The organism is Streptomyces sp. NPDC001902 (assembly GCF_042891295.1).
GTDB lineage: Bacteria > Actinomycetota > Actinomycetes > Streptomycetales > Streptomycetaceae > Actinacidiphila.
Map to the genome: position 1 here is coordinate 114,491 of NZ_JBIATA010000016.1, position 81,624 is coordinate 196,114.

Below are 81,624 nucleotides of genomic sequence, written 5' to 3' on the forward strand. Positions count from 1 at the left end.
GATGCTGCTGCCCCTGGGCACCGCGGTTTCCGGGGGCACGCTGCGCACCCTCGCCCGCAGGCAGGGCCGGCGGGACCTGCCCGAGGCGGAGGAGCAGCCAGGAAAGATCCTGCACGAGGCGCGCCCGGAGGCGCTGCGGCTGGGCAGCCTCACACTGCCCCCGCTGTACTACGGCACGGTCGACGCCACGGCGCTGTGGGTGCGCCTGCTGCACGACGCCTGGCGGGCGGGCCTGCCCGAGGCCGAGGTCGCCGAGCTGCTGCCGCACCTGCGGAAGGCCCTGCGGTGGATCACCGAAGCGGGTGACGCCGACGGGGACGGGTTCCTCGAGTACCGGGCCACCGTCCCGGGAAGCCTGGCGAACCAGGGCTGGAAGGACTCCCACGACGGGGTGTGCTGGTCCGACGGACGGCTCGCGGAGGCACCGCTGGCACTGTGCGAGGTCCAGGGGTACGCGCATGCCGCCGCCGTGCAGGGCGCTGACCTGCTGGAGAGCTTCGGTGCCGGCGGTGCGGAGCCGTTGCGGGACTGGGCGGCCCGGCTGCGTGAGCGTTTCCGCGAGGCGTACTGGGTCTGCGACGACGTCGGGCCCTATCCGGCGATCGCGTTGGACGGAGCCAAGCGGCCGGTGGACGGCGCCTCCTCCAACATGGCCCATCTGCTCGGCACCGGGCTGCTCTCACCCGACGAGGCGGCTTTGGTCGCCCGCAGACTGTCCGCGCCGGACATGGACTGCGGATTCGGACTGCGGACCCTCTCCTCCACCAGCGCTGCCTTCAACCCGATGAGCTACCACTGCGGCAGCGTCTGGCCGCACGACACAGCCATCGCCGTGCTGGGGTTGGCCGCCGAGGGCCACCACGAGGTGGCCCGCTCACTGGCGAACGGAGTGGTCGAGGCCGCGGAACGTTTCGGATACCGACTGCCGGAGCTGTACGGAGGGGTCTCGGCGGCCGACAGCGGGCCTCTGCCCGCCTATCCCTCGGCCTGCCGTCCCCAGGCCTGGGCGGCCGCCGGGGCGGTGGCGGTCATCGGGTACCTGGAGAGCCGGGGCGCGGCGCCCTCTCCGGGCACCCCGCCTCCGCAGGCGGGGAACGCTCCGGCGCTCCCGGTGCCGACCCACCGGACAGACACTCGACCCGGACACAACGGGCGTCTCAGGTCCTGAAACCGCCGAGGGCTGACGGGAAGAGCGCCTGACAGCAGAACGTCGGCGCAGTGTGCACGCTCACGATCCGATGTGATTTTTTTCGCTGCCGCACCATTCGAATCCGCGCCGACCGGCGCTGCTCAACGAGGAGCAAGGGAATGACCAGTCGAAGAATTCTGCAGGCGGCCGCTGTTGCCGCGGCCGCCGCACTCGCCGCCAGTGCGTGCAGCGGCAAGGGGACGGACAAGAACGCGGGAGACCAGGGCTCCGGTGATCGTGGTCCCATAACCCTGGCCACCGGCAAGGACACCTCCGGCAATCTGCAGAACCTGCTCGACGAGTGGAACTCCGCGCACCCCAGGGAAAAGGCCACCATCACCGAACTGCCCACCTCCGCGGACGCGCAGCGTCAGCAGATGGTGCAGAACGCCCAGGTGAAGTCGGACGCGTACTCGGTGCTCGGCCTCGACGTGACCTGGACCGCCGAATTCGCCGCCAACCGCTGGATCGACCAACTTCCGGCCAAGGACTTCCCGCTGGACGGCCTGCTGCCGTCCGCCGTCGACACCGCGAAATACCGGGGCAAGGTGTACGCGGCCCCGTACCAGTCCAACGGCGGGATGCTCTTCTACCGCACCGACCTGCTGAAGAAGGTCAAGGCCGAGGCGCCGACCACCTGGGTCGAGATGGCGGCCGTCTGCAAGAAGGTCCTGCATCTGCCCGAGGCCTCCAAGATGCGCTGCTACGCGGGCCAGTTCGACAAGTACGAGGGCCTGACCGTCAACTTCTCCGAAGCCGTCCAGTCCGCCGGCGGGGAACTGTTCGACGACAACGGCAAGCCGACCGTCGACACACCCGAGGCGAAGGCCGGCCTGAGGTGGCTCGTGGACAGCTTCAAGGACGGCACCATCCCGAAGGAGGCGCTGACCTACCAGGAGGAGAACGGCCGCGAGGCCTTCCAGGCGGGCAAGCTCATCTTCCTGCGCCAGTGGCCGTATGTGTGGAACCTCGCCAACGAGACCGACGGCTCCTCGAAGGTGGCGGGCAAGTTCGACGTCGCTCCGCTGCCGGGAATGAACGGCCCCGGCTCCTCCACCCTGGGAGGCCTGAACCTGGCCGTGTCCGCGTTCGCCCCGCACAAGGCGTCCGCGCGGGACTTCATCACGTTCCTGACCGGTGAGGAAGCCCAGCGCTCCAACCTGCTGAAGGCAGCGGTCGCGCCGACCCGGGCGAACCTGTACAGCCAGGCCGACCTTCAGAAGAAGTTCCCCTACCTCGCGACGCTCGGCAAGTCGATCGAGAGTGCCCGGCCCCGGCCGAAGGCCGTGCGCTACGGCGATGTCACCGCGGCCATCCAGAACGCCATTTATCCGGTGGTCTCCGGAAAGGCGAGCCCCGACACCGCGCTCACCGACCTGCAGCAGCAGTTGGAGAAGATCACCGCAGAGTGAGGCGTCCCCGGCCGGGCGCGTTGCGCCCGCCGCGCTCCGTGCCCGGCCGGGGCGATCGGCGTTCCCCCGAAGAAGGACACCTCGTGACCACCACCATCCGGACAGCCACCGCGCGTCCTGTCCCAAGGCTCCGCAAGAGCCGGGGTGACGGCCGCCTCGCGGCCGCCCTGCTCTCGCCCACCCTCCTCGTCCTCGGCCTGGTCATCGCCTATCCCCTGGTGGCCGCCATAAGGGCTTCCCTCTTCCAAGAGGGCCAGGGCCTCGACGCCGACGGCTTCGTGGTGGAGGGGGAGCGATTCGCGGGCCTGCGCAACTACACGGACGCGTTCTCAGGGACCAACGCCTCGGTGTTCTGGAATGCCTTCTGGAACACCACGTTCTTCACCGTCACCACCGTGTCGATCGAGGTGCTCCTCGGCATCGCGATGGCCATGGTCATGAACCACGCCCTGCGCGGGCGCGCCGTCGTGCGCGCGGCCATTCTGGTGCCATGGGCCATCCCTACGGCCGTCTCCGCGCTGCTGTGGCGGTGGGTCTTCGACGTCAACGGCGTGGCCAACGCCCTGCTCGGCCGGCAGATCCTGTGGACCGCGGACGGGTGGCAGGCGAAGCTGGCGGTGATCGTCGCCGACACGTGGAAGACCGCGCCGTTCATCGGCCTCCTGGTTCTCGCGGGCCTGCAGTTGATACCCCGTGAGCTCTACGAGGCGGCCCGGGTCGACGGCGCCGGTCCCTGGCGCCAGTTCCGCAGCATCACACTGCCCCTGGTCAAACCCACCCTGCTGATCGCCGTCCTGTTCCGCATCCTGGACGCGCTGCGCATGTTCGACCTGCCCTTCGTCCTGATCGGCGGCCGGAAGCACGAGGTGGAGACGCTGGCGATGCTCGCGTACTACGAGGCCAGCAATGTGCGCTACGGCCCCGCGGCCGCCTACGCGACCCTCCTGTTCGCCTACGTCGTCATCGTGGCGTTCGCCTTCGTGAAGCTGCTCGGCACGGACCTCATCGGAGAGGCCAGAGCCCGCCGGCGCACCGCCCGCACGACCCGGACGCCCGCCCCGGCACGAAAGGCCACCACCGCATGACCGCCGCCGACTACCCCGCACCGGCCCCGGCCCGGCGGCTGCGCCCGACGGCCCTGCTGCGGCCCCTGGGTATCGCCGCCATCGTCGTCTACTGTCTCGCGCCGTTCTACTGGATGGTCGTGTCGAGCTTCCGGCGCCCGACCGACCAGTTCCAGCTCTCGCTGCTGCCCCATCCGTGGTCCGGCGCCAACTTCGCCGCGGTCTTCAGGCCGGACGTCGGCTTCCAGCGCTCGCTGCTCAACAGCCTCGTCGTGGCCGGCGTGACCACCGCGCTCACGCTGCTGGTCGGCACCGTCGCGGCCTACGCGCTGGCCCGCCTGGAATTCCGCTTCAAGGGCGCTGTCGCGGCGGTCATCATCGCCACGTCCATGTTCCCCGGAATCTCGCTCATCATCCCGTTGCTGAGGCTCTTCTCGGACATCGGTTGGATCAACACCTACCAGGCCATGGTCGTCCCCAGCATGTCCTTCGCCCTTCCGCTGGCCGTGTGGACGCTCACCGCGTTCTTCCGCCAGCTGCCGGCGGAACTGGAGCAAGCCGCCATGGTGGACGGCTGTACTCGGGGGCAGGCATTCCGGAAGGTCATCATTCCCATCGCCGCTCCGGGCATCTTCACCACGGCGATCATCACCTTCATCGCGGCCTGGAACGAATTCATCATCGCTCTGTCCATGGTCAACCAGAAGTCGATGCAGACGGCGACCGTCGCCATCTCGCGCTTCACCGGCGCGTATCGCTTCGACCAGCCGTACGGCACGCAGATGGCGGCCGGTGTCCTGGTCACGGTCCCGCTTGTCATCGCCGTACTCGTCTTCCAGCGGCGCATCATCGCCGGACTGACCGCCGGCGGCGTCAAGTAGGGTGCTGTTCCCGGGTGCTGGACATAAGACCGTGCGCCGGCGTCCAGCGATCTCGTTCGGACACGCCGCCGGCCTGGGCATCGACCTGGACACCGTCCAACGACAGCTGTCACCAGGGGATCCGCTGCCCCGGCGGTGGACGGTTGGGCGCACGCCGGGCCGGCCGATGTTCCACCGCCGGCCGGCCGTGACTGCGAGGCCTCCCCGGCCGATCCGAGGCCGTCGTCCACCCTGCCATGGCCGACCTGATGACCCGGCGCCTCACTGGCGGAGCCACCCCGACCGGCGAGACCCCATCCCTCGGAACGAGACGCTGGCCGCGGGATGGAACATCGGGAGGAAACGACCCCCAATGGTTGGTGAGACAGGGCCGCCCCTGGAATACGCCCTGGCCAACAAGGTCGACCACCCCCCGCGACAACCGCGTCCGCGAGCGCGATGTCGTGCCCGAGCTCGACGCGTGGGTCTCCCTGCGGTTCGCTCCATGCCGGAAGGCAGCCGCCATCGGCCGGATGCACAAAGCGCGACTCGTGCGTGCCGATGCAGCCGCCGCCACCGCAGCCCCAACTGCGCACTGGCAACCCTGCGTGTTCTCGCACGAGCGGATCGCCGAGCTCGTGACTGCAACAGGAGACGCGGCCGGTACGTTCCGTAACGCCCAGGAACGGCCACCCGAGCGGAGGGCTGACAGCTCAGTCGGCGGCCGACCGCTCCCCGTGCCGGATGGGACAGCCACGCATGCCGGGTATCGGGCGGGTGCCCAGTTCGTCCAGCCGGTAGCCGTTCGGGTAGCCCTTGATCTCCCAGTTCTGCCGTGCGTAGTGCGGGGCGCGCCGTGGCGGCATCAGACGGACGGCGCGTCCGCGCAGCCGTATCGCGCGGCGGACGAACGCGCGCATGGCGGCGCTCGGCGGAGTGTAGCGGAAGGCCCGTAGCAGCGGTTCGTCGAGCAGGGTGAGCGTCGCGGTGCGCAGTAGGGGGCGCAGCGGGCGCGGATACCAGGAGGTCATCAGGGCGAGCGTGGCCTCGGAGACCCGCCGCGCGTCCTTGTCCCAGGCGAAGTGGGCCGCCTCGTAGGTGTCGAGGCAGTGCTCGAACTCCTCGTAGGCCTCGGGGATGCCCTTGATGCCCATGTGCCGACCTAGCGTGCGGTAGTGGACGGCGCTGGCCACGGTTTCGTGGCGCGACAGCCTGCGCCAGCCGTAGGCGTCGATCCACCGTTTGGGCATCACGACGAACGTGCAGAGCACGTACCGCATGTCGTCGTTGCTGATGTCGTAGCTGCGGTGCATCTGGTTGATGCGGCGGATCGCTGTGCGGCCCTGTTCGCTGTCGAAGCCGTGTTCGATGACGGCGTCGAGGAGCAGGGACGTGTCGTCGTACCGCTTCTGTGTCCGGTCGGTGAGCTCGGCCGTCTCGGCGAGCAGCCGGCCGATGCTGGGCACGGCGTACGTTCGGTACAGGGCGAGCTCAAGGGACCGGGTGAAGTCCCACGGAAACTCGTATGCCGACGCGAGCCGATAGATCTCCGAAGCGTCCCTGTATGGGTCCAGCCGCCGGATCTGTTCCAGACGTTCGAAGCGCTTCACCAGACCGTCCCCCTTGTGCCGCCGGGGATCCAACTCTACGCCCATCTGGTCGCCGCGGCCGTCGCCAACAACGGCGAGATCGCCCAGCCCCACCTGGTCGAGCGCACCACCACCGCCGGGGGCACCACCGTCGACACCACCGGCCGCCGCAGCTACCGCCAGGCGATGACCCCCGCCACCACGACCCGCCTCCAGGACCTCATGGTCCGCGCGGTGGAGGACGGCACGGGCACCAACGCCGCCATCCCCGGCGCCCGCGTCGGCGGCAACACCGGCACGGCCCAGCACGGCCTCGGCAACACCGGCACCCCCTACGCCTGGTTCATCGCCTGGGCCCAGGCCCCCGACTCCGCCCAGCCGGCCGTCGCCGTCGCAGTCGTGGTGGAGAACGCCGAGGCCAACCGCACGGACATCAGCGGCGGCGGCAACGCGGCCCCGATCGCGAGAGCGGTGATGGAGGAGGCGCTGAAACTCGAGGCGGAGGCGCGGGGGCGGCCGTAGGGCTGAAAGGGAAAAGGCCGCCCTCACCACGGTGGTGGTGAGGGCGGCCCCTGGCGTCGTGCCCCGGTTGTCAGCCAGCGGTGGCGTCGAGCCATCGCCGTGCAGCCGCCTTCTCCTGCCTCGGCGTTCTCGGATAGTCCGCCTTCCATTCCGCCATTTTCCGAAGATCCGCGAGATCCGAGAATCCGGTCGCCAGGACGCTGCCGACTGCGGCGCTGTGCGCGTAGCAGAAGGCGACGACGTCTCCGGCCAGGGACAGTGCGGTGAACTCCGGTTCGCCGAAACCGCTGCCGAGCGCGGCGGCGGAACCGGCCCCCACCACGTCCCAGGATTCGGCCAGCCTGACGTGCGCCCACCACAGGTCGTTCCCGCCCTCCTGGAGCGGGACAGTGACCAGGAATTCCCGGTCGTCCCCGAAGAGGCCGCCTTCGCGGGAGAGCTCGAACCAGCCTTCGTTCGCCTGGGCGACAAAATCCGGGGTGTCGCGGCCGACGACCGAACGCGGCCATTCGCCGGACGGCGGCTTGTATCCCGTGGCCATGTTGGCGAGCGTCGGCGGGATGAGGGGGAGTTCCAGGTCCATCAGGCCCAGGAAGACCAGTCCGGCGGGGGCGAGTCGCCCAGCGTGGTCCATTGCTTCAACCTTTCTACACAAAGCAGTGCACGGCACCCATGAGGGATGCCGTGCACTGCTTTCTTTCTAACCTACTACCAGCGGTAGAGGCGTGGCGATGCGTAGTTGTGAACGCCGTTCCTCAGGGGGAAGTAGGCGATCTGTCCGGTCGTCGGGTGGACCATGATCCTGATCTGGTTGCCCTGCTGGCGGTTCCAGTAGATCAGCGCTCCCGTGGTGTCGGGCCCGAGCCAGGAGGCCCACTGGGCCCGCTGCCGCGGATTGAGATCGCGCCCCGTGAAGTGGTCGAGCCCGTCAGAAGCGGACCCGTCCCGCGCGGGCATGTTGGGATTCGCCCGGTACGCGGCCACGAGGTCGTGGGTCTCGGGATCGACCGAGAAGAACTCCCCGAGGTCACGCATGTCCTGCGCCCGAGCCGCGATCTCCTCGTCCGCGTAGTGCTCCGGCGCCCAGTTCTCGATCCCGTCGTCGCCCGCGTTCGAGCCGCCGCCTTCGGCGCCGCCCCTCGGGCAGGAGTCGTTGTGAACCAGGAGCGAGGTCGAGGCCGCCAGCACGTAGTACGTGTGGATCTCGCTGACGGTGAGGTTGTGAACCGTCGCCGCCGGGGCGGTCCAGCGCTGGACCGACGTGATCTGCACGGACGTGCCGGCGCTGGTCCGCAGCCACTGGCCCGACTTCAGGTCGGTGGCCTTGATCCAGCGGCGCAGCTCGGGCACCCAGACGGGGTGACCGTCGGTCGCCGTGAACCGCGCGGACTTCGAGCCGGCCTTGCCGTCGGTGTCGATCGTGACCGTGACCAGGTGCTTGAGGCCCTGGCCCTTGATCTCGGCCGTGACCGTCTCGACGCGGGTCTCCCCGGTCGTCGGGTCGGTGGCGAGGACCTTGTCGCCGGTCCTGACCTTCTCGATCGGCTTGGTGGAGCCGTCGGCCATCAGCACCTTCGTGCCGGGCACGAAGCTGTTGCAGCCGGCCTTGCCGGAGCCACCGCCACCGCTGGAACCACCGTTGTGACGGGAGGAACCACCGGAGGAACCACCGGGCTTGCCCCCGCCGGAGCCCTTGCCACCGCCGGAGCTGTGCTTGGGCTGGGAGGAGACCTTCGGTGCGGCGTGGGACTGAGCCTGCTTGTGGGCCGGGTTACCGGTCTTCCGCTTCGCGGCTGCCGCCGCGTCGGCCTTGCGCCTGGCAGCCTCGGCCGCCTTCTTCCTGGCTCTCTGCGCTGCCTCCCGCTTGGCCTTCTCGATCGCGAGCTTCTTGGCCCTCAACGCCGCTGTCTCGGCGGCCTTGGCGGCCTTGAGGACGGCCTCGGCTGCCCGCTTGGCGGCCTTGAACGCCTTGATGGCGTCGATGGTGCGGTTGACCGCCTTGATGACCGCGGGGATCTTGCCGAGCTTCGCCCACGGGATCGCGTCGATGATGATGCTCGCGCAGGACCACATGTCGCCGCCGAAGCAGGCGATGGCGTCGTTGATGCCGATGAAGTCCTTCAGCGTCTCCCACGCGACCGCGAGGATGACGGAGGTGAGGGACTTGCCCTGCATCGCCTGTGCCTGCGCGACCTGCGCCGCGGACAGGCCCGCGCCCGCGAGGGCCGCGGCCCGCTCGGATGCGTTCAGGCTGATCGCCAGACCCGTCGGGTCGTCGTACGTCACCGGGTTGTTGTGGGCGTAGACGTACCCGTTGGCCTGCTGCGGGTCGTTCAGGTCCATCATCGGGTCGGCGGACAGGAAGCGTCCGACGACCGGGTCGTAGAGACGGGCGCCCAGCGGCTGGAAGCCGGAGGCGTCGTCCCGGACCTTGCCCAGGAATCCGGTGTGGCTCTGCTGGTTGACACCGATGGTGCTGGCACCACGCTGGTTGCCGAACGGGTCCTGCTTGCGGATCCGCACCGCCATCGTGCCGCTCATCGCGACCTCGGCGTACGTCGAACCCTGGTGGTCGACGGCCAGCGCGACCAGCGCGTCGGAACCCGTGCCGTTGGCGTAGCGCAGGACCTGACCACCGGGGGTGGAGTAGGTGCGCTGGGTGTTGACGAGGACGCCGCCCTGCATGACGGTCACCTCGGCCTCGCCCAGGCTGAGCGTCGCCGTCTTGCCCTTGATGGTCAGCAGGCGCTCACCATCGGGGCCGTAGATGTGACGGGTGTCGTTCTGCGCCCCCCACAGCTGGGCGGAGGAGGTGGCGTCACAGGTGGCCAGGACGATCGGCGTGGAGTTCGTCGAGTTCGCGCCCTGGACCGCGAGGCAAAGGTTCGAGTTGGCGTGGATGAACTGACCCGCGGCGTTGCGCTTCAGCTCCTGCACCGAGGTGCCGCTGCACTTCTGCAGCTGGACCGCGGCGCCGACCGCGTTGGACGCCGGCTGGACGCACCAGTCGCCGTAGGCCGACAGGGTGCCCCGGTTGGGGTCGGTCTGCGTCCCGTTCACCGGGGACGGGGTCGGGGTGAAGTTCCAGCTCTGAGCCACCGTGGTGTTGCAGGCGTAGAGCTGGAGCGGCTGTGCGGCGGCCGCGAGGCCGTTCTTGAGGTCGAGGCACTTGTCGGCCAGACCCACGTACGGGGTCTTGCCGCCGGTGCCCGCGCCGGTGATCCGGTCGATCTTGCCGTCGTACGTCCAGGACAGCGTCTGCTTGTCGCCGTTCTGGACCGAGGTGACCTGCTTGGTCTCACCGGTCAGCTCGTACAGACGCTCGGCCTCGGCCTTGACCTGCGCACCCGCGGGGGTGGTGTAGATCTTGGAGACCTTGGTGAGGGTGTGCGGCTGGGAGCCGTCCGCCTTGCCGTAGGCGTAGTCGGTCGTGGCGTCCTTGCCCGTATTGCCGGTCAGGTCCTTCTCGACGAGCTTCTTCCGGTTGCCGAGCAGGTCGTACTCGTACTGCTGCCAGTAACCGGAGTTGTCCGCACCGGCGGCCACGTTGAGCGTGCCGTCGGCGTTCTTCGCGGTGGTGCAGTCGGTCTGGTCCTTGGAGGTCCAGGCCTCCTTGAGCTGACCGATCGGGTCATACGTGAAGCACTGCCGCTCCTCGATCCCAGGGGCCTGCTCACGGATGCCCGTGACGTTGCCGGAGGGGTCGTAGGTGTAGGAGCGGCTGGACACCGGGGTGCCGGGGGCCACCGAGGTCTCGGCCTTCTCGCGGTAGACTTCCTGCTTCTGCAGCTCACCGGTGGACTCGTCGTACGAGTTCTGCGCCCACACGCGGTACGGCTGCGCGCCCAGGGTGGAGCGCATGACCTGGCCGTACGGCGAGTAGATCGTCTCCGTGCCGTACCAGTCCTTGCCGGAGAGGGAGACGGGCTTCCCGTCCTTGTTGTAACGGACGACCAGCTTCTCCGGGTCGAAATTGCCGACCTTCGGAAGGGTCGCCTCGTCCATCATGCCGTTGTCGGAGTACTTGTAGTCGTACGTGTAGTCCGTCTGCAGACCCCAAGCACTGGCGACCGAGGACGGCAGCGACAGGGTCGTCGAGGTCGGCTGGTAGTCGCTCGTGTAGCCGTTGACCTTCTGGGTGTAGGCCAGGCCGTCGGTGTAGCGGGTGGCGGAGGCGGGCAGGCCCTTGCCGCCGGGGACCGTGTCGTACGTGAAGTCGGCCAGGACCTTGCCGTTGGCGTCCGTCGCGCGCTGCTGCTTGGGACGGGACAGCTCGTCATAGCTGTTCCACACGGTGCCGCGGGCGTTGGTGACGGTCACCGGCCGGTCACGGTTGTCGTACTTGGTGACCGTGGTGCCGGTGTCGGGGTCGGTCGCGGTCTCCATCCGGCCGCGCTTGTCGTACGTCCACGACCACGGGTGGGTCGGGTCGGCCGACGCGATCGCCTTCGCCATCTGGCCGGTCTTGTCGTACTCGTAGCGCGTCGACGTGTAGCGCTCCTTGACGCCCGTCGGCGAGGTGTACTCGGGCGCCGCCGGGTTGAAGGTGTCCGTGCGGACGGTGCGGCCGATGGCGTCGGTGTAGACCCGGTAGGACGAGGTGCCCTGCGGCTGGATCACCTTCGACCAGTCCGCGCCGTACTCGTAGCGGACGGCCTTCTCCGGGACCTCCTGCGAGATGGCCTCGGTGGTGCCGGGGGCCTTGACCTTGAGGACCGGCATCTCGGTGAGCACGCGGCCGAGGCCGTCGTACGTGTACCGGGTGATGTTCGGGACCGTGGTGTCGGCGAGCGGAGTGAACAGGTCGCCGGTCGGCTCGGCCTCGTTCAGGTAGGCGTTGTTGGTCTGGTAGACCTCACCGGCGTTGTTGTACAGCGTGTCGGTGATCAGACGGCCGCCGCCGTCCGCCTGCTCTTGCGTCTGGCGCTCGCGGCCCAGACCATCGTAGATGGTGACGGACTTCTCGACCCGGTTCTCATAGCCACGCGAGTAGGTCGTGACGTACGGAGGCTTCCGGACCTTGCCGCCGTTGGGGTCGTTCGGGTCGGGCTCCTCCGCCGGGATGACGTACTCGGCGCGGAAGTCCGCGACGCCCGACCCCGGGGTACGGCCCGGCGCCCAGGCCTCCGAGAGACGGCCCAGCGGGTCGTAGACCGACTGGCTCACGTTGCCGTTGGTGTCGGTCGCCTTGAGCGTGACCGCGCGGCCCGGCTCCAGCTCCGTGACCTGGGTGTGGCCCAGCGGGTTGGTCTCGGTGACCTTGAACACCTGACCCGTGGGCGGGTCGTAGGTGATCGTCGACTCCTTGAGGTCCGGGTCGATCATCTTGGTGACCCGGCCGACGGCGTCGAACTCGGTCTTGCCGCTGGTCTGGAAGCCGGTGCCGGTGCCGTTCAGCGACCACGACTCGGTCGCCAGACCGCGGGTGGTGGAGCCGAGAGCGGTGCCGTACGCGGTGCCGTCGTACGCCGTCCGGGTGGCGCCGCTCAGCGTGCTGAGGTCGGACCAGTTGGCGTTGGCGCACGTGGTCGGCGAGGCGAGGACCTGCTTCGACAGACCGATCAGGTTCTTGTCGGTGTTGTGCAGGTACTCCAGCTTGGTGCACGACTCGTCGCCGGACTTGCCGGTGTCACCGAAGTTCTCGACCTGGATCGGCAGACCGTACGTCGATTCGAAGGTCGTGCTGGTCTTGACCGTCCGCAGGGTGCGGCTGTCGTCACCGGTACCCGAGGACTTCGTGTACGCGGCATCCTCCGGCTCCGTGACCCGCCACGCCTTCAGCGGGGTCAGGCCGTCGCCGCGGTCGCGGCGGGCCAGCTCGGTCGCCTCGGGGATGGTGATGCTGCGGGTCAGCCAGTCGGTGTCGGCAGCGGACGCGTCAGAGTAGGAGAGCTCCTCGGCGATGCGGCCGGCGAAGGCGTCACGGTCGTACACGGGCTGACCGTTGTACGTGATCGTGTTGCCGTTGACGTCCTTCATGGGGACGGTGTCGCCCATGCCGCGGTAGAAGCGGGTGACAGCCTTGGTCTTCGCGCCGTCGGCGCCCGGCGTCTCCTCGGCGAGGCTGGTGCCCTCGCCGCTGTCGGCCGCGGCCTTCTTCTCGCCGGTGATGACCGTGGTCTGCTCGAAGCCGGCGAACTGCGAGTAGGTCCGGGTGGACTTCTTCGTGAACTCGGCCTCGGCCAGCTTCCAGCCGGCGTTCTTGTAGTCGTACGAGGTCAGCGTCGAGAACGAGCCGTCGACGTTCGGCAGCTCCTCTATCGAGTCGACCACGTACTTGTTGAACCAGTCGATGTCCTCGATCTCGGAGTCCGGGTTCCAGAACGTCGGGTAGCACAGGCGCGTGTTGGACTTCAGCGCCGCGGTGTCCGTCTTGCCCGGGAGGTTCGTGCCGGCGAGGCAGTCGCCCTCACGCTTCTTGTAGGTGACGACCGTCTCGCCGCCGTACTCGTTGACGACGCGGGAGATGCGCAGCCGCGAGAAGCCGGGACGCGGGTCGGTCGCGCCGCTGCCGCCGCGGTAGACGCGGTTGGGCATGTCGTCGGAGTTCGACTCGAACCGCACCGGGTTCAGCTTCACGGAGGCGTCGGTGGAGCCGTTGCGGGCGTAGCCGGTGCGCTGGATCGACTCCAGCCACAGCGCGGTGTTGGCGCCCGTCTTCAGGACCGGGAAGCTCTGCTTCAGCTGGTACTCGTCGACGACCTGGCGCGCGGTGGTGTCGGTGCGACGCTGCGCGGACGTGGTGATCTTGTCCAGGCGCTTGGTGGTCCAGAACGTCGGACCGGCGTTCCAGCACTTCCGGGTGTACGTCGAGGTGACCGCCTGGCAGCGCAGGTCGGCGGGGGTGTCGTACCAGATGCGGTACTTGCCCGGGTCCTGCGACGTGAAGTTGCTGTCCGTGCAGGTCAGCGAGCCCTCGTCGTAGCAGCGCTCGGCGACGGTGAAGCCGATGCGCCCCGGGGCGGTCGCGGAGAAGATCGAGTCCTTGCGCTGGCCGTAGTAGATGTGCGTCAGGTAGCCGCCGCGGTCGTACTTGACCGGACCCTTGAAGTAGAAGTTCTTCGCGTAGTAGTTCTGCTCCTTCTGCCACCACATGGACATGGCGTTGCCGTGGATGTCCTCGACGTAGTCGAGGTTCCACTGCCAGCCCTGGGTGCAGTAGGACTTCTTCCAGTCCTCGGTGGTCGGGCCCGCGTAGCAGGGCTCGTCCGAGTGGTTGCCGTAGACCGGCACCGTGAGGACGGAGTTGGTGACCGGGTCGTCGGCGTCGGTGCCGTGGTCCGACCAGCCCGGGAGCTTGTTCAGACCGAAGTGGTAGCGGGTGCCGTCCTTGGTGGTGACGACCCAGTACTCGCCGTTGCGGGCGCCGTTGCCGGTGGCCGGGTCCTTGATCTGCTCGATCTTCGCGCCGTCACCGTTGGCGGTGAACCACTGGCCGACGGGCTTGCCATCGCTGCCGAGCGGACCCTTGTCCTTGTCCCACACCAGCTCGGTGGTCATGCCGCCGAGGGACAGCGTGGCGTTGTTCGAGCCCCAGCACAGGTCCGCCGTGCGGTGGTCCTTGTTGTTGGCGCCGTCCTTCTTGGAGTCCTGGCGGCAGTTGACGTAGTTCCGGGTGATCGAGCCCGGGTTGTAGTCCCAGCCGTCACCGATCCAGGAGGCCTGGTTGTTCGTCGCCGAGGTGCGGCCGTCGACCGACTGCGAGTTGTACGACAGCGACACCTTCGGCATCAGGCCGCCGGCGGTCTCCGGGGTCTGCACCTGGTACGAGTAGGTGAACGCGCCGTTCGACGAGCCGGCCGCCCACGAGCCCGAGGACAGCAGCGGCGAGGCGGTGTAGTCACCGGCCGCGGAGGAGCCGGTGTCCATGGCGCCCACGACCTGGCGGCCCGAGGCGTCCACAGCCTGGCGGCCGTCGGTCGACGAGAAGGAGGCCTTGCGCGCGGACGCGCCCGAGACCTTCGAGGCGTCCGCGTCCGGCAGCAGGTTGGCGACCGGGATCGTGCCCGACAGGATCTGGCGGGTCGAGGAGGCCTTGGTCCGCGCCGAGGTCGCCTTCAGCTTCGACTTGGCCGCCGGCACCACCTTGACGGTGCTGCGCAGCCGCTCGGCCTCGACGTCGGAGTCGTCCCCGACCGACATGGTCTGGATGCCCGTGTCCGGCGCACAGTCGCCGGTGTCCGGGGAGTCCAGGACACAGGTGGGCAGCAGCACGAGGCCGAAGCGCTCGGCGGCCAGCTGGCCGTAACGGTCCTTGAAGCCGGTCGTGTCGACGTCGAGGAGCACCTGCGCGGCCGGGTCGGCGGTGGCCGGAGGCACGACCTCCATGACCATGCCCGGCACGCCCGAGTCCTCGGACGTGGTGGTCGACTTGATGGCGACCTGCCAGTCACCGGCGATCGTCGCCGGGTCCTGGCCCACCGGGACACCGACGCCGACCGGCAGGAGGGTCGAGGTCGTCGAGTTGACGACCTGGACCGTCGTGCCCGGCGTCGCCGTCGACGGGTCCGCCTTGCCGGCGTCCGCAGCCCAGGGGTCCACCGCGACCGGCTTGTAGGCCGTGATCGGCTGCTCTGGCGCCGTGCTCAGCGTCTTCGGAGCCTCGGCGTCATCCGCCAGCTCGGTGCTGGGTGGGAGGTCCGGGAGCTCGACCTGGGAGGTCGTCTCCTCACGGGACATCCCGTCGCCGGGGACGGCCAGGGCCTGTGAGCCCAGACTGGTGACCGTCAACGTCAATGACAACAATAGGACGGTCGCCGTGCGGCTTCGCCGACGGCGCCATCGTTGTGACTCTGTCATGGCTGGGCGATTCCGCCCCAGCCATGACAGTGGACCTGAAGCACGCATACGCGTCGACTCCCACCCAGACGAACAAGACAACGGATGAGGTGCGGGAACACCAAAGAGCACGCGTCCGGATCAGGCGCGTGCGTGCGCACTCTCCGTCATATTCGCCACAGCTTCAAGATCGCACAGAGTGAACCGAGGGATTTCAGGTGATATTCGCCACGGCGTACTTACCAACAGACTGACGCAAGCGGCAGCCCATGTGGCGAACCCGGATATCGCGCGACAATCGAAATCTAACAAGCCATCAAATCAGCACAATCCGAACTCGGTCGCGATGTAACGGATTCTTGCACGGCCCCACATAACGTCTTCATAAATACTTCATATATGGACGCGGCATCGCGATCGTGTGATCGTGTGCGCGCCCATGCCCCGTGGTCTATGCCACGGGGCTGTCCGTGCTGTCCGAAATCCTCTGGTTCCCACGGGAGTAGACTGCCGTGCCCGCGCCGCCTCGTCTTCTCAGCCCATTCGTGCGCACGCGCACACGGCTGAGCATCACTCTCGGCCTTGTCCTGGCCGCACTCACCGCCGCGCTCCTGCCCTGGTGGCAGCCGAGCACGGCCCCGACCGCCAACGGCGGTACGTCCGCCACCAACGCCCGGGAGGCGTCGACCGGTCCGCGCGGCGAAGCCGCCGCGGCCGCCGAGGCCAGGCGGACCGGCAAGAAGGTGCTCGTCGACACGGCGACCACCGAGACCCAGCTGCTCTGGGCCATGCCCAACGGCAAGCTCCGCACCCAGCTCGACGCCCTGCCGCAGCGCGCGAAGAACGCCGCGGGCCACTGGGCGCCGATCAACACCACGCTGCGCCGGGCGAAGAACGCGGGCCCGCTGGACGTCCGTCCGGTGAACGCCGTCGTTCCGATCCGTTTCGCCGACGGCACCAAGGCCGAGCGTGCCGACCGTTCCTTCAGCCGTCTGCTGCTGGCCGACGGCGTGGCGAACGGGACCCCGCTCGCCGAGATCGACCTCGGCGGCCACACCATCACGTACACCTGGCCGGGTGTGCTGCCCGAGCCGGTGCTCGACGGCCCGCGGGCCCTCTACCCCGAGGTCTTCCCGGGTGTCGACCTGCTGCTCGTGGCGCGTGAGGAGGGCGGCTTCGGCCAGCTCCTGATCGTGAAGAACCGCGAGGCCGCGCAGAACAAGGCCCTCGCGACCGTCACGTACGGCGTGAGTTCGAAGACGGCCGTCTTCCGTCAGGACACCAAGGCCAACCTGATCCGTGTCCTCGACAAGGCGGGCCAGGAGGTCGGCTCGATCCCGACCCCGTTCGCCTGGGACTCCTCCGGCCGCGACTCCGAGGCGCCGGGCGTGGCCCCGCGTACCGCCGTCGCGACCTCGGCCGACGTGCTCAAGCTGTCGGGCCTGACCGGCATGGAGCCGGGCGCGAAGTCCGCGCAGCTGCCGGTGGCGCTCGACGGTGAGAACACCGGGACCGTGCGCATGGGTCTGCAGGTCGCCGAGACCGGTCTGCTGACGCGCAAGGACACGAAGTACCCGGTCTTCATCGACCCGCCGCTCAACACCGCCTGGCTCGCCTGGACCGTGGCCTACAAGAAGTACCCGAACTCCAGCTTCTGGAACGGTACGAACTTCTCCTCGGGCACCTCCGACGCCCGGGTCGGCTACGAGCAGGACACCGGTGGTCTCGCCCGCTCGTTCTGGCGGATGAACTTCTCCTCCAGCTACAAGGGCGCGACGTTCAGCTGGGCCAACTTCAAGGTGAAGAACAACCACTCGTGGTCCTGCACTGACCGTCAGATGGAGTTCTGGCTGACCGGTGCGATCTCCTCGGGCACGACGTGGAACGCGCAGCCGAGCTGGTCGCGCGTGCTGCACAAGAAGTCCTTCGCGCACGGCTGGTCGAGCTCCTGCCCCGACGAGTACGAGTCGTTCACCGTGACCTCCGCCGCCCAGGAGGCCGCGGACAAGGGCTGGTCCAACATCACCTTCGGCATGCGTGCCACCAGCGAGAGCGACACGCAGACCTGGCGCAAGTTCGCCGCCACCGGCGCGACCCTCACGGGCGAGTTCAACCGCGCGCCGAACCAGCCGACCTCCGGCACCTCCTCCCCGGGTGGCGCGTGTGTGGCCGGTCCGACGAACAGCGTGCTGATCGGCCGGACGACCATCACCCTGAAGGCCAAGGCCACCGACCCCGACGGCAACCTGTCCAAGCTGCACTTCCGGTTCTGGAAGTCCACGGACACCACCAAGAAGGAGTACCTGGCCACGCCGGACTCCACCGGATACGGCCAGATGGTCATCCCGTCGAGCGACGCTCTGCTGAGCAGCATCACCACGAACACCCTCTACAAGTGGGACGTGCGGTCCGAGGACTCCACGTACCCGGACGCGGGCTCCACCTCGTCCTTCTTCCCGGACGGCAGCGAGCCGTGCCAGCTCACCGTCGACCCGACCGCCCCGCCGCAGCCGGACATCACCAGCACGGTGTTCACGGAGGCCAGCAACGACGGCAAGACGTGGGCGACGGTGAACTTCGGCAAGCCCGGTGACTTCACCTTCACCGCCGCCGGTGCGTCGAAGTTCCGGTACGCCTTCGAGGGCCAGGGCTACGCCGACGCGCCGCCCCCGGTCAACGGCAAGGTCACCATCACCGGTGTCACCCCGCCGCACGCGGGACCGGTGACGATCAACGTCTACGCCTACGACGCCAACGGCAACCAGAGCATCCGCGGCGACTACAGCTTCTACCTGCCGCCGCGTGACACCGCCGACGGCCCGATGGACACGGGCGGCGACAACATCCCCGACCTGCTCGTCCTCTACGCGGACGGCAGGCTGAAGAACTGTGTCGGCGCCCCCGCCGACCCGGCCGCCCCCGGCACCGGCGGTGAGCTGTACAACTGCCTCGCCGCGTCCTACGTCACCGCCGGCAAGAAGATCGACCCGGCGAACCACTGGATCGACGGCTCCGGCACGCCGTCGCTGATCGCGCACTACAACGACGCCTACCCGGGGGACGGGTCGACCGACCTGTTCGCCGTCACCCCGGACAAGCAGTTCTGGCTCTACCCGGGCGACGGCTACGGCACCTTCAACGTCGACCAGCGCATGAAGATCCGGCTGCCGTCCAACGCCCCGGCGCCGTCCACGTGGACGCAGATGAAGGCGATCGGCGACATCACGGGTGACAAGCACCCGGACATCGCCCTGCGCGCGGGCACCGCGTTCTGGATCCTCTCCGGCTACACCGGCGGCAGCTTCCAGTCCGCCACGCTCATGGAGGGCAGCGCCTGGGCCACCACCGCTCGCGACATCGTCAACATCGCGGACATGAACAAGGACAACACGCCCGACCTGCTGTGGCGGAACGTGTCCAACGGCAACATGTACGTCCGCCACGGCAAGCCCGGCCCGGTCGCCGGCAGCGTCGACCTGGAGTCGATCAAGCTCGCGGCCAACTCGGTCAACGGCGACGTCCCGTTCGGCACCGCCTGGACCGCGACCAACATCACCGCCGCGATCGGCATCCCCGACGTCAACAAGGACGGGGTGCCCGACATCTGGGCCCGCGACGGCGCCACCGGCACCATGAAGCTGTACAACCCCTCCACCACCAACACCAACGCTCCCGTGAAGACGGTCCTGTCCACCGACTGGAGCACCGTCAAGGCGTTCGGCTGATCCCGGCCGCCCGCTGACGCATTACCGAGCCCCGGTCGCCTGCCTCGCAGCAGGCGACCGGGGCTCACCCCTTTCCGGTACGGCTACGAGGCCGCCGCCCCGCCCTCCGCGATCGCCTCCGCCACCTCGGCGACCCGCTCCCGCTCCTCGGCCGCGAAGCGCTCGCGGTCCAGGGCCTCGGCGATCTCCTCGTCCTGAGTCATCAGCAGGTCCAGGTCGGAGTCGCCGTGGTCGAAGACGCCCATGTCGAGACAGGCCTTCTGGAGGCGCTCGTCCACAGGCCGATGTCCTTCACGCAGGGCACGATCCGGCTGAACAGCAGCTTGCGGAAGAGGTGCAGGAACTCGCTGTGCCCGCTGAGCGCCTCCGCCTCCTTCCTCGGGATGCCGAAGTTCTCCAGGACCTCCACCCCGCGCAGCCGGTCGCGCATGAGATAGCAGCCCTCGATGACGAACTCCTCGCGCTCGCGTAGTTCGGCGTCGGTGAGCTGCTTGTAGTAGTCCCGCAGCGCCATCCGGCCGAAGGCGACGTGCCGGGCCTCGTCCTGCATCACGTACGCGAGGATCCGCTGGGGCAGCGGCTTGTTCGTGGTGTCCAGGATCATGCCGAAGGCGGCGAGCGCGAGGCCCTCGATGAGCACCTGCATGCCGAGGTAGGGCATGTCCCAGCGGGAGTCGCGCAGGGTGTCGCCGAGCAGGCTCTGGAGGTTGTCGTTGCTCGGGTAGAGCATCCCGCTCTTCCCTTGCAGGAAGCGCCCGTAGATCTCGGCGTGCCGGGCCTCGTCCATGACCTGGGTGGCCGAGTAGAACTTGGCGTCCATGTCGGGCACCGAACCGACGATCCGGGCGGCGCAGATCATGGCGCCCTGCGTGCCGCGTGGGACGCGATCTTCCGCGCGTACTTCGGTGAGGCCCGGCGCATCTTCGACGTCGACGTCCTGCTCGACCTGGCCGACGACCTCGGCCTGGACCGCGAGACGACACGTCAGGTCCTCGCTGACGGCCGCTTCCGGCAGCGTGTCCGGGAGGAGGCACAGGAGGGCCGGCGACTCGGGGCCACCGGCGCACCGTTCATCGTCTTCGACCGCCGCTACGCCGTCCCGGGGGCACAGGACAGCGACACTCTGCTCGACGTCCTGCGCAAGGTCTGGGACGAGACCCGCCCGTCCGTGACGACACTCGACGCAGACGGCGCGAGCTGCGGCCCGGACGGCTGCGCAACCCCCCGCCGCCCATGCGGCCGAGTCCGCAGGCTGAACCGGGTTTTTGATCATTGGTCGCCGATGGGGCTGCGGCCGTGGGCCGCAGCGCGGAGACAGCGGATCTCTTCCTTCTCGTCATCGGTGACCGGGTCCGTTCGTCGCTGACCGGGTCCATGTTCTGGTTGGCCATGGGTCACCTCCCTGCGCGAGTACGAAGCCCGGCCGTCGTGGTGGCGTTGCGGCCGGGCCAGTCAGCGGCAGTCGGTCAGTCCTCGCTCGCTGTCAGCTTCTCCAGCGCGGCGACCAGCTCGGTGCGCCGCTGGTCGGACGTGTTCTTCTGCTCCTGCGACGTCCAGGCGAGCGCGAACCGGTCGACCTGCCGCCAGTCGCTGCCGACCTTCTTCATTTCCTTGACCCAGTTCGCGGCGACTGCCGGCGTCTCGTACTCGTAGATCGAGACGGTGTAGGTGGCAATGAGCTGGACGCAGTCGTTCTTGTGCGGCTCTTTGCCGGCAGCCGCGTTGGAGCACAACCTGGTGTTGTCGGTCTGATCGCCGAGGTCGACGACGCCGGTTGCGTCGGCAAGTTCGGCCGCGACTTCTTCGGCGGTGAGGCGGTCGGGCTCGTCGTTGCTGGAGCAGGCGGTAAGTGCAAGCGCGGTGATCGCTATGGCAGTGACGGTGTGGCGGTGGCGCATGTTCTCCCCAGGAACGCGGTGGTTGCGGAGGAATCATGCCGTACCCGGGACGGGATTTGTTTCCGGGCATGCCTGATCCGGTACTGCCGCGCCCATGTCCGCGACGCGGCGCACACAGCCCGGGGCTGACCTTACGCCCGCCGTACCCCTGTATCCCGTACCCATACCCCGTACATTCGGCCTGTGCGTGACTGATTGCCACGCCTCGCGATAGTCGTCACACGCCCCCGCCCACGGCTCGGTGGCCGCGCGCGCATCCCCGCACTGAGGGATCCGCGGCCACGCCGTGGCACATCCCTCCGGACGGGCGCCCGACGTACGCGGACAGCCTGCACAGGATCGCCTCCCGCCGCGCCGATCCGGAAGCCCCCTGGGACGGACGACCGCTGCCAGAACTCCGCGCCCCGCTCAGTGACGCGGCGCGAACCGTCGCCTCGCCGGCTCCTTCAGCGCGGCCCGCCGCGCGAAGCACACGTACCCGGCCCGTCTCTTCTCGCTGCCACGCCCCCGCGTCGCGCGGTGCGCGTGCCACGCGGCGAGGGACGTGCCTTTCCCCCACCGATTGTCCGCTGCTCCACCCTCCCGAAAGGTCACCCAGCAGGCCGGTAGCCCGTGCGGCACGGATGCGGTCCTCCGCCCGTGCCCGCTGGCGGTGCCGCAGTTCCAGTTCGGCGATCGGGGTGCCGACGGTGTTGATGGCAAAGGCGGTCAGCCGCATCCCGTCGGCATCGGTGATCCGCAACTGTGCGCCGGGGTGCGGTCGTTCCTTCCGAACGATCAGTCGCAGCCCTTCCGGCCAGCCCGTCAGGCAGTCGCCGGCGAGTTCGGCGATCCAGGCGCCGTCGCGGATCTCGCCGCCCGGTTCTATGGCCGGTGTCCACGCGGTGGCCGGGACCTGCAGTACTGCGCTGCGTGGTGGATGGCGTCGGTGATGGTCATACCGACCGAGTACGACAGCCACCGTCCGCGCTGGGCGAGCCAGGCCACGAACGCGAGCGTGCCGCCGCCGGAGTCGGTGCGGATCAGGGTCGTGCGTCCGCGCCGTCAAGCCGCCCCGCGAGCGGCCCAGTCCCTCACCGTTTCCACCACCTCCCCCAGCCGGTCGGCCAGGCTCTGCCACGGAGGTTCGGCCTGGTGTTCCGCCGCGTCGTCCCCCTTTGACGTGGCCGGGGCGGGCGGCGGATCGTTGCGAGCGCCGACCGCGTGCTGGTGCGCGCACACTCGTCGAATCGACCGAGACGTCCCAGTCGATGTCACCCGCGGAGTCGGCCGCGGCCTGGACTTGCTGCAGCAGACGTTCCCAGGTGCCGTCCGCCCACCACAGCCGGTGGCGCTCGTAGACCGTCTTCCACGGCCCGAACCGCTCGGGCAGGTCACCCCCAGTCCGCACCCGGTGCAAGATCCCGTCGATGACCTGACGGTGGTACCGCCAGCGCCCACAACGGCCGTTGCTCACTGGCAGGAACGCCGCAGCCGTTCCCACTCGGCAACCGACAAGTCACCACGCTGATCCCGCCCCATGCCCGGACCAACGAACCGCAGACGAGCTAGTCACATAATCGGCCCGGGACAAGCCCAAGGCGCAGGCCGCCGCCGCAGTCCGCCCCCAGTAGCCGCCGCTGCCGGGCACGGTCTGCGTCATCCCAGCGGCGGAGAGGAACGCCTGGGCCTTGGCCCGGCCCCGCTCGTTCCACAGCGCCGTCGTGGCGTTGTCCGCACGGTTCCGGCGACCTGGTCGGCCACCGGGGCAAGAAGCGGGCACTCGTCGCGGTCTGCCGCGGCCTACCAACGCATGCACGGTGTGAAGCGGCGGGGACTGGAGACGGAGGGGAAGCCACCACGCCAGTTCCCGACCCTACTGGGGCTTCCACTACCGCACCTCCCCCCGCATGGGCAACCTCCCGGACAGCTCCAGCGAGAACGCCGGCTTCAGGACGGCGTGTCCACCGGCGACGGCCGACCGCGCGGCGCGCAGCGGCGGCGCCTGTCGGGAAGCAACTCGGTGATGCCTTGACCGTCGCAGTGCTCCAGCAGGGGAACGGTGACACGGCGGCTGGTCTCCAGGGCGCGGCTCGCCGTTCCCACGGTGAACGGCTGGTCGAGTTCGCTCAGCCGGTCGGCCGCCAGCCGCGGGGCGTCCGGCAGCAGCACCACATGCTCCGCGAGCAGCAGTACGGCCCCGTGGCGCACCGCCGCGGCGAGCTCTCGGCGGCCGAGGCCGAGTTCCGTCAGCCGCTGGGCCCGGGGGGCGGCGAACGGCCGGCCGGCGAGCTCGGCGGTGAGACGGCCCACCGCGTCCGCGACAGCGGCGGGCAGGGAGTCGGGTCCGCTGGTCACGCGCCCGAGGCTCAGCCGCAGGGGTGGTGTGACCAGTGCCTCCACCAGGGACGTGGAGGGCAGTCCGAGGCGGTGCCGCGCGATGTCCACCGGTACGCCCTCCTCGGCGGGCCGCTCGGTGCGGTAGGCGGTGACCAGTTCGGTCAGACGGGCGCGCAGGGCGGTCCAGTGGACGGGCTCGGCGAGCCAGTCGCCCGCGACCGGCACGGTATGGACGGCCACCCCTATCGCGGTCAACTCCTGTCGCGTGACCAGCAGTCGGCGCCGTAGTTCGTCCGCCTCGCTCGGAGCGCCGAGAGCATCGCCCAGTTCGGCCGCGCGCCGTGCCGCGGCACCACGACGCAGGAGGTCCGGTGGCCGGGGATCGAGCACCGTCAGCCCGCCCAGCACCCGCCGCAGACCGGGATCGCGCAGCACCGCGCGGTCGCCGATGCGCAGCGGCAGCGGCGCCGGCAGGGTCAGCCGGACGATGTCCGCACCGAGCGGCCGGACGCGTACCGGCACGGCGGCCGAGCCGATATGGGCGACGGCGGTGCGGGGCAGCTCCCCGGCCGGTGTTCCGCCGTGTACGCGCACGTCGCAGCGGAGACAGTGGACGAAGCCGCCGGGCGTGAGCAGTGCGTCGCCGCGGCCCGTCGACTCCTTGTCGAGACCGCGGAGGTTGACGGCGAGCCGAGCGGTCGCCCGCACCAGGCCGGCCTCCTGGCCCAGGGCCTGCAGCGCCCTGACGCGCACGGAACGGCCGGAGCGGGCGGTCACCAGGACGTCGCCCCGCCGGATCCGCCCAGCACCGAGCGTGCCGGTGACCACCAGCCCGCTGCCGCGCACGGTGAAGGCGCGGTCGATCCACAGCCGCACCGGGGCGTCGGCGTCCCCGTCCGGCAGTCGCGCGGCCAGCCGGTCGAGGGCGGCGCGCAACTCCGCGAGGCCCGTGCCGGTGCGGGCGCTGACGGCCACGGCCTCGACGTCGCCGAGGGTGCTGGACCGGATCCGGTCCAGTGCCTGTGCCGTGGCGGGGCCGGGGTCGGCCAGATCGCAGCGGGTGACGGCGAGCAGTCCGTGCCGTACGCCCAGGGCGTCCACGGCGGCGAGATGCTCGGCGGACTGCGGCTTCCAGCCCTCGTCCGCGGCGACGACGAATAACACGGCGGGCACGGGCCCCACGCCGGCCAGCATGGTGGGGACGAACCTCTCGTGTCCCGGGACGTCGACGAACGCGAGCCGCTCGCCCGAGGGCACATCCGTCCATGCGAAGCCCAGGTCGATGGTCAGACCACGGCGCCGTTCCTCCGCCAGCCGGTCGGGGTGGGTGCCGGTGAGCGCGTGGATCAGCGTGCTCTTGCCGTGGTCGACATGCCCGGCCGTCGCGATGACCCGCATGCTCACCGACCCGCGGCACGCAGCACCGCGGCGAGGACGTCGCCGTCGCACGCCTCCGGCACGCACCGCAGTTCCAGCAGCAGCCGACCGCGCACGACCCGGCCCAGCACCGCCGGTTCACCGGTGCGCAGCGGTGCCGCGAGGCCGTCGGGCAGGCTTACCGCACAGGACGGCAGAGCGGTCCCGGGGGCGCCGCCTCCACCGACCACCGCCTCACAGGGCACGACCCGGGCGTCCAGGCCCCGCCGCGCAAAGTCCTCGGCCAGGCGCCGCGTGCGTGTGCGCAGCTGCGGCAGCGGCAGGTGGAGGGCGGCGTGCACGGGTGGCTCGGGACCGCGCAGAGTCGCCTCCAGCGCGGCCAGGGTGAGCTTGTCCACGCGCAGGGCACGGGCCAGGGGATGACGGCGCATCCGCTCCACCGTGTCGGCCCGGCCGAGGATCAGCCCCGCCTGAGGACCACCGAGCAGCTTGTCCCCGCTGGCGGTGACGAGCGTGGCCCCGGACTGCAGCATCGTGGCCGCATCCGGCTCGTCCGGCAGCAACGGATCGGGCGCGAGGAGGCCGGAGCCGATGTCGACCACGACGGGCAGGCCCAGCGCCGCCAGTTCGCCGGCGCCCACGCCCTGGGTGAAGCCGCTCACCGTGAAGTTCGACGGGTGGATCTTGAGGATGAATCCGGTGTCCGGGCCGACGGCGTCCGCGTAGTCGTCGAGCCGGGTCCTGTTGGTGGTGCCGACCTCGCGGATCCGGGCGCCGCAGGAGGCCAGCAGCTCGGGTATCCGGAAGCCGTCGCCGATCTCCACGAACTCGCCCCGGCTCAGCAGGACCTCGCGCCCCGCGGCCAGCGTGGCCACCGCCAGGGCAAGGGCGGCGGCACCGTTGTTCACCACGTGCACGGCCGCCGCGGCCGGTACGGCCTCCCGCAGGGCCGCCATGACACTGCGGCCACGCGGCGCCCGCCTGCCGGTGCTCAGGTCCAGCTCGACATCCGTGTAGCCGCCGGCCGCCGCCATCGCCTCCAGCGCGGACGGCGAGAGCGGTGCCCGCCCCAGATTGGTGTGCAGCACCACGCCGGTGGCGTTGTAAACGGTGCGCAGCCCGGCCGCGTACGGGGGAAGCGCGGCGAGCGCGGCACCGACGGCGTCGTCCGGCCCGATCCGCCCTTCGCGTACGGCCTGCTGGGCGGTGGCGACCGCGGCCTTGACGACGGTCCTGCCCAGCCGCGCGGACACCTCGCTCAGCCGGGGATCGCCGAGCAGCAGCGTGGTGCTCGGCACCCGCCGCCGGGGATCCGCAGGCGGCTCGCGCCGCTCGTCCGCCACCCGTGCCACCCCTGTCGAAGTCAGCGGAGGCGGACGGGAATCGAACCCGCCTGGCCCGGATCCCGGACCACACCGATTTTGAAGATCGGGAGGGGCACCAGCCCGCCCAACGCCTCCGGGGCATGATTGTGATCCACGCACACTGCGGGGGCAAGGGGTGAAATGATCGTCGTATGAAGCCAGTTGGCCCCGCAGTCGAATCCGCCGTGCCCGTCCGGCTGACCCAGTACGCACACGGTGGCGGCTGCGCCTGCAAGATCCCTCCGGGGGAGCTGGAGGCGATGGTCGCGGGGCTGGTGCCGGGGCCGGGCGGAGCTCGTGCCGACGGGGACCGGCTGCTGGTCGGACTCGACGACGGCGACGACGCCGCGGTCGTGGGCACCGGCGACGGCTCCGCCCTGGTGTCGACCGCGGACTTCTTCACACCGGTCGTCGACGACGCCCGGGACTGGGGCCGGATCGCCGCCGCCAACGCACTGTCCGACGTCTACGCGATGGGCGGCCGGCCCGTCGTCGCGCTCAACCTGCTGGGCTGGCCCCGGGACGTCCTGCCCGCCGAGCTGGCCCAGGAGGTGCTGGCGGGCGCGTTCGAGGTCGCCGGCAAGGCCGGCTGTTTCGTCGGCGGCGGCCACAGCATCGACAGCCCGGAGCCGCTCTACGGAATGGCAGTGACCGGTCTGGTCGACCCGGACCGGATACTGCGCAACGACGCCGGCCGGCCGGGTGTCCCGCTCACCCTGACCAAGCCGCTGGGCGTCGGGATCCTCAACAACCGCCACAAGCAGACGGGCGAGGTGTTCCCGCACGCCGTCGCCAGTATGGCCGCGCTCAACGACCGCGCCAGTGCCGCGGCCCTGGAGGCCGGCGCCGTGTGCGCCACCGATGTGACCGGATTCGGGCTGCTCGGCCATCTGCACAAACTGGCCCGCGCCAGCGCCGTCACCGCCGTGGTGGACGCTGCCGCCGTCCCCGTACTCGACGGCGCCCGCGAGTCCCTGCACGCCGGGTACGTCAGCGGCGGCACAAGGCGCAATCTCGACTGGACACGCCCGCACCTGGACGCGGGACGGACGAGCGACGACGAGCTGCTCGTGCTCGCCGACGCGCAGACCTCCGGCGGTCTGCTCGTCGCCGGGGAGCTGCCGGGACATCCGGTCATCGGGGAACTGGTCCCCGCCGTCGCCGGGACGACACTGGTGATCCGCTGAGCGCCGCCGGCCGGCCCGTCACCGGTAGCGGATGTGCAGGTGGTTGTCGTGGTTCGGGTAGCTCGTGGTCAGCCCCTCCGAGATCAGCTGCGGATCGTTGAAGAAGACCAGCTCGACGTGGCCGGGGGCCTTCGCCCGGATCTCCTGCACGAGCCTGCGGGTGGCCGCGCGGTCGTACGTCGACGACTGCCAGGTGATGCGCCCGGCGGTGCACTGCGCCGAGTCGGTGCGGATCGGCCACACGTCGATGTCCATGCCGACCTCGTGGCTGGCGTGGCCGGCGATGTCACCGCCGTGCTCGAAGCCCGCGTCGCCGACCGGCAGCCGGCCGTTCCCGGTGCCGGCGAAGGTGGCCGCGGCCGCCTCCAGTTGACCGACGGCGCCCGCCGTCGCCCAGTGGGCGTTGGCGTTGCCGTCGGGGCTCTGCGCGCACATCGTGCCGGTGCCGAAGTTGATGTTCTCGTAGTGCCAGAGCAGGTTCTTCCACGTGGTCGGTCCGACGACGCCGTCCACACCGAGCCCGGCGTGCGACTGGAAGGTGCGGACGGCCGAGTCGGTGGCGGGTCCGAAGTCCCCGTCGAGGGCCAGGCCGGCGCCCCGCTTGGCGTTGAGCAGCGACTGCACGGCCTTCACCGCCGGCCCGTTGTCGCCCTGCCGTACGGTGGCGGCGAGCGCGCCCCAGGTGGCGGGCCCGACGATGCCGTCCGCGGTGAGGCCCTTGGACTGCTGGAACCCCACCACCGCGCTCTGCGCACCCGAGCCGAAGACGCCGTCCACGGTCACGGTGCGGCCGTGTGCGGCAAGCAGGTGCTGCAGCGCGACGACGTCGGTGCCGCGGTTGCCGTTGCTCGCCAGCGGGAACGCGGCCTGGGAGAAGGCCTGCGCGGGGACGCCCAGTCCGAGGAGCAGACCGGCCACGGCGGCGCACAGCGTGACGATCCGTGCGAATTTTTTCATGATTCCTTCCTCACTTGCCTGACTGGAGGGCGCCCCAGGTGGCGGGGCCGACGACGCCGTCGACGCCCAGCCCGCGCGAGGACTGGTAGTCGCGTACGCCCTGTTCGGTGCCCGGTCCGAAGACGCCGTCGATGGCCACCGTCCGGCCGAGCGCGGCGGTCAGGGCGCGCTGCAGGCGCGTGACGGCCTCTCCCGTCGAGCCGTTCTGGATGGTGGGAGCGGATCCGCGGGACAGCAGGGCGGTCCAGGTCTTCGGGCCGACCACGCCGTCGGCCGTGAGTCCTCTGCTGGTCTGGAAGTTCCTGGTGGCGGTGGTGGTGGCGGGGCCGAAGTCCCCGTCCGGAGCGCCCGGGTCGTATCCGGCGGCCTTCAGCAGGCACTGAACCGCCCTGACCTGATCGCCGGTCGAGCCACTCTGAGAGGTGCTGTACACGGTGAAGTCGAGGTTCACCCCGCTGCAGGTGGGCGCGGGCGGGGTGCCGGTGCCCACGTCCAGGTAGTCGCGGTCGATGTTGATCGAGTAGCCGCCGTAGGACTCGGTGACCTCACCCACGTACTGGTGGATCCGCTGGTGGTTGGACCAGTAGGTGGCCGGCACGTAGGTCCCGGTGTTGGTGTCGGCGGCGCCGTTCCACCACGCGTAGAAGAGGTGGTCGACGCGCGTGTAGGCGCTGTTGTTGTACTCGCTTGCGGCGTCCTTGATGCCGGAGGCGGCGCTGGAGTAGAAGCCCGACAGGTAGCCGCCGCTGTGCAGCCGCTCGGTCCAGCCGGACAGATAGGAGAGCACGGCCGCCTTGCAGGAGGCCGTGGAGGTGTACGCCTCGATGTCGCTGTAGATGGCGCTGCCCGCCGGGATGCCGAGGCTCGACGCGGCACTGATCGCGCCGGCCGCGGCGGTGACGCCCTGTGACTCGGCCGTGGCGGGGTCGGCGGACATCTTCAGCGAGAAGCTGGTGCAGGGCGCCTGGCGGCCGACGTCGATGGGGAACAGACGCCATCCGTTGCCGGTCTGGCTTGTCACCCAGCTCGCGGTCAGGTTCGGCTGGGCGCAGCCGCGGAAGGAGCCGCTGATGTAGACACCTACCGCGCTGTACGGCGAGCTCGCCTGCCAGGCGTTCATGGCGGTCTGCGACGGCGCGGTGCAGGCGTCGAAGCCCTTGCCGAGGTAGCTGCCCGGCTGCGGGCCCGCCGCGGCCGGGGAAGCAGTGGCGGACTGCTGCGCGGCTGCGGACGGCTGCGATACGCGGGGCAGTTCGGTGCGCCTGGCGCCCGCGGTGAGCTCCGCCGAGCCGAGCACGCCGCGTACCAGGCTCTCGGTCGCCGGGGTGTGGGCGGCGGTGACGAGGACACCGGCGTCCTCGACCGCGACCCGGATGGTGTCGTTGCTGGACGCGGCGGCCGGGGCGGTGGCCTCGCCGCGCTGCGTCCGCGCCGTCGCCGCCGTCACCTGGCCTGCCGAACGTGCGGTGATGGGCTCGACGACGATGCCCGCCGTACGCCCGACGACCCGGGCGGGGCAGTCGTTCTGCTCGGCGGGCTCGCCTATGTAGACGGCGGGTCTGTCGAAACGGAGACAGGCGCGCGGGTTCTCGGTCAGGTCGACCACCTGCCAGTCCGCGGGCACTTCGATGCGGTAGCCGTGATAGCCGACGGTCTGCCGGGTGTTCTGGGACGAGGCAGCCGCCAGGGCGGGGCCGGGGACGGCGGACGCGCCTATACCGGCGAGCACCGCCAGCGCGGCCGTTGCGGCGCGGGTACGCCAGGGCGTGCGGGACGACGACATCAGGCATTCCTACTGGGGTGCGGAGGTGAGTGGGGAGAGCGCCGCGACGGATGTGCCACCCGCCGGGACGAGCGTTGCCCGAGGCCGGCAACTGGCCGGCCGCGTGACTGTCGGGCGGTGCGGGTACGCCCCCCCCCCGGGGCCGGGCGCCGACCCGGGGGGACGGAAAGCGATGCGTGTCAGGCCAGTTGCTCAGACGCCGCAATTGGGCGCGGACCAGGAGCGGCTGGTGCGTCCGTCCACGTGGGTGTGGTCGTTGTGGTCGGGATAGCCGGGACCGAAGATGCCGCCGAAGCCGTGGTAGCGCGCCCGCTGCGCCAGCTGGCAGAGCGACGGGCTGCCGACCAGGTCGGCGGCGTCACCGTACAGATGCCGGCTGTTCGAGGCTCCGCCCGCCGCGCTGTTGCAGGCGTACGAGCGGAATCCGCTGGACACGGAGATCGGGGTGTCGCCCAGGGCGTGCCGCATGGCCTCGAGCTTCCACATCGTGCGCAGGGCGTTGGCCTTGGCCGTCGCGGCACTGACGGCACCGCCCTCCCAGGTGGAGTTGCACTTGTTCAGCTCGGAGTAGGCGAAGTGGATGGGCGTGCAGTCCGGGTCCTGCAGCGCGTAGATCTTGCTGTACGTCTGGGAGCCCGCGACGCCGTCCGCCGCCAGCCCGTACGCCTGCTGGAACTTGGTGACCGCGGCCTTGGTCCGCGGGCCGAAGTTGCCGTCGACGGAGAGGATCTCGCCGAAGTCCACGTGCCCGGCCACCCGGATCTGCAGCTGGGTCACATCGGTGCCCGACATGCCCTCGGACAGGGTGCGGCCCCAGGTGTAGCACTCGTCGGCCTGGGCCGGGCCGGCCATGGCGACCATGCCGCCCAAGGTAGTGGCCATGAGCATGACAAACGAGAGGATGAGTCGGATCGTACGTCTTGACATCGCGCTCCTCCATACCGATTCCTGAGTTCCCCCGCGAGGGGGCTGGGCAGAGTTTGACCGCGCAAGCGCGGCGTGTCCATAGCGTCACCGTACGCCACAGGAGCCCGACCTCTGGCACAACCGGACGGCAGGCGGGAGCCGTTGCGCCTTGCGGTGCGAAGCTGCTGTTCCGCCCGCTGTGCATGGCCGCCGGGAAGCTCCACGTCGCCCGGGCCGGCCTGCGGCGGCGCGCCGCAGCCCCAGGCGCACCACCCCGCCACGTCCGGTCCACCAGACAGTGGGGCGGCTTCGTACGGCCTCGGCGCCGTGGCACGACATCGGGCCACGGCGCTACCGGAGCCCCGCGCAGGCGACAGTGGCGATCAGCACGGAGCACACCACGGTCATGCCGTTCAGCCGCCGCGCGAGCAGGTCGTCCCAGCCCTCCCCGTTGCCGGAGAGCCGGCGCAAGGCAGGCGTGAGCGCCCGGCCCGCGCCGAAGCCGAGTCCGGCGGCCAGAGCGGGCGCGTAGGAGCCCCCGGACAGCAGCACCGCGACCGCCAGCGCGTACGGAGCGCTCGCCGAGACATAGGTGCGCACGCCCGTACCGAGCTCGAAGCCGAACTGCAGGGCGCCCCATGTCAGATGGCGACGCAGCACGTCCTGCGGTATCTGCCGTGCGTTCTGCGGCAGCCGCAGCGTCAGCCTGCCCGCGTCGCGCAGCGCGGCGAGCAGTGCCACGGCCACGATCAGCCCCCGCCGTCCGCCGGCCGGGAGCGGTGTGAACAGACCGGAGAACAGCCACAGCACCCCGGCCGTCAGTACTCCGCCGGCCAGCAGACCGATGGTGAACACGCCGAGTACCAGCGCCTGTCTGTACGTTGCCCGCCAACCTGGCGAGGCCAGCGCGAACGCGCTGTTGCGCGTTCAAACGGAGCCCGAGAGCGAGTAACCGGCAAGGCCGCCGGTGATCGCCCAGGTCAGCATGGGGGCGTAGAGGGCGGTGGCGATCGCCACCGTCCCCAGCACCGCCACGGGCAGGGCGGGATCGGTGAGCAGCCTCCGTACACCACCGGCATGGTTCGCCGACCGGGCCACGTGGCGGCCGGACTCCCCGGGACTCACCTAGACCGTCCCGGTCAGCGTGCGCCAGGTGTTCTGGCCGACCACGCCGTCGGCCGTCAGCCCGTGCAGGGACTGGAACGAGACCACGGCCTGGAGTGTGAGCGAACCGAAGTTGCCGTCGACCGTCAGCGCGTAGCCGTGCTTGTTGAGCTGCCGCTGGGCGCCGCGCACGGCGTGGTTCACGTCTCCCTGCCGCACGGTGGCGACCAGGACCGGCCACGTGGCCGGACCGACGCTTCCCGTGGGGCTCAATCCGTTCGCCGACTGGAACTCCTCGACCATCGCCTCGGTGTCCGGCCCGAAGATGCCGTCGACAGCCGTCGGATGGCCGTGGTGGGTGAGCAGGTGCTGGACGGTGTGGACGTCGGGCCCGGTGGCGCCGCGGCCGATGGTCGGCCAGTTCACGGAGCCGGGGCAGCCGCAGTCGGTGGTCCAGCGGCAGATGGACTTCACCCAGCCGGAACCGGTGTTGCGGTAGCCGTCGTGGCAGCGCCGCTCGATACCGCAGCCGCAGGTGCCGCAGGCCGCGCTGAAGCGCCACAGCCAGCCGTCGTAGGTCCCGGCGTAGCACTGGTTGGGCCGCAGGGTCCAGGTGACACCGTCCGACCGGTGGAAGCCGGTGTTCGTCCCTGACGTCACGCACGCGTCGGCGTAGACGGTGCTGGGCCCGCAGCCCGGCGAGCAGTTGTGGTCCTCCGCGTAACTCGGGCACGCACCGGTCCAGATGTCGTAGCCGTCGGCGTACGCCTGCCGGGCGGCGGAGAACACCCCGAGCGCGGCGAAGCCCACGGCGGTCGCCGCCTGCAGCACCGTGCGCCGGCGCGGCGCGAACGACGGCAGGGCCCCGCGCCTGGTCCGCGAGCCGCGGCCGCCGCTCCCCGACCGGCGAAGTGTGGGCACGTCGTCCAGTGACGTCATCGCAGGCTCCTCGGCGTCGCGGGATGGATGTCGTCGAGCAGCCGCAGCAGCGCGGTGGGCGAGCCGAGCGGTTCCGAACGGGCGATCCGGCCCTCCGCGTCGATGGCCACCGCATAGGGGGTGGCGGGGATGTCGTACGCCGTGAACAGGTCCGCATGGCCACCGCGGACCGGTACGGTGCCATCACCGGTCTGGGGTGTGGGGCCCGCGTAGAGCGCGAACACCTGTGGGGCGACAGGGTCGCGCTGACCTGGGTCACGCTGACCTTGGCCCCGGCCCTGATCTTGGCCCAGGCCTTGACGGACCGTCCAGGCTCCGGCTTCGGCGAGCACCTGGACGCAGGTGCCGCAATCAGCGTCGAGGAACAGCAGCAGCGCGGGGCGGCCCGGCGTCAGGAGGCCGTCGAGCCGTGCCGTGTCGTCCGGCCTGGCCGTGTCGAGCCCGGGCGCGGGCGCGCCGGGGGCGATGCCTGCCCGCCCGGGGCGGTGCGGCTGGGCGCGCGACAACTGGTGCACCTGCCTGACCAGTCCCGAGACAACCAGCGCGAGCAGCGCGATCGCCGCCCACGAGGCGATCAAGGCGCTGGTGGTGAAATCCATCGCGACGACACTCCTTCTGTGGTCCGGTGCACGGTGGCGTTGGTCGGCGGGTGATCGTGGGCAGCGGCCGGCGCGGTCATCACCGGGGCCGGGGCCGGCTCGTGCATGGCGGCGGGCAGGGACCACAGCAGCACGGTGCAGGAAGGTGCGGCAAGCATCAGCGTGACCAGCTCCGCCGTGGACAGCCGTACCGGGCCGGCCCCGGCGATGACCGCGCCGGCCGCCGCGAGTCCGGCCAGGGCCGCGGCCCGCCGGGTCACCCAGCGGCTGAGGGGCAGATCCCGGCGCGAGCAGCCGCACGGACCCCCACGACCGAGGGCGAGGACGTGCCGCGTGTAGAGCGCATAGAGCCCGAGGAGCGCGGCCCCCGCTGCGAGTACGCTCTGCAGCACCCGCTGGTGACCTGTCGTCAGCGCGGCCACGCCGACCACCCCGAGGGCGCCCTCGGTGACCGGCAGGACGGCCGCCGCGAGCCGGCGCGACTGGCGTCCCAGCACGCCGTGCGCCCGCAGTGCCTCTCCCAGGGCGGCGGGACGCGCCGCGTGGGAGCCCGTACCCACGAGCAGACTCAGTACGACGATCGCGGCGGTGAGCCCGCCGTAGAAGCCGATCACCGCCGGGTCACCCCGTGAGCCGCAGCTTGAGCCGCCCGACGGCCTCGGGCACCCGCTCGACGGACGTCGACGCCAGCGGCACCACCGTGGCCCAGATCTCCGTCGACGAGAGCACGAAGAACGGGCTGCCGTCGGAGAGTGTGTCGCGGAACAACTCGCCGGACGCGACCGCCACCCCCTTCCAGGGCGGAAGCTGGGCGGTGTGCTCCCTCGTACGCCGCGACAGCTCCAGCAGCCCGAGGCCGGGCACCTCCTTGATCACCGTCGCGGGCCGCGCGAAGGCACTTCCGGCCGACGGACTGGGCTGGAGAGTGAGCCCGTACGTGCTCTCGGCGATGCCCACCGACCGCAGCAGCCCGAGCACTTCGGCCACGCTCAGGCCGTACAGCCGGGTCACGAGTGCGTGGCGCTCGCCGCGCCACGCGACGAGCAACGGCCGCTCTACGAGCCCCGAGCGCGGCTCGCGCTCGATCGACTCAAAGATACGCAGCATGCCTTTCTGGAAGGTGAGCTCGGCATCGGGCGCTCCGAGGCCCAGGGAAGCGGCGACATCGTCGCCCAAAGTGGCCGGTCCGGCGGTGAACTCGACCAACCGCCCACCGACCACCACCTCGACGGCCGAGGTGCACGCCGCCCGCAGATCGAGGTCGCCCTCCAGGCGGTACGTCGCGCCGTCGAGGGCGCAATGAGTGACGAACGATGCGACCATGTGCATCCTCCTGGGGGGCGCGGGGCGGTGCGGCACCGCGGCCCAAAGGAAGCTAAGACGAGGGGCATGTACCTGTCAACACAGCGTTCGGCGGCGAAGACCGCGTCGAAGGACTCGGTGTACTTCGCATCCCGGTCGCGGATCGGAAACGCAGCGAGTCGACCCGCACGCCCCAGCTCGATGGCGAGGTCTCTCGCAAGTTGGCCGTGTCGGGCTGATGGAAGACGGAGCGGTCGGTAGGCGAGGCCCACGCGGCTGGTGCGGGCAGGCAGCAGGCCCACGTGGGTGGCCGTGGAGAGGTCGCGGTAACACCTTGGCCGCCGAGAAGCCCCTGCGGGGGTCTACCCGTGTAGAGCCGTTGGTGGCATGTTGGTGCGGCACCACGCGCAGGCTGGCCCGCCATCCGTCCTGACGGGAGTTCACGCATGCCCAAAACCGCAATCCCTCAGGGCATCTGCAGCTCCGTCACCGGCTCGCTGACTCCCGTCGGCGTGGCGTGGGCGGGCCGCCCCGAACCAGGGCGACAGGAGGCCCAGGCGTTCAGGGCCCGGTCCGGGTGCGGGTTGCGCGGTCCGGATCGCACAGCGGGCGGCCCGCGTGCTGCGGTGGCACATCACTTACCACCAGTGGAGGCCGTTCCATGCACTCAGGAAGACTTCGATCCGTTGGCGTCACCGTACTGACCGTGGTGACCGCGTTCCTCGTCGCGCTGCTACCGGCAACCCAGGCCCAGGCTCTGTCCGCCTGGCCGTCGATCAGCGAGGGCGCGAGCGGGGTGGACACCAAGGCCGCGCAGTATCTGTTGCGGTACCACGGTTCCGGCATCGCGGCGGACGGGCAGTTCGGACCGGCCACCCGCTCGGCCGTGATCAGCTTCCAGACCGCCCGCGGACTGACCGCCGACGGCACGATCGGCGTGCAGACGTGGCCACACCTGATCGTCTCGGTGAGCCAGGGATCGACCGGCGAGGCGGTGAAGGCGGCGCAGACCCAGCTCAATGCATACGGTGCGGGCATACCCGTGGACGGGCAGTTCGGACCCGTCACCAACAGCGCGGTGCGCTCCTACCAGAGCTCCCACGGTCTCACCGTCGACGGCGTGGTCGGGCCGCAGACCTGGCAGAGCCTCCTTGGCACCAACGGTGCGGACAGCGGCGGTGGCGGCACCCCGTCCGGTTACTCGCTGCCGCTCGCCCGGAGCGCTGTCCCCCGGTCGGACTACGCGGCTCCGCACTACGGCACCACTCCGGCCATCGACCTGATCGTGAGCTACGTCCCGGCATACGCGATCAAGAGTGGGGTCGTCGACCACTACAACAGCGAGACCTGTGGCATCGGTATCCGGCTGCTCCAGTCGGACGGTTCGCGCTTCGTCTACTGCCACCTCAGCGCACGTTCCGTGGCCGACGGTGTCCAGGTGGCGGCCGGCACCCGAATCGCCACCACCGGCGACACCGGCAACTCCGGCGCACCCCACCTGCACGTGGAGATCAGGACCAGCGACGGCGTGGCCCACTGCCCGCAGGACTACCTGCTGGCGATCTACGACGGGCGTACGCCGCCCACCTTCGGCTCTCTGCCGACCAGCGGCTGCACGACCGCCTGAATGGAGCAGCGCCGTCCACCACGCAGCCGCGACGGGTCCGCACCGCTCCGGCATGTACGCGAAAGTCCCTGACCGGCGTCCGTCCAGTCAGGGACTTTCGATTCGTACAGTGGTGGTCTTCACGGCGCTGCCGAAGGCTGTGCCGTTCAGAAACCCATCGCTGCTGGTCAAGCCGCGTACCTGTACTCGTTGATGACGCCGCCCAGTACTCGGGGGCGGAGTCGGTGCGCGGTCAGGTGGGTCGAGGACGCCGGGTGCCCCTGGGCGAGGAGAAGAAGTCGTCCCCGGCCCTGGTGGGGGTGGTGTGCGTTGTAGTGGAGGGCGTAGATGGAGTACGCGTCGAGCGTGGGCTTCTGACCCTTTCGCAGTGCACGTTCATCCGCGGGGAACGCGGCGTCGTCTTCAGGGTCTCGATGCCGTCGGCCGCGAAGACTGTGTCGAAGGACTCGGTGGCATCCGGCAAGCCAGGCCATTGTCCGTTCGATCTTCCAGCGATGCCGACCTAGGCGTGCGGATGACTCGATGCCCTTTCGGGCGATGCGGTGGATGATGCCTCGTTGCCGTAACCATCGTCGCAGGTGAGCGTAGTCGTAGGCTTTGTCCGCGTAGAGCTTGGAGGGCTTGCGCCGGCGCGGTCCGCGGCGCGAGCGGATCGGCGGTATGCCGCGGATCAGGGGAATCAGGGCCTGGCTGTCCTGCGTGTTCGCTCCCGAGATCCCGATGGAGACGGGCAGACCGGAGCCTTCGGTGATCAAGTGGATCTTCGACCCGTTCTTGCCCGGTCGACAGGATTCGGGCCTGTCAGGTCCCCCCTTCAGGGCCCGCATGTTCACCGAGTCGATCGCGCACCGGCTCCAGTCCAGCTCACCGCGCGAGCCGAGCTCGTCGAGCACCAGACGGTGCAGCTTGGCCCACACCCGGGCCTTGCTCCACTCCGTGAAGCGGCGATGCGCGGTCGCTCCCGACGGGCCGAACGACGGCGCCGGCAACTGCTGCCACGTGCACCGGCTGGAACCCGACCCCGCCGCCGCCCCCATCGTGGCGCGGATCTTCCAGATGTACGTCGACGGCATAAGCGACAAGCCCATCGCCACCCAACTCACCCGGGAAGGCATCCCCCTGCCCCTCCGCCCACGACCCGGCCCGCAACCCCCACAGCAAGAAAACCGCCTGGCAAGCCGGCGCCGTCCTCACCAACCCCCGCTACACCGGCTACGAAATCTGGAACAAGCAGCGCAAGGAGGAGCACCTCTACGACGTCGACGACGTCACCCTCGGCCACCGCACCCGCATGACCCACAACCTGGCCGAACAATGGGTATGGTCCAACGAAACCGCTCACCAGGCGCTCGTCACCACCCAACTCTTCGACACCGTCAAGACAATCCGTCAGCAGCGCGCCGCAGCGCCTCGAACTCCCCGGACGACAACGAGGGCCGGGGCAACGGGCGTACGCGCTGCGAGGGCGGGTGTGATGTGAGAACGTGCGGACACAAGATGCAGCCCGCGACGATCCGCCACACGGTCTACTACCGCTGCGAGTTCAAGGACCAGGAGCAGTCCCTGCACCCCGGGCTGGATCACCCCCGGACCGTGTACCTGCGGGAGGACGAGGTGTGCCGGGCCCTGGACCGGTGGATCGCGCAAGCCTTCCTCCCCGGCCGGCTCGCCGCCACCCTCACCGCCCTCGCCCACGCCAGCGCGGAAGCGAACGCGGCCGAGACCACTCACCCCGGAGCAGGCGCAAGCCCGCAGTCAAGGAATGCGAGCGGCGTCTCGCCCGCTACCAGGCCGCCCTCGAAGCCGGCGACCCCGCCGTCGTCACCCAATGGATCAACCAGGCACAAGCGGACAAGGAGACAGCACGCACGAAGCTCGACACGCCACCCCCCGCCACCCGAAAGAAGGAAACGCCACTCACCGCCGACCAGATCCGGGAGATCACTGAGAGGCTCGGAGACGTCGCACAACGCATCCAAGCCGTCGACGCCGAGAAGAAGGGCCCGCTCTACGAAGCGCTCGGGATCACGATCAGCTACATACATGCACGTAGGGCCGCGACCGTCAGGTCGAGGCCCCTCATCCGCGTATCGCTATAGCGAGTGTCCGAGGGGGGACTTGAACCCCCACGCCCGATAAAGGGCACTAGCACCTCAAGCTAGCGCGTCTGCCATTCCGCCACCCGGACAGGTGATCCGCAGGGCTGGCCCCGCGGCGACAGGCACAACGATACCAAGGATTCGGGGTGGGTTTCACCTGCGTATCCGCAGGGTGCACAGGGTGCCGGGGCCGTGTGGGCCCCGGCACCGGAGTGCCCCTACACAGCCTCGGGCGGCATCAGGTGGTAACCGGGGAAGTTCCCCGGGGGGCGTTCGCCCGCGGGGCCCCGCGTGACGGCGCGGACCAGCAGGTCGCCGCCGACGAAGGCGCCGCGCCAGGAGGCGCCGAGGCCGCCGAAGGGCTCGGCGCGGTCGCCGCGGGACCGGGGCCTGTTGTGGCCGATCTTGAAGGCGCGGATGTCCGGGGCGAGGCGGGCGTAGGTGTCCTCGTCGTCGGTGGAGAGGGTGGCGACGAGGGCGCCGTCGCCGGCGTTCATGGCGGCCAGCAGCTCCGCCTCGGTGTCGACCAGGACGATCGTGTCGACCGGGCCGAAGGGCTCCGCATGGTGCAGCGGGGAGATGGCGGGAGGGTCGAGGAGCGTGACCGGCGCCAGGTAGGCGGAGGTGTCCTGGCCGGGCAGCAGGCGGGCGTCGGCGAGGCTGCCGCGGTGGAGCGGGGTGGCACCGCGCTCGACGGCTTCGGAGACGAGGTCGTCGAGTTCCTTGGCCTTGGCCGCGTTGATCAGCGGCCCGAAGTCGAGCTCGGGGAGGTCGTCCCCTGGGTCGTCCACGGCGAGCGGGTGGCCGAGGCGCACGGAGCGCACGACCGGCAGGTACGCGGACAGGAAGTCGGCCAGGAGGTCGCGCCGCACGACGAAGCGGGGGTAGGCGGTGCGGCGCTGCTTGGCGTAGTCGAAGGTCCCGCGGAGGTGACCGGTCAGGGTCTCCCAGTCGCTGTAGTCCCACACGCCCCAGGTGTTCAGGCCCTCCTGCTCGATGACATGGCGTCTGCTGGGGTCGGTGAGGCCGGAGGCGACCCGGCCGCCCGCGTCCCGGCCGCCGACGGAACAGACGCAGCCGATCTCCGGGGCCCGTACCAGCGCCTCGCAGAGCTCGTCGCCGCCGCCGACCAGGGTCACCGGTACGTCCTCGCGGGCGATGAGCGCGCAGGCCAGGGTCAGGCAGGCCAGGCCCCCGTCGGCGGGGGTCCTGGCGATGGCGGCGTTGCCGGCCAGCGCCTGCACGAGCATCGCGTGGACCAGGATGCTCATGGGGTAGTTCCAGCCGGCGAGGTTGGCGACCGGGCCGGGCAGCGGGCGGCGCCACTCGACCATGTCGTCGATCTCGCCGACGTACCAGCGGACCCCGTCGACGGCCCGGTCGACGTCGGCCAGGGCGAGCCGCCAGGGCTTGCCGATCTCCCAGACCAGGAGGAGCGCGAGCAGCACGCGGTGCTCGGCCAGGGCGTCCAGGGCGGCCGAGACCCGCGCCCTGCGCTCGGGAAGCGGGATCACCCGCCAGGCGCGGTGCTGGTCGAGGGCGGCGCGGACGGCCTGCCGGGCGGTGCCCGCGTCGAGCCGGGGCACCCCGGCGACGGGGGTGCCGTCGACGGGGCTGGTGGCCGGCAGGATCCGGCCGCCGGTCCGCCAGGCCCCGGCCCACAGGTTGAGCACGCGGTCCTCGTGGAACGCCTCGGGAGCGGCCCGCTGGCACCGCCGCCAGGCGTCGGTCCAGGCCGTTCCGGGTTTGAGGGTGAGGGTCATGGCTGCTCCGCCCGATCACGGCGGATCTCCCGCAGCGCACCACCACGGGTGTAGAGGAATCCCCGCACCACCTCGGTGCGGGGCAGCTCCGTGGCGGCGCGGAGGCGGGCCATGCACGCGCGCAGGTCCTGCTCGGGGTCGCCCAGCACCGCGCAGTCCTCGTGGTGCACCAGCACGATCTCGCGGGTGCCGCCCTGTAGTTGGCTCAGCCGGAGCGAGCGGAGGGTGTCGGGGGTGACGCACCCGCCCGCGTTGCGGATGACGTCGGCGTCGCCCGGCCGCAGCCCGAACATCGCCTCGACGCCGAGCCGGGCGTCCATGCACGCGACGACGGCTACTCCGGTGCGGGCCCGCGTCCTTGTGAGGTCGAGCGGTACGAGTGCCGCGCCCACGTCGTACCTGCGGGTGAGCAGCTGCTCCACGCCCGCGGCCCCGGTGGGGGCGGTCACCGCAGCAGCCCGCGCACGAGCCGTGCGGTCTCCGAGGGGGTGCTGCCGACCCTGACGCCGGCGGCCTCCAGCGCCTCCTTCTTGGCCTGCGCGGTGCCGGAGGAGCCGGAGACGATGGCGCCGGCGTGGCCCATGGTCTTGCCCTCGGGCGCGGTGAAGCCCGCGACGTAGCCGACGACCGGCTTGGTGACCAGGCGGGAGACGTAGGAGGCGGCGCGTTCCTCGGCGTCGCCGCCGATCTCGCCGATCATGACGATCAGGTCGGTGTCGGGGTCGTCCTGGAAGGCGCGCAGGCAGTCGATGTGGGTGGTGCCGATGACGGGGTCGCCGCCGATGCCGACGGCGGTGGAGAACCCGAGGTCGCGCAGCTCGTACATCAGTTGGTAGGTGAGCGTGCCGGACTTCGACACCAGGCCGATGCGGCCGGAGGTGGTGATGTCGTCCGGGATAATGCCCGCGTTGGACTGGCCGGGGCTGATGAGACCGGGACAGTTGGGCCCGATGACGCGGGTGCCGGAGGCGACCGCGCGGGCCCGGAAGGCGACCGTGTCGTGCACGGGGACGCCCTCGGTGATGACGACGACGAGCCCGAGGCCGCCGTCGACGGCCTCGTCGACGGCGGCGCGCACGAAGGGCGGCGGCACGAAGACGACGCTGACGTCGGCGCCGGTCGTGCCGACCGCCTCCTTGACCGAGCCGAAGACCGGGACGGTGCGCCCGTCGAACTCGACCCTCGTGCCGGCCTTGCGCGGGTTGACGCCGCCGACGACGTCCGTCCCCGAGGCGAGCATGCGGCGGGTGTGCTTCATGCCCTCCGAGCCGGTCATGCCCTGGACGATCACCTTGCTGTTGCGGTCGAGGAAGATGGCCATCGCGATCAGCTCCTTGCGGGCTCGGCGGCCCGCGCGGCCGCGCCGTCCATGGTGTCCAGCTGCTGTACGAGGGGGCCCAGCGTCGCCGCGGCCTCGTCGAGGACGGCCCGGCCGCGCTCGGCGTTGTTGCCGTCGAGGCGGACGACGAGGGGCTTGGTGAGCTCGACCAGGTCGAGGGCCTGGACGATGCCGTCCGCGACGGCGTCGCAGGCGGTGATGCCGCCGAAGACGTTGACGAGGACGGAGGTGACGTCGGGGTCGGAGAGGATGACGCCGAGCCCGTCGGCCATCACCTGGGCGGAGGCGCCGCCGCCGATGTCGAGGAAGTTGGCGGGGGCCCCGCCGTGGTGGGCGACCACGTCGAGGGTGCTCATCACCAGGCCCGCGCCGTTGCCGATGACGCCGACGGTGCCGTCGAGCTTGACGTAGTTGAGGCCCTTGGCGCGGGCGGCGGCCTCCAGGGGGTCGCCCTCGCCGGGGGTCTCGTACGCCTCGTGGTCCGGGTGGCGGAAGCGGGCGTTGGCGTCGAGGGAGACCTTGCCGTCCAAGGCGAGGAGACGGCCGTCCGTGGTGCGGACCAGCGGGTTGACCTCGACCAGCAGGGCGTCCTCGGCGGTGAAGACCTCCCACAGTGCGGTCAGCACGGGCACGGTCTCCTCGGGGAGTCCGGCCGCTTCGGCGATCTGCCGGGCCTTCTCCTCGGTGACGCCCTCGGCGACGTCGACGGGGACGCGGGCCAGGGCCTCCGGCCGGGTGGCGGCGACCTCCTCGATGTCCATGCCGCCCTGGGCCGAGGCCATGGCGAGGAACGTCCGTTCGGCGCGGTCGAGGAGGAAGGAGACGTAGTACTCGTCCTGGATGTCGGCGGTCGGCGTCAGCATGACCTTGCCGACCGTGTGGCCCTTGATGTCCAGGCCGAGGATGGCGCGGGCCTTCTCCTGCGCGTCCGCGGGGTCGGAGGCGAGCTTCACGCCGCCGGCCTTGCCCCGGCCGCCGGTCTTCACCTGGGCCTTCACCACGACCTGCCCGCCGAGGCGTTCGGCCGCGGCCCGGGCCTCGGCGGGGTCGTCCACCACGTGGGCGGCGAGCACGGGGACGCCGTGCCGCGCGAAGAGCTCCCGTGCTTGGTACTCGAACAGATCCATCGTCAAACGCACCTGCCCTGACTCGGGGTCGGACGATAATCCGGTGCAGACCTCTGGACACCGGGTCGTCCATGCGGGATAAACGTCTGCATACAGTATTCGTCGCCTGTATGCAATGTACAGACCGCGGGGTGGAATCCCGCGTTCGGCCCGCTCACCGGCCCCCCGACCGGAAGGAACCTTGGTTGTGACGAAGGCTTTGGAGGGTGTGCGCGTCCTGGATATGACGCATGTGCAGTCGGGTCCGTCGGCGACGCAGTTGCTGGCGTGGCTGGGTGCGGACGTGGTGAAGCTGGAGGCTCCCGGTGGTGACATCACGCGGCGTCAGTTGCGGGACGTGCCGGGGGTGGACAGCTTGTACTTCACGATGCTGAACGCGAACAAGCGGAGCATCACGCTGAACACCAAGACCCCGCGCGGGCGGGAGATCCTGACCGAGCTGATCGCCCGCAGTGACGTGATGGTGGAGAACTTCGGGCCGGGCGCGGTGGACCGGATGGGGTTCACCTGGGAGCGGATCCAGGAGATCAACCCGCGGATCGTGTACGCCTCCATCAAGGGCTTCGGGGACGGCCCCTACACCGCGTTCAAGGCGTACGAGGTCGTCGCGCAGGCGATGGGCGGGTCAATGGCCACGACCGGCTTCGAAGGCGGTCCCCCCATGGCCACCGGCGCCCAGATCGGCGACTCCGGCACCGGGGTCCACGCGGTGGCCGGGATCCTGGCCGCCCTGTACCAGCGCACCCACACCGGTCGCGGACAACGCGTGCAGGTCGCCATGCAGCACGCGGTGCTGAACCTGTGCCGGGTCAAACTCCGCGACCAGCAGCGCCTGGCCCACGGACCACTGGCGGAGTACCCCAACGAGGACTTCACCGACGAAGTCCCCCGCTCCGGCAACGCCTCCGGCGGCGGACAGCCCGGCTGGGCGGTCAAATGCGCCCCCGGCGGCCCCAACGACTACGTCTACGTCATCGTGCAGCCCGTCGGCTGGCAGCCCCTGGCCGAACTCATCGGCCACCCCGAACTCGCCGACGACCCCGAATGGGCCACCCCCGAAGCCCGGCTGCCCAAACTCGCCAAGATGTTCCAGCTCATCGAGGAATGGACCACCACCCTGCCCAAATGGCAGGTCCTGGAAGAGCTCAACACCCACAACATCCCGTGCGGGCCCATCCTGTCCACCAAGGAGATCATCGACGACGCCAGCCTCAAGGCCAACGACATCGTCGTCGAAGTCGAACACCCCGAACGCGGCACCTACACCACCGTCGGCAACCCCCTCAAACTCTCCGACTCACCCACCACCATCCACCGCTCACCCCTCCTCGGCGAACACAACCACGACATCTACACCACCGAACTGGGTCTTTCCGCCGAGGAGCTGGGCGTGTTGCGGACCGGCGGGGTGATCTGACCGATGGCGGACGCCAGGCGGCGCGAGGACGTACGGTCGCACACCACAGAGCAACCGGTGGCGGTGCTGGGCACCGTCCACCGGTGGGCCGGGGCAGCTGGGCTGCCCTGACCCGACGCACCACCCGTGACGGGGCCGGGCCCGCGTGGACACGCGGACCGGGCCCGCCACGCAGCACGAAAAGAGCACGGGGGCCGGCACGGGTCGGTTTCCACGGAGACCGACCCGTGCCGGCCCCAGGTCCAGGGGGCGCTGGCCAGACTCTTTCGAGGCAGGGGAATCATGACAATGGCGTCAACGACATCGACGTCCCAACCACCCGTCACCTATCGAGAGGTGACCGACCACAACGGCCGGGTGTTCCGCGTCGGCGAGTCCGACATGGACATTATGGGCCGGAAGCGCAAGTGGATGGTCATCCTGCCGTGGGTAGGCATGATGGGCATCAGCTCGGCGGAGTACGCGTTCGCGTCCGCCGAGGACACGCTCCACACCGCGCACTCGTGGAGCAGCCTGCACATCTTCTGGATGCTCGGGGTCTGGGTGTTCTTCCAGGCCGCGGTGGCCTTCCCGGCGGGCAAGCTCCGCGAGTCCGGGAAGCTGCCGGCGCGCTACGCGATGATGTGCGGCGCCCTGGGCACCTTCCTGGGCTACCTGTCGCTGGCGTTCGCACCGCACGTCGTCTTCGCGTACATCGGCTTCGGCATGTTCAGCGGCATGGGCGCCGGCATGGTCTACGCGACCTGCGTCAACATGGTCGGCAAGTGGTACCCGGAGCGGAAGGGGGGCAAGACCGGCTTCGTCAACGGCGGCTTCGCCTACGGCTCGGTGCCGTTCGTCTTCCTCTTCACCGGCTACATGGACCTGACCAACTTCCGCTGGGTGCTGGTCTCGGTCGGCGTCTTCCTCGCGGCGACCGTCGCGGTGGCGGGGTACTTCTTCAAGGACCCGCCGAAGAACTGGTGGCCGGCCGACGTCGACCCGCTGAAGGTGCCCGACGACCCGCGTGCCCGGCGCGCCATGGAGAAGAACCCGCCCGCCGTCCGGCAGTACACCCCCGCCGAGGCGTGGCGGACCGGCCGGGTCGCGCTGATGTGGTTCTGCCTGCTGTGCACCTCGGGCGTGAACATCTTCGGCATCGCCTTCCAGGTCGACATCGGTGAGGAGGCGGGCTTCGCCGGCGGGATCGTGGCCACGGCCATGTCCCTGAAGGCGATCGTCAACGGCACGGGCCGCGGCGTCATCGGCTGGCTGTCCGACCGCTACGGGCGCAAGCAGTGCCTGATCTTCGTCTGCCTCGTCCTCGGCCTCGCGCAGTACGGCATCCTGTGGTCGGCGGACATCAAGAACCTGCCGCTGTTCCTGATCTTCTCGTCCATCTCCGGGTTCGGCGGCGGCGCGATCTTCCCGATGTTCGCGGCGATGACGGCCGACTACTTCGGTGAGAACAACAACGCGTCCAACTACGGCCTGGTCTACAGCTCCAAGCTGGTCTCGGGTCTGCTCGGCTCCGGCATGGGTGCCTTCGTCGTCAGCCACTGGGGCCACAGCGGGGCGTTCACCCTCGCGGGTTCGATCTCGCTGTTCGCCGGCTTCGTCGCGCTCTTCCTCACCCCGCCGGGACGTCCGAGGAAGAAGGACATCGAGCCCAACCCGCAGCCCATCAGCAGGGAGGCGATCTGACGTGACCGCCGGAGAGCACCCGGGGCTCCGGCACGGCACCTCGTGCCCGACGACCGGGTGTCCCTCCCGTCCGCCGCGGCGTCCCCGGACCACCCCCGTGTCGTAGGGGGCCGTGCCGGAATGACGTGGGCCTCAGCCGTGGGACGCCACGGCTGGGGCCCACGCGGCTGTCCGTCAGCCCGAGCGGTCGGCGGCGATCGCCTTGTGGTGCCGGATGACCTCTTCGACGATGAACTTCAGGAACTTCTCCGCGAAGGCCGGGTCGAGGTGCGCCTCCTCGGCCATCCGGCGCAGCCGGGCGATCTGCTCCGCCTCGCGCCCGGGATCGGCGGGCGGCATGTTGTGCGTCGCCTTGAGCTCACCCACCTGTTGGGTGGCCTTGAAGCGTTCCGCCAGGAGGTGCACCAGAGCCGCGTCCAGGTTGTCGATGCTGCCGCGCAGGTGGCGCAGCCGCTCCAGGGCGGCCGTGTCGTCCGCGTGTCCGTCGTCCATCCGCCCAGCCTAACCAGCGGGACGCCGATCAGTCGGTACGTCCCGTCGCGGCGACGGTGACGCCGAGGCCGATCATCGCCAGGCCGCCCGCACCGCCGACCAGCGACAGGCGGCGCGGGGAACGGGCGAGCCACGAACGGGCCGCGGCGGCGACGAGGCCCATGGTGCTGTCCGAGACGAGGGCGATCGCGTTGAAGACCAGGCCGAGCAGCAGCATCTGCACGGTGACGTGACCGGCCGTGCGGTCGACGAACTGCGGCAGCACCGCCGCGTAGAAGACCATCGTCTTGGGGTTCGAGACCCCGACCACGAAGCCCTCGCCGAGCGTGCGCAGCGCGCCGCGCGCCGCCCCCGCGTCCCCGGGCACCATGGCCAGGGCCCGGCGGTGCCGCAGCGCCTTGACCCCCAGGTAGACCAGGTAGGCGGCGCCGGCGAGCTTGAGGGCCGCGAACAGCAGCGCCGAGCGCTCCACCACGGGGCCGACGCCGAGGGCGACCGCGACCACCAGGACGTAGGAGCCGAGCGTGTTGCCGGCGACGGAGGTCAGCGCGACACGACGCCCGTGGGCGAGCGCGCGGCCGATGACGAAGAGGACGCTGGGGCCGGGGATCACCACGAGCACCAGGGATACCAGGGCGAATGCCGCGAGTCGGTCGATGGACACCATGCCCGGAGGCTAATCGGGTATATCTTCCGGCGCACCGCATTAAGCGCGGGGTCAGAGGAGGCGGGATCGATCATGGGTGAGCCGCAGGGCGAGCAGTTGGAGGCCGTACGGGCACGGCGGGAGGAATTGCGCGGGAGGTACCTGCGGGAACCGGCGGAACGACCGGCGACGCGGGCGGCGGGGGTGCACCACGTCGCGTTCATCTGCCGCGACGTCGAGGAGACCGTCCGCTTCTACCAGGAGTTCCTGGGCTTCCCTCTGGTGGAGCTGGTGGAGAACCGGGACTACGCGGGCTCCAGCCACTTCTTCTTCGACATCGGCCACGACAACCTGCTGGGGTTCTTCGACTTCCCCGGCCACGAGCACCCCGAGCAGCACGAGACGATCGGCGGACTGCAGCACCTGGCGCTGTCGGTGACCGGCGAGCAGTTCACCGAGGCGAAGCACCGGCTGGACGAGGCCGGGGTGGAGTACCTCGGGCCGGACCGCGGTGTGGAGGACAGCCTCTACATCCGCGATCCCAACGGGGTCAACGTGGAGCTGTACCGCGAGGACCTCGGCCACTTCGACGGCAAGCCGCTGCTCTGAGCCCGCGGGGCCCGGCGGGGCGGGGCGGGGTCAGTCCTCGTGGGAGCGCTGGTGGTACGAGGTCCTGGTGTGCTCGGTGTGGGCGCGCATGACCTGCTGGGCGCGCTCCCCGTCGCGGTCGGCGATCGCCGCGATCAGCTCGCGGTGCTCGACCCACGACTGCATGCCGCGCTGTCGGGCCACCGGGGTGTAGTACCAGCGCACGCGCCGCTCGACCTGCCGGGCGAGTTCGGCGAGCACCGCGTTCCCGGCCAGTTCCATGACGCAGGCGTGGAGGGCGGCGTTCGCCGCGACGACCGCGTCGACGTCGTCGGCGGCGACGGCCGCCTCGCCCGTCTCGCACAGCCCGTCCAGCCGCTCCAGGCCCTTGGTGGTGGCGTTGGCCGCGGCGAGGCGGGCCGCCTCCGTCTCCAGCAGGGCGCGGACGACCAGGAGTTGGTCGGCCTCCTCGTCGGTGGGCTCGTGGACGAAGGCCCCCTGGGCCGGGCGCAGGTCCACCCACCCCTCGGTGTTGAGCCGTTGCAGGGCCTCGCGCACCGGTTGGCGGGAGACGCCGAGGTGGCCGGCGAGTTCGGTCTCCACCAGGTGCTGGCCGGGGGTGAGTGAGCGGGTGATGATCAGCTCGAGCAGCGCTTCGTACACCTGCTCACGCAGGGGCCCCGGACGCTGGAGCTTGGGCACGGATCCCTGCGACAGCCCGCTGGACAGCATCGAGGCCCCAACCTTTCCCGGGGATGATTGGCTTTCGTCTACAGTCTACGCGCGCAGGACCCCGGCGCGGACACCGCACCCAAGCGTGACGCGCTTCACACCGGTGGCGCGGCGCCCGCTATGCGGCGCCGGTGAGCTGGGAGGTCTTCAGGACGACCAGGGTCACCAGCACCACCAGCACCGCCGCCATCCCGGCCGCCTGCCACAAGGCGCGGTGCCTGCGGGGCGCGTGGGCCAGGACGAGGCCGACCGCACCTCCGGTGAGCAGGCCGCCGAGGTGGCCCTGCCAGGAGGTCACGGCGGCGGAGACCGCCATCCAAACCAGCAGGCCGATGAGGAGCTGACGCCCGCCGACCGGATCGTGGTGGAGGCGCTTGCTGAGGACGAAGTAGGCCGCGCCCAGGCCGAAGATCGCGCCGGAGGCACCGACGGCGCCGGTGTGCGGGGCGATCAGGTACACCAGCACGGAACCGCCGAGGGCGGAGAGCAGGTAGAGCCCGACGAAGCGGATCCGGCCCAGCTGGGCCTCGACGGCCGGGCCGAGGGTCCACAGCGAGTACATGTTGAACAGGATGTGCAGGATCCCGAAGGTGCCCTGGCCCGGCGGCTGGTGGAGGAAGGCCGAGGTGATCAGCCGGTACCACTCGCCGTGGGCGATGCCGACGGCCTCGAAGCCGGGGTACGCCGAGCCGTCGTACACGTACGCCACGCCGTCGGGGCCCAACAGCCCCTGCCCCAGGGCGTCGAAGCGCGCGACGAGGTCGGAGCGCACCAGTTCGCCGAGGTAGGCGACGACGTTCAGGGCGATCAGGATCTGCGTCACCACCGGCGTGCCCGAGGTCGCCACGCGGCCGCCGAAGACGGTGCGCGCCTGGCGGACGCTCCTGCCGCCCTCCTTCACGCACTCCGGGCAGTGGTGGCCGACCGCCGCCTCGCGCATGCAGTCGGGGCAGATGGAGCGGTCGCAGCGCGTGCAGCGCACGTACGTCTCGCGCTTGGGATGCCGGTAGCAGGTGGTGACCGGCGGCTCGGTGCCCTGATCGGTGTCCGTGGTGCTCACGAGCGCAAGGCCCCCCATGCGGCGTACGGGACGTGGAGTCGCACGTTTGTACCCAGCCCGGGCACGGTGCGTCAAACCACTCCGCTCTGCGCCTCCATGCGCAGGCCGGAGGCCCGGTCGGCGAGGACGACGGTGACCACGGTGAGGTCGGCGGCGTCGTTGCCGCCGGGACGCATGGAGATGAGGTCGGCCATGGTGACTCCCGGGCAGATGGCACCGTCCGGCAGTTCGACGACGAGCCGGAGGACGTCGTCCTGCGTCACGCGGACGGTGCCGGTCGCGGGAGGGGCCTGGCCGGCCCCGTACATCTCCTCGTCGATCCGGGCGGTGAGGCCGCGGGCGCCCGCGAGGAGGCCGCCGCCGCGCCCGGCGTGCACCTGCACCGTGACCGCGCCGACCAGCGGGGTCCGCAGCGTGAGCGGGCGCCGGTCCGGTCCCGGCGAGACGGTGAGGCGCACCTTGAAGGTCGGCCTGCCCTTCATCCGGGGCAGGTTGTCCGCGCCGTAGCTCCCGATGACCAGGTCGCGTGACACGCCGGGCTCGCCGACCTGCCGCGCGGCGCCCTTGCCGCACTCCCCCGGCCGGGAGACCGCCGCCGCCTCCCGTCGCGGGCCGTTCCCCCAGGCCAGTTGGGCCACCAGCAGGACCGCGGCGGCCAGCGGGACGCCGATGCGCCACCACGTCCCCCGGCCCACCGAGAACGGGTCCCCGGCCACCGCACACCTCCTCGCCCGGCCGCGTCCGTCCGCGTCCGTCGTACGCCGATGCTATTCCGGGGCCCCGGTCGGTCCCCTACCGTGATGCCGTGACGAGCGACGCATCCGCCGCGGGGATACCGGAGTTGGTGCTGCGAGGGGGCGGCGCGACCGCCCGTCTGCGGGCCGGCGAGGTACTGCTGGACGAGGGGACGGAGCGGCGGCGCATCCCGCCGGCCGCGATCGAGGAGGTCCGTGCCGCCGGGCGGCACGGCCGTACGGTGGAGATCGTCCTGACCGCGGCGCGAGGGCCTGCGAGGGTCCACGCGCTGACGCACCACAGCGCCGAGGCGGTCGCGGCCTTCGCCGCCGCCGTCAACTCCGTGCTCCCGCCCCGCGACGCCGACGAGCCGCGGGAGGACGGCGGCACGCTGGTCGAAGTCCTGTCGGTGCCGCCCCCCGCGAAGGACGGGGCGAAACCGGACGACGGGGCGCCGGACGGCTTCTGGACCTACGCCCCGGGGGTCGGCGCTGCCCTGGCCTACCTCGCCGTGCTGGTCTGGCTGGCCGTCACCGGGGACGGCGCGGCCGTCGCGAAGTGGGCGCTGGGCGCCGCTCCCCTGCTGGGCGCCGGGGGCTTGCTCCACGGGGCATGGGGGTCCGCGCGGGACGCACGGATCCTGCGCCGGCGCGGCATCACGGTGGTCGCCACCTTCGACCGCAGGCAGCGGCACGGCGGCCGCGAACCCGTCTACCGTTTCACCGACCTCGACGGCGTGCCCCGGGAGCACCTCGGCGAGGGCAACGACGTGGACGGCGACCCGCTGCGGGCGGAGATCACCTACGACCCGCGCAACCCCGAGCTGACGACGCGCACGTGGTCCGAGCCCGCGGGGCTGGCGGTCTTGTTCTGCGTCGCCGGGCTCTCGCTGCTCGCCGTGGGGCTGTACCTCGTCGTCGCCGCTTTCGTGGACCTGCCCTTCTCCCCGTGAACTCCCCTCGGCGGAACGGAACTCCCCTCCGCCGGAACGCCGGCCGGGACCGCCTTTACGACCCCTTGACCCCATGGAGACGAATACTGTACACAGTATTCGTCCGGGGCTGAGAACCCAGGGCCGGCGGGCTCGTCGAGGTGATCTCGCCGCACGACGGCGCGGTCACCGTGGCAACCTCTGTATCAAGGGCCGATACGGCTTCCAGCACGTACAGAACCGGGACTGATCGACATGGGACGGGTCACCGAACGGCGTCGGGTACTGAGGATCAGGGACGGAGCGGTCGACCACCGGGCGGACACCCTGGTCGCGGAGGAGCCGCTGGAGATCCGGCTCAACGGCAAGCCACTCGCGATCACCATGCGCACCCCCGGGGACGACTTCGCCCTCGCGGCCGGCTTCCTGGTCAGCGAGGGCGTGCTCGGGAGCGCGGACGAACTGGCGAACATCGTGTACTGCGCGGGCGCGACCGTCGACGGGTCCAACACCTACAACGTCGTCGACGTACGCCTCGCACCCGGCGTCCCCGTCCCCGACATCACGCTGGAGCGCAACGTCTACACGACGTCCTCCTGCGGCCTGTGCGGGAAGGCCAGCCTCGACGCCGTACGCACCACGGCCCGCTGGGCCATCGCCGACGCCTCGCCGCTGCGGCTCGAAGCCGCGCTGCTGTCCGCGCTCCCCGACCGGCTGCGCGCCGCGCAGCGGGTCTTCGACCGGACCGGCGGACTGCATGCGGCCGCGCTCTTCACGTCCGAGGGCGAACTGCTCGACGTCCGCGAGGACGTGGGCCGCCACAACGCCGTGGACAAGCTCGTGGGCCGCGCCCTCCAGCAGGGCCTGCTGCCGCTGGCCGGGAAGATCCTGATGGTCTCGGGGCGGGCCTCGTTCGAACTCGCCCAGAAGGCCGTGATGGCCGGCATCCCGGTGCTCGCCGCCGTCTCGGCCCCGTCCTCCCTCGCCGTCGACCTCGCCGCCGAGTCCGGCCTCACGCTCGTCGGCTTCCTGCGGGGCACCTCCATGAACGTGTACGCGGGCGAAGAGCGGATCGCCCTGCCCGCGCCGACGGCCGGGCGGGTCTGACCCGTCCCAGCACGCGTACACGCGTGCGGGACCGGCCGGCGAGGTGCGCCCCCTGCGCCGGCCGGTCCCGCCGTATCCGAGGACCCGAGGTAGACACTGTCCACCTCGAGGTGGACACTGTCCACCATGACCACCGCTCCCCGCGCGCGCCTGCTCGACGCCGCCCTCGCCGTCCTGGACGACGACGGCGTCGAGGGGCTGACCCTGCGGGCCATCGCTCGGCGCGCCAACGTGTCGCACGGGGCGCCGCTGAAGCACTTCCCGCACCGGGCGGCGCTGCTGTCGGCCGTGGCCACCGTGGGGTTCAGGGAACTCAACGTGCGCGCCGAGGCGGCCGTACGGGCGTGCCCCGAAGGCGCGCCGGCGGCCGCACGGCTGCGGGCCGGGGCCCGCGGCTACGTGGCGTACGCGCTGGGACGGCCGGCGATGTTCACCCTGATGTTCCGGCACGACCTGCTGGACCCCCGGGACAAGGAACTGGGCCGGGCCGGCATGTCGGCCTTCGACGACCACCTCCTCGTGCTCGTGCGCGCCGCGCAGGCGGAGGGCTGGCGGCCCGGCGCGGACACCCGGGCGCTCACCGGCGCCGTGTGGTCCGGGCTGCACGGTGTGGCGCAGCTGTGGCTGTGGGGCTCACTGGCCCTGGGCACCGGCGCCGCGTCCATCGACGAAGCGCTCGACGCGCTGTTCACCTCGTTCGACCTCAAGGAACACTGACGATGCATGAGAAGTACGGATTCGACCGCGAGACGGCCGTCACGGCACGTCCGGGCGAGCCCTCGGTCTACGACGCCGAACTCCACGAGGGGTGGCGGATCGGCATGGGCGTCAACGGCGGGCTGCTGCTCGCCCTCGCCGGCCGGGCGCTCGCCGAGGAGCTGGGCGGCGACGGGCAGGGACACCGGGATCCGTTCTCGATCAGTGCCTACTACCTGTCGACGTCGCGCCCGGGCCCGGTGACCGCCCGCACGCAGACCCTGCGCCGCGGCCGCACCGTCTCGACCGGCATGGTGTCCCTGGAGCAGGAGGGCGAGGAACGGCTGCGGGCGGTGGCGACCTACGGCGACCTGAACGGCCACGACCACGCGGGCGACGTGCGCACCTCCGCCACTCCTCCGCAGATGCCGCCGCCGGAGAAGTGCGTGGGGACCGACGTGGCGCCGCCGGAGTTCCTGAAGATATCCCCGATGCTGGAGCGCATCGAGCTGCGGCTGGACCCGGACACCGCAGGCTGGGCGGTCGGCGCCCCCTCGGGCCGCGGCATGGTGCAGGGCTGGCTGCGGATGCCCGACGGCCGCGAGCCCGACCCGCTGATGCTGCTGCTCGCCGTGGACAGCCTGCCGCCGGTCAGCTTCGACCTCGGCATCCCGGGCTGGGCGCCCACGCTGGAGCTGACCGCCCACGTCCGGGCCAGGCCCGAGCCGGGGTGGCTGCGGCTGAAGCACTCCACCCGGAACTTCGCGGACGGCTACATGGAGGAGGACGCCGAGGTCTGGGACTCGGCGGGCCGGCTCGTGGCCCAGTCCCGGCAGCTGGCGCGGGTGCGGCTGCCCGAGGGCGCCGCGTAGCGGCCGCGTGCCGCGGGCCGTGCCCTCCGGGGGCGGCCGTGCCGACCCCGGGGGTGCGCCGTCAGTGCAACTGCGCCTGCCAGTCCTCGGGGACCTTGCCCGCGGGGCCCGGGGAGGGCTGGCCCTCCGGGCGCGAGTTCGGCGGGGACAGCGCGGGACCGTCGTAGTACTGCTCGGTCTCGACGTTCCAGAACCAGTCCTCACCGGGCTCGTAGCTGGTGATGAACGGGTGGCCCTCCTCGAGCGCGTGCCGCGTGGCGTGCTGGGAGGGCGAGGAGTCGCAGCAGCCGATGTGCCCGCACTGCGCGCAGCGGCGCAGGTGGAGCCACCAGCCCGGTCCCTGACCGGCACCGCAGTCGGCGCAGCCGGCGCCGCTCGGCTCGGACGTGGGGTCGATGCCGGGGATCGTGACGTCGTCCGCCATGGTGGACCCGCCTCCTTAACCGCGATCACGTTCTCCTGGCATGCTAACCGCCCTCACGTGCCGCCACCGGCCGAAGCGGGACGGCCCCCTCGCCCCCTCGTGGGCTCCGGTCCGGGCGACACCTACCGCTTCCCGGGGCGCCTCAGGACGATGCGGGGATGCCGGACGAAGGCCCGCAGGCGCCCCGCGTAGCCGGATCGGCGCAGCCACCACGGCAGCCGGCGCAGCGGCACGTACGCGAGGATGTCGTCATGCGCCTCGGTCCCGGGCGGCAGGCCGCGCAGCAGTTCCAGGCACCGGTCGTCGACGGTGCCGTGCAGACGGGCGACGTGGGCCAGGGCCACGACGCCCTGCCGGCGCAGTTCCTCATGCGGCGCCTCCAGTGCCCGGGCGACGCGCGGCAGGATCGCGGCGGCGTCCGGGTGGTTGAGCGCCAGCCCGATGACCGCCACGCCCACCAGCGGCTCCCCGCGCGCGAAGGCCGCGTCCACCTCCTCGGGCCGGTCGGTCCCGAGCAGCACAGCGGAGTCCGCCCAGTTCATGCCCCGCCCGGCCGCCGCCCGCCCGACGAGGAACTCCCCCCGCCCGGCGGCGTCCGGTTCCCCGCGCCGTGCCCCCTCCAGGTACGCCCAGACCCGCCCGGCCTCCGGGCCCGCGTCGGCGGCGACCTTCCGCCACACCTGCGGCTCCGCCTCCATCAGGGCGGCGAACCTCCCGCCGAGCTCCCCCAGGTCGCACCGGCGCAGGAACGCCAGCCGTCGCGCGTCGGCGTCCGTGACGCGGCCGGTGGCGTAGCCGACGGCCAGTTCACCGGGTTCCAGCGCGACCGCGAAGCGGACGAACTCGGCCGGTATGGGGGCGGGGTCAGCGGTCACGAGCGCCGAGGCTAATCCGTGGGGCCGGTGCCGGCACGCCGTTTTCTTCTGCCTCCGGCGACCGCCCGGCGCGACGGACGGGGCGTGGGGCCGCGCCGGGTGCGTCCCGGCGCGTCAGTGACCGCCCGTCAGAACGCCGTCCAGGGCACGCGCCAGGCGGTCGAGCCACTCCGCGGCCGTGCCGGTGACATGGGGGTGGGCGGCGCGGAAGGTGTCCCAGTCGACGGAGTGCGGGGCGACCTCGGTGAGGCGGGGTACGGAGGCCGGGTGGCCGGGCTCGCGGCTCATCACCCGGCGCAGCAGGCGTGGGGAGAGGGCGGTGCCGGGCGCCTCGGCGAGGAGGACCGCGTCGTAGAGGTCCTTGCCCTGGGCGCGGCCCGCGGCGGCGGCGTCGGCCTGCAGCCACAGCAGCTTCCAGGCGAGGGAGAGTTCACGGCTCGCGGTGAGCACCACGGCCGGGGGCCCGCCGTCGCCGCGCGGCACGGCGGTCAGGACGGGCGGCTCGGGGAGCCGTTCGTCGCGGGCGAAGTCCAGGCGCACCTCGCCCGGGGGCAGGCCGTCCGCGTACCAGGGGACGACCAGGCGCACGCCGGGCGTGTCGTACTCCGCGTAGGTCCAACTGCCGTCGTCGCGGGCGCCCTCCGGGTCGAGGCGTACGCCGGGGGCGGCGTCGGGGTGGGTCCGGACCAGTTCCAGCAGTTCGCCGGGCGGGCCGTCGGAGCCGTCGGAGCCGTCCGGTTCCGGGTCGGCGATCCAGTGCAGGCCCTCGGGCGGGACGTATGCCCGCTGCCCGCCGGTGCCGAACTCCTCGTCGGTCCAGATCTCGGGGCGGACGGCGCCGTCGGCGGCCTCCGGCCACTGCTGCACGGTGGCCCGCTCGTCGACGTACGGGTAGGGGTGGAGCGGGTCGATCGGCACCGCCAGGGAGGGCGGGACGATCCAGTCGAGGTCGGCCGGTTCGCGGGCGGCGGCGCCGACCCAGGCGGGCAGCACCATGCTGCCGCGCAGCACGAGGTACTCGCCCAGCGGGGACCGCGCGACCAGGCCCAGCAGGTGGTCCAGGACGGCCCTCCGGGCGGCGGCCGCCGGGTCCCGCTCCGCGGGGGCGGTCACCGGGCCTGCGCCTCGTCGATCCAGCCGTCGTCGAGGGCGGGCCGGTCGTCGTGCACGACGAACTCCTCCTCGACCTCCACCGCCGTGAGGCCCGCCCGCGTGAGGTCCGCGAGGAGGCGGTCGAGCCGCTGCCGCGCCTCGGGGCGCCCGACGTCGCGGCAGCGCTGGGTGACGAAGCGTTCGTGGCCACGGTCGCCGAGGTCACGGCGCGCGTTGCGGGAGACGTGGGCGGCGTGCCGCCCGGCGATCGCCCGGACCTCGTCCAGGCGGACGGGGTCGGTGATGACGAGCTTGACGTGGTGCTCGAAGTAGCAGCCGGGCGGCAGGGCACGGGCCTGCCCGCGGGTGCGCGGGACGCCGGTGTTCCAGGGCGCGGCCTCGATCTTCACGCGCGCGACGCCGATCCCTTCGGCGCGCAGCCGTCCGGTCCACCGGGCCGCGGCGGCGCGCTGCGCGGGCAGGGCGCCGCGGCCGCGCACCGTCAGCATGGGCTGGTCGGGGGTGGCGCCCCGGTCGAGCACGATGCGGGTGTACTTGAGGCCGTTGCGCTCCGCCCAGTGGCGTATCCGCTCCTCGTCCCCGGGCCGCGGCGCCGGCACCGTGAAGTGGGTCTCGAAGTCGCCGGTGAAGTCCGTCGCCGGGGTCCCGGCTACCACGCCGGCCGGACCGGGCCGCCGGGGGCGAGCCGCCCCAGGTCCGCGGACAGGGCGCGCAGCCGGTCCTCGCCGAGCACGTCGGCCCAGGGGCGTACGGCGTCGGCGGCGGCCTGGTCGGCGGCGCGGGTGCAGGCCCGGCCGCGGTCGGTGAGGACGACGAGCCGGGCCCGGGCGTCGTCCGGGTGGGGGCGGCGTTCGGCGTAGCCCTTGGCCTCGAGTTCGTCGACGAGTTGCCCGGCCGCCTGGCGGGTCACCCCGAGGTGCGCGGCGAGTTCGGTGACGGTCGCGCCGCCGGCCGCCATCCGGGCGAAGGCGAAGCCGTGGGCGGGGCGCAGGTCGTCGAAGCCGCGGGCGACGACGCCGTCGTGGATGGCTGCGGTGAGGGCGCCGGCGGCGGCGAGCAGGTTGACGCCCAGGGCCATGGCCAGGGCCTCTTCGTCCTTCATGCGGCCACCTTGACACAGTGCGCAAGCAGCTTGAGCATATGGGCAAGCAACTTGCTCAAGTTGCTTGCCCATCGGGGAACAGGAGCCCGTATGCCCGTCGTCCGTTCCGCCGACGCCGTCGTCCACGACCTGCACGGCGTCCGCTTCGTCTCGTACGCCCGCACCGCCACCGGCAGCACCGAACTGTGCGCGTGGCGCGGTGAGGTACCGGCCGGGACCGCCGGTACCTCGCACACCATCAGCCGCGAGGAGGTCTTCCTCGTCCTGTCCGGCAGCCCGCGCCTGACCATCGACGGCGAGGCGTACGACCTGTCCCCCGGCGACGTCGCCACGGCGCCCGCCGGTTCCCGCCTGGCCCTGGAGAACCCGGGCGAGGGCCCCGCCTCCGTCTGGGTGACCACCGGCGTCGGTCTGGAGGCGGTGCTCGCCGACGGGTCGCGGATCAGCCCGCCCTGGGCCCGCTGAACCCGCCGGGCGCCCCGCGGGTCAGCGCGTCACTGCAGGTGGGCGGTGTCGTTCCAGAGGGTGATCGCGGGGTCGCCGTACTCCCAGCCGAGGACCGACAGCGAGGCCGGGGCCAGGCTGAGCACCATGCCGCGCATCGGGTCGAGCCGCAGCCAGCGGGCCGCCAGAGTGCGCAGGAAGTGGCCGTGGGCGAAGACCACCGCGTCGCTGTCCTCCTCCTTGGCCCAGGCCACCACCTCGTCCGCGCGGTTGGCGACCTGCCACGAGGTCTCGCCGCCGACGACACCGTCGCGCCAGATCACCCAGCCGGGACGTTCCTCCCGGATCTCCGGCGACGTACGGCCCTCGTACTCGCCGTAGTCCCACTCCCGCAGCGCGTCCCAGGTCCGCGCCCGGTCGCCGAACCCGGCGAGTTCGCAGGTGTCGCGGGCCCGCTGGAGGGGGCTGGTGCGGACCCGGGCGCCGGGGAAGTCGTGCCAGGGGGCGCGGGCCAGGCGCTTGCCCAGCAGGCGCGCGGCCTCCCGGCCCTCCTCGGTGAGCGGGATGTCGGTCCTGCCGGTGTGCTGGCCGCTCTTGGACCACTCGGTCTGGCCGTGCCGCACGAGCACGAGGCGCGGAGCCATCAGGGGGCCACCTCCTTGTCGACGGCCTCGGTGTGGCCGCCGGCCGCGCACCCGGCCTCGCGGTCCGGGGCGAGGACGCCGATAGGCTGGATGAACATCGCCACTGTTGCCTGTGAGGTCACGTGGACAGTGTCCCTCCCGACCGGTGGGACGCACAAAACGGTGCCCGCGCCGCCCGGCGGGGCCCACCCGCGGGCCGGTCCGGCCGGCGCCACGACTCCCGGCAGGAGAAGAGGTCATGAACGCATCCGCCCCTCCGGCACCGGAGCCGCTCGACGTGCGCTGGATCCACGGGTCGGCATCGGCCAAGCACAACACCGATCCCGACATCCAGGTGTTCGAGTACGACGAACGCACCTTCGTCCTGCGGCAGAACAAGGCGGTCCACTACGAGGCGCCGTTCCTCTTCCTGCTCTTCGGGGACGACCGCGCGGTGCTCCTGGACACCGGGGCCACGCCGGAGGAGGAGTTCTTCCCGCTGCGGGAGGTCGTGGACGAGCTGTTCGAACTGCGGCCGCCCGCCCTGCAGCGTCCCGGCTACGAACTGCTCGTGCTGCACACCCACGCCCACGGCGACCACGTCGCCGGCGACGCGCAGTTCGCAGGCCGCCCGGACACGGTCGTGGTGCCGGCGGACCGCGACGGCGCCTGGGACTTCCTCGGCTTCACCCAGGACCCCGACCGCGTGGCGCGCCTGGACCTCGGGGGGCGGGTCCTGGAGTGCCTCGCCACGCCCGGCCACCACGCCTCGGCCGTCACCTACTACGACCCGGCGACCGGTTTCCTGCTCACCGGCGACACGGTCTACCCGGGCCGGCTGTACGTCGAGGACTGGGCCGCCTTCCGGCGCACCCTCGACCGGCTGGTCGCCTTCGCCGGGGAGCGCCCGGTCACCCATGTGCTGGGCTGCCACATCGAGATGACCAGCGAGCCGGGCGTGGACTACCCCGTCCGCACCACCCACCAGCCCGACGAGCCGCCGCTGGAGATGACCGTCGACCAGCTCCGCGAGGTCCGGCGGGCCGTCGAGGAGATCGGCGACCGGCCGGGACGCCACGCCTACCCGGACTTCGTCATCTGCCGCGGGGACTGAGGGTTTTCGAACGTACGGCAGACTGTCCGGGTGTTCGCACTCGCCGTCGTGTCGACCGTCCTCCTGCTGCTGGAAGTCGTCCCCTCCGCGCTCGCCCAGCTGATCCGTGCGCGGCCCGGCCTGGAACGGCTCGACGAGCTGACCCGGCTGGGTGTCCTGGAGGGGCGGCACCTGTGGGTGGTCACCCTGCTCGGCACGCTGCACACGCTCGGCGCCGTCGCGGTCCTGGTGGGGCTGTGGCACCCTCCCGTCGGCGTCGCCGGAGCCGCGCTGGCGGCGGGGATCTTCGCCTGGGTGCTGCTGTGCCAGCTGCGCTCCGGTGACCGGGGGCGTGCCCTGGCCGCGTACGCGCTGTTCCTGGCGATGGCGGTGGCGGTCCTCGTGGTCGACGCCCTGCGCTGAGCGGGCACGCCGCCTCGGCGGGCCGGGCTCACCTCCGGCCGGCCACGACCTCCCGCGGCCGTGCGGTGGCGGCCGGGACGGCGGCGGGCGCGGCCGCCTCCGCCTGCCGGGCCCACCGCTTGGCGAGGACCGCGCACACCATCAGCTGCATCTGGTGGAAGAGCATCAGCGGCAGCACCATCAGCCCGGCCTGGGGCCCGAACAGCACGGAGGCCATGGGCAGTCCGGCCGCCAGGCTCTTCTTCGACCCGGCGAAGACGATGGTCACCCGGTCCGCGCGGGGGAAGCCGAGCCTGCGCGAGCCGTACGAGGTGACGCCGAGCATCGCGGCCAGCAGCAGGGCCTCGGCCAGCAGCAGCCCGAGCAGGCGCAGGGGCGTGACCTGGTGCCAGATGCCGCGCACCACGCCCTCGCTGAACGCGGCGTAGACGACCAGCAGGATCGACCCCCGGTCGACCAGGCCGAGCACCTTCTTGTGACGGGTGACGAAGCCGCCGATCCAGCGGCGCAGCAGCTGACCCGCCACGAAGGGCACCAGCAGTTGCAGCACGATGCCGAGCACCGCGTCCGCCTTGAAGCCCCCGCCGCTCCCCCCGAGCAGCAGCGCGGCCAGCAGCGGGGTGAGCACGAGCCCGGCGAGGCTGGAGAAGGAGCCGGCGCAGATGGCGGCGGCCACGTTGCCGCGGGCGACGGAGGTGAAGGCGATCGAGGACTGGATGGTCGAGGGCACCAGGCACAGGAAGAGCAGGCCGGTGTGGAGCTCGGGCGTCAGCAGGTACGGAACGAGTCCGCCGGAGGCCAGGCCGAGCAGCGGGAAGACGACGAAGGTGGCGGCCAGGACGGTGCCGTGCAGGCGCCAGTGGCGCAGTCCGTCCATCGCCTCACGGGTGGACAGGCGCACGCCGTAGAGGAAGAAGAGCAGCCCCACCGCTCCGGTGGACGCCCCGCCCGCTAGGTGGGCGCCGGCGCCTCTGGCGGGCAGCAGCGCCGCGAGGAGCACGGTGCCGAGGAGCGCCGCGATGTACGGGTCCACGGGGAGCCAGGACGGGTAACGCAGGCGGCGCATGGGCTTCCTCATCGGTGCTGGACGGGGCCCTCTCCAGAGTGCCCGGTGACCGGGAGATCGTAAATGACTTTGACCGCACTCACTGTCATCACGTATCGCGATGAGCGGCGGTAGGCTGGCAGCGTGTTCGATCCGGTGCAGCTGCGGACCTTCGTCGCCGTCGTCCAGACGCTGAGCTTCACGCAGGCCGGCCGCAGGCTCGGCCTGCGCCAGTCGACGGTGAGCCAGCACGTGCGCAAGCTGGAGGAGGCCGCCGGCCGGCGGTTCTTCACCCGCGACACGCACAGCGTGGAACTGACCGAGGACGGCGAGGCCATGCTCGGCTTCGCCCGGACGATCCTGGAGGCCAACGAACGCGCCGCGGGCTGGTTCGCCGGCACCCGCCTGCGCGGCCGGCTGCGCCTGGGCGCCTCGGAGGACTTCGTCCTGACCCGGCTGCCCGAGATCCTGGAGCGCTTCCGGCGCGACCACCCGGAGGTGGACCTGGAGCTGACGGTGGAGCTGTCGGCCACCTTGCACCGGCAGCTGGCCGCCGGCCGGCTGGACGTGATGCTGGGCAAGCGCGCGGCCGGGGACAGCCACGGTCAACTGGTGTGGAGCGACCGGCTGGTGTGGATCGCCGGCGAGCGGTACCGCCCCGAGGCCCAGCGGCCCGTCCCGCTGATCCTCTACCCGGCCCCCGCGATCACCCGGGCGCGGGCGCTGGAGGTCATGGAGCGGCACGGCCGTGCGTGGCGCATCGCGTGCACCAGCGGCTCGCTGAGCGGTCTGGTCGCCGCGGCGCGGGCGGGGCTCGGGGTGATGGCGCACGCCGAGGGGCTGATCCCGCCCGGTCTGGTGCGGGTCCCGGCCCGCGCGGGGCTGCCGGAGCTCGGCGGCGTCGACTTCGTGCTGCTGCACGGCCGTCGGCGGCCCGCGGCGCTGGAGGCAGCGGACGCGCTCGCGGCGGCGATCCTCAGCGGATCCCTTCGGTCGTGATCTGCTTGACCAGGCGCAGCGACGGCACGGTCTCCACGTGCCGGACCCCGTCCAGGGCCCCGACGCACTCGCTCAGGTAGCGGTAGAGCTGCGGCGTGCTGCTGCAGATGACCACGGCGACGAGGTTGGACGATCCGGTGGTCGCCGCGACGTAGGCGGTCTCGGGGTGCGCGGCCAGCGCCTGCCCGACGGCGGACAGGGCTGAGGGGGCGGCCGTGATCCAGAGGATGGCGCGGGTGTCGTGGCCGATCCACGCCGTGTCGAGCTGCACGTCGGTGTAGAGCACGCCCGAGCCGCGCAGCTGCTCCAGCCGCCGCTTGGCCGCCGACTCCGACAGCCCGGTGGCGCGGTGCAGTTCGGGGTAGGAGGCGCGGCCGTCCCTGGCCAGGACGGCCAGCAGGGCCTCGTCGGTGGCGTCGAGGACGACCGTGCCGGACGGCGGCTCGGGCGGGGGCGGCTGCAGCGCGGCGACCTCCGCGTCGGAGAGCGCGCCGCGCTTGGCGAACCAGCCCAGGGCGCCGCCGTAGAAGGTGTGCAGGATGCTGTGGGCGCCGATCTCGACGATGCTCGGGGTGCGCGGCAGACGCCCGAGGAGCAGCGCGTCGTGCTCGTCGTGACTGCGCGGGCGCGTCACGCACATCACCTCCGTGCCGCCCGACATCAGCGAGATCCAGGCGGTGTCGTCGCGCCGGGCCAGGGCCTTGGCCAGGGACTCGGCGGCCTCGGGGGTGCTGCGCAGCCGCAGCGCCCAGCGGGTGCGTCCGAGCAGTTCCTGCTCGGGGAGCCCGAGCACGCGCATCCCGAAGTCGCCGCGGAGCCTGCGGTAGCGGCGGGCCACGGTCTGGTCGGAGACGCCGAGGACGTCGGCGATCCGGCTGAAGGGGGCGCGCCCGTCGAGCTGCAGGGCGTGCAGCAGCCGCATGTCCAGCTCGTCGAGCGTGTGGGAATCCATCGCTCTTCTCTTTCATGGTGTCGGATTCCAGCGGGATGGCGTCTGTGGCTGGAGGAAGCCCGGGTGTTCTCGCGATGGTACGGAGGACCCATCACGGAACGGAAGAACGGAACGGAGAAGGACATGCGCAAGTGGGGACCGCTGGTGGCGGTCTGCCTGGGCACCTTCATGCTGCTCATCGACGTGACGATCGTGATCGTCGCGCTGCCCGACATCGCGGACGCCCTGGACGCCTCGCTGTCCGACCTCCAGTGGATGATCGACATCTACGCGCTGGCACTGGCCGCCCTGCTGCTGGGAGCCGGCTCCGCGGCCGACGTGATCGGGCGGCGCCGGATGTACGTCGCGGGGACGGCCCTGTTCGCGGCGGCCTCCCTCGCGTGCGGACTCGCGCCCGGAGCGGGGGTCCTGGTGGCGATGCGAGCGGTGCAGGGAGTCGGCGCGACGGCGATGTTCGCCACGACGCTCTCCCTGCTCGGCGCGGCCTACCAGGGCCGCGACCGCTCGGTGGCGCTGGGCGTGTGGGGCGCGGTCAGCGGCGCGGCGGCGGCACTCGGGCCGGTGCTGGGCGGCCTGCTGACCCAGGCGCTGGACTGGCGCTGGATCTTCTACGTCAACCTGCCGGTGAGCGTCGTGGCGATCGCCCTGACGCTGCGAGTGGTGAAGGAGTCCCGGGGGCAGGGCGGGGCCCGCATCGACTGGCCGGGCACGGCGTCCTTCACCGCCTTCGCCGGGCTGCTCACCTTCGCCGTGATCCGGGCGGACGAGGCCGGCTGGGCCTCGGCCCGTACGGCGTGGACGCTCGGCGGCGCGGTGGCGGCGCTGGTGGTGTTCGTGGTGGTCGAACGGCGCGCCGCGCAGCCGATGCTGGACCTGGCGCTGTTCCGCAACCCCTCCTTCACCGCGATCATGGTCGGCGCGCTGGCGCTCAGTGCGACGGCCTTCGGCTTCCTGCCGTACACCTCGCTGTGGCTGCAGACGCTGCTCGGCCTGAGCCCCGTCCGCGGCGGCCTGGTGCTGATACCCCTGGCGCTGGCGGCGTTCGTGGCCTCGGCGGTGGGCGGCCGGTTCCTGCACGGGGCGCCGTACCGGCTGGTGATCGGCGGCGGGATGGTGCTCATCGGGGCCGGCGCGCTGGCCCAGGCGGTGCTGGACGCCGGTTCCGGCTGGGCCGCGCTGACCGCGGGCCTGGTGGTGGCGGGCCTCGGCGTCGGGCTGGTCAATCCGGCGATCGCGGGCGCCGCGCTGGCCTCCGTGCCGCCGCGGCGGGCCGGCATGGCGGGCGGGGCGGTCAACACCTTCCGGCAGCTGGGGTACGCGCTCGGCGTCGCCGTGTTCGGCACCCTGCTCACCACGCGGATGGAGCACTCGCTGAGCGACGCCGGGGCCCCCGCCCCGCACGCGACGGCCCGCGCGCTCGCGGGCGGCGGAGCGCGGGAGCTGCTGGCCCGGGTCCCCTCCGGCCGGCGCGCGGCGGCCGACCACGCGCTGCACGCCGCCTTCACCTCGGGCCTGGACGCGGCGGCCCTGGCGGCCGGCGTCGCCGGCCTGCTGGCGGGTGCGGTCGTGCTCGTCCTGGTACGGGAGCGGCCGGGTGTGCCGACGCCGGCCGCGGCGCCCGAGCCTGTGGGGGCTGTAGAGCGGCCGTGATCCCCGCGGGGGGATTTGGTGGAGAGTCCGGGCGGGCCTCGGTCCGCCCGGAAACCGTCCTCCGGCGCCATGTTCCTTGCGGTAACCGGGAATCGGCTCGTCGCGAAGGTGTGAGGGAGCCCACGCGGGCCTTCACAGCCGATTGTCAGGTCCCTCCCCTCCGCACGTGGTATCGGGTACGTTCTGTGACCGCCGAGGCGGTCGAGGAGCGACGTTGCGCGAGTTCACCATTCCCCCACTGGTGACGGCACCCCACGTCGGAGGTCTGGCGGACGCCGTGTTCGCCAATGCCGACGAGGAGCCGGACCGGATCGTGCTGAGCCGCCGCACCGGAGCGGACGGCACGGACTGGGAGCACGTCACGGCCGCCCGCTTCCGCGACGAGGTCCTGGCGGTGGCCAGGGGCCTGCTGGCCCAGGGCATCCGCTTCGGCGACCGGGTCGGCCTGATGTCCCGCACCCGCTACGAGTGGACCGTGCTGGACTTCGCACTGTGGGCGATCGGCGCCCAGCCCGTCCCGATCTACCCCACCTCGTCCTCGGACCAGGTCCGCTGGATGCTGCACGACTCCGAGGCGGTCGCCTGCGTCGTCGAGCACGAGGACCACGCGATGACGATCGGCGCGGTCATCGACGAACTCCCCCACTTGACCCGGCTGTGGCAGCTGGACTCCGACGCGCTGTCCGAACTGGCCCGGCACGGCCTGTCCGTCGACGACGACCTGGTCCACCAGTACCGCGAGGCGGTCACCCCCGAGGCCACCGCGACGATCATCTACACCTCGGGCACCACCGGCCGCCCCAAGGGATGCGTGATCACCCACGGCAACTTCATGGCCGAGAGCGACAACGTCGTCGCCCGGTACGAGCCCGTCTTCCACAGCAAGCGCGGCGACGAGGCGTCCACCCTGCTCTTCCTGCCGCTCGCCCACGTCTTCGGGCGCATGGTGGAGGTCGCGGCCGTCCGCGCGAAGGTCCGGCTGGGGCACCAGCCCAACCTGGCCGCGGCCGAGCTGCTGCCCGCGATGGCCTCGTTCCAGCCGACCTTCGTGCTCGCCGTCCCGTACGTCTTCGAGAAGGTCTTCCAGGGCGCCCGCCGCAAGGCCGAGGCAGGGGGCAAGCTCGGGCCCTTCGAGAAGGCGGTGGAAGTGGCGGTGCGGCACGCCGAGGCGACGGAGGCCCGGGCCTTCGGCACCGGGCCCGGCCCCAGCACCTCGCTGCGGATGCAGCACCAGCTGTACGAGAAGCTGGTCTACGGCAAGGTGCGCGCCGCCCTCGGCGGCAAGGTCCGGCACGCCTTCTCCGGCGGCTCGGCGATGGACCGGCAGCTGGGGCTCTTCTTCGACGGTGCGGGCGTGCGGATCTTCGAGGGGTACGGCCTCACCGAGACCACGGCCGCCGCGGTCGCCAACCCGCCCGAGCAGACACGTTTCGGCACCGTGGGCCTACCCATCCCGGGCACCACGGTGCACATCGCGGACGACGGCGAGATCTGGGTGTACGGCGGCCAGGTCTTCAGCGAGTACCTCAACAACCCCAAGGCCACCGCGGAGGTCCTGCACGACGGCTGGCTCGCCACCGGCGACCTCGGCGCGCTCGACGAGGACGGCTACCTCACGATCACCGGGCGGAAGAAGGAGATCCTGGTGACCAGCGGCGGCAAGTCCGTCTCGCCGGTGGTCCTGGAGGACCGCGTGCGGTCCCACCCGCTGGTCTCGCAGTGCGTCGTGGTCGGCAACGACCGGCCCTTCATCGGGGCGCTGATCACCCTCGATCCCGAGGGCGTCGGGCACTGGCTGACGATGCGGGCCAAGCCGCAGCTGCCGATCGCCAAGCTGATCCACGACGCCGACCTGGAGACGGAGATCCGGCGCGCGGTCGTCGCCGCCAACACGCTCGTCTCCCAGGCCGAGTCGATCCGCACCTTCCGCATCCTGGCCGGGCAGTTCTCCGAGGAGGGCGGGCTGCTCACGCCCTCGCTCAAGCTGAAGAGAAGGGCGATAGAGAAGGCGTACACCCGCGAGATCGACGCCCTCTACCACGCCTGAGGCGGGCGCCGGGGGCGCCGGGGGCGCCGGGGAATGCCGCCGCCGCGGAGATCGTTGGAATGTGGATCAACGTTGAGTCTTCCTCCGACGACGTAAGGACGACCTGCTCGTGAGCACGGTTCCCGACATCACACTGAACAACGGCGTCACCATGCCCCAGCTCGGTTTCGGCGTCTGGCAGGTCCCGGACGACGAAGCCGCCACCGCGGTCGCCACGGCCCTGGAGGCCGGCTACCGCAGCATCGACACCGCCGCGCTCTACCGCAACGAACGCGGCACCGGCCGCGCCATCGCCGCCTCGGCCATCCCGCGCGAGGAACTGTTCGTCACCACCAAGCTGTGGAACACCGACCAGGGCCACGACAACGCCCTGCGCGCCTTCGACGCCTCCCTGGACAAGCTCGGCCTGGACTACGTGGACCTCTACCTGATCCACTGGCCCACCCCCGCCCGCGGCCTGTACGGGGAGACCTGGCGCGCCCTGGAGAAGATCCACGCCGACGGCCGCGCGAGGGCGATCGGCGTGTCGAACTTCCCGGTCGCCCAGCTGCAGCACCTGCTCGACGAGGGCGGCGTCGTACCCGCCCTCAACCAGATCGAGCTGCACCCCAACCTCCCCCAGGGCGGCCTGCGGGCCTTCCACGCGGGCCACGGCATCGCCACCGAGGCCTGGTCGCCGCTCGGCCAGGGCCGCGGCCTCCTCGACGAGCCGGCGCTCGCCGCCCTCGCCGCCAAGCACGGCAGGACCCCGGCCCAGGTCGTCCTGCGCTGGCACCTCCAGCTCGGCAACGTCGTGATCCCCAAGTCCGTGACCCCGTCGCGGATCCGGGAGAACATCGACGTCTTCGGCTTCGAGCTCGACGGCGAGGACCTGGCCGCGATCGACGCCCTCGACAACGGCGGGCGCCTCGGCCCGGACCCGACGTCGTTCAACTGACGCACGCACGCGCCACGGGGCGGCGGCGGGCCGTGCGGGCCTGCCGCCGCCCCGCGCGGTCAGACGTCGCCGGCGACGACCGGGTAGTGGTCCGAGTAGTCGTCGAACGTGTAGGTGGTGCCCCAGCTGGTGACCGACCACAGGGGAGAGTGCTCGTCGACCACGCGGTTGTTCCAGCGGGCGGGGCGGGCGTGGCCGTTGCGCAGGAGCGCGTGGTCCAGACGCTGCGCGGGGTCGTCGGGGTAGCGGTCGTACGCGACGGAGTTGGTGGCGGGGTCGAAGCTGGCGGCCGGACCGGGGTCGGCGTCGGGCGCCGCGACGTCCAGGTCGGCGAGCATGCCGGCGTACCCGGCTCCGCCGGCGTCGGTGTTGAGGTCGCCCGCGATGACGACCGGCTCGGCGGCGGGGATCGCCCGGGCGTCGAGGAAGGCGTCGATCTCCCGGTTCTGGGCGGAGCGCACGCCCGCGGCCTCGCCGCTGCCGCAGGCGGAGTCGTCGGCCTGGGTGTGCGTGCCGACGACGTGGACCCGGGTGCCGTTCACGTCGAGGACGACGTACACGAAGCCCTTGTTGGAGAACCAGTCCGCGCCGCACGCGTCGCCGTAGACGTGCTGGACCTTCTCCAGGATCGGCCACCTGCTGAGGATCGTCACACCGCCGTCCTCGGGCGTGAGGGAGCTGTACGCACCCTCGGTGCGGTCCCAGCCGCTCTTGGACCGGCCCAGCACCGGGGTCTGGTAGGGGTAGCGGCTCCTGAGGTTCGCCTGCAGCCGGTCGGAGGCCCCGTTGTCGAACGCCTCCTGGAAGACCAGGACGTCGGCGCCCTGGACGTAACCGGAGGCGGCGATGAGGTCGGCGCGCTGCAGCTGGCCCCAGTTGGGGTAGGGGGTGCGCGGCAGCATCATCACGTTGCTGGTGACCAGCCGCAGTGGGGGCGCGGCGGCGGCGGCCGTGGGGGCCGCGGCCGCGGTTCCGGTGCCGGCGGCACCGGCGGACGAGGCGATGAGCAGGACGAAGGCGCAAGCGGCGGCGGCTCTGCCGTGTCTCACGGGCTCTCCTGGAGTCGGGTGGAGCTCGGTCGCGGAAACAGCGTGAGACTAGGGGCAGTTGGTTACCGCTGGGTAGATGGCGGGCGGCTAGCCTACGGACGTGCTGGACTACGAGGAGCAGGCCGCGATCTACGACGCCACCCGCGGCGGCGTCCCCCGGGCCGAGGCCGCGGCCGCCGCCGTGCTCGGGCTGATACCGCGGACGGCCCGGACGGTGCTCGACATCGGCTGCGGCACCGGGCTGGTCACGGCCCGCTACACCGGCCGCCCCGGGCTGCGCGTGCTCGGGGCCGACGCCGCCCTGGCCATGGCCCGGCTCGCCGCCCGCCGGGTGGGGCCGGGGATCGTCCAGGCCGACGTACGCCGGCTGCCGTTCGCGACCGCCTCGCTGGACGCGGTGACGGCCGTATGGCTGCTCCATCTGCTGCCGGACGCGCCCACGGTGGTCGCCGAATGCGCACGGGTGCTGCGCCCCGGCGGGGTGCTCGTCACCACCGTCGACAAGGACGCCGGGCACGACGTGGGCAGCGACGTCGACGCCCTCCTCGCGCCGTTCCGCACGCGGGTGGCGTACGACGCGGAGGAAGGGGTGGTGCGGCAGGCCGCCGCGCACGGCCTGCGCCCGGCGGGCGGGGCCCGCTTCCCCGGCCACGGCCAGGGCCGCACCCCGCGCGACCTGGCCGCCCGCATCGCGGCGGGCGACTTCGCCTCCGCCCTCACCCTGCGCGACGGCGACACGCAGGCCCTCGCCGGCCGCCTGGCCGCGCTGCCCGGGCAGGACACCGCCCGCCCCGACCCGCTCTACCGGCTGCTCGCCCTCGTCAAGGACTCCCCTGCAGCGGCGGCCCGTTGAGCGGTCCGGTCAGCCGGCCGGGCGCGGCTGCGGCCCCGCACCTGGGTTACGGTCGGGGGATGACGACGACCACGGCGGGGGTGGGGACGCTACTGCGCGGCTGGCGCGAGCGGCGCCGGATCAGCCAGCTGGAACTCGCCCTGCGCGCGGACAGCTCGGCCCGGCACATCAGCTTCGTCGAGACCGGCCGCTCCCGCCCCAGCCAGGCCATGGTCCTGCGGCTCGCCGAGCACCTCGACGTACCCGTCAGGGAACGCAACGCCCTGCTCATCGCCGCCGGTTACGCCCCCGCGTACCCGGAGACCCCCTTGCGCGACCCCGCGATGCACCCGCTGCGCGAGAGCCTCGACCGTCTCCTGGCTGCCTACGACCCCTTCCCGGCCCTGGTCCTGGACGGCATGTACGACGTCGTCGCCGCCAACCAGGGCGTGGGCGCCCTGCTCGAGGGCGTCGCCCCGCACCTGCTGCAGCCGCCGCTCAACGCCATGCGCGTCACCCTCCACCCCGAGGGCATGGCCCCGCGCATCCGCAACCTCCACCAGTGGCGCGGGCACCTCCTGGAGCGGATCGAGCGTCAGATCACGATGAGCGGCCACGAGCCGCTGCGCGCCCTGTACGAGGAACTCACGGCCTACCCCGTCCCGCCCGGCCACGCCGAGGACCCTTCCACCTCCGGCGACACCGAGGCCTTCCCCTTCGCCCTGCCGATGCGGATCGAGCACGGCGGCCGGGTGCTGTCCTTCATCTCCACGGCCACCACCTTCAACACCCCCATGGACGTCACGGTCTCCGAGCTGGCGATCGAGACCTTCCTCCCCGCCGACCCGGAGACCGCCGCCGCCCTTCGGTCCCTCACGCCGCCGGCAGCCGGTCCAGGAAGCCGCTGACCGAGCGGATCCGGCCGTCCTCCGCGAGCGTGATCACGTCGGACCCGGCGATCGGCGCCGTCCCGGGCTCCGCCCCCGCGGGCCCCAGCTCCCAGGCGAAGCGCGCCACGTCGTGGTGCCCGTCGACCTCCCCCACGGCCGTGAACACGAACCCGGGGAACCGCTCCCCCACCCCGGCGATCAACGCCCCGATCCCCTCATGCCCCGCCACCTGCGCCAGCGGGTCCGTGTACGTACCGTCCTCCACCCACGCGGCAGCCACCGCCTTCGCCCGCGCCTCCGCGTCCGCGGCGCTGTTCCACGCCTCGAAGTAACGGGCGACGGCGGCCTCGTACCGGCTCTGCGACATCACGGTCCTCCTCATCCGGGCTGTGTGGCCCGGCCGGACGGGGTGGAGTGCGCCACCCCGTCCGCCCGGTACGACCACCCTGCCGGGGCGGCGACGAGGGGTCGATTACGTCCGAGGTAATGGCGGATCCCGCCTCATCCCGGGAAGCAGCGCACATCGGGAACCAGAACCAGAAGGGGGCCCACCGGGGTCGCCCCGTCCCGGGCTTGATCAAGCGTCGGCAAAAATCCCGGGCAGGCCGATGATCGACCTGTTAGCTTCAGTTGCCCGTGACGTTGCCCGAGGAGGTGGGACCCATGAACGCGGTATCTCTGTGGGTGCTCCCCCTTGCCGTCACGGTCTGGCGATTGACATAGGTGTCGCCGGGAGCGCCTCGACAACAAGGCACTCCCGAAAGGCACACACCCATGCACTCTCTGCAGTTCACCGCCGAGTCGTCGATGAACGGCGTGGTCGAGCGCGACTTCACCGTGGACGGGGTCCCCGGTGTTCTCTGGTCACCGGCTGCCGGCGCCGAGCTCGCGCCCTTGGTCCTGATGGGGCACGGCGGCGGCAACCACAAGAAGCACCCTGCGATGTCCGGCCGGGCGCAGCGCCTGGTGACCGGCTGCGGCTTCCACGTCGCCGTCCTTGACGCGCCCGGTCACGGCGACCGGCCGCGCACGGCGCACGACGAAGCGGAGATCGCCGAGCTGTTCCGGGCGAGGGCGGCCGGCGAGCCGGAAGGCCCCATCGTCGTCCGCTACAACGAGTACCTGGCTGCTCTCGCCGTGCCCGAGTACCGGGCGCTCCTGGACGCCCTCCAGGAGCTTCCGGAGATCGGCACCAACGGGCCGGTCGGCTACTGGGGCATCAACATGGGCACCGCGATCGGCGTGCCGTTCGTGGCAGCCGAACCCCGGATCACGGCTGCGGTCTTCGGGCAGCACTGGCCCGACGTCCTGGCCGAGAGGGCGCAGCAGATCACCATTCCGGTCGAGTTCGATCTGCAGTGGGACGACGAGCACATCTCCCGCGAGGAGGGTCTCGCGTTGTTCGACGCCTTCGCCTCGAAGGAGAAGTCATTGCACGTGAACTCGGGCAAGCACAAGGAGCTGCCCCGCTTCGAGGCTGACAGCGCGGTCCGCTTCTTCGCCCGGCACCTCGGCGAAGCGGTCACCGCGTCGGCCTGACGTGCGCGGTCGCGGCCCCCGGCTTGCCGGCCGGGCGCCGCAACCGCGGCCCCGGGTCGAGCGGGTCGCGGGCCGGTCATACGGCTGCCGGCGCAGGCTCTGCGTGGGGCCGGTGTGGGACCTCAAATTTCACCGTCGGCCTCGTCCGCTTCCGTGGGTCGCCGTCAGATGGCGAGCGCATCGGCCGTGGTCATCCGAGCTTCTCCAGCTGAGCGTTGATGATGCTCTCGGGGATAACCGGAGGCTGGCTCAGATCAAGGGACGCAAAGGCGGCGACGGTGGAGCCCTTGCGGACCACGAGAACGGTCATGGGGATCGTGGGGCCCCCGCCCGCCTCGGCGACGACTTGGATCGTGTCGAAGGCGATGGCGTCGTCGCCGTAATCGCCGGCGGACCGGCCGCGGGTACCGGAATATCCCAGCCCGGTGCCGAGTTGGGATGCGGACGGGAGCATCGAAGCGGTCGCGCAGAGGGGGAGCGCGGCGCGCAATTCGGCCATGGCCTTGAGGGCGTCGGAGCGGGTGTAGGACGTCAGACCGACGCTCGCGTGATGCTCGGGCTCGTCGGGATCGGACACGACGTCCCCTTCCACCTTGGCCGAAAAGTCGTGGAGACTGCCCAAATCGGCAGCTGCGTAGACCGGTCGGCAGGCGGAGGGTGTGACGGCGCGGTACGTCGCGAGCATGTCGTGGTCGACCGGGGCCCCCTTCCCCGTGACGGTCTTGGCTGTGTAGCCCGGGACCTCGTGTGTACTCAGTGCCAGGCGGTCGAGGTCTTGCTGGCTGAGCGTCTTCTCAGCTTCGGCTGCTGTCTTCCTGCGACCTGCGGTGTCGCCTTCTCCGCCTCCGCCGCACGCGGCGGTTAGCGTCAGGGCGGCGGTCACACTCGCACCAACGATGGTTCGTATTCCGATACTGCGAACGCCCATGCCCGGTCGTACCCCCATGCCCCGTCTCGGGGCATCCACATTCGATGACATTCCTGATCCCGTAATTCGTGCCGAAGCACCGGCCGACGGCGTCACCGAGTGGCCAGACCACCAGTGCCTGCCGCGCCTCGGCCGCTTTCCCCAGGCGCCGCCAAAAGAGGGGGCAACAAGGAAGACCTCACGTAGGACGGGAGAAACCCACACTAAGGCAGTCCCCGTCGACGCTGGAACAGCATTTCTGGGGCCGCTGTGGGACGGCACCGCAGCCTTGGATGAAGCGGCCAGTCCGAACCCGATGGGCCGCGCGATCTGTAAAGCTGACCGTGAAACCGAATCCCGTGCTCACCGCTGTGGGTCAGGCCCGGCGCGCCAGCGCCGGGCCTGACCCAGGGATCGCCGTGGTCAGCTGACGATCTCGACCCTGATGCTGGCGGTTCCTGAGACGTGGTCGGCGTCTCCTCCATAGCTGACGGTGTATGTGCGCGCGCCCGAACGGGTCTGACGATCGGCGAATTTGAACGTGCCGTCGGCCGCCACACGAACGGTGGCGAGCGGCTCGCCATCCCGTGAGACCGTGACCCGGGTGTGGGTCGGGAGCGGCACCAGGGAGCTCAGCGCTCCGTGGACGGTCAGACGTTTCCCGATCGGGCTTGTCGCAGGCGCCTGCAGGGCAATGTCGCTGGAAGCCTTGTGGACATCGGTGACGACGTCGAGGATCACCTCGCCCGAGTACGGGAAGCGCGTGGCGAACAGGCGGTTGCCGTCCGGGGCCCAGGCCACTCCACGCGCCAGCAGGTCCCAGGTCGGCCAGGAGAGCACGATCTTGCGGAACGCGGTGGTCGAGCCAGGCTGGTAAAGGTAGATGTCCCAGGCGCCGCTGACCACGGTGCCCGCAGCGACCATGCCGTTCGAGGCGATGGCCACCGAGTTGGGATAGGGACCGGTGTCGTACCTGCCGATCTCGGTCAAGTCGGAGATTCGCCATTGCTGGTGGAAGTAGTTGCTTCCATTCGGGGTGACGACCGTCTCCCCGTCCGGGGTGATGGCTAGGTCCTCGACCCTGCCGATGGCGTCCGTGTAAGCGACCTCCTGGGCGGAGCCGGAACTCACGTCGTACGTACGCATCCCCGGCTCGCCCGCGCTGTCTGCGGCAACGAGCCGGTCAGGGCGGGCCGGCGAAGAAGCGAGACGCGGCTTGCCCCACCACACGGCGTTGCGGCCCAAGTCGACCACCGGATCGGCGTCGGCAATGCCGATCGAACCGATGCCAGCTTCGAAGTCGTTCGCCTGGTACGAGAACCAGAGCTTCCCGCCTGCAACGGCGAGGCTTTCCGGCTCCGTGTCGGCGCCGGTGGACAACCGGCGGGTCTCGGTCAGGGTCGTGGTGTCAATGGCGGCGATGGCGTCGGCGTCCGGCAGGGCTACGTACAGGGTGGACTCATCGCCTGACAGGGTCATACCGCGGGCGCCGTCGAGCCCTTCGACCGTCTTGAGCACGTGGCCGTCGTGGTCGGTGGCCACCACTGCATCATCGGCCGGTGCGCTGATGTACACGTGGTGGCTGTCGGCGAGGGTCTGCCAGTGCGACCTGACCGGCAGGACGATGCTGTCCGCGGCCTGGGCTGGGCTGGGGCTGGCAAACAGGGTCAGCGATGCGGCGAATGTGGCAAGCGCCGTTGCCCCGGCCAGTCTGCGTACGCGCAAGTGCGTGAATCCCTTCACAAATCGGCCGACCACGCGGCGTGATTGGCTGGCCAAGCCTAAGGGTTGACACTGACCGGGGGCGCGCTGCGGAGTGCGGCCCAGCCGCTTGATGTTGCGGTTGGACCGAAGAGCCGGCCGGGGTATGCGCCGCCCCGCTGCGAACGCGCGGCCTGCTGAGGCTCGCCGTAGTTGACCTTCGCGCGACACACGGATCGCTGTACCTCTGGAGCGTCGTGACTGGTGGCTCTGGTGGGACTGATCACGGAGACGCTCCTCATCGGGTCCTCCCGGACTCTCTTTTGGATCGGCGGGCCCACTGAACTGCGCCTACACCCACCCAAGGCTGCACTCCAGCCTGAGCTGCCGTCGGTGACCGCTTGCCCCAGGGGTAATGGGCGGCGCCGGCCAGGCGGTCATCATGGGTGGATGCCGCATTCGCCAGTACACCTGCCGACCGCACTCGTCGCGAGGTACCGGGCGGTCGACCGGGAGGTCGTGGGTTCCGCCCTCGTCGACACGCCGCGCCATCTCGACGCGCTGACGGCGGACATCGGCACGCACGGGATCCTCGTGCCGCTCCGCCTCGGCTTCAACGAGGAGTTCGGGACGCTCGACGGCAACCACAGGATCGCCGTGGCCATCCGGCTGGGCCTGGCGGAGGTCCCGGTGGCGTTGGCCGCGGAACCGCTGCTCCCCCGGCCCGGTCACGCGCGGCCCATGCTTCCCGAGGACCTGGTCATCCTGCGGGGCGCCTTCACCGGCATCTCGTGATCCGAGACAACGGATCCCACCCCTTGGTCTTGACTCAGCAGTAATTGGCAGTCCATGTGCCTCTTGTTTACCGTTTGCATGCAATCGTTCCAGTTGTGGCGAAAAGCCCTACTGGAGGTCACCATGACCGAACTTCCGTTTGCACGGGACGCCAGGAGGCTGGCGTCCGCCGTGTCGGGCCCCGTGCTGAGGCCCGGGGACGACGGCTACTCCGGCGAGTGCTCGGGGGCCAACCTCGCCGTGGCGCACCGTCCGCAGGTGGTCGTGGGTGCGGTGACCGCCGAGGACGTGCAGGCCGCCGTACGGTTCGCCGGGGAACACGCGCTGCCGGTCGGCGTGCAGGCCACCGGGCACGGCCCCTCGCTGCCGATGGACGAGGGCGTGCTGATCACCACGCGGCGGATGGACGGCGTCCGCGTCGACTCCGGCGCCCGGGCGGCGCATGTGGGGGCGGGGGCCCTGTGGGGGCCCGTGGTCGACGCGGCGGCGCGGGAGGGCCTCGCGCCCCTGGTGGGCTCGTCAGCGGCGGTCGGAGTGGTGGGCTACACCCTGGGCGGCGGACTGAGCATCGGCATGGCCAGGGCGTACGGCTGGGCCGCCGACCATGTGCTGGCCATGGACGTGGTCACCGCCGACGGGGAGCTGAGGCGCGCCGCACCGCGCGAGGAACCGGACCTCTACTGGGGGCTGCTGGGCGGCAAGAGCAACTTCGGCGTCGTGACCGCCATGACCTTCAGCCTGTTCCCGGTGACCCGGCTCTACGCGGGCAACCTCTTCTACGCCGGCGAGCACGCCGCACAAGTCCTGCGTGCCTACCGCGACTTCGCGGCGGAGGCGCCCGATGAGCTCACGTCCTCCTTCGCGCTGATGCGGATGCCGGACCTGCCGTTCCTCCCGGAGTTCATGCGCGGCGCCCTGACCGTGAACGTCCGCGTCTCCTGCCTGGCGACGGCCGTCCGCGGGGCGCAACTCGTCGCGCCGATGCGGTACGCGGCACCGCTCCTCGCGGACCTGGTGACGGAGATCCCCTTCGCGGAGTGCCTGGGCATCGTCCCCGAAGGGAGCGGGCCCTGGGCCGCGGTCGAGCACTTCGCCCTGCTGGACGAGCTGACCCCACCGGCCGTCGACGCCGTCCTCGACACCGCCGGCCCGGACGCGGAGACGCTGATCGACATCGTCGACATACGCCACCTTGGCGGCGCCCTGGCCGAGCCGCCCGGAACCCCCAACGCCGTCGGCAACCGGGACGCGGACTTCGCGATGCTGACGCTGACCTTCGTGGCACCCGGCCAGGCCGCGCGAAGTGCCGCGTCGGGCACGGAACTCACCGACCGTGTGATGTCCCGGGCGGACGGCCGCAGGCACCCCAACTTCCTGTCCCACGCGGACGCGGTGGAGGGGCGGACGCGAACGGCGTATGCCCCGGAGACCTACCGCAGGCTGGGCGCGGTGAAGGCGCGATACGACCCGGACAACCTCTTCCGGTTCAACCACAACATCCCGGCCGCGCGATGAGCCCTCACCACCACGTCCTGGGGTAGACCTGCCGCCTCAAGCGGGAGGAGACCATCTGCACCGCGACGAGGAGCACCGTGCCGGCGGCCAGCAACGGGACGAAGTGGGTGGCGGACGGGGTCGTGAGCATGATCATGACGGCGGTGGCCATGGCCGGCGGATGGGGCGTCCGCAGCAGCAACACCAGCCCGCAGGCGATGCCGCAGCCCACGACGGCGGCCCAGGGGCCGTGCCAGCCGAGGGCCAGCACCCCGAAGCACACGAGGCAGGACAGCATGTGGCCGCCGATGACGTGGCGGGGCTGGGCGAGGGGGGATTCAGGGGTCGCGGTGACGATCGCCATCGTGGCCGCGAGCGGCGGCACGAGCACCGTCTGGTGCGTGAGCGTGCCCAGCGCCACCAGCACGGCCAGTCCGACCGAGGTCGTGACGGCCGCCGAGGCGATCGTCCGCGGGGGCAGCCGCGGCAGGTGGTGCTTGCGGCGGCGTTCGGGCGCCGGCTCCGCCTGGCGGGGCGCGGCGTCGGCGGTCCTGGTCGCCCCGGGCGTGTCAGTCGCCATGGGGGTGACCGGTCTCGGGGCGGGGCGGGGCACAGGCCCCCGGGGCGCGCGGAATCAGCATGGGGACTCCTCGGAACCATCCCCGTATCCGGCCCACGGCGGCTCTTCCGTGACGACGGGGATCACGCCCTCGATCGTGGCGTCGCCGCGCGGGGCACGTCCAAGACCGCCTTCCTATCGCTTGATCGAAGGCCTCTATCGATCCGCCCCGGGGCTCGGCCGGCCGGGGCACACGTGTCCCTGCGAATGGTCGCCATGGACCGGCTGCTGCACCTCGACCGCACGCTCGACGAACTGGACCCGCCCCGCTGGGAGGCTCCGTCCGCCGACGCGACCCATCTCGTCCGCACGGTGCACGCGTTGCGGCGCGTGCCGCTCGGCGACCTCCGCGCGGCGGATCTGCGCGTGCTGCTCACCCAGCAGGTGGGCCTGCCGTACGTCCTGCCCCTCGCGGTGCGGCTCCTCGTGGAGGACCCGCTGCTGGACGCGTGCTTCTACGAGGGGGACCTGCTGCTCGCGGCTGCCGGAGTCCCCGACGCCGCGTGGGCCGCACTGCCCGATCTCGCCGCCCGGCTGAGCGCCGTCATCGCGGGCCTGCCGCAGGCGGCGGTCGCCGGCCTGCCGCGCGGCACGGCCCAGGACCTCGTCCGTTTCGGCTCTCCTCGTCGCTAACGGACCGCGCGCACCTTGGCGATGAGCAGTCCGCCGAGCAGCGTGACGAGCGCGGTCGCGAGGTACAGGCCGGTGTAGCCGCCGAGGTGGGCGATGACGGGGGCGGCGACGGCAGGGGCGAGCACCTGGGGGCCGGAGTTGGCGATGTTGATGACGCCAAGGTCCTTGGCCCGGTTCTCGGCGGCCGGGAGGACCTGGGTCACCAGGGCCTGGTCCACGGCCAGGTAGATCCCGAATCCGGCGCCCAGCACCGCGGCCGCGGCCATGGCGGCGGGCCAGGTGTGGACGCAGGCCAGCAGGACCGCACCGAGGGCCATGACGACGGCGCAGAGCCGGACGAAGACCTTGCGGCGGCCGGCCCGGTCGGAGAGCACGCCCACCGGGACGGCGGTGAGCGCCGCGCACAGGGTGTAGATCAGGGTGAGGACCAGTACGCCGGTGTCGGGGTCCTCGAGGCCGACCGAGTCGGTGAGGTAGTAGAGCAGGTACAGCGTGCCCATCGCGTTGCCCAGGTTGATCAGGAAGCGGGTCAGCCAGGCCCAGCCGAAGTCCGGGTACCGGCGCGGGCTCACCCACAGGCCGGCGACCAGGCGCCGCGGGTCGAGGGGCGGACGCAGCGCACGGGGCAGCGCGGGTTCGCCGAAGCGGAGCACGAAGGGCAGCGCGAGGACGACGGTCAGCAGCGCGATCGTCGCGTAGCCCGAGGCGACCCCGGTGACCACGGTGGTCGTGACGACGGCGCCGATGACCAGGCCGAGGGACTGGGTGATGCCGGTCCACCCGGAGACCTCGGCGCGCTGGGCGACCGGCACCCGGTCGGCGATGGGCGTGGTGACCCCGGCGAGCATGGCGTTGAGCCCGGCCTGGGCGAGGCACCAGCCGCCGGCCACGCCGAGGACGGTGTGCTGACCGGACGTGACCAGCAGTCCCGCCGCCCCGGCGAGCGCGCCGCCGACGATCCACGGCCGGCGGCGCCCGAACCGGGAGGCCGTCCGGTCGGACAGGGCGCCGGCCACGGGGTTGGCGACCATCGCGACCAGGGCGCCCGCGCCGGTCACCCAGGACAGCGCCGTGTGCTTCCCGGCCGGGTCGATGTGTTCCAGTTGCAGCGGCAGCAGGATCTGGATCGGGGTCATGAAGGCCATGAAGACGGCCAGGGTGGCCAGGCTGAGCAGGGCGGTCCAGGCCGGACGGACCCGGGCGACCGGTTCGGCCGACAGGGTGTCCGGGGTGTGGGCGGCGTCCTCACCGGTGTGGCGCATGCGGTTCCCCCTGCAGCACCCGAGAACATGAGGTCATCTCATGTTCGCGCGAGTGTAGTGCCGGGCCGGCGGGCCGCCAAGGGATACGGACGAATCAGGGCGCGGTGCGGCGTGCCTGCGCGATGCGCTCCCGGTACCAGTGGTAGGAGGCCTTCGGTGTCCGCCGCTGGGTCGCGTAGTCGACGTGGACGAGCCCGAAGCGCTGGTGGTAGCCCTCGGCCCATTCGAAGTTGTCCAGCAGCGACCAGGTGAAGTAGCCGCGGACGTCGACCCCGCGGGCGTGCGCGGTCTCGACGGCCTCGATGTGGGTGCGCAGGTAGTCGATGCGGGCCTCGTCCCGGACCTCGCCGTCGTCCGAGGGGTGGTCGGCCTGGGAGCAGCCGTTCTCGGTGATCCAGACGGGCGGGAGCGCGGCCCCGTACCGCGCGTCGAGACCGGTGAGCAGTTCGGTGAGGCCGTCCGGCACCACCGGCCAGCCGAAGGCCGTGCGCGGGTACGGGGGACCGGGGACGGCCGCGTCCGGTTCCAGGATGTCGAAGGGCAGGCCGGCCTCCGCCGAAGGGGCGGCGATCCATGTGGGGTTGTAGTAGTTGACGCCCAGGCCGTCGAGGGGCGCGGCGACCACCGCGAGGTCGCCCTCGTGGACCACGCCGCCCCACGTCGGGTCGGTCAGCCCGTACGCGGACAGGTCGGGGTAGCCGCCGAGCAGCAGCGGGTCGGTGAACAGCCGGTTGTGCAGGGCGTCGTAGGCCGCGGCGGCGGCGTGGTCGGCGTCGGTGGCGCCCTCGCGGGTCCGCACCGGGGTGCAGTTGTTGGCGATCAGCACCTGCGCGGGGACGGCGGCGTGCGCGCGCAGCGCGGCGGTGGCGAGCCCGTGCCCGAGCAGCTGGTGGTGGGCGACGGGCAGCGCCTCCAGCATCAGGGCGCGGCCGGGGGCGTGGGTGCCGAAGGCGTAGCCGAACACCATGTGGACGAAGGGCTCGTTGAGGGTGATCCAGCGCGTGACCCGGTCGCCGAGGCGCCCGGCGACGACGGCGGCGTACTCGGCGAAGTGGCGGGCCGTGTCCCGGTTCAGCCAGCCGCCCCCGTCCTCCAGCGCCTGCGGGAGGTCCCAGTGGAAGAGGGTCGGCGTGGGGGTGATGCCGGCGGCGAGGAGTTCGTCCACCAGGCGGTCGTAGAAGCCGAGTCCGCGCGGCTCGACGCGGCCCCGGCCCTCCGGCAGGACGCGCGGCCAGGAGATCGAGAAGCGGTAGGCGTCGAGCCCGAGGCCCTTCATCAGCGCCACGTCCGCGGTGTGGCGGTGGTAGTGGTCGCAGGCGACCTCACCGGTGTGGCCGTCGCGGATCGCGCCGGGCCGGGCGCTGAAGGTGTCCCACACGGACGCCCCCTTGCCGTCCTCGGCGACGGCGCCCTCGATCTGGTACGCGGCGGTGGACGCACCCCAGCTGAAGGAGGCGGGAAGCGGGGACATCGGGATCCTCTCCTCTGCCGTACGCGGAGAACATGAGGGTTGCTCATGTTGGGCCTCGCCAACGTACACCCGATCCGGCAGAGTGGGACCATGCAGGCACCCACCGATCCGTCCGGCCCCCTCCGCCGTCGCCCCGTGCAGCAGCGCAGCCGGGAACGTTTCGACCGGATCCTGGACGCCTGCGCGCACCTGCTGGACGAGGTCGGCTACACGGCGCTCACCACCAAGGAGGTGGCCCGGCGCGCGGACGTCCCGATCGGGACGCTGTACCAGTTCTTCCCCGGCGTCGACGGGCTGCTGGGCGCGCTGGCCGAACGGAACCTGGGGCACTTCGCCGACCGGCTCGCCCGCCGGGTGGAGGCCGAACGCCCGCCGCGGATCGGGGCGATGGTGGACCTGGCGATCGAGGAGTACGTCGCGATGCGCCGCGCCGTACCGGGCTTCGGCGTGGTGGACTTCGGGGCGATCGGCCGCGAGGACCCCCGCAGCGTGCACCTCCTCGACGCGGTGCTGGAGAACAACGCGGCCGTCGCCGACCGGCTCTGGTTCCTCGTCGGCGGGCTGCTCGGCGACCAGGACCAGGCCGCCGCGCGCGTGCGGCTGCACGTCGCCCTCGAGTCCGCCGACGCGGTCCTGCGACTCGCCTTCCGCCGGGACCCCGAGGGCGATCCGGTGCTGATCGCCGAGTGCAAGCGGCTGCTGCGGGGCTACCTGGGCGGGTGACGGACACGCCGGAGCCCCGTGGTGCCGTCAGGGGGCGTCACGGGGCTCCGGTGGGTGTGTGCTGCCGGCCGGTGGTGTGCCGGGGTCAGCCCTTGCGGGCGGTGACCTCCTCGGTCAGCTGCGGCACCACGGCGAACAGGTCACCGACCACGCCGTAGTCGACCAGCTCGAAGATCGGCGCCTCCGGGTCCTTG

The 81,624-nt window shown here is 71.5% G+C and carries 70 protein-coding genes, 2 tRNA genes and 8 pseudogenes (1 of these 80 running past the window's edge); 32 read left to right on the plus strand and 48 right to left on the minus strand.

Going from position 1 to position 81,624, the window contains the following annotated elements:
* The 4 genes from ACFYYN_RS25160 to ACFYYN_RS25175 all read left to right on the plus strand — a co-directional run.
* On the plus strand, nt 1–1,168 hold the 3' portion of the coding sequence (locus tag ACFYYN_RS25160; protein ID WP_500547591.1) for an amylo-alpha-1,6-glucosidase. It extends 866 nt beyond the left edge of the window; 1,168 of the gene's 2,034 nt are visible here — the last part of the coding sequence; the start codon falls outside the window, past its left edge; the stop codon is at nt 1,166–1,168.
* 140 nt (nt 1,169–1,308) lie between these two features.
* A complete protein-coding gene (locus tag ACFYYN_RS25165; RefSeq protein ID WP_500547592.1) occupies nt 1,309–2,601 on the plus strand; it encodes an ABC transporter substrate-binding protein in 1,293 nt (430 codons plus the stop codon).
* 83 nt (nt 2,602–2,684) lie between these two features.
* A complete protein-coding gene (locus tag ACFYYN_RS25170) occupies nt 2,685–3,686 on the plus strand; it encodes a carbohydrate ABC transporter permease (RefSeq protein WP_500547593.1) in 1,002 nt (333 codons plus the stop codon).
* A complete protein-coding gene (locus tag ACFYYN_RS25175; protein WP_500547594.1) occupies nt 3,683–4,546 on the plus strand; it encodes a carbohydrate ABC transporter permease in 864 nt (287 codons plus the stop codon). The genes ACFYYN_RS25170 and ACFYYN_RS25175 overlap by 4 nt, the downstream gene beginning before the upstream one ends.
* 692 nt (nt 4,547–5,238) lie before the next feature.
* On the opposite strand, the gene ACFYYN_RS25180 is transcribed toward ACFYYN_RS25175, so the two are convergent.
* Entirely contained in the window at nt 5,239–6,135 is an 897-nt protein-coding gene (locus ACFYYN_RS25180; protein WP_500547595.1) for an oxygenase MpaB family protein, read from the minus strand.
* Nucleotides 6,136–6,180: 45 nt separating this feature from the next.
* Between ACFYYN_RS25180 and ACFYYN_RS25185 the strand changes: the two are divergent.
* A pseudogene (locus ACFYYN_RS25185) lies at nt 6,181–6,636 on the plus strand (penicillin-binding transpeptidase domain-containing protein); the annotation flags it as partial.
* Between the two features lie 70 nt (nt 6,637–6,706).
* Here the strand turns inward: ACFYYN_RS25185 and ACFYYN_RS25190 are convergent.
* Nucleotides 6,707–7,219, minus strand: a complete 513-nt coding sequence (locus tag ACFYYN_RS25190; protein ID WP_500547596.1) for a hypothetical protein — start codon at nt 7,217–7,219, stop codon at nt 6,707–6,709.
* Between the two features lie 125 nt (nt 7,220–7,344).
* Nucleotides 7,345–15,315 carry a ricin-type beta-trefoil lectin domain protein gene (locus ACFYYN_RS25195; RefSeq protein ID WP_500547653.1) on the minus strand — a complete coding sequence of 2,657 codons (7,971 nt, stop codon included), beginning with the start codon at nt 15,313–15,315 and terminating at the stop codon, nt 7,345–7,347.
* A gap of 887 nt (nt 15,316–16,202) precedes the next feature.
* Between ACFYYN_RS25195 and ACFYYN_RS25200 the strand changes: the two genes are divergently transcribed.
* Nucleotides 16,203–19,139 carry a DNRLRE domain-containing protein gene (locus ACFYYN_RS25200; protein ID WP_500547654.1) on the plus strand — a complete coding sequence of 979 codons (2,937 nt, stop codon included), beginning with the start codon at nt 16,203–16,205 and terminating at the stop codon, nt 19,137–19,139.
* Nucleotides 19,140–19,222: 83 nt separating this feature from the next.
* Here ACFYYN_RS25200 and ACFYYN_RS25205 read toward each other — a convergent pair.
* Nucleotides 19,223–20,013 (minus strand): annotated as a pseudogene (locus tag ACFYYN_RS25205) (ferritin-like domain-containing protein); the annotation flags it as partial.
* Here ACFYYN_RS25205 and ACFYYN_RS25210 point away from each other — a divergent pair.
* Nucleotides 19,909–20,505, plus strand: coding sequence for a DsbA family oxidoreductase (locus ACFYYN_RS25210; RefSeq protein ID WP_500547655.1), 597 nt, complete (start codon nt 19,909–19,911; stop codon nt 20,503–20,505). The pseudogene ACFYYN_RS25205 and the gene ACFYYN_RS25210 sit on opposite strands and share 105 nt — an antisense overlap.
* A 100-nt stretch (nt 20,506–20,605) precedes the next feature.
* On the opposite strand, the gene ACFYYN_RS25215 is transcribed toward ACFYYN_RS25210, so the two are convergent.
* From ACFYYN_RS25215 to ACFYYN_RS25245, 7 genes and pseudogenes are all read right to left on the minus strand, one after another.
* Nucleotides 20,606–21,037 (minus strand): hypothetical protein, encoded by a 432-nt coding sequence (locus ACFYYN_RS25215; RefSeq protein WP_500547597.1) that lies wholly within the window; start codon nt 21,035–21,037, stop codon nt 20,606–20,608.
* A 598-nt stretch (nt 21,038–21,635) separates the two neighbouring features.
* Nucleotides 21,636–22,081: pseudogene (locus ACFYYN_RS25220) on the minus strand (transposase); the annotation flags it as partial.
* A gap of 165 nt (nt 22,082–22,246) precedes the next feature.
* Nucleotides 22,247–22,558, minus strand: a pseudogene (locus ACFYYN_RS25225) (transposase); the annotation flags it as partial.
* Between the two features lie 64 nt (nt 22,559–22,622).
* Nucleotides 22,623–22,757, minus strand: a pseudogene (locus ACFYYN_RS25230) (serine hydrolase); the annotation flags it as partial.
* A gap of 209 nt (nt 22,758–22,966) precedes the next feature.
* Entirely contained in the window at nt 22,967–24,754 is a 1,788-nt protein-coding gene (selB, locus tag ACFYYN_RS25235; RefSeq protein ID WP_500547656.1) for a selenocysteine-specific translation elongation factor, read from the minus strand.
* A 2-nt stretch (nt 24,755–24,756) separates the two neighbouring features.
* Nucleotides 24,757–26,076, minus strand: coding sequence for an L-seryl-tRNA(Sec) selenium transferase (gene selA, locus ACFYYN_RS25240; RefSeq protein ID WP_500547598.1), 1,320 nt, complete (start codon nt 26,074–26,076; stop codon nt 24,757–24,759).
* Between the two features lie 23 nt (nt 26,077–26,099).
* Nucleotides 26,100–26,193: transfer RNA gene (locus ACFYYN_RS25245), tRNA-Sec, on the minus strand.
* A 56-nt stretch (nt 26,194–26,249) separates the two neighbouring features.
* On the opposite strand from ACFYYN_RS25245, the gene selD reads away from it, so the two are divergent.
* A complete protein-coding gene (gene selD, locus ACFYYN_RS25250; RefSeq protein WP_500547599.1) occupies nt 26,250–27,284 on the plus strand; it encodes a selenide, water dikinase SelD in 1,035 nt (344 codons plus the stop codon).
* Nucleotides 27,285–27,302: 18 nt separating this feature from the next.
* On the opposite strand, the gene ACFYYN_RS25255 is transcribed toward selD, so the two are convergent.
* The 9 genes from ACFYYN_RS25255 to ACFYYN_RS25295 all read right to left on the minus strand — a co-directional run bounded on the left by ACFYYN_RS25255 (nt 27,303) and on the right by ACFYYN_RS25295 (nt 34,895).
* Complete coding sequence (locus ACFYYN_RS25255) at nt 27,303–28,241, minus strand: peptidoglycan-binding domain-containing protein (RefSeq protein ID WP_500547600.1); 939 nt, start codon at nt 28,239–28,241, stop codon at nt 27,303–27,305.
* Between the two features lie 10 nt (nt 28,242–28,251).
* Nucleotides 28,252–30,024, minus strand: a complete 1,773-nt coding sequence (locus ACFYYN_RS25260; protein ID WP_500547601.1) for a glycoside hydrolase domain-containing protein — start codon at nt 30,022–30,024, stop codon at nt 28,252–28,254.
* A gap of 192 nt (nt 30,025–30,216) precedes the next feature.
* A complete protein-coding gene (locus tag ACFYYN_RS25265; RefSeq protein WP_500547602.1) occupies nt 30,217–30,951 on the minus strand; it encodes a D-Ala-D-Ala carboxypeptidase family metallohydrolase in 735 nt (244 codons plus the stop codon).
* Nucleotides 30,952–31,281: 330 nt separating this feature from the next.
* A complete protein-coding gene (locus ACFYYN_RS25270) occupies nt 31,282–31,785 on the minus strand; it encodes a hypothetical protein (RefSeq protein ID WP_500547603.1) in 504 nt (167 codons plus the stop codon).
* A 72-nt stretch (nt 31,786–31,857) separates the two neighbouring features.
* The gene (locus ACFYYN_RS25275; protein ID WP_500547604.1) at nt 31,858–32,028 is read right to left on the minus strand and encodes a hypothetical protein; all 171 of its coding nucleotides are present in this window, start codon (nt 32,026–32,028) and stop codon (nt 31,858–31,860) included.
* A gap of 27 nt (nt 32,029–32,055) precedes the next feature.
* Nucleotides 32,056–32,973 carry a peptidoglycan-binding domain-containing protein gene (locus ACFYYN_RS25280; protein ID WP_500547605.1) on the minus strand — a complete coding sequence of 306 codons (918 nt, stop codon included), beginning with the start codon at nt 32,971–32,973 and terminating at the stop codon, nt 32,056–32,058.
* Nucleotides 32,970–33,572 (minus strand): thioredoxin domain-containing protein, encoded by a 603-nt coding sequence (locus ACFYYN_RS25285; protein WP_500547606.1) that lies wholly within the window; start codon nt 33,570–33,572, stop codon nt 32,970–32,972. The genes ACFYYN_RS25280 and ACFYYN_RS25285 overlap by 4 nt, the downstream gene beginning before the upstream one ends.
* On the minus strand, nt 33,548–34,186 hold the full coding sequence (locus tag ACFYYN_RS25290) for a MauE/DoxX family redox-associated membrane protein (RefSeq protein ID WP_500547607.1): 639 nt from the start codon (nt 34,184–34,186) through the stop codon (nt 33,548–33,550). Before ACFYYN_RS25290 ends, ACFYYN_RS25285 begins: the two co-directional genes overlap by 25 nt.
* A 7-nt stretch (nt 34,187–34,193) precedes the next feature.
* Nucleotides 34,194–34,895, minus strand: a complete 702-nt coding sequence (locus ACFYYN_RS25295; RefSeq protein WP_500547608.1) for a hypothetical protein — start codon at nt 34,893–34,895, stop codon at nt 34,194–34,196.
* A 685-nt stretch (nt 34,896–35,580) separates the two neighbouring features.
* Here ACFYYN_RS25295 and ACFYYN_RS25300 point away from each other — a divergent pair.
* Nucleotides 35,581–36,501 carry a peptidoglycan-binding protein gene (locus ACFYYN_RS25300; RefSeq protein WP_500547609.1) on the plus strand — a complete coding sequence of 307 codons (921 nt, stop codon included), beginning with the start codon at nt 35,581–35,583 and terminating at the stop codon, nt 36,499–36,501.
* 167 nt (nt 36,502–36,668) lie between these two features.
* Here the strand turns inward: ACFYYN_RS25300 and ACFYYN_RS25305 are convergent, their stop codons facing one another.
* Nucleotides 36,669–37,589 carry an IS5 family transposase gene (locus ACFYYN_RS25305; protein WP_500547657.1) on the minus strand — a complete coding sequence of 307 codons (921 nt, stop codon included), beginning with the start codon at nt 37,587–37,589 and terminating at the stop codon, nt 36,669–36,671.
* Between the two features lie 107 nt (nt 37,590–37,696).
* On the opposite strand from ACFYYN_RS25305, the pseudogene ACFYYN_RS25310 reads away from it, so the two are divergent.
* Nucleotides 37,697–37,981, plus strand: a pseudogene (locus tag ACFYYN_RS25310) (hypothetical protein); the annotation flags it as partial.
* A 623-nt stretch (nt 37,982–38,604) separates the two neighbouring features.
* On the opposite strand, the gene ACFYYN_RS25315 reads toward ACFYYN_RS25310, so the two are convergent.
* The 5 genes from ACFYYN_RS25315 to sucC all read right to left on the minus strand — a co-directional run bounded on the left by ACFYYN_RS25315 (nt 38,605) and on the right by sucC (nt 42,829).
* Nucleotides 38,605–38,689, minus strand: a tRNA-Leu gene (locus tag ACFYYN_RS25315).
* Between the two features lie 129 nt (nt 38,690–38,818).
* The gene (locus ACFYYN_RS25320; RefSeq protein ID WP_500547610.1) at nt 38,819–40,363 is read right to left on the minus strand and encodes an aldehyde dehydrogenase family protein; all 1,545 of its coding nucleotides are present in this window, start codon (nt 40,361–40,363) and stop codon (nt 38,819–38,821) included.
* The gene (locus ACFYYN_RS25325) at nt 40,360–40,812 is read right to left on the minus strand and encodes a carbonic anhydrase (protein WP_500332345.1); all 453 of its coding nucleotides are present in this window, start codon (nt 40,810–40,812) and stop codon (nt 40,360–40,362) included. The genes ACFYYN_RS25320 and ACFYYN_RS25325 overlap by 4 nt, the downstream gene beginning before the upstream one ends.
* Entirely contained in the window at nt 40,809–41,684 is an 876-nt protein-coding gene (sucD, locus tag ACFYYN_RS25330; protein WP_500547611.1) for a succinate--CoA ligase subunit alpha, read from the minus strand. The genes ACFYYN_RS25325 and sucD overlap by 4 nt, the downstream gene beginning before the upstream one ends.
* Before the next feature lie 5 nt (nt 41,685–41,689).
* Nucleotides 41,690–42,829: an ADP-forming succinate--CoA ligase subunit beta gene (sucC, locus tag ACFYYN_RS25335; RefSeq protein ID WP_500547612.1), complete on the minus strand. Its 1,140-nt coding sequence runs from the start codon at nt 42,827–42,829 to the stop codon at nt 41,690–41,692.
* 187 nt (nt 42,830–43,016) lie between these two features.
* On the opposite strand from sucC, the gene frc reads away from it, so the two are divergent.
* Entirely contained in the window at nt 43,017–44,246 is a 1,230-nt protein-coding gene (gene frc, locus ACFYYN_RS25340) for a formyl-CoA transferase (RefSeq protein ID WP_500547613.1), read from the plus strand.
* Nucleotides 44,247–44,534: 288 nt separating this feature from the next.
* Nucleotides 44,535–45,929 (plus strand): OFA family MFS transporter, encoded by a 1,395-nt coding sequence (locus tag ACFYYN_RS25345; RefSeq protein WP_500547614.1) that lies wholly within the window; start codon nt 44,535–44,537, stop codon nt 45,927–45,929.
* A 174-nt stretch (nt 45,930–46,103) separates the two neighbouring features.
* Here ACFYYN_RS25345 and ACFYYN_RS25350 read toward each other — a convergent pair whose 3' ends face one another.
* On the minus strand, nt 46,104–46,421 hold the full coding sequence (locus ACFYYN_RS25350; RefSeq protein ID WP_500547615.1) for a chorismate mutase: 318 nt from the start codon (nt 46,419–46,421) through the stop codon (nt 46,104–46,106).
* A 28-nt stretch (nt 46,422–46,449) separates the two neighbouring features.
* A complete protein-coding gene (locus tag ACFYYN_RS25355) occupies nt 46,450–47,088 on the minus strand; it encodes a LysE family translocator (RefSeq protein ID WP_500547616.1) in 639 nt (212 codons plus the stop codon).
* A gap of 72 nt (nt 47,089–47,160) precedes the next feature.
* Between ACFYYN_RS25355 and ACFYYN_RS25360 the strand changes: the two genes are divergently transcribed.
* On the plus strand, nt 47,161–47,676 hold the full coding sequence (locus tag ACFYYN_RS25360; protein ID WP_500547617.1) for a VOC family protein: 516 nt from the start codon (nt 47,161–47,163) through the stop codon (nt 47,674–47,676).
* A 30-nt stretch (nt 47,677–47,706) separates the two neighbouring features.
* On the opposite strand, the gene ACFYYN_RS25365 is transcribed toward ACFYYN_RS25360, so the two are convergent.
* From ACFYYN_RS25365 to ACFYYN_RS25375, 3 genes are all read right to left on the minus strand, one after another.
* On the minus strand, nt 47,707–48,387 hold the full coding sequence (locus tag ACFYYN_RS25365) for a GntR family transcriptional regulator (protein WP_499514919.1): 681 nt from the start codon (nt 48,385–48,387) through the stop codon (nt 47,707–47,709).
* 118 nt (nt 48,388–48,505) lie between these two features.
* A complete protein-coding gene (locus ACFYYN_RS25370) occupies nt 48,506–49,465 on the minus strand; it encodes a rhomboid family intramembrane serine protease (RefSeq protein ID WP_500547618.1) in 960 nt (319 codons plus the stop codon).
* A 53-nt stretch (nt 49,466–49,518) separates the two neighbouring features.
* Complete coding sequence (locus ACFYYN_RS25375; protein WP_500547619.1) at nt 49,519–50,163, minus strand: hypothetical protein; 645 nt, start codon at nt 50,161–50,163, stop codon at nt 49,519–49,521.
* A gap of 89 nt (nt 50,164–50,252) precedes the next feature.
* Between ACFYYN_RS25375 and ACFYYN_RS25380 the strand changes: the two genes are divergently transcribed.
* The 5 genes and pseudogenes from ACFYYN_RS25380 to ACFYYN_RS25400 all read left to right on the plus strand — a co-directional run bounded on the left by ACFYYN_RS25380 (nt 50,253) and on the right by ACFYYN_RS25400 (nt 53,788).
* On the plus strand, nt 50,253–51,134 hold the full coding sequence (locus tag ACFYYN_RS25380; protein ID WP_500547620.1) for a hypothetical protein: 882 nt from the start codon (nt 50,253–50,255) through the stop codon (nt 51,132–51,134).
* A gap of 131 nt (nt 51,135–51,265) precedes the next feature.
* A pseudogene (locus tag ACFYYN_RS25385) lies at nt 51,266–51,363 on the plus strand (2Fe-2S iron-sulfur cluster-binding protein); the annotation flags it as partial.
* Between the two features lie 5 nt (nt 51,364–51,368).
* Nucleotides 51,369–52,220, plus strand: a complete 852-nt coding sequence (gene fdhD / locus ACFYYN_RS25390) for a formate dehydrogenase accessory sulfurtransferase FdhD (RefSeq protein ID WP_500547621.1) — start codon at nt 51,369–51,371, stop codon at nt 52,218–52,220.
* Between the two features lie 126 nt (nt 52,221–52,346).
* Nucleotides 52,347–52,937, plus strand: a complete 591-nt coding sequence (locus tag ACFYYN_RS25395; RefSeq protein ID WP_499514913.1) for a TetR/AcrR family transcriptional regulator — start codon at nt 52,347–52,349, stop codon at nt 52,935–52,937.
* Between the two features lie 2 nt (nt 52,938–52,939).
* Nucleotides 52,940–53,788: a thioesterase family protein gene (locus ACFYYN_RS25400; RefSeq protein WP_500547622.1), complete on the plus strand. Its 849-nt coding sequence runs from the start codon at nt 52,940–52,942 to the stop codon at nt 53,786–53,788.
* Between the two features lie 61 nt (nt 53,789–53,849).
* Here ACFYYN_RS25400 and ACFYYN_RS25405 read toward each other — a convergent pair whose 3' ends face one another.
* The 5 genes from ACFYYN_RS25405 to ACFYYN_RS25425 all read right to left on the minus strand — a co-directional run bounded on the left by ACFYYN_RS25405 (nt 53,850) and on the right by ACFYYN_RS25425 (nt 57,302).
* Nucleotides 53,850–54,212 (minus strand): UBP-type zinc finger domain-containing protein, encoded by a 363-nt coding sequence (locus tag ACFYYN_RS25405; RefSeq protein WP_500321490.1) that lies wholly within the window; start codon nt 54,210–54,212, stop codon nt 53,850–53,852.
* A 122-nt stretch (nt 54,213–54,334) separates the two neighbouring features.
* Nucleotides 54,335–55,087 carry a hypothetical protein gene (locus ACFYYN_RS25410; protein WP_500547623.1) on the minus strand — a complete coding sequence of 251 codons (753 nt, stop codon included), beginning with the start codon at nt 55,085–55,087 and terminating at the stop codon, nt 54,335–54,337.
* Between the two features lie 114 nt (nt 55,088–55,201).
* Nucleotides 55,202–56,200: a nucleotidyl transferase AbiEii/AbiGii toxin family protein gene (locus ACFYYN_RS25415; RefSeq protein ID WP_500547624.1), complete on the minus strand. Its 999-nt coding sequence runs from the start codon at nt 56,198–56,200 to the stop codon at nt 55,202–55,204.
* The gene (locus ACFYYN_RS25420) at nt 56,197–56,856 is read right to left on the minus strand and encodes a hypothetical protein (RefSeq protein ID WP_500547625.1); all 660 of its coding nucleotides are present in this window, start codon (nt 56,854–56,856) and stop codon (nt 56,197–56,199) included. Before ACFYYN_RS25420 ends, ACFYYN_RS25415 begins: the two co-directional genes overlap by 4 nt.
* Complete coding sequence (locus tag ACFYYN_RS25425) at nt 56,850–57,302, minus strand: MarR family winged helix-turn-helix transcriptional regulator (protein ID WP_500321494.1); 453 nt, start codon at nt 57,300–57,302, stop codon at nt 56,850–56,852. Before ACFYYN_RS25425 ends, ACFYYN_RS25420 begins: the two co-directional genes overlap by 7 nt.
* 90 nt (nt 57,303–57,392) lie before the next feature.
* Between ACFYYN_RS25425 and ACFYYN_RS25430 the strand changes: the two genes are divergently transcribed.
* Complete coding sequence (locus ACFYYN_RS25430) at nt 57,393–57,767, plus strand: cupin domain-containing protein (protein WP_500547626.1); 375 nt, start codon at nt 57,393–57,395, stop codon at nt 57,765–57,767.
* 29 nt (nt 57,768–57,796) lie between these two features.
* On the opposite strand, the gene ACFYYN_RS25435 is transcribed toward ACFYYN_RS25430, so the two are convergent.
* Nucleotides 57,797–58,390, minus strand: a complete 594-nt coding sequence (locus ACFYYN_RS25435; protein WP_499514905.1) for a histidine phosphatase family protein — start codon at nt 58,388–58,390, stop codon at nt 57,797–57,799.
* Nucleotides 58,390–58,512: a hypothetical protein gene (locus ACFYYN_RS25440; protein ID WP_500547627.1), complete on the minus strand. Its 123-nt coding sequence runs from the start codon at nt 58,510–58,512 to the stop codon at nt 58,390–58,392. Before ACFYYN_RS25440 ends, ACFYYN_RS25435 begins: the two co-directional genes overlap by 1 nt.
* Before the next feature lie 116 nt (nt 58,513–58,628).
* Between ACFYYN_RS25440 and ACFYYN_RS25445 the strand changes: the two genes are divergently transcribed.
* Nucleotides 58,629–59,483 (plus strand): MBL fold metallo-hydrolase, encoded by an 855-nt coding sequence (locus ACFYYN_RS25445; RefSeq protein ID WP_500547628.1) that lies wholly within the window; start codon nt 58,629–58,631, stop codon nt 59,481–59,483.
* A 30-nt stretch (nt 59,484–59,513) separates the two neighbouring features.
* Nucleotides 59,514–59,885, plus strand: a complete 372-nt coding sequence (locus ACFYYN_RS25450; protein ID WP_500547629.1) for a DoxX family protein — start codon at nt 59,514–59,516, stop codon at nt 59,883–59,885.
* Between the two features lie 28 nt (nt 59,886–59,913).
* Here ACFYYN_RS25450 and ACFYYN_RS25455 read toward each other — a convergent pair whose 3' ends face one another.
* Nucleotides 59,914–60,951: a bile acid:sodium symporter family protein gene (locus ACFYYN_RS25455; protein ID WP_500547630.1), complete on the minus strand. Its 1,038-nt coding sequence runs from the start codon at nt 60,949–60,951 to the stop codon at nt 59,914–59,916.
* Nucleotides 60,952–61,074: 123 nt separating this feature from the next.
* On the opposite strand from ACFYYN_RS25455, the gene ACFYYN_RS25460 reads away from it, so the two are divergent.
* A complete protein-coding gene (locus ACFYYN_RS25460; RefSeq protein ID WP_500547631.1) occupies nt 61,075–61,929 on the plus strand; it encodes a LysR substrate-binding domain-containing protein in 855 nt (284 codons plus the stop codon).
* Here ACFYYN_RS25460 and ACFYYN_RS25465 read toward each other — a convergent pair.
* The gene (locus ACFYYN_RS25465; protein ID WP_500547632.1) at nt 61,907–62,881 is read right to left on the minus strand and encodes an Lrp/AsnC family transcriptional regulator; all 975 of its coding nucleotides are present in this window, start codon (nt 62,879–62,881) and stop codon (nt 61,907–61,909) included. The two genes, ACFYYN_RS25460 and ACFYYN_RS25465, sit on opposite strands and share 23 nt — an antisense overlap.
* Nucleotides 62,882–63,004: 123 nt before the next feature.
* Between ACFYYN_RS25465 and ACFYYN_RS25470 the strand changes: the two genes are divergently transcribed.
* From ACFYYN_RS25470 to ACFYYN_RS25480, 3 genes are all read left to right on the plus strand, one after another.
* Entirely contained in the window at nt 63,005–64,531 is a 1,527-nt protein-coding gene (locus ACFYYN_RS25470) for an MFS transporter (RefSeq protein ID WP_500547633.1), read from the plus strand.
* Between the two features lie 214 nt (nt 64,532–64,745).
* Nucleotides 64,746–66,578, plus strand: a complete 1,833-nt coding sequence (locus ACFYYN_RS25475; protein ID WP_500547634.1) for an AMP-dependent synthetase/ligase — start codon at nt 64,746–64,748, stop codon at nt 66,576–66,578.
* A gap of 109 nt (nt 66,579–66,687) precedes the next feature.
* Complete coding sequence (locus ACFYYN_RS25480; protein WP_500547635.1) at nt 66,688–67,515, plus strand: aldo/keto reductase; 828 nt, start codon at nt 66,688–66,690, stop codon at nt 67,513–67,515.
* A 59-nt stretch (nt 67,516–67,574) separates the two neighbouring features.
* Here the strand turns inward: ACFYYN_RS25480 and sph are convergent, their stop codons facing one another.
* On the minus strand, nt 67,575–68,564 hold the full coding sequence (gene sph / locus ACFYYN_RS25485; protein ID WP_500547636.1) for a sphingomyelin phosphodiesterase: 990 nt from the start codon (nt 68,562–68,564) through the stop codon (nt 67,575–67,577).
* Nucleotides 68,565–68,664: 100 nt separating this feature from the next.
* Between sph and ACFYYN_RS25490 the strand changes: the two genes are divergently transcribed.
* Entirely contained in the window at nt 68,665–69,417 is a 753-nt protein-coding gene (locus tag ACFYYN_RS25490; RefSeq protein WP_500547637.1) for a class I SAM-dependent methyltransferase, read from the plus strand.
* A gap of 59 nt (nt 69,418–69,476) precedes the next feature.
* Nucleotides 69,477–70,304 carry a helix-turn-helix domain-containing protein gene (locus ACFYYN_RS25495; RefSeq protein WP_500547638.1) on the plus strand — a complete coding sequence of 276 codons (828 nt, stop codon included), beginning with the start codon at nt 69,477–69,479 and terminating at the stop codon, nt 70,302–70,304.
* Here the strand turns inward: ACFYYN_RS25495 and ACFYYN_RS25500 are convergent.
* On the minus strand, nt 70,270–70,653 hold the full coding sequence (locus ACFYYN_RS25500) for a nuclear transport factor 2 family protein (RefSeq protein ID WP_500547639.1): 384 nt from the start codon (nt 70,651–70,653) through the stop codon (nt 70,270–70,272). The genes ACFYYN_RS25495 and ACFYYN_RS25500 overlap by 35 nt on opposite strands.
* A 407-nt stretch (nt 70,654–71,060) precedes the next feature.
* On the opposite strand from ACFYYN_RS25500, the gene ACFYYN_RS25505 reads away from it, so the two are divergent.
* Nucleotides 71,061–71,825, plus strand: a complete 765-nt coding sequence (locus ACFYYN_RS25505; protein WP_499514891.1) for an alpha/beta hydrolase family protein — start codon at nt 71,061–71,063, stop codon at nt 71,823–71,825.
* A 190-nt stretch (nt 71,826–72,015) separates the two neighbouring features.
* On the opposite strand, the gene ACFYYN_RS25510 is transcribed toward ACFYYN_RS25505, so the two are convergent.
* Nucleotides 72,016–72,708, minus strand: a complete 693-nt coding sequence (locus ACFYYN_RS25510) for a hypothetical protein (protein WP_499514890.1) — start codon at nt 72,706–72,708, stop codon at nt 72,016–72,018.
* A gap of 447 nt (nt 72,709–73,155) precedes the next feature.
* A complete protein-coding gene (locus tag ACFYYN_RS25515) occupies nt 73,156–74,457 on the minus strand; it encodes a hypothetical protein (protein WP_499514889.1) in 1,302 nt (433 codons plus the stop codon).
* A gap of 426 nt (nt 74,458–74,883) precedes the next feature.
* Between ACFYYN_RS25515 and ACFYYN_RS25520 the strand changes: the two genes are divergently transcribed.
* A complete protein-coding gene (locus ACFYYN_RS25520; protein WP_500547640.1) occupies nt 74,884–75,228 on the plus strand; it encodes a ParB N-terminal domain-containing protein in 345 nt (114 codons plus the stop codon).
* A gap of 123 nt (nt 75,229–75,351) precedes the next feature.
* Nucleotides 75,352–76,743: an FAD-binding protein gene (locus ACFYYN_RS25525; protein WP_500547641.1), complete on the plus strand. Its 1,392-nt coding sequence runs from the start codon at nt 75,352–75,354 to the stop codon at nt 76,741–76,743.
* A 4-nt stretch (nt 76,744–76,747) separates the two neighbouring features.
* Here the strand turns inward: ACFYYN_RS25525 and ACFYYN_RS25530 are convergent, their stop codons facing one another.
* On the minus strand, nt 76,748–77,302 hold the full coding sequence (locus ACFYYN_RS25530) for an HPP family protein (RefSeq protein ID WP_500547642.1): 555 nt from the start codon (nt 77,300–77,302) through the stop codon (nt 76,748–76,750).
* A 234-nt stretch (nt 77,303–77,536) separates the two neighbouring features.
* Here ACFYYN_RS25530 and ACFYYN_RS25535 point away from each other — a divergent pair, with 234 nt between their 5' ends.
* The gene (locus ACFYYN_RS25535; protein ID WP_500547643.1) at nt 77,537–77,974 is read left to right on the plus strand and encodes a contact-dependent growth inhibition system immunity protein; all 438 of its coding nucleotides are present in this window, start codon (nt 77,537–77,539) and stop codon (nt 77,972–77,974) included.
* On the opposite strand, the gene ACFYYN_RS25540 is transcribed toward ACFYYN_RS25535, so the two are convergent.
* Together ACFYYN_RS25540 and ACFYYN_RS25545 are read right to left on the minus strand one after the other, a co-directional pair.
* A complete protein-coding gene (locus ACFYYN_RS25540) occupies nt 77,971–79,236 on the minus strand; it encodes an MFS transporter (RefSeq protein WP_500547644.1) in 1,266 nt (421 codons plus the stop codon). The genes ACFYYN_RS25535 and ACFYYN_RS25540 overlap by 4 nt on opposite strands.
* A 94-nt stretch (nt 79,237–79,330) precedes the next feature.
* Nucleotides 79,331–80,707, minus strand: a complete 1,377-nt coding sequence (locus ACFYYN_RS25545; RefSeq protein ID WP_500547645.1) for a GH1 family beta-glucosidase — start codon at nt 80,705–80,707, stop codon at nt 79,331–79,333.
* Between the two features lie 90 nt (nt 80,708–80,797).
* Between ACFYYN_RS25545 and ACFYYN_RS25550 the strand changes: the two genes are divergently transcribed.
* Nucleotides 80,798–81,430: a TetR/AcrR family transcriptional regulator gene (locus ACFYYN_RS25550; RefSeq protein WP_500321513.1), complete on the plus strand. Its 633-nt coding sequence runs from the start codon at nt 80,798–80,800 to the stop codon at nt 81,428–81,430.
* 85 nt (nt 81,431–81,515) lie between these two features.
* On the opposite strand, the pseudogene ACFYYN_RS25555 reads toward ACFYYN_RS25550, so the two are convergent.
* Nucleotides 81,516–81,624: pseudogene (locus ACFYYN_RS25555) on the minus strand (electron transfer flavoprotein subunit alpha/FixB family protein); the annotation flags it as partial.

Coding starts and splice junctions, on each gene's coding strand:
- ACFYYN_RS25165 (WP_500547592.1), top strand. CDS start 1,309: ATGACCAGTCGAAGAATTCTGCAGGCGGCCGCTGTTGCCGCGGCCGCC.
- ACFYYN_RS25175 (WP_500547594.1), top strand. CDS start 3,683: ATGACCGCCGCCGACTACCCCGCACCGGCCCCGGCCCGGCGGCTGCGC.
- ACFYYN_RS25190 (WP_500547596.1), bottom strand. CDS start 7,219: ATGGACCTGGAACTCCCCCTCATCCCGCCGACGCTCGCCAACATGGCC.
- ACFYYN_RS25195 (WP_500547653.1), bottom strand. CDS start 15,315: ATGTCCCGTGAGGAGACGACCTCCCAGGTCGAGCTCCCGGACCTCCCA.
- ACFYYN_RS25200 (WP_500547654.1), top strand. CDS start 16,203: ATGCCCAACGGCAAGCTCCGCACCCAGCTCGACGCCCTGCCGCAGCGC.
- ACFYYN_RS25215 (WP_500547597.1), bottom strand. CDS start 21,037: ATGCGCCACCGCCACACCGTCACTGCCATAGCGATCACCGCGCTTGCA.
- selB (WP_500547656.1), bottom strand. CDS start 24,754: ATGCGGGTCATCGCGACGGCCGGGCATGTCGACCACGGCAAGAGCACG.
- selD (WP_500547599.1), top strand. CDS start 26,250: ATGAAGCCAGTTGGCCCCGCAGTCGAATCCGCCGTGCCCGTCCGGCTG.
- ACFYYN_RS25255 (WP_500547600.1), bottom strand. CDS start 28,241: ATGAAAAAATTCGCACGGATCGTCACGCTGTGCGCCGCCGTGGCCGGT.
- ACFYYN_RS25260 (WP_500547601.1), bottom strand. CDS start 30,024: ATGTCGTCGTCCCGCACGCCCTGGCGTACCCGCGCCGCAACGGCCGCG.
- ACFYYN_RS25265 (WP_500547602.1), bottom strand. CDS start 30,951: ATGTCAAGACGTACGATCCGACTCATCCTCTCGTTTGTCATGCTCATG.
- ACFYYN_RS25280 (WP_500547605.1), bottom strand. CDS start 32,973: ATGACGTCACTGGACGACGTGCCCACACTTCGCCGGTCGGGGAGCGGC.
- ACFYYN_RS25285 (WP_500547606.1), bottom strand. CDS start 33,572: ATGGATTTCACCACCAGCGCCTTGATCGCCTCGTGGGCGGCGATCGCG.
- ACFYYN_RS25295 (WP_500547608.1), bottom strand. CDS start 34,895: ATGGTCGCATCGTTCGTCACTCATTGCGCCCTCGACGGCGCGACGTAC.
- ACFYYN_RS25305 (WP_500547657.1), bottom strand. CDS start 37,589: ATGGGCTTGTCGCTTATGCCGTCGACGTACATCTGGAAGATCCGCGCC.
- ACFYYN_RS25320 (WP_500547610.1), bottom strand. CDS start 40,363: ATGACCCTCACCCTCAAACCCGGAACGGCCTGGACCGACGCCTGGCGG.
- sucD (WP_500547611.1), bottom strand. CDS start 41,684: ATGGCCATCTTCCTCGACCGCAACAGCAAGGTGATCGTCCAGGGCATG.
- sucC (WP_500547612.1), bottom strand. CDS start 42,829: ATGGATCTGTTCGAGTACCAAGCACGGGAGCTCTTCGCGCGGCACGGC.
- ACFYYN_RS25345 (WP_500547614.1), top strand. CDS start 44,535: ATGGCGTCAACGACATCGACGTCCCAACCACCCGTCACCTATCGAGAG.
- ACFYYN_RS25350 (WP_500547615.1), bottom strand. CDS start 46,421: ATGGACGACGGACACGCGGACGACACGGCCGCCCTGGAGCGGCTGCGC.
- ACFYYN_RS25355 (WP_500547616.1), bottom strand. CDS start 47,088: ATGGTGTCCATCGACCGACTCGCGGCATTCGCCCTGGTATCCCTGGTG.
- ACFYYN_RS25360 (WP_500547617.1), top strand. CDS start 47,161: ATGGGTGAGCCGCAGGGCGAGCAGTTGGAGGCCGTACGGGCACGGCGG.
- ACFYYN_RS25365 (WP_499514919.1), bottom strand. CDS start 48,387: ATGCTGTCCAGCGGGCTGTCGCAGGGATCCGTGCCCAAGCTCCAGCGT.
- ACFYYN_RS25370 (WP_500547618.1), bottom strand. CDS start 49,465: ATGGGGGGCCTTGCGCTCGTGAGCACCACGGACACCGATCAGGGCACC.
- fdhD (WP_500547621.1), top strand. CDS start 51,369: ATGGGACGGGTCACCGAACGGCGTCGGGTACTGAGGATCAGGGACGGA.
- ACFYYN_RS25395 (WP_499514913.1), top strand. CDS start 52,347: ATGACCACCGCTCCCCGCGCGCGCCTGCTCGACGCCGCCCTCGCCGTC.
- ACFYYN_RS25400 (WP_500547622.1), top strand. CDS start 52,940: ATGCATGAGAAGTACGGATTCGACCGCGAGACGGCCGTCACGGCACGT.
- ACFYYN_RS25405 (WP_500321490.1), bottom strand. CDS start 54,212: ATGGCGGACGACGTCACGATCCCCGGCATCGACCCCACGTCCGAGCCG.
- ACFYYN_RS25425 (WP_500321494.1), bottom strand. CDS start 57,302: ATGAAGGACGAAGAGGCCCTGGCCATGGCCCTGGGCGTCAACCTGCTC.
- ACFYYN_RS25430 (WP_500547626.1), top strand. CDS start 57,393: ATGCCCGTCGTCCGTTCCGCCGACGCCGTCGTCCACGACCTGCACGGC.
- ACFYYN_RS25435 (WP_499514905.1), bottom strand. CDS start 58,390: ATGGCTCCGCGCCTCGTGCTCGTGCGGCACGGCCAGACCGAGTGGTCC.
- ACFYYN_RS25445 (WP_500547628.1), top strand. CDS start 58,629: ATGAACGCATCCGCCCCTCCGGCACCGGAGCCGCTCGACGTGCGCTGG.
- ACFYYN_RS25455 (WP_500547630.1), bottom strand. CDS start 60,951: ATGCGCCGCCTGCGTTACCCGTCCTGGCTCCCCGTGGACCCGTACATC.
- ACFYYN_RS25465 (WP_500547632.1), bottom strand. CDS start 62,881: ATGGATTCCCACACGCTCGACGAGCTGGACATGCGGCTGCTGCACGCC.
- ACFYYN_RS25470 (WP_500547633.1), top strand. CDS start 63,005: ATGCGCAAGTGGGGACCGCTGGTGGCGGTCTGCCTGGGCACCTTCATG.
- ACFYYN_RS25495 (WP_500547638.1), top strand. CDS start 69,477: ATGACGACGACCACGGCGGGGGTGGGGACGCTACTGCGCGGCTGGCGC.
- ACFYYN_RS25500 (WP_500547639.1), bottom strand. CDS start 70,653: ATGTCGCAGAGCCGGTACGAGGCCGCCGTCGCCCGTTACTTCGAGGCG.
- ACFYYN_RS25505 (WP_499514891.1), top strand. CDS start 71,061: ATGCACTCTCTGCAGTTCACCGCCGAGTCGTCGATGAACGGCGTGGTC.
- ACFYYN_RS25520 (WP_500547640.1), top strand. CDS start 74,884: ATGCCGCATTCGCCAGTACACCTGCCGACCGCACTCGTCGCGAGGTAC.
- ACFYYN_RS25525 (WP_500547641.1), top strand. CDS start 75,352: ATGACCGAACTTCCGTTTGCACGGGACGCCAGGAGGCTGGCGTCCGCC.
- ACFYYN_RS25530 (WP_500547642.1), bottom strand. CDS start 77,302: ATGGCGACTGACACGCCCGGGGCGACCAGGACCGCCGACGCCGCGCCC.
- ACFYYN_RS25540 (WP_500547644.1), bottom strand. CDS start 79,236: ATGCGCCACACCGGTGAGGACGCCGCCCACACCCCGGACACCCTGTCG.
- ACFYYN_RS25545 (WP_500547645.1), bottom strand. CDS start 80,707: ATGTCCCCGCTTCCCGCCTCCTTCAGCTGGGGTGCGTCCACCGCCGCG.
- ACFYYN_RS25550 (WP_500321513.1), top strand. CDS start 80,798: ATGCAGGCACCCACCGATCCGTCCGGCCCCCTCCGCCGTCGCCCCGTG.